This window comes from Streptomyces sp. NPDC107454, assembly GCF_055582885.1.
In genome coordinates, this window is record NZ_JBVJPA010000012.1 from 115343 (window position 1) to 229326 (window position 113984).

At 70.2% G+C, this 113984-nt stretch carries 107 protein-coding genes and 1 pseudogene (1 of these 108 cut by a window edge); 67 read left to right on the forward strand and 41 right to left on the reverse strand.

Translation table 11 applies throughout. The features are described 5' to 3' along the window. Positions 1-86: 86 nt before the first annotated feature. Positions 87-695, forward strand: coding sequence for a dephospho-CoA kinase (coaE, locus tag ACZ69M_RS29740; RefSeq protein ID WP_470054569.1), 609 nt, complete (start codon positions 87-89; stop codon positions 693-695). Positions 696-745: 50 nt separating this feature from the next. Then, entirely contained in the window at positions 746-1126 is a 381-nt protein-coding gene (locus ACZ69M_RS29745; protein WP_054235974.1) for a tetratricopeptide repeat protein, read from the forward strand. Between the two features lie 63 nt (positions 1127-1189). Here ACZ69M_RS29745 and ACZ69M_RS29750 read toward each other — a convergent pair whose 3' ends face one another. Next, entirely contained in the window at positions 1190-1456 is a 267-nt protein-coding gene (locus ACZ69M_RS29750) for a DUF6343 family protein (RefSeq protein WP_470054571.1), read from the reverse strand. Between the two features lie 124 nt (positions 1457-1580). Between ACZ69M_RS29750 and ACZ69M_RS29755 the strand changes: the two genes are divergently transcribed. Next, positions 1581-2567 (forward strand): acyltransferase domain-containing protein, encoded by a 987-nt coding sequence (locus tag ACZ69M_RS29755; RefSeq protein ID WP_470054983.1) that lies wholly within the window; start codon positions 1581-1583, stop codon positions 2565-2567. 90 nt (positions 2568-2657) lie between these two features. Then, a complete protein-coding gene (locus ACZ69M_RS29760; protein ID WP_470054573.1) occupies positions 2658-3122 on the forward strand; it encodes a DoxX family protein in 465 nt (154 codons plus the stop codon). A 90-nt stretch (positions 3123-3212) separates the two neighbouring features. On the opposite strand, the gene ACZ69M_RS29765 is transcribed toward ACZ69M_RS29760, so the two are convergent. Further along, complete coding sequence (locus ACZ69M_RS29765; protein ID WP_470054575.1) at positions 3213-3698, reverse strand: RNA-binding S4 domain-containing protein; 486 nt, start codon at positions 3696-3698, stop codon at positions 3213-3215. Positions 3699-3824: 126 nt separating this feature from the next. On the opposite strand from ACZ69M_RS29765, the gene nicT reads away from it, so the two are divergent. The 3 genes from nicT (at position 3825) to pip (ending at position 6844) form a co-directional block, all read left to right on the forward strand. Further along, positions 3825-4976: a Nickel transporter NicT gene (nicT, locus tag ACZ69M_RS29770; protein WP_470054577.1), complete on the forward strand. Its 1152-nt coding sequence runs from the start codon at positions 3825-3827 to the stop codon at positions 4974-4976. 65 nt (positions 4977-5041) lie between these two features. Then, a complete protein-coding gene (locus tag ACZ69M_RS29775) occupies positions 5042-5872 on the forward strand; it encodes a uracil-DNA glycosylase (RefSeq protein ID WP_470054579.1) in 831 nt (276 codons plus the stop codon). Positions 5873-5881: 9 nt separating this feature from the next. Continuing rightward, positions 5882-6844 (forward strand): prolyl aminopeptidase, encoded by a 963-nt coding sequence (pip, locus tag ACZ69M_RS29780; RefSeq protein ID WP_470054581.1) that lies wholly within the window; start codon positions 5882-5884, stop codon positions 6842-6844. Positions 6845-6856: 12 nt separating this feature from the next. Here the strand turns inward: pip and ACZ69M_RS29785 are convergent, their stop codons facing one another. Beyond that, positions 6857-7540 (reverse strand): GntR family transcriptional regulator, encoded by a 684-nt coding sequence (locus ACZ69M_RS29785; RefSeq protein WP_470054583.1) that lies wholly within the window; start codon positions 7538-7540, stop codon positions 6857-6859. A 194-nt stretch (positions 7541-7734) separates the two neighbouring features. Here ACZ69M_RS29785 and ACZ69M_RS29790 point away from each other — a divergent pair, with 194 nt between their 5' ends. Together ACZ69M_RS29790 and ACZ69M_RS29795 are read left to right on the forward strand one after the other, a co-directional pair. Further along, positions 7735-9210 (forward strand): NCS1 family nucleobase:cation symporter-1, encoded by a 1476-nt coding sequence (locus ACZ69M_RS29790; RefSeq protein ID WP_470054585.1) that lies wholly within the window; start codon positions 7735-7737, stop codon positions 9208-9210. Between the two features lie 5 nt (positions 9211-9215). Then, entirely contained in the window at positions 9216-9932 is a 717-nt protein-coding gene (locus ACZ69M_RS29795; RefSeq protein ID WP_470054587.1) for an aspartate/glutamate racemase family protein, read from the forward strand. A gap of 49 nt (positions 9933-9981) precedes the next feature. Here the strand turns inward: ACZ69M_RS29795 and ACZ69M_RS29800 are convergent, their stop codons facing one another. After that, positions 9982-10476 carry a RidA family protein gene (locus ACZ69M_RS29800; protein WP_470054589.1) on the reverse strand — a complete coding sequence of 165 codons (495 nt, stop codon included), beginning with the start codon at positions 10474-10476 and terminating at the stop codon, positions 9982-9984. Positions 10477-10597: 121 nt separating this feature from the next. Between ACZ69M_RS29800 and ACZ69M_RS29805 the strand changes: the two genes are divergently transcribed. The 6 genes from ACZ69M_RS29805 to ACZ69M_RS29830 all read left to right on the forward strand — a co-directional run bounded on the left by ACZ69M_RS29805 (position 10598) and on the right by ACZ69M_RS29830 (position 17560). Next, positions 10598-11329: a DUF7873 family protein gene (locus ACZ69M_RS29805; protein ID WP_054235966.1), complete on the forward strand. Its 732-nt coding sequence runs from the start codon at positions 10598-10600 to the stop codon at positions 11327-11329. A gap of 597 nt (positions 11330-11926) precedes the next feature. Further along, complete coding sequence (locus ACZ69M_RS29810; RefSeq protein WP_470054591.1) at positions 11927-13804, forward strand: FUSC family protein; 1878 nt, start codon at positions 11927-11929, stop codon at positions 13802-13804. A gap of 34 nt (positions 13805-13838) precedes the next feature. Then, positions 13839-15227 carry an amidohydrolase gene (locus ACZ69M_RS29815; protein WP_470054593.1) on the forward strand — a complete coding sequence of 463 codons (1389 nt, stop codon included), beginning with the start codon at positions 13839-13841 and terminating at the stop codon, positions 15225-15227. Between the two features lie 24 nt (positions 15228-15251). Further along, positions 15252-16424, forward strand: coding sequence for a cytochrome P450 family protein (locus ACZ69M_RS29820; RefSeq protein WP_470054595.1), 1173 nt, complete (start codon positions 15252-15254; stop codon positions 16422-16424). Positions 16425-16509: 85 nt separating this feature from the next. After that, entirely contained in the window at positions 16510-17199 is a 690-nt protein-coding gene (locus ACZ69M_RS29825; RefSeq protein ID WP_470054597.1) for a DUF899 domain-containing protein, read from the forward strand. Between the two features lie 187 nt (positions 17200-17386). Continuing rightward, on the forward strand, positions 17387-17560 hold the full coding sequence (locus ACZ69M_RS29830; RefSeq protein ID WP_095855250.1) for a hypothetical protein: 174 nt from the start codon (positions 17387-17389) through the stop codon (positions 17558-17560). A gap of 12 nt (positions 17561-17572) precedes the next feature. On the opposite strand, the gene ACZ69M_RS29835 is transcribed toward ACZ69M_RS29830, so the two are convergent. From ACZ69M_RS29835 to ACZ69M_RS29845, 3 genes are all read right to left on the reverse strand, one after another. Further along, the gene (locus tag ACZ69M_RS29835; protein ID WP_470054599.1) at positions 17573-19594 is read right to left on the reverse strand and encodes an ABC transporter ATP-binding protein; all 2022 of its coding nucleotides are present in this window, start codon (positions 19592-19594) and stop codon (positions 17573-17575) included. A 176-nt stretch (positions 19595-19770) separates the two neighbouring features. Beyond that, positions 19771-20217, reverse strand: a complete 447-nt coding sequence (locus ACZ69M_RS29840) for a hypothetical protein (RefSeq protein ID WP_470054601.1) — start codon at positions 20215-20217, stop codon at positions 19771-19773. Next, positions 20214-20921 (reverse strand): ATP-binding protein, encoded by a 708-nt coding sequence (locus ACZ69M_RS29845; protein ID WP_470054603.1) that lies wholly within the window; start codon positions 20919-20921, stop codon positions 20214-20216. Before ACZ69M_RS29845 ends, ACZ69M_RS29840 begins: the two co-directional genes overlap by 4 nt. Before the next feature lie 289 nt (positions 20922-21210). Between ACZ69M_RS29845 and ACZ69M_RS29850 the strand changes: the two genes are divergently transcribed. Next, positions 21211-22071 carry a helix-turn-helix domain-containing protein gene (locus tag ACZ69M_RS29850; RefSeq protein WP_470054605.1) on the forward strand — a complete coding sequence of 287 codons (861 nt, stop codon included), beginning with the start codon at positions 21211-21213 and terminating at the stop codon, positions 22069-22071. Continuing rightward, entirely contained in the window at positions 22072-22350 is a 279-nt protein-coding gene (locus ACZ69M_RS29855) for a DUF397 domain-containing protein (RefSeq protein WP_075026281.1), read from the forward strand. It abuts the gene before it with no gap. 132 nt (positions 22351-22482) lie between these two features. Here ACZ69M_RS29855 and pdxR read toward each other — a convergent pair whose 3' ends face one another. Continuing rightward, positions 22483-23922: a MocR-like pyridoxine biosynthesis transcription factor PdxR gene (gene pdxR, locus ACZ69M_RS29860; protein WP_470054608.1), complete on the reverse strand. Its 1440-nt coding sequence runs from the start codon at positions 23920-23922 to the stop codon at positions 22483-22485. A 41-nt stretch (positions 23923-23963) separates the two neighbouring features. Here pdxR and ACZ69M_RS29865 point away from each other — a divergent pair, with 41 nt between their 5' ends. Further along, entirely contained in the window at positions 23964-24500 is a 537-nt protein-coding gene (locus ACZ69M_RS29865) for a carboxymuconolactone decarboxylase family protein (protein WP_470054610.1), read from the forward strand. A 49-nt stretch (positions 24501-24549) separates the two neighbouring features. Here the strand turns inward: ACZ69M_RS29865 and ACZ69M_RS29870 are convergent, their stop codons facing one another. From ACZ69M_RS29870 to ACZ69M_RS29880, 3 genes are all read right to left on the reverse strand, one after another. Continuing rightward, positions 24550-26037 carry a glutamate synthase subunit beta gene (locus ACZ69M_RS29870; protein WP_470054612.1) on the reverse strand — a complete coding sequence of 496 codons (1488 nt, stop codon included), beginning with the start codon at positions 26035-26037 and terminating at the stop codon, positions 24550-24552. Positions 26038-26194: 157 nt separating this feature from the next. After that, positions 26195-26674 (reverse strand): anthrone oxygenase family protein, encoded by a 480-nt coding sequence (locus ACZ69M_RS29875; RefSeq protein WP_470054614.1) that lies wholly within the window; start codon positions 26672-26674, stop codon positions 26195-26197. Positions 26675-26905: 231 nt separating this feature from the next. Next, positions 26906-27601 carry a DUF2293 domain-containing protein gene (locus ACZ69M_RS29880; RefSeq protein ID WP_470054616.1) on the reverse strand — a complete coding sequence of 232 codons (696 nt, stop codon included), beginning with the start codon at positions 27599-27601 and terminating at the stop codon, positions 26906-26908. Positions 27602-28048: 447 nt separating this feature from the next. Here ACZ69M_RS29880 and ACZ69M_RS29885 point away from each other — a divergent pair, with 447 nt between their 5' ends. Both ACZ69M_RS29885 and ACZ69M_RS29890 read left to right on the forward strand, forming a co-directional pair. Next, a complete protein-coding gene (locus ACZ69M_RS29885) occupies positions 28049-28681 on the forward strand; it encodes a nucleoside/nucleotide kinase family protein (protein ID WP_470054618.1) in 633 nt (210 codons plus the stop codon). A gap of 128 nt (positions 28682-28809) precedes the next feature. After that, positions 28810-29238, forward strand: a complete 429-nt coding sequence (locus ACZ69M_RS29890; protein WP_352046473.1) for a CBS domain-containing protein — start codon at positions 28810-28812, stop codon at positions 29236-29238. An 85-nt stretch (positions 29239-29323) separates the two neighbouring features. On the opposite strand, the gene corA is transcribed toward ACZ69M_RS29890, so the two are convergent. Then, entirely contained in the window at positions 29324-30451 is a 1128-nt protein-coding gene (gene corA, locus ACZ69M_RS29895) for a magnesium/cobalt transporter CorA (RefSeq protein ID WP_470054620.1), read from the reverse strand. A 259-nt stretch (positions 30452-30710) separates the two neighbouring features. Here corA and ACZ69M_RS29900 point away from each other — a divergent pair, with 259 nt between their 5' ends. Further along, positions 30711-31502, forward strand: coding sequence for a methyltransferase domain-containing protein (locus tag ACZ69M_RS29900; protein WP_470054622.1), 792 nt, complete (start codon positions 30711-30713; stop codon positions 31500-31502). A 5-nt stretch (positions 31503-31507) separates the two neighbouring features. Here the strand turns inward: ACZ69M_RS29900 and ACZ69M_RS29905 are convergent, their stop codons facing one another. Further along, positions 31508-32425, reverse strand: a complete 918-nt coding sequence (locus ACZ69M_RS29905) for a carbohydrate kinase family protein (protein ID WP_470054985.1) — start codon at positions 32423-32425, stop codon at positions 31508-31510. 113 nt (positions 32426-32538) lie between these two features. After that, positions 32539-33444, reverse strand: a complete 906-nt coding sequence (locus ACZ69M_RS29910; RefSeq protein WP_470054624.1) for a pseudouridine-5'-phosphate glycosidase — start codon at positions 33442-33444, stop codon at positions 32539-32541. 97 nt (positions 33445-33541) lie between these two features. Here ACZ69M_RS29910 and ACZ69M_RS29915 point away from each other — a divergent pair, with 97 nt between their 5' ends. Together ACZ69M_RS29915 and ACZ69M_RS29920 are read left to right on the forward strand one after the other, a co-directional pair. Then, positions 33542-33970, forward strand: coding sequence for a VOC family protein (locus tag ACZ69M_RS29915; RefSeq protein WP_470054626.1), 429 nt, complete (start codon positions 33542-33544; stop codon positions 33968-33970). Positions 33971-34047: 77 nt separating this feature from the next. Then, a complete protein-coding gene (locus tag ACZ69M_RS29920; protein WP_470054628.1) occupies positions 34048-34410 on the forward strand; it encodes a cupin domain-containing protein in 363 nt (120 codons plus the stop codon). Between the two features lie 14 nt (positions 34411-34424). On the opposite strand, the gene ACZ69M_RS29925 is transcribed toward ACZ69M_RS29920, so the two are convergent. The 3 genes from ACZ69M_RS29925 to ACZ69M_RS29935 form a co-directional block, all read right to left on the reverse strand. Next, a complete protein-coding gene (locus tag ACZ69M_RS29925) occupies positions 34425-35699 on the reverse strand; it encodes an MFS transporter (RefSeq protein ID WP_470054630.1) in 1275 nt (424 codons plus the stop codon). Between the two features lie 230 nt (positions 35700-35929). Continuing rightward, positions 35930-36484: a methylated-DNA--[protein]-cysteine S-methyltransferase gene (locus ACZ69M_RS29930; protein ID WP_470054632.1), complete on the reverse strand. Its 555-nt coding sequence runs from the start codon at positions 36482-36484 to the stop codon at positions 35930-35932. Between the two features lie 93 nt (positions 36485-36577). Then, positions 36578-37453, reverse strand: a complete 876-nt coding sequence (locus ACZ69M_RS29935) for a glycerophosphodiester phosphodiesterase (protein WP_470054634.1) — start codon at positions 37451-37453, stop codon at positions 36578-36580. 279 nt (positions 37454-37732) lie between these two features. On the opposite strand from ACZ69M_RS29935, the gene ACZ69M_RS29940 reads away from it, so the two are divergent. The 6 genes from ACZ69M_RS29940 (at position 37733) to ACZ69M_RS29965 (ending at position 46093) form a co-directional block, all read left to right on the forward strand. Then, positions 37733-38599, forward strand: coding sequence for an MHYT domain-containing protein (locus ACZ69M_RS29940; RefSeq protein WP_470054636.1), 867 nt, complete (start codon positions 37733-37735; stop codon positions 38597-38599). 40 nt (positions 38600-38639) lie between these two features. After that, entirely contained in the window at positions 38640-40769 is a 2130-nt protein-coding gene (gene uvrB / locus ACZ69M_RS29945) for an excinuclease ABC subunit UvrB (RefSeq protein WP_470054638.1), read from the forward strand. 160 nt (positions 40770-40929) lie between these two features. Further along, positions 40930-41508: a TerD family protein gene (locus ACZ69M_RS29950; protein WP_067364093.1), complete on the forward strand. Its 579-nt coding sequence runs from the start codon at positions 40930-40932 to the stop codon at positions 41506-41508. A 38-nt stretch (positions 41509-41546) separates the two neighbouring features. Beyond that, a complete protein-coding gene (locus tag ACZ69M_RS29955) occupies positions 41547-43565 on the forward strand; it encodes a TerD family protein (RefSeq protein ID WP_470054640.1) in 2019 nt (672 codons plus the stop codon). A gap of 284 nt (positions 43566-43849) precedes the next feature. Next, a complete protein-coding gene (locus tag ACZ69M_RS29960) occupies positions 43850-44866 on the forward strand; it encodes a TerC family protein (RefSeq protein ID WP_470054642.1) in 1017 nt (338 codons plus the stop codon). Between the two features lie 126 nt (positions 44867-44992). Next, positions 44993-46093, forward strand: a complete 1101-nt coding sequence (locus ACZ69M_RS29965; RefSeq protein ID WP_470054644.1) for a calcium:cation antiporter — start codon at positions 44993-44995, stop codon at positions 46091-46093. Between the two features lie 66 nt (positions 46094-46159). Here ACZ69M_RS29965 and ACZ69M_RS29970 read toward each other — a convergent pair whose 3' ends face one another. Further along, positions 46160-47461 (reverse strand): MFS transporter, encoded by a 1302-nt coding sequence (locus ACZ69M_RS29970; RefSeq protein ID WP_470054646.1) that lies wholly within the window; start codon positions 47459-47461, stop codon positions 46160-46162. A gap of 263 nt (positions 47462-47724) precedes the next feature. Here ACZ69M_RS29970 and aroQ point away from each other — a divergent pair, with 263 nt between their 5' ends. Next, positions 47725-48198: a type II 3-dehydroquinate dehydratase gene (gene aroQ, locus ACZ69M_RS29975; RefSeq protein WP_054235938.1), complete on the forward strand. Its 474-nt coding sequence runs from the start codon at positions 47725-47727 to the stop codon at positions 48196-48198. A 1-nt stretch (position 48199) separates the two neighbouring features. Here the strand turns inward: aroQ and ACZ69M_RS29980 are convergent, their stop codons facing one another. The 5 genes from ACZ69M_RS29980 to ACZ69M_RS30000 all read right to left on the reverse strand — a co-directional run bounded on the left by ACZ69M_RS29980 (position 48200) and on the right by ACZ69M_RS30000 (position 52516). Next, positions 48200-48952 carry an amino acid ABC transporter ATP-binding protein gene (locus ACZ69M_RS29980; protein WP_470054649.1) on the reverse strand — a complete coding sequence of 251 codons (753 nt, stop codon included), beginning with the start codon at positions 48950-48952 and terminating at the stop codon, positions 48200-48202. Beyond that, positions 48949-49875 carry an amino acid ABC transporter permease gene (locus ACZ69M_RS29985; RefSeq protein WP_470054651.1) on the reverse strand — a complete coding sequence of 309 codons (927 nt, stop codon included), beginning with the start codon at positions 49873-49875 and terminating at the stop codon, positions 48949-48951. The genes ACZ69M_RS29980 and ACZ69M_RS29985 overlap by 4 nt, the downstream gene beginning before the upstream one ends. Continuing rightward, positions 49872-50756, reverse strand: a complete 885-nt coding sequence (locus ACZ69M_RS29990; RefSeq protein WP_470054653.1) for an ABC transporter substrate-binding protein — start codon at positions 50754-50756, stop codon at positions 49872-49874. The genes ACZ69M_RS29985 and ACZ69M_RS29990 overlap by 4 nt, the downstream gene beginning before the upstream one ends. Before the next feature lie 404 nt (positions 50757-51160). Further along, entirely contained in the window at positions 51161-51817 is a 657-nt protein-coding gene (locus tag ACZ69M_RS29995; protein ID WP_075026258.1) for an MBL fold metallo-hydrolase, read from the reverse strand. Between the two features lie 9 nt (positions 51818-51826). Continuing rightward, positions 51827-52516: a maleylpyruvate isomerase family mycothiol-dependent enzyme gene (locus ACZ69M_RS30000; protein WP_470054655.1), complete on the reverse strand. Its 690-nt coding sequence runs from the start codon at positions 52514-52516 to the stop codon at positions 51827-51829. A 223-nt stretch (positions 52517-52739) separates the two neighbouring features. Between ACZ69M_RS30000 and uvrA the strand changes: the two genes are divergently transcribed. After that, positions 52740-55781 (forward strand): excinuclease ABC subunit UvrA, encoded by a 3042-nt coding sequence (gene uvrA / locus ACZ69M_RS30005; protein WP_470054657.1) that lies wholly within the window; start codon positions 52740-52742, stop codon positions 55779-55781. Between the two features lie 150 nt (positions 55782-55931). Here the strand turns inward: uvrA and ACZ69M_RS30010 are convergent, their stop codons facing one another. Both ACZ69M_RS30010 and ACZ69M_RS30015 read right to left on the reverse strand, forming a co-directional pair. Then, positions 55932-56843, reverse strand: coding sequence for a carbohydrate kinase family protein (locus ACZ69M_RS30010; protein WP_470054659.1), 912 nt, complete (start codon positions 56841-56843; stop codon positions 55932-55934). Then, positions 56840-57925, reverse strand: coding sequence for a LacI family DNA-binding transcriptional regulator (locus ACZ69M_RS30015; protein ID WP_470054661.1), 1086 nt, complete (start codon positions 57923-57925; stop codon positions 56840-56842). The genes ACZ69M_RS30010 and ACZ69M_RS30015 overlap by 4 nt, the downstream gene beginning before the upstream one ends. 237 nt (positions 57926-58162) lie before the next feature. Between ACZ69M_RS30015 and ACZ69M_RS30020 the strand changes: the two genes are divergently transcribed. Next, positions 58163-58567 carry a Rieske (2Fe-2S) protein gene (locus ACZ69M_RS30020; protein ID WP_470054663.1) on the forward strand — a complete coding sequence of 135 codons (405 nt, stop codon included), beginning with the start codon at positions 58163-58165 and terminating at the stop codon, positions 58565-58567. Between the two features lie 39 nt (positions 58568-58606). Here ACZ69M_RS30020 and ACZ69M_RS30025 read toward each other — a convergent pair whose 3' ends face one another. Beyond that, positions 58607-59554 (reverse strand): hypothetical protein, encoded by a 948-nt coding sequence (locus ACZ69M_RS30025; protein ID WP_470054665.1) that lies wholly within the window; start codon positions 59552-59554, stop codon positions 58607-58609. A 291-nt stretch (positions 59555-59845) separates the two neighbouring features. Between ACZ69M_RS30025 and uvrC the strand changes: the two genes are divergently transcribed. The 13 genes from uvrC to ACZ69M_RS30090 all read left to right on the forward strand — a co-directional run bounded on the left by uvrC (position 59846) and on the right by ACZ69M_RS30090 (position 76684). Then, a complete protein-coding gene (gene uvrC / locus ACZ69M_RS30030) occupies positions 59846-61996 on the forward strand; it encodes an excinuclease ABC subunit UvrC (protein ID WP_470054667.1) in 2151 nt (716 codons plus the stop codon). 122 nt (positions 61997-62118) lie between these two features. Then, positions 62119-63006 carry an RNase adapter RapZ gene (gene rapZ, locus ACZ69M_RS30035; protein WP_075026813.1) on the forward strand — a complete coding sequence of 296 codons (888 nt, stop codon included), beginning with the start codon at positions 62119-62121 and terminating at the stop codon, positions 63004-63006. Next, positions 63003-64073 (forward strand): gluconeogenesis factor YvcK family protein, encoded by a 1071-nt coding sequence (locus ACZ69M_RS30040; protein ID WP_352048600.1) that lies wholly within the window; start codon positions 63003-63005, stop codon positions 64071-64073. The genes rapZ and ACZ69M_RS30040 overlap by 4 nt, the downstream gene beginning before the upstream one ends. Next, positions 64064-65053, forward strand: a complete 990-nt coding sequence (gene whiA / locus ACZ69M_RS30045) for a DNA-binding protein WhiA (RefSeq protein WP_010987695.1) — start codon at positions 64064-64066, stop codon at positions 65051-65053. Before ACZ69M_RS30040 ends, whiA begins: the two co-directional genes overlap by 10 nt. Before the next feature lie 163 nt (positions 65054-65216). Then, the gene (locus ACZ69M_RS30050) at positions 65217-68174 is read left to right on the forward strand and encodes a M14 family metallopeptidase (protein ID WP_470054669.1); all 2958 of its coding nucleotides are present in this window, start codon (positions 65217-65219) and stop codon (positions 68172-68174) included. A 190-nt stretch (positions 68175-68364) separates the two neighbouring features. After that, positions 68365-69375 carry a type I glyceraldehyde-3-phosphate dehydrogenase gene (gene gap, locus ACZ69M_RS30055; RefSeq protein ID WP_351303047.1) on the forward strand — a complete coding sequence of 337 codons (1011 nt, stop codon included), beginning with the start codon at positions 68365-68367 and terminating at the stop codon, positions 69373-69375. A gap of 128 nt (positions 69376-69503) precedes the next feature. Further along, on the forward strand, positions 69504-70715 hold the full coding sequence (locus ACZ69M_RS30060) for a phosphoglycerate kinase (protein ID WP_054235923.1): 1212 nt from the start codon (positions 69504-69506) through the stop codon (positions 70713-70715). Between the two features lie 6 nt (positions 70716-70721). After that, the gene (gene tpiA, locus ACZ69M_RS30065) at positions 70722-71498 is read left to right on the forward strand and encodes a triose-phosphate isomerase (RefSeq protein ID WP_470054672.1); all 777 of its coding nucleotides are present in this window, start codon (positions 70722-70724) and stop codon (positions 71496-71498) included. Between the two features lie 125 nt (positions 71499-71623). Continuing rightward, a complete protein-coding gene (gene secG / locus ACZ69M_RS30070; RefSeq protein ID WP_006373292.1) occupies positions 71624-71860 on the forward strand; it encodes a preprotein translocase subunit SecG in 237 nt (78 codons plus the stop codon). A 236-nt stretch (positions 71861-72096) separates the two neighbouring features. Beyond that, positions 72097-72432, forward strand: coding sequence for an RNA polymerase-binding protein RbpA (locus ACZ69M_RS30075; protein WP_075026247.1), 336 nt, complete (start codon positions 72097-72099; stop codon positions 72430-72432). A 188-nt stretch (positions 72433-72620) separates the two neighbouring features. Further along, the gene (locus ACZ69M_RS30080; RefSeq protein ID WP_470054675.1) at positions 72621-73889 is read left to right on the forward strand and encodes an MFS transporter; all 1269 of its coding nucleotides are present in this window, start codon (positions 72621-72623) and stop codon (positions 73887-73889) included. Between the two features lie 72 nt (positions 73890-73961). Next, positions 73962-75614, forward strand: coding sequence for a glucose-6-phosphate isomerase (pgi, locus tag ACZ69M_RS30085; protein ID WP_470054677.1), 1653 nt, complete (start codon positions 73962-73964; stop codon positions 75612-75614). A 101-nt stretch (positions 75615-75715) separates the two neighbouring features. Continuing rightward, positions 75716-76684, forward strand: a complete 969-nt coding sequence (locus tag ACZ69M_RS30090; protein WP_470054679.1) for a hypothetical protein — start codon at positions 75716-75718, stop codon at positions 76682-76684. A 19-nt stretch (positions 76685-76703) separates the two neighbouring features. On the opposite strand, the gene ACZ69M_RS30095 is transcribed toward ACZ69M_RS30090, so the two are convergent. From ACZ69M_RS30095 to ACZ69M_RS30105, 3 genes are read right to left on the reverse strand one after another with little or no spacing between them, the layout of a single operon-like run. Next, positions 76704-78995, reverse strand: a complete 2292-nt coding sequence (locus ACZ69M_RS30095; RefSeq protein WP_470054681.1) for an ABC transporter permease — start codon at positions 78993-78995, stop codon at positions 76704-76706. Between the two features lie 5 nt (positions 78996-79000). Beyond that, complete coding sequence (locus ACZ69M_RS30100; RefSeq protein WP_470054683.1) at positions 79001-79774, reverse strand: ABC transporter ATP-binding protein; 774 nt, start codon at positions 79772-79774, stop codon at positions 79001-79003. Further along, positions 79771-80286 carry a PadR family transcriptional regulator gene (locus tag ACZ69M_RS30105; protein ID WP_470054685.1) on the reverse strand — a complete coding sequence of 172 codons (516 nt, stop codon included), beginning with the start codon at positions 80284-80286 and terminating at the stop codon, positions 79771-79773. The genes ACZ69M_RS30100 and ACZ69M_RS30105 overlap by 4 nt, the downstream gene beginning before the upstream one ends. 186 nt (positions 80287-80472) lie before the next feature. On the opposite strand from ACZ69M_RS30105, the gene ACZ69M_RS30110 reads away from it, so the two are divergent. The 5 genes from ACZ69M_RS30110 to ACZ69M_RS30130 all read left to right on the forward strand — a co-directional run bounded on the left by ACZ69M_RS30110 (position 80473) and on the right by ACZ69M_RS30130 (position 87186). Then, on the forward strand, positions 80473-81744 hold the full coding sequence (locus ACZ69M_RS30110; RefSeq protein ID WP_470054687.1) for an ABC transporter substrate-binding protein: 1272 nt from the start codon (positions 80473-80475) through the stop codon (positions 81742-81744). Between the two features lie 209 nt (positions 81745-81953). Continuing rightward, the gene (locus tag ACZ69M_RS30115) at positions 81954-83591 is read left to right on the forward strand and encodes a glycoside hydrolase family 13 protein (RefSeq protein ID WP_470054689.1); all 1638 of its coding nucleotides are present in this window, start codon (positions 81954-81956) and stop codon (positions 83589-83591) included. Between the two features lie 69 nt (positions 83592-83660). Continuing rightward, positions 83661-84986, forward strand: a complete 1326-nt coding sequence (locus ACZ69M_RS30120) for an ABC transporter substrate-binding protein (protein WP_470054691.1) — start codon at positions 83661-83663, stop codon at positions 84984-84986. 5 nt (positions 84987-84991) lie between these two features. Then, on the forward strand, positions 84992-86350 hold the full coding sequence (locus ACZ69M_RS30125; protein ID WP_470054693.1) for an ABC transporter permease: 1359 nt from the start codon (positions 84992-84994) through the stop codon (positions 86348-86350). After that, complete coding sequence (locus tag ACZ69M_RS30130; protein ID WP_352048587.1) at positions 86347-87186, forward strand: carbohydrate ABC transporter permease; 840 nt, start codon at positions 86347-86349, stop codon at positions 87184-87186. Before ACZ69M_RS30125 ends, ACZ69M_RS30130 begins: the two co-directional genes overlap by 4 nt. Before the next feature lie 66 nt (positions 87187-87252). Here ACZ69M_RS30130 and pgl read toward each other — a convergent pair whose 3' ends face one another. Genes pgl through tkt form a run of 5 tightly spaced genes read right to left on the reverse strand, consistent with a single transcriptional unit; the run spans position 87253 to position 93873 of the window. Then, positions 87253-88035, reverse strand: coding sequence for a 6-phosphogluconolactonase (pgl, locus tag ACZ69M_RS30135; protein WP_470054696.1), 783 nt, complete (start codon positions 88033-88035; stop codon positions 87253-87255). Continuing rightward, positions 88032-89093: a glucose-6-phosphate dehydrogenase assembly protein OpcA gene (gene opcA / locus ACZ69M_RS30140; RefSeq protein WP_470054698.1), complete on the reverse strand. Its 1062-nt coding sequence runs from the start codon at positions 89091-89093 to the stop codon at positions 88032-88034. Before opcA ends, pgl begins: the two co-directional genes overlap by 4 nt. Next, entirely contained in the window at positions 89090-90616 is a 1527-nt protein-coding gene (zwf, locus tag ACZ69M_RS30145) for a glucose-6-phosphate dehydrogenase (RefSeq protein WP_403693337.1), read from the reverse strand. The genes opcA and zwf overlap by 4 nt, the downstream gene beginning before the upstream one ends. Before the next feature lies 1 nt (position 90617). Further along, positions 90618-91736 carry a transaldolase gene (gene tal, locus ACZ69M_RS30150; RefSeq protein ID WP_470054700.1) on the reverse strand — a complete coding sequence of 373 codons (1119 nt, stop codon included), beginning with the start codon at positions 91734-91736 and terminating at the stop codon, positions 90618-90620. Between the two features lie 34 nt (positions 91737-91770). Continuing rightward, positions 91771-93873: a transketolase gene (tkt, locus tag ACZ69M_RS30155; RefSeq protein ID WP_470054702.1), complete on the reverse strand. Its 2103-nt coding sequence runs from the start codon at positions 93871-93873 to the stop codon at positions 91771-91773. Positions 93874-94252: 379 nt separating this feature from the next. Here tkt and ACZ69M_RS30160 point away from each other — a divergent pair, with 379 nt between their 5' ends. From ACZ69M_RS30160 to ACZ69M_RS30170, 3 genes are all read left to right on the forward strand, one after another. Further along, positions 94253-95206, forward strand: a complete 954-nt coding sequence (locus ACZ69M_RS30160) for a heme o synthase (protein ID WP_179436867.1) — start codon at positions 94253-94255, stop codon at positions 95204-95206. Positions 95207-95301: 95 nt separating this feature from the next. Next, on the forward strand, positions 95302-95658 hold the full coding sequence (locus tag ACZ69M_RS30165; RefSeq protein WP_470054704.1) for a hypothetical protein: 357 nt from the start codon (positions 95302-95304) through the stop codon (positions 95656-95658). Positions 95659-95861: 203 nt separating this feature from the next. Continuing rightward, positions 95862-96968, forward strand: coding sequence for an amidohydrolase family protein (locus ACZ69M_RS30170; protein ID WP_470054706.1), 1107 nt, complete (start codon positions 95862-95864; stop codon positions 96966-96968). Between the two features lie 18 nt (positions 96969-96986). On the opposite strand, the gene ACZ69M_RS30175 is transcribed toward ACZ69M_RS30170, so the two are convergent. The 4 genes from ACZ69M_RS30175 to ACZ69M_RS30190 all read right to left on the reverse strand — a co-directional run bounded on the left by ACZ69M_RS30175 (position 96987) and on the right by ACZ69M_RS30190 (position 100665). After that, entirely contained in the window at positions 96987-97994 is a 1008-nt protein-coding gene (locus tag ACZ69M_RS30175; RefSeq protein WP_470054708.1) for a COX15/CtaA family protein, read from the reverse strand. A 103-nt stretch (positions 97995-98097) separates the two neighbouring features. Continuing rightward, positions 98098-98814 carry an ABC transporter permease gene (locus ACZ69M_RS30180; RefSeq protein ID WP_063818556.1) on the reverse strand — a complete coding sequence of 239 codons (717 nt, stop codon included), beginning with the start codon at positions 98812-98814 and terminating at the stop codon, positions 98098-98100. Positions 98815-98864: 50 nt separating this feature from the next. Further along, complete coding sequence (locus ACZ69M_RS30185) at positions 98865-99788, reverse strand: ABC transporter ATP-binding protein (protein WP_470054710.1); 924 nt, start codon at positions 99786-99788, stop codon at positions 98865-98867. 46 nt (positions 99789-99834) lie between these two features. Continuing rightward, positions 99835-100665 carry an AAC(3) family N-acetyltransferase gene (locus ACZ69M_RS30190; RefSeq protein ID WP_470054712.1) on the reverse strand — a complete coding sequence of 277 codons (831 nt, stop codon included), beginning with the start codon at positions 100663-100665 and terminating at the stop codon, positions 99835-99837. Between the two features lie 161 nt (positions 100666-100826). Here ACZ69M_RS30190 and ACZ69M_RS30195 point away from each other — a divergent pair, with 161 nt between their 5' ends. The 8 genes from ACZ69M_RS30195 to ACZ69M_RS30230 all read left to right on the forward strand — a co-directional run bounded on the left by ACZ69M_RS30195 (position 100827) and on the right by ACZ69M_RS30230 (position 107469). Further along, positions 100827-101588 carry a helix-turn-helix transcriptional regulator gene (locus ACZ69M_RS30195; RefSeq protein WP_470054714.1) on the forward strand — a complete coding sequence of 254 codons (762 nt, stop codon included), beginning with the start codon at positions 100827-100829 and terminating at the stop codon, positions 101586-101588. Then, positions 101585-103009, forward strand: a complete 1425-nt coding sequence (gene sufB / locus ACZ69M_RS30200) for a Fe-S cluster assembly protein SufB (protein WP_054235898.1) — start codon at positions 101585-101587, stop codon at positions 103007-103009. The genes ACZ69M_RS30195 and sufB overlap by 4 nt, the downstream gene beginning before the upstream one ends. A 91-nt stretch (positions 103010-103100) precedes the next feature. Further along, a complete protein-coding gene (gene sufD / locus ACZ69M_RS30205; RefSeq protein WP_470054716.1) occupies positions 103101-104282 on the forward strand; it encodes a Fe-S cluster assembly protein SufD in 1182 nt (393 codons plus the stop codon). After that, complete coding sequence (locus ACZ69M_RS30210) at positions 104282-104611, forward strand: bifunctional 3-phenylpropionate/cinnamic acid dioxygenase ferredoxin subunit (protein ID WP_054235896.1); 330 nt, start codon at positions 104282-104284, stop codon at positions 104609-104611. Before sufD ends, ACZ69M_RS30210 begins: the two co-directional genes overlap by 1 nt. 7 nt (positions 104612-104618) lie before the next feature. After that, complete coding sequence (gene sufC / locus ACZ69M_RS30215) at positions 104619-105401, forward strand: Fe-S cluster assembly ATPase SufC (RefSeq protein ID WP_388531771.1); 783 nt, start codon at positions 104619-104621, stop codon at positions 105399-105401. Beyond that, the gene (locus ACZ69M_RS30220) at positions 105398-106654 is read left to right on the forward strand and encodes a cysteine desulfurase (RefSeq protein ID WP_054235894.1); all 1257 of its coding nucleotides are present in this window, start codon (positions 105398-105400) and stop codon (positions 106652-106654) included. Before sufC ends, ACZ69M_RS30220 begins: the two co-directional genes overlap by 4 nt. Before the next feature lie 15 nt (positions 106655-106669). Continuing rightward, positions 106670-107134, forward strand: coding sequence for a Fe-S cluster assembly sulfur transfer protein SufU (sufU, locus tag ACZ69M_RS30225; protein ID WP_266415309.1), 465 nt, complete (start codon positions 106670-106672; stop codon positions 107132-107134). Next, entirely contained in the window at positions 107131-107469 is a 339-nt protein-coding gene (locus ACZ69M_RS30230) for a metal-sulfur cluster assembly factor (RefSeq protein ID WP_054235892.1), read from the forward strand. The genes sufU and ACZ69M_RS30230 overlap by 4 nt, the downstream gene beginning before the upstream one ends. A 69-nt stretch (positions 107470-107538) precedes the next feature. On the opposite strand, the gene ACZ69M_RS30235 is transcribed toward ACZ69M_RS30230, so the two are convergent. Beyond that, positions 107539-108513 carry an AbfB domain-containing protein gene (locus ACZ69M_RS30235; RefSeq protein ID WP_470054720.1) on the reverse strand — a complete coding sequence of 325 codons (975 nt, stop codon included), beginning with the start codon at positions 108511-108513 and terminating at the stop codon, positions 107539-107541. 319 nt (positions 108514-108832) lie between these two features. Between ACZ69M_RS30235 and ACZ69M_RS30240 the strand changes: the two are divergent. From ACZ69M_RS30240 to dapD, 5 genes and pseudogenes are all read left to right on the forward strand, one after another. Then, positions 108833-108880: pseudogene (locus tag ACZ69M_RS30240) on the forward strand (hypothetical protein); the annotation flags it as partial. Between the two features lie 224 nt (positions 108881-109104). Beyond that, positions 109105-109758 carry a sulfotransferase family protein gene (locus tag ACZ69M_RS30245; RefSeq protein ID WP_470054722.1) on the forward strand — a complete coding sequence of 218 codons (654 nt, stop codon included), beginning with the start codon at positions 109105-109107 and terminating at the stop codon, positions 109756-109758. A gap of 64 nt (positions 109759-109822) precedes the next feature. Next, a complete protein-coding gene (locus ACZ69M_RS30250) occupies positions 109823-110143 on the forward strand; it encodes a DMT family transporter (RefSeq protein ID WP_352048571.1) in 321 nt (106 codons plus the stop codon). Then, on the forward strand, positions 110143-110682 hold the full coding sequence (locus ACZ69M_RS30255) for a TetR/AcrR family transcriptional regulator (RefSeq protein WP_470054725.1): 540 nt from the start codon (positions 110143-110145) through the stop codon (positions 110680-110682). The genes ACZ69M_RS30250 and ACZ69M_RS30255 overlap by 1 nt, the downstream gene beginning before the upstream one ends. 148 nt (positions 110683-110830) lie before the next feature. Continuing rightward, positions 110831-111820 carry a 2,3,4,5-tetrahydropyridine-2,6-dicarboxylate N-succinyltransferase gene (gene dapD / locus ACZ69M_RS30260; RefSeq protein ID WP_470054727.1) on the forward strand — a complete coding sequence of 330 codons (990 nt, stop codon included), beginning with the start codon at positions 110831-110833 and terminating at the stop codon, positions 111818-111820. A 176-nt stretch (positions 111821-111996) separates the two neighbouring features. On the opposite strand, the gene ACZ69M_RS30265 is transcribed toward dapD, so the two are convergent. Continuing rightward, positions 111997-112473: a hypothetical protein gene (locus tag ACZ69M_RS30265; protein ID WP_470054729.1), complete on the reverse strand. Its 477-nt coding sequence runs from the start codon at positions 112471-112473 to the stop codon at positions 111997-111999. Positions 112474-112587: 114 nt separating this feature from the next. Between ACZ69M_RS30265 and ACZ69M_RS30270 the strand changes: the two genes are divergently transcribed. Then, positions 112588-112992 (forward strand): DUF1330 domain-containing protein, encoded by a 405-nt coding sequence (locus tag ACZ69M_RS30270; protein WP_470054731.1) that lies wholly within the window; start codon positions 112588-112590, stop codon positions 112990-112992. Here the strand turns inward: ACZ69M_RS30270 and helR are convergent. Beyond that, positions 112982-113984, reverse strand: partial view of an RNA polymerase recycling motor ATPase HelR gene (gene helR / locus ACZ69M_RS30275; protein ID WP_470054733.1) — the 3' end only. It continues 1166 nt past the right edge of the window; 1003 of the gene's 2169 nt are visible here — the last part of the coding sequence; the start codon falls outside the window, past its right edge; it ends in the stop codon at positions 112982-112984. The two genes, ACZ69M_RS30270 and helR, sit on opposite strands and share 11 nt — an antisense overlap.

The window sequence follows — 113984 nt, forward strand, 5'->3', positions numbered from 1 at the left end:
CTGCGCTCAGACCTGTTCGTGCCTCCGCACAGGCCCCTTTGGGGGCCGTGGGGGGTTCGTCACCGGCAGGCTCTAAGCTCTCGGTCATGCTGAAGGTTGGCCTGACCGGCGGTATCGGCGCCGGCAAGAGCGAGGTGTCGAGGCAGCTCGTACGGCTCGGCGCGGTGCTGATCGACGCGGATCTGATCGCGCGGGAGGTCGTCGCGCCCGGAACACCCGGGCTCGCGGCCGTCGTCGACGCCTTCGGGCAGGACGTGCTCGCACCCGATGGCGGTCTGGACCGCCCCAAGCTGGGCTCGATCGTCTTCGCCGACCCGGAGAAGCTCGCCGTCCTGAACTCGATCGTGCACCCCCTGGTGGGCGCCCGCTCCCGCGAGCTGGAGAGTTCCGCGGCAGGGGACGCCGTCGTGATCCACGACGTCCCGCTGCTCGCCGAGAACGCCCTCGGACCGCTGTACGACCTCGTGGTCGTCGTCGACGCCAGCCCCGAGACCCAGCTCGACCGGCTCGTGCGGCTGCGCGGCATGACCGAGGCGGACGCCCGCGCCCGCATGGCCGCCCAGGCCACCCGCGAGAAGCGGCTGGGGATCGCGGACGTCGTCATCGACAACGACGTCCCCCTGGAGGAGCTGGAGGGGCGCGTACGGGAGGTTTGGGCGGATCTCGTGCGCCGGGCGCAGGCCCGCAAGGAATAGCCGCCCCGGACGGGGGCGTTGAACCCGTTCAGCGAGGGAAGGACTCTGCCGTGCCCGAGACCAGCGGATCGACCGGACGTACTCCGGAGACGCATGTCATCGACTTCCGTGCCGCCGAGCAACTGCTCGCCGCACGGGACCCGCGGGGCGCGGTGAAGCTGCTCGACCCAGTGATCGCCGCGCACCCGGAGAACACCGCCGCCCGACTGCTGCGCGCGCGTGCCTTCTTCGCCGCCGCGCAACTGCGGCCCGCAGAGCTGGAGTTCACGATCGTCCTGGAGCGCGAGCCGGACAACGCGTTCGCGCACTTCGCGCTGGCCCGCACCTATGAGCGCCAGCTCCGCCCCGACCAGGCGAAACGGCACTTCCGGCTGGCGGCGGCGCTCGACCCGAAGCCCCAGTACCTGGAAGCGGCGCGCTTCGACTCGTAAGGCACTCGTAAGGCATAGGCCGTAAGTCGTAAGTGGTGACTCGGCGTGGCCGTCGCCGATCCGCTACGGGTGACGGTGCTCCGGAGGCCGGTACGGCGGGATGTCGCGGCCCGGCTGGTAGTGCGGCCCCTGGTGGATGTGGCGCAAGATCATGGTCATGTCCACGGTGACGATCAGCCACAGCACCGCGCACGCGGCCGCCCAGCCGGGACGTCCGACCAGCGCGAACGCGGCCGTACCGAAGATCGTCCAGACCAGGCCCCAGACACTCAGCCAAAAGCGCATGCGCAGGGCGCTGCGCGCCGTCGTCGGTTCACTGCCTGTACGCATACGGATCACTACTCCGTGACGCTGATCCGTGACCATCGCTCCTACTGGAAACGTACTCTTCGTCGTGCACGTTGACCAAGGGGCCGCGGAGAGCGAGCGGCGGCCGGACCGACGGGAGGCGCGGGTGCTGCTGGAGGCGCTGCGGGCGGACGCGAGACTCGCCGAGTGGCTGAGGGACCTGGAGAGCGAGAGCGCTCCCCGGCTGGAGGCGGTGCTCCCGGACGCGGACGAGCTGCCGGACCTCCTGCTCGACCTGACCGTGGCCCACGAGCACATCAACGAACTCGTCGCGCTGCGCGGCCGGCTGGCGGCCGACCCGGAGGCGATGACGCTCCTCGCCCGGTGCGTCGGCCGCTTCGTACGGGACATGGGGGAGATCGGGAAGGGCTGGGAGCCGCCCGCGTTCCCCGAGTCGGCGGGGCCGCTCGGGCGCAGCTTCCACCTGTACGTCTTCATCGCGGCGCTCCCGTACGTCCGGGCCTACCACCGAGAGCTCGGCATCACCGACGACGTGTCCCGGCGCACCCTGGCCGACCTCGGACGGCATGTGTCCGTGCACCACAGACGGCTCGGGACGCCGGGACTGCTGTTCCCCTGGTGGATCGCCCTGCACTTCCACGGCGAGCTGTTCCAGCTGGGTCGGCTGCAGTTCCAGCGGTCGCGGCTCGGCCGGCGCACGGGGCGGGCCGTCGCGGCGGCGGGCCTCGACACCGGCCCCGGCGACGTGTGTCTGAGCCTGCACATACCCGACTTCCACGGGCCGCTGTCACCCGCCGCCTGCGAGCGGTCGCTCTCACTGGCACGGGAGTTCTTCGCCCGGCACTTTCCCGACGAGCGCCATGAAGTCGCCGTGTGCCACTCCTGGCTGCTCGATCCACAGCTCGGGCGGTATCTCCCGGCGGACTCGAACATCATCCGCTTCCAGGAACGCTTCCGGATCGCGTACCAGGAGACGACCCCGGACGACGGGGTGCCGGTCGGCTTCGTCTTCGGCGACCCGGAGCTGCCCACGCGCGCGCTGCCGCGCCGGAGCGCGGTGGAGCGTGCGGTGGGGGACCATCTGCGCGCGGGCGGGCACTGGTACGTCGGGCACGGCTGGTTCGCGCTGTAGCCAGTTTCCGGTCCACGGCGATGAGTTCCGGACGCGCCCCCGGTCTACCCCTGCGACAGCAACGCGTACCGCTTCGCACAGGAGACCCTCATGTCCGAGACCACCGTCCCCGTCACCACGCTCGCCTCCGCCTCCACCCCCATCTCCGCCCCCTCTTCGCTGAAGACCCGCGGCCGCGGTGCCCGGATCTCCCTGGGCGCGCTGCAGATCGTGCTCGGACTCTTCTACGCCCTCGCGAGCGCGCTGCCGAAGCTGATCGCCCACCCGTCGGCCGCCGAGGCGTTCGACAAGCTCGGCTGGGGCAGCACGGGGATGTACCTCATCGGCGCGCTCGAACTCGCCGGAGGCCTCGCCCTGCTGGTCCCGCTGCTGTCCTCGGTGGCGGCGGTGGCGCTCAGCGCGCTGATGGTGGGTGCCTTCGTCGTGAACGTCACCGTCATCCACGGGCCGTACGTGGCGACCCCGCTCATCCTGATCCTGCCGCTCGCGCTGATCGCGTGGGCCAGGAGGAACCACACCACCGAGCTGGTCCGGTGGGTGCGGCGACGGGCATGACACGGCGACGGCGCACGACGACCGTACGACGTCGGGGGCTCCCCAAGTGACCACGGGGAGCCCCTGACGTCGTACGGCGCCGCCCTCGGGTCAGGGCGAGTCGGGGCCGCCGAGGCCCCGGAGGCGTTCCATCTCGCGGCGGTCGCGCTTGGTCGGGCGGCCCGCTCCGCGGTCGCGGACGCCGGCCGGGGCGATCGCCTCGCGCGGCGGGGGCGGCGGGCTGTTGTCGACGTAGCACTCGGCGGCGACGGGCGCGCCGACCCGCTTGCGGATCACCCGCTTCACGACGACGACCCGTTCCCGGATCCCCTGCCGCAGGCGCACCTCGTCGCCGACGCGCACGGCGTACGCGGGTTTGACGCGGTCCCCGTTCACCCGGACGTGTCCGCCCCGGCACGCGGTCGCGCCCGCCGAGCGGGTCTTGACCAGACGTACGGACCAGATCCAGCTGTCGACCCGCACGCTCTCGCCGCCCGCCGGACGGGCGGCCTCGGCGGCGGCCACCGCCTTCTCCTCGTCGACCTTCTCGTCGACCTTCTCGTCGGTCCGCTCGACGTCCGCACCCTCAGAAGCCATGCCTCGACTCTAGAAGAGTCCTGGCCCGGCGTGCCCCGATGGCTTTACTGCGAGTTGGTTGCAGCTGCGATATCTGTGCCAGAGAGTGACTTCGGTACTTGTAATAGGAAGTAAGGACAGGCACGTATGGTCACCGTCCCCGCTCCCACCTCCCCGCAGCCCGTCGCCTCGACGGGTTCGCGCTGGCAGCGGATCCGCACCTCGATGACCCGCAGGGAGTGGGCCCGGCTCGGCGGCATGGCGGCCTTCGTCCTCGTGCTGCACGTCATCGGCTGGTTCATCCTGGTGGTGATCGTGGCGCCGGAGCACTACAGCGTCGGCACGAAGAGCTTCGGGATCGGGATCGGTGTCACCGCCTACACCCTCGGTATGCGGCACGCCTTCGACGCCGACCACATCGCCGCCATCGACAACACCACCCGCAAGCTGATGGGCGAGGGCAAGCGCCCGCTCTCCGTCGGCTTCTGGTTCTCGCTCGGGCACTCGAGCATCGTCTTCGCGCTGGCCCTCCTGCTGTCGCTGGGCGTCAAGGCACTGGCCGGACCCGTCCGGGACGACAACTCCCAGCTGCACAGCGTCACCGGCATGATCGGTACGACCGTCTCCGGGGTCTTCCTCTACCTCATCGCCGGGATCAACCTCCTCATCCTCGTCGGGATCTGGAAGGTGTTCCGCCAGATGCGCACCGGGCACTTCGACGAGGCGGCGCTGGAGGAGCAGCTCAACAACCGCGGACTGATGAACCGCCTCCTGGGCCGGCTGATGAAGTCGATCAGCAAGCCCTGGCAGATGTACCCGCTCGGCATGCTCTTCGGCCTGGGTTTCGACACCGCCACGGAGATCGCCCTGCTGGTCCTCGCCGGTTCGGGCGCCGCCTCCGGCCTGCCCTGGTACGCGATCCTGTGTCTGCCGGTGCTGTTCGCCGCGGGCATGTCGCTGCTGGACACCATCGACGGGTCCTTCATGAACTTCGCCTACGGCTGGGCGTTCTCCAAGCCGGTCCGCAAGGTCTTCTACAACCTCACCATCACGGGTCTGTCCGTCGCCGTCGCCCTGATCATCGGCACCGTGGAACTGCTGGGGCTGCTCGCCGAGAAGCTCGCTCTGCACGGGGTCTTCTGGGACTGGGTCGCGGGTCTGGACCTGAACGTGCTCGGCTTCGTCATCGTCGGACTGTTCTTCGTGACCTGGCTCGTCGCCATGGCGGTGTGGAAGTTCGGCCGGATCGAGGAGAAGTGGACCGCCGGGCTGCGCCCCGCCGAACAGCCCACCGACTGACCCACTGCCTGACCCACCGGGGCCGGGTGGGGGAGGGGCGGGGCGCCCGGTCGTACGGTGGGGGCATGGACAGCAGCCCGGACGGCAGGAGCGATCCCGGCATCGTCGGCGACCCGGAGGGCCCGGGCGCAGCGGGTGATCTGGACGCACTGACGGATCTGGACGGCCTGGACGCACTGACGGATCTGGACGCCCGGATCGCCGGGTGCCGGGCGTGTCCGCGGCTGGTCGCGTGGCGCGAGGAGGTCGCCCGCACCAGACGCGCCGCCTTCGCCGACCAGACGTACTGGGGCCGCCCCGTCCCCGGCTACGGACCGGCCGACGCCTCGCTGCTCATCGTCGGGCTCGCACCCGCCGCCCACGGCGGGAACCGGACCGGACGGATGTTCACGGGGGACCGCTCCGGGGACGTGCTCTACGCGGCGCTGCACGACGTGGGGCTCGCCTCGCGCGGGACCTCGGTGAGCGCGGACGACGGACTGGAGCTGTACGGCGTACGCGTCACCTCGCCCGTGCACTGCGCGCCGCCCGCCAACAAGCCGACACCCGGCGAACGGGACACCTGCCGCCCCTGGCTCGTACGGGAGTTGGAGCTGCTGCGGCCCACGCTCCGGTCGGTGGTCGTGCTGGGAGCCTTCGGCTGGCAGGCCGCGCTGCCCGCCTTCGCCGCGGCGGGATGGACGGTGCCCCGGCCCAGGCCGGTGTTCGCGCACGGGGCGAGGGTTTCGCTGGAGGCGCGGGACGGGCCGGCGGCGGGATCCATCGAGCTGTTCGGGTGCTTCCACGTCAGCCAGCGGAACACGTTCACCGGACGGCTGACACCCGCCATGCTGCGGGACGTGCTGCGTACGGCGGCCGGGGCGGCGGGGCTGACGACACGACCGTACGACGGTTAACCTCGCCCGATGAGCCTGTATCCGGAGATCGAACCGTACGACCACGGCATGCTCGACGTCGGCGACGGCAACCACGTGTACTGGGAGATCTGCGGAAACCCCGACGGCAAGCCCGCCGTCATGCTGCACGGCGGTCCCGGCTCCGGTTGCGGTCCTTGGTTCCGGCGCTACTTCGACCCCGCCGAGTACCGGATCGTGCTGCTCGACCAGCGCGGCTGCGGACGCTCCACGCCGCACGCCGCCGCGTACGGGACGGACATGGCCGTCAACACGACGGCGCATGTGATCGGCGACCTGGAGCTGCTGCGACGGCACTTGGGCATCCGGCGGTGGCTGGTGTGGGGCGTGTCGTGGGGGTCGGCGCTGGGGCTGCGGTACGCGCAGACGCATCCGGACGTCGTCTCAGAACTGGTGCTGACCGCGGTGGCCACCGGCGCGAACCCCGAAGTGGCCCTGCTGACCAGGGGACTTGGGCGGTTTTTCCCCGAGGCCTTCGAGCGGTTCCTCGCCGAACTGCCCGAGGGGGAGCGGGACGGGAACCTCGCCGCCGCGTACAGCAGGCTGCTCGAATCGCCCGACCCCGAGGTGCGGGCACGGGCGGCGCGGGCCTGGACCGACTGGGAGACGGCGATCGTTCCCGCGCCGCCGCGGTCGGAGAAGCGCTATGAGGACCCGGAGTTCCGCATGGCTTTCGCGCGGACCGTCACCCACTACTTCGGCAACGACCACTTCCTGGGGGAAGGCAACGACGAAGGCGTCGTGATCCGCGACGCGCCCCTGCTGAAGGGCATCCCCGGCACGCTCGTCCAGGGCAGTCTCGACTTCGGGAACCTGCTGGGCACGGTGTGGCGGCTCCACCACGCCTGGCCCGACAGCGAGTTGATCGTCGTCGACGACGTGGGTCACACCATGGGGGCGAGGGGTGTGGTGGACGCGTTGGTGGCGGCAACGGACAAGTACGCCCTGCGCTAGACCCTGGCGGATTCAGGCCCGGGGAGCCTCTGTGTCGCCGAAGAGATGCCGCACCGTCGACCGGTAGTTGGCCTGGACGTGGGCGAGGGCGTGCGCGCGGGCGCGCTCCGGGTCGCCGGAGGCGATGGACTCGTACAACTCGTGGTGTTCGGTGAGGAGTTGGGGCCACTCCTCGTTCTGGCGGGTGAGCCAGCGCAGTCGGCCGTCGACCGGCTCCATGACGGAGATCAGCAGGCTGTTGCCCGCCATGGCGAGGATGCGGTCGTGGAAGCGGGTGTTGATGTCGGTGATCGCCTCCGCGTCGTCGGCGCGGGTCGCCGCCGCCGCACGGTCCAGCAGGTCCGCCAGCCCGGCGAGGTCCTGCGGCGTCGCCCGTGCGGCCGCGAGCCCGGCGGCGTAGACCTCCAGCGCCTCGCGCAGCTCGAAGAGTTCGGCCACGTCCGTCGGGGTGAGCCGGCGGACGACCGTGCGGCGCGGTGTCTCGAAATGCACGAACCCCTCCGCCACGAGCGCGCGGATCGCCTCGCGCACGGGAACCCGTGAGACCCCGAACCGCTCCGCCAGTTCGCGCTCGACGAGACGGTCCCCGGGGCGCAGTCGCCCCGCGATGATCTCCTGCCGCAGCGCGGCCAGGACGCGCTCGCGGACAGCGCCCAGGGGTTCCCGCTGCGCGCCCAGGGGTTCGATCTTCGTCATGGGGCCATCTTCGCCGACTCCGGGGGTGTTTTACGGAGCCGTAACCGCTCGGACATCGGTCAGAACGCTTGACGGCGAGACCATGACGGCAGTTTGGTATACCAAACACGCTCCGCAGGGCCGTCTCGCACGCGCCACGGCCGCCGCCCCCCACGCGAACCGCCGTCCTCCGTCCCCTCGCCCATGGAGGCCCCGTGTCCCTCGCCGACCGTGCCGAAGCCACCGGCACCCCAGCGTTCGTCCCCGACCCCCGCCTCACCAACGAAGACCTCGCACCCGCGGGAAAGCGCAACTGGAAGGTCTTCGACCTCTTCGCCATGTGGATGTCCGACGTCCACAACCTCGGCAACTACACCTTCGCGGCCGGCCTGCTGGTCCTCGGCATGAACGTCTGGCAGATCTTCACCTCGCTGCTCGTCGGCTTCGTGATCATCTACGCCGGCATGAACCTGATGGGCCGCATCGGCCAGCGCACCGGCGTGCCCTTCCCCGTCGTCAGCCGCATCAGCTTCGGCGTCTGGGGCGCCAACATCCCGGCCCTGATCAGGGCCGTCATCGCCATCATGTGGTACGGGATCCAGACCTACCTGGCCTCCGTCGCCGTGAACGTCATGCTGCTCGCCGCCTGGCCCGGCCTGGAGTCGTGGACCCACCACTCCTTCCTCGGCCTGGACGCGCTCGGCTGGACGTCCTTCGTCTCCCTCTGGCTGATCCAGGCGATGATCATCAGTCAGGGCATGGAGGCGGTCCGCAAGTTCCAGGACTTCTGCGGTCCGGCCATCTGGCTCGTCATGATCGCGCTGGCCGTCTGGGTCCTCGCCAAGGCCGGCTGGAGCATCTCCCTCACTTCGACCCCGCACCCGGTCTCCGTGGGCGAACAGTGGCGCCAGTGGTTCGGCGCGGTCGGCCTGATCCTGGCCACCTACGGCACGCTGATGCTCAACTTCTGCGACTTCTCGCGTTTCGCCCCCAGCTACAAGACGGTCAGGCGCGGCAATTTCTGGGGCCTGCCGATCAACTCCACGGCCTTCGTGATCGTGTCCGTCATCGTCACGGCCGGTTCCATCGAGGCGTTCGGCGAGGCCATCACCGACCCCGCGCTGCTGGTAGCCAAGGTCGGCAACACCTGGGTCCTGGTCCTCGGCGCCCTGACCTTCGCCATCGCCACCATGGGCGTCAACATCGTCGCCAACTTCGTCTCACCCGCGTACGACCTGGCGAACGTCTGGCCGCAGAAGATCACCTTCAAGATCGGCGGCATGATCAGCACGGTGGCCGCACTGGTCGTGACCCCCTGGAACCTCTTCTCCAACCCCACGGTCGTCAACTACTTCCTCGGCGGCCTCGGCGCCTTCCTGGGCCCGCTGTTCGGCGTCATCATGATCGACTACTACTGGGTGAAGCGCGGCAGGATCGACGTCGACCGGCTCTTCGACGCCCGGCCCGGATCGCCGTACTACTACCGCAAGGGCGTCAACCCCAAGGCCCTGTGGGCGTTCCTGCCCTCGGCGGCGGTCGCCGCGGTACTGGCCCTGGTGAAGGCGTTCAGCGACGTGGCCCCGTACTCCTGGTTCATCGGAACCGCGCTGGCCGCGGGCCTGTACCTGACCCTCTGCCGCACCGAACGCGCCGCCGGCGAGACCACCGTCACCGAGCCCGTGGAGGTCTGAGCGGCGTGCACATCGTCGTCACCAACTGCAACACCACGCAGGAGATGACCGAGGAGATCGTGCGAGGTGCCCGGGCCGCCGCAGGCCCGGGCACCACCGTGACCGGCCTCACCCCCGCCTGGGGACCCGAGTCCGCCGAGGGCTGGCTCGACAGCTACCTCTCCGCCGCGGCCGTCCTCGACACGCTGCGCACCTACGAGGGTCCCTGCGACGCCGTGGTCATGGCGGGCTTCGGCGAACACGGACGCGAGGGCGCGCGCGAACTCATGGACGTGCCCGTCGTCGACATCACCGAGGCCGCCGCCCACCTCGCCTGCCTGCTCGGCCGCCGCTACGGAGTCGTCACCACCCTGGAGCGGTCGTGCGGCCAGATCGAGGACAGCCTGGTGGCGGCGGGGGTGGGGCGGAACTGCGCCGCGGTCGTCGGCACCGGCCTCGGCGTCCTCGACCTGGGCGACGTCCAGCGCACGCAGGAGGCCTTCGTGACCGCGGCGGAGCGGGCCCGGGAGGCCGGCGCCGAGGTCCTCGTCCTCGGCTGTGCCGGCATGACGGGCCTGCAACGGGCGGTCGGGGAGAAACTGGACCTCCCGGTCGTCGACGGCGTCGCCGCCGCGGTCAAACTCGCGGAGTCCCTGGTCTCCCTGGGCCTCAGGACGAGCCGGATCGGCAGCTATGCGCGACCGCTGCCGAAGCGGAGGGTGTGGGGCGGCAACCGGGGCTGAAGGGGAAACGACGGCGCGCTCCCGGAGGAGGGGGACTGCGTCCGCCCCCTCAACAACGGCCGTCGGCCGCTGCTTCTACCTCTGCTTCTGCCTCTGATGCGGACTCGGGCACGACCGCCGTCGCCGTGATTTCCACCAGCTGCCCCGTGTACCCGAGGCAGGCCACGCCGAGCAGCGTCGACGAGTGGGGTCCGGTACTGAGCCCGGACGCCTCGACGACACCCCACACGTCGGACAGCACCCTCGGCTCACCGCTGACGACATACACATCGGTCGCCACCACATGCGCGAAGTCACTGCCCACCGCGCGGAGTTGCTCGCCGAGATTGGCGATCACCTGCTCGGCCTGCCGCACGGGATCCCCCACACCGACGATCTTCCCCGCCGCGTCCAGCGGCACGGCCCCGGCGAGAAAGGCGAGCCGCGCACCCGCCTCGACGACCGACACGTGAGCGTAGCCGGGAGGCGGGAAGAGACTGGGGACGGTGACACGAGCGGGCACGGGAACTCCGGGAATCCTCGACTGGGTGGGCGACCTGCTCATGATGCGGGCGGACGGAGGGCGGTCGCACGCTGATTTTCCTGGCTGCCATCGAGATCGCTGCACGGCCCGGCGTCGAATAACCCTTCGAAATGCCCCCGCCGCCACTGCTACCGTCACCGACGTGGCGAAACTCAATCAGATCATCGCAGTGGAGAAGGGCATCAAGTCCAAGTCCCATCAGGACCTGACGGCCGCTCACCACGGGCTGCAGAAGCCCGCATTGCTGGCCGGTATCTCGCGGACCTATCAGCCGAAGGACGAGGAGGGCGAGCAGTTGCCGCCCGAGTCGACGCGGGTGCAGGTGCAGGCCGAGGACGTGTTGCGGGAGACCGCGGGGACGCTCACCCGGCTGTTCGATGTGACCGCCACCAAGGACTGGGCGAACTGCACGGCCCGGGCGGATGTGAAGGTGGACGGGCGGGTCCTCGTCGCCGACGTACCCGTGTCGTATCTGCTCTTTCTCGAGAAGCAGCTCACCGATCTCAACACCTTCGTCAGGAAGCTGCCCGTTCTGGACGCCTCCGAGTCGTGGGTGCAGGACCCGTCGACGGACGCCTGGAAGACCGAGCCCGTCAGGACGCTGCGGACCAAGAAGGTGCCGCGCAACCACGTCAAGGCCGAGGCCACCGAGAAGCATCCGGCCCAGGTCGAGGTGTACTACGAGGACATTCCCGTCGGGTACTGGACGACCGTGAAGTTCTCCGGCGCCCTGCCCGCGCGACGCGTGAACGAACTGCTCGACCGGGTCGAGAAGTTGCAGCAGGCCGTCAAGTTCGCCCGGGAAGAGGCGAACGGCGTGGACGTCGTCGACCAGCGCGTCGGGGACTCCGTGTTCGGCTACCTGTTCGGGTAGCCTCTGAAACTCCCCGGCCACCACGCACCACGGCCGGGGTGCGCGAGGAGCGCAAGCTGAACCTGAAGCTTGTCGTGAATGCACGGTTCCAGTGGAGGTTCGAACCCTCCCCGCGGCACCACACGGCACTCCACGGAGTGCCCACGCGCCGCGGTAGCCCAACTCGGCAGAGGCAGACCGTGATCAATCTCAGACTCTTGCTCCAGACTCAGCATTCGCCGCCGATCGCCGGATCAACCGGGCCCAGGCCCCGGGACGCCGAAATGCCGGTTCAAGTCCGGTCCGCGCAGCTCGATGCGTGGTGGTCCAAAGGCAGGACGCGGCGACATAACGACTGACCTGGGTTCTCAAGCGTGCCGGCGTGTGACATGGGTGGCATTTCAAGGGTCCGGGGGCCGGCTACGCCCTCGGACCCGCTCCCTTTCCTTCCCGGCCGCCCGGCAGTTGCGTTCATAAAGAACGCGGCATCCCCGCGATGCGTCACCTTCCGGAAATGCATCCGTTCCATTTCCTCCGGCAACGCGATCTACCGTAGGCAGTACACCGCCCGGCCGACGTCGCCCGAAGGCGCCCCCGCCCTCGCCCGACAGGAGTCCCGTGTCCCGCCTCAGCGCCGCCGTACCGCCCTGGCTCGCCCACGCCCTGCGCGCACAGCGTGGCCCCGTGCCCTGGAGCGCGGTCGTGCGGGGCGCACTCGCCGCCGGACCGCTGCTGCTCGTGGCGGTACTGAGCGGGCGTACGTCCGTGGGTGTCGTCGCCGCCCTGGGGGCCATGCTCGCCGGGATCAACGACCGGCCGGGCAGTCGCAGGGCCGCGGTCAGGCGGCTCGGCGTGCCGGCGCTCGCGGGAGCCGGTGGGCTGCTCGTGGGGTCGTACGCGGGACAGCACGTCGGCGCGGTGACGCTCACCCTTCTCCTCACCGTGCTCGGGCTGCTCGCCGGAGCGGTCAGCGCCGTCGGGCCCGTCGCGAGCGGAGCGGGTACACAACTGCTCGTCGCCGCCGCCATCGGGGCCGGGATGCCGCTGCCCGAGCCCGGCTGGCAGCGTGCGCTCTTCTTCGTCGGCGGGGCCGGATGGCTGCTCGTGCTGCGGCTCGCGCTGCCCACACCCGGGGCCACCGCCGGCGACTATCGCTTCGACGGGGAGCGGGACGCCGTCGGCGGTGTGTACGACGCCGTCGCCGCGCTGCTCGAAGCGGTCGGGGGACCGGACGCGCCCGGTCGCCGGGTCGCCCTCACCGCCGCGCTCGACCACGCCCAGGACGCGCTCGGCGGGCCCCGGCTGCGGCCCTACGCCAGTTCCGCGGCCGAGCGGCGGCTGCACGCGCAGTACGCCGCCGCGCTCCCGCTCGCCGAGGCCGCCACCGCGCTCGCCTGGGCGGGCGACGCGGTGCCCGCAAGGGCCGTCGAAGGGCCGCGGCGACTCGCCGTCGCCGTACGGACCAGTACGCACACCGGGCCGCTGCCCGCGCCCAGCCGCTCCGCGCCCGCCCTGCGCGCCCTCGACGACGCACTCCTGCACGCGGCCGACGCCTTCGACAGGGGTCGCGACGACACCGCGCTGCACACGAGGCGCCGTACCGCCACGTCCCTCACCCGCACGGTCCTCGGTTCCGCAGGGCGCGAGTACGGGCTCCGGGTCGCCCTGTGCTTCGGCGCCGGCGCGGCCGTGGCCCAGGCCCTGCACCACGCCCGCTGGTACGGCAGCCACTCCCACTGGTACTGGCTCCCCGCGACCGCCGTCTTCCTGGTCAAGCCCGACCTCGGACCGCTCGCCTCACGCGTGATCTGCCGGGCGGCGGGGACCGTGCTCGGCGCCGCCCTCTTCGCCGGGTTCGCGGCACTGCTCCCGCGCCCCGCCGGGCTGGTCGCCCTGGTGGCGCTGTGCGGCGCCCTGATCCCCGTCGCCACCCGGCACTTCGCGGCGCAGACCGCCGTCGTCACCGTGCTCGTGCTCTCCCTCGTCATGGTGGGCGGGGAACCGGGGGCCTCCTGGAGCCGGATCGGCGAAACGCTGCTGGCCTGCGCGATCGTGCTGATCGTCGGTCACCTGCCCACGCTCGGACAGCGCGGGGGAGGGGTACGGGCCCGTCTCACCCACGCCGCCGAGGCCGCGCACGTCTACCTCGCCCACGTACTGGACGACGGCACGGCCGACGACCGGGCCGGCCGCTGGACCCTGCGCCGCGAGGCCTACCGCGCGCTCGCCGAGGCCCGCGCCTCGATCGACCTCGCCGCCGCCGAACTCCCCGCGCTGGCCCGGCACGCCGAGGGAACGGACGAGGTCGCGGCCACCCTCGAACGCCTCGTCGACACCACGACCGCGTGCGCCGTGCAGCTCGACGACACCGGACGGCTCACCCCCCGGCACACCGAACGCATCGCCGAACTCCTCGACGAGCTGGCCGAGGGGCGGGAACGCGCGGGGCTGGCGGTGCAGGAGGGGCAGGCGCTCCCCGTTCCGCTCGCGGGCTGAGCACCGGGAGCCCGACCCGTCGTACGGTGACGTCATGACGCCGTCCGTCCCGGCCCCGTCCGCCGCCACCCCCTTCGGGGCCGGCCCCGCCGACCTCCTCATCACCGGATGCACCGCGCTCGTGCACGACGAGCATGAGGAGATCGCGTTCGTCGAGGACGCCTCGATCGTCGTACGGGGTGGGGTCATCGAGGCGGTCACGCGCGAGGCGCCCCCTCCGGACGCCGCCCTGCGCATCGACGCGCCCGGCCAGGTGGCGATGCCCGGCCTGATCAACTGCCATACGCACACCCCCATGGTCGCCCTGCGCGGGATCGCCGAGGACCTGCCCGCCGAGGAGTGGTTCAACGACCTCATCTGGCCCATCGAGTCCAACCTCACGCGGAAGGACGTGGAGTTGGGGGCGCGGCTCGCCTGCGCCGAGATGATCCGCGGGGGCGTCACCTGCTTCGCCGACCACTACTTCTCGATGGACGCGGTCGCCGCCGTGGTGAGCGAGAGCGGGCTGCGCGCGCACCTCGGCGAGGCCTTCTTCTCCTCGCAGGGCGCCGAAGGCCGCGAGAGATCCCTTGAGTTCGCGCTGCGCCGGCGAGGCGCCGCGGGCGGCCGTATCACCACTGCCCTCGCCCCGCACGCCCCGTACACCGTGGACGACGCCGATCTCGCCGCGACCGCCGCCCTCGCCCGCGAGCACGGCCTTCCCGTGCACCTGCACGCGGCCGAGAGCCGGGGGCAGACCGACACCAGCCTGGCCCGGTACGGCCGGACGCCCATTGAGATCCTGCAGCGCGCCGGGCTCCTCGACAACGAACCCGGTCTGCTCATCGCGCACGGCACCGGCATCCTCGACCGCGACCTGCCGGTGCTGGCGGGCGCGAGCGGACCCGTGGCCGTCGCGACCGCACCCCGCGGCCATCTCAAGTTCGCCTGGGGCCCGACCCCGGTACGGGCCCTGCGCGAGATCGGCGTCCCCGTCGGACTCGCCACGGACGGAGCCGCGTCGAACAACTCCCTGGACGTGTGGGAGTCGATGGCGCTCACCTCACTCGTGCAGAAGTCCACCGAGGGCGACCCACGATGGCTGACCTCCCGTCAAGCCCTGCACCACGCGACACTCCAGAGCGCGCGGGCCGTCGGCCTTGCCGAGCGGATCGGCAGCCTCGCGCCGGGGCGGCGGGCCGACATCGTCCTCGTCGACCTCAGCGGCCCGCACACCCAGCCCGTGCACGATCTCGCCGCCACCCTCGTCCACAGCGCCCGTGCCGGAGACGTGACGACGACGATCGTCGACGGACGTGTCCTGATGCGCGACCGCGAGCTGCTGACACTCGATCTGCCCGCCACCGTCGCGGAGCTGGGGGAGCGGTTGCCCGCGCTCGTCGACCGGAGCCACGGGAGGCGGATTCAGGAGTACGACACCTGATCCACTCTGCCTAGGCTGGAGGGCATGGACCCCGCAGAAGGCCTCATCGACCACCCGTACGCCGTCTACGACCGCCTGCGCGACACCGCGCCCGTGCATCGCGTCGCCGGTACCGACGGCAACCCCGCCTGGCTCGTCACGCGGTACGAGGATGTCCGCGAGGCGCTCGCGAACCCGCTGCTCTCGATGGACAAGAAGCATGCGCTGCCCGGGAGTTACCAGGGGTTGTCGCTGCCGCCCGCCCTCGACGCCAACCTCCTGAACATGGAGGCGCCCGACCACACCCGCATCCGGCGCCTGGTGGTCCGCGCCTTCACATCGCGCCGCGTCGAGCAACTGCGCACACCCGTGCGGGAAACCGCCGACCGGCTCCTCGACGCGCTCGGACCGCACGGCAGCGCCGACCTGATCGCCGCGTACGCCGCACCCCTGCCGATCACCGTCATCTGCGACCTGCTGGGCATTCCGGGGGAGCACCGCCGGGACTTCCGGGCCTGGACCGACGTGCTCGTCGCGCCGGACCCGACGCGTCCCCGGGCCGCCAAGGAGGCGGTCGTGGCCATGCTCGCCTTCCTCACCCAACTCCTCGCGGACAAACGGAAGAAGCCGGGGGACGACCTGCTCTCCGACCTGATCGCGGTGCGGGACGAGGGCGACCGGCTCACCGAGGACGAGCTGACGTCGCTCGCCTTCCTCATCCTCTTCGCGGGCTACGAGAACACCGTGCAGCTCATCGGCAACGCCATCCAGGCACTGCTCACCCATCCCGACCAGCTGGCCGCCCTGCGCGCGAACCCGGAGCGATTCCCCGACGCCGTCGAGGAGTTCGCGCGCCACGAAGGGCCCGCGCTGCTCGCCATCCGGCGCTTCCCCGTAGAGGACGTGACGATCGGCGAGGTCACCGTGCCCGCGGGCGAGACCGTCCTGCTGTCCCTGGCCGCGGCCAACCGGGACCCTGCCCGCTTCCCGGACCCCGAGCGCCTCGACCTGGACCGGGACGCCTCCGGCCATCTCGCCCTCGGCCGGGGCATCCACTACTGCGTGGGCGCGCCACTGGCCCGCCTGGAGACGGAGATCGCCGTGTCCGCGCTCCTGGAACGCCTTCCGGACCTCGCGCTCGCCACCGACCCGGCCGAGCTGAGGTGGCGTCCCTCCCTGCGCGCCCGCGGCCTGCTCGCGCTCCCGGTGACGTACTGAATCCGGAAATTCTCCGCCGACGCCGATGAGTTCCGCTCCCGCGCCCGGTCACCACTGCGAAGGCACCGTTTCGTAGGAGGGGCACATGACGCTTCCGCAGATCGTCTCGCGCGAGGAGTGGCGCGCCGCGCGCGAGGAACTGCTGGTCAAGGAGAAGGCGGCGACCCGCGCACGGGACGCGCTCAACGCGGAGCGGCGCGGGCTGCCGATGGTCGAGATCGACAAGGAGTACGTGTTCGAGGGCGGTGACGGCAAGGCGGTCCTGCTCGACCTCTTCGAGGGGCGCCACCAACTCGTCGTCTACCACTTCATGTTCGCGCCGGAGTGGGACGCGGGCTGCCGCAGCTGCTCGGCCTTCCTCGACCAGATCGGCCACCTCGCCCATCTCCGCGCCCGGGGTACGGCGTTCGCCGCCGTGTCGCGGGCGCCGTACACGAAGATCCTGCCCTTCAAGGCCCGTATGGGCTGGACGGTGCCCTGGTACTCGTCGTACGACAGCGACTTCAACCACGACTTCAGGGTGTCCGTCGAGGTCGACGACGAGCCCTACGAGCGGCCGGGCATGAGCTGCTTCCTGCGGGACCGTGACCGGGTCTTCCACACCTACTCGACGTACGAGCGCGGCCTCGACGGGCTCGGCTCGACGACGACCCTGCTGGATCTGACGGCACTCGGCAGGCAGGAGGAGTGGGAGGTGCCCCGGGGACGCGCCTCGGCACTGGGGGCGCCGGCGGGCAGCGAGCGCATCCGCTACCACGACGAGTACGAGGAATGACAGGAAAGTACGAGAAGGGAAAACTCAGGAAATGAAACGCGCACAGGCCGAGAGCTCCCTCACAGCAGAGTGGTGAACGAGTGTTGACTATGTCTCAGTACCGTCACTGACCGAGCCCTTCACCCCGCCTTTGGCGTTTAACTCTATGAGTACGCGTCATGAGTACGGCGCTACATGGAGGTGCAGGGTGAACGGGCGAATGGTGCTGGAGCGCTTTCCCGCCGGTGGGCCGCGCGGTTCGTGGCCCGCCGAGGAGTTCGCGCAGGCGTGCCGCCTTCAGGGGCAGGCCGCCGAGGTCGTCATGGACCTCGCCTCGGACGCGTTCCTCGTGATCGTGCGCGCCGGGGAACTCGTCGAGTGAGGCCGGCCGAGGTCAGCCCACCTTCGGAGCGGGCACTTTCGGAGCGGGCGCATTCATGGGCGCTTTCGCAGGAATCTTCGTCGCCACCTTCGTCGTGAACTGCTCGGCCTGCAAGGAGTACAGCTCGGCGTAGACACCGCCCTTCGCCAGCAGTTCGTCCGGACTGCCGGACTCCACCAGGCGGCCCTGTTCGAGGACATGCACCAGGTCGGCGTGGCGGACCGAGGCCAGCCGGTGGGTGATGAGGACAACCGTCTGACCGCCGCCCGCCAGGGCCCTGATCTTGTCGAAGACCTCCAGCTCGGCCCGGGCGTCGAGCGCCGCGGTCGGCTCGTCCACGATCAGGATGCGACCACGGCGGTACGCGGCCCGTGCGATGCCCAGCCGCTGCCACTGCCCGCCCGACAGCTCGTGCCCACCGCTGAACCCGCGGGCGAGCAGCGTGTCCAGGCCGCGGGGCAGGTCCGCGACCACGTCCTCGGCCCCGGCCTCCGTCACCGCCGAGGCGACACGCTCGTCCGTCAGCGGCGCCGAGGCCCGGCCGACCGCCACGTTGACCCGGGCCGTGAAGGGCCATCGTTTGAAGTCCTGCGCCACCATCGCGATACGTTCGGCGAGTTGCTGCCGGTCCGCGGTCGCCGCGTCGACGCCGTCCCACAGGATCCGGCCCCGCTCGGGCGCGTACAGGCCCGCGAGCAGCTTCACCAGGGTCGTCTTGCCCGAGCCGTTCTCACCGACGAGCGCCACGATCTTGCCGAGCGGCAGACGCAGCGTGACGTCCGCGAGCGCCGGCCGGGTCGAGGCGCCCGGATAGGTGAACGTGACGTTCTCGAAGCGGATCTCGCTCGGATCGTCGGGGAGCGGCTCGCCGCCCACCGGGATCGCGCGCTCGGCCGCCTCCACGTACAGGCGCTGCAGATCGCCCACGAACAGGGCTTCCTCATGGAGGGAGTTGACCTCCAGGACGAGCGTGTCGAGGCTCGCGGAGCCGGTACGGATCGCGATCACGGCCGTACCGGCGACGGAGAGTGCCATCGCGCCGGCCAGCAGCAGTCCGCCGAGCGTCGCGTACGTCGCCACGGTGGCGATGCCCGTCCAGCCCGCCGCGACCAGGCCGGTGCGGGCGGAGAGACGGGCCAGGCGGGCCTGTTCCGCCTCGGCGGTCTCCGACATCGAGCGGAAGTGACGCAGCAGGAACGGGCCGACGCCGTGCACGCGGATCTCCGGGGCCGCGGCGGGCTCGGTGAGCAGACTGCTGATCAGGTGCCCGGCACGGGCGTGCTGCACCCAGGTGTGGAAGGACTCGTAGCGGCGCCGGGCGATCGTCAGGGAACTCCAGGCACTGGGCAGGGTCATCGTCACGAGCAGCGGCAGCAGGGCGGGATGCAGCACGGTCAGCACGCCCGCGGCCGCGATGAGCGAGATCATCGCGTTCACCACGCGGGTGGCGATCGCGATCATGCGGCGGGCCGAGGAGGCACCGTACTGCGCGGTGTCCAGCAGCTTGTGGAAGGCGTCGTCCTCGATCGCGGACAGTTCGACGGCCGCCGCCCGCTCCAGGTACAGCTCGGTGGCGACCCGTTCCACCTTGGGTTCCAGGCGCCCGGTGGCATACGTCGAGGCCGCCCGCAGCAGCGCGCCGAGCAGCATGACGGCGGCAACCGTGATCAGCGCAGGGACCGCGCCGTGCAGCCGGTCCCCGACGGAGCCGCTCGTCATCAGCCGGCCCAGCACGATGTTGACGGCCAGCAGGCTCACCGCCTGCGCCGCGCCCCGGGCCAGTTCGGCGGACACCACGATCCGGGCGGCACGGCGGTCCGCGGTCCAGGCGAGCCGGAAACTGGACGCGAGCAGGGACGGCAGCCGCGTCACCATCGCGCGGAAGTTCAACTCCAGGAACGCTTCGGAGTGCTGCGACCAGCCCATGTCGTAGCGCAGGGGGCCGCCGAAGAGCAGGTGTTCGGAGGCGGACGGCGCCGGTTCGTCGTCGTCGCGTTTCTTCTTGCGCGCTTTCCCTGTGGATTTCCCCACCATCGGCCTCCCCGGGAACGGATGAACGGTGCCCTCCCCAGGAACACGGCACTCCACTCGTGGTGATGGCGGAGTACGGGTGGCGACCGGCGCACTTCGGACACACTCGCGGGCCCTTGAACCGGATGACGCGCCCGCTCGCCGACGGGAGGGTCACGCGCCGTTCGCCGAGCGGAGGGTCACGCGCTGATCGGACGCGACCAGACGGGTGTCGTACCGGTGACGCGGCACAGGGCCAGATAGAGGGGGATCGGCGGGGTGTACGGAAGGGTGCCGGCCGGCTTGTGGATGAGGCCGGGGGCGTGCGGGGTGTCCGGTACGACCGCGCCGGCGGCGTAATGGGCGGGCGCGGGCCAGTCCAGCGCCACATCGGACTCGGAGGGCACGAGCCACCACCAGTGCGCCCCGTCGGCGTACACACAGCCCACCCGGGGCAGCCGGGTCATCAGCAGGGGCCCGAACCGGGCGGGCACCGCGACCGCGTCGCAGCCCAGCGGTACCGTCATGCCGTCGGGCACGGGGAGACGTCGCAGCGTCCTGGACACCGTCTGCTCGCGCTTCAGGCGGACCAGCGTGTCCAGGCTCAGGACCTGAGCACCGGGTCCTGTCGCCGACGTACTCCTCACAGCCTTCCCCGATCCCGGCTTCGCCCGGTCGGGGGGATCCCCATGGCCCGCTTGCCCCAGGAGGATTCCCTCCGCCAGGACGCCTCCGCCCGCCAGGAGGCCTCCGTCGTCGGGGATGCTTCCGTTCCCCAGGACCCTTCCGTCCCGGTGCCCCGGCCGTCGGCCGGTGGTTTCCTCGCGCCCCATCCGAGGTCGGAGCGGGCCGCCCCGGCACCCGTGGAGTCGGCCGCCGGGGAGCGCGGGAGATCCGCCCAGACCAGCAGTCCTGGCGCGGTGTCCTGGGCGCCCCAGGACCGGCACACGGCCGCGACGAGCAGCAGCCCCCTGCCGTGTTCCTCCTCGGGACGCTGCGGCGAGGGGTGCGGCTCGTCAGGAGCGCATCCCTCGTCACGTACGGCTATCCGCACCAGGTCGTCCCTGTCGTGCAGCTCGCACACCACACGCGCGCTCGCGCTGTGCACGATGGCGTTGGTGACCAGCTCGGAGACGACCAGGACCGCCGTGTCACAGGTGTCGTCGGACACGGCCCAGCCGGAGAGCCGGGCGCGCGTCAGGTGCCGGGCCTGAGCCACGGAACCCGGATGTGCGGCCAGCTCGAAGCGGAACCGGCGCGCGTCGGCGGCGCCGGGGCGCGCCCCTGCGACGGCACGCAGACCGGAGCGGACTTCGGCGGCGTCTGTTCCTAAGGGCGCGGACGGAATCACGCTTGCCACTATCTCCCCGCCGTGAACACTTGGCAAGTGTCACTCTGAAAATTGCAGAGTGCCGTGTGACTCTGAGAAGGGCCGTGGCACACTGCTGGCAACAGCACGCCGAGCGGCGCCAGTTGGGATCGTCGAACGAGTCGAAGAAGACGAGGCGGACCCCGAACGGCGCCGTCCGGTCTGTCAGGACGCAGTACCTGTTCAGAAGCGTTCAGAACGGCGTCGGACCGCTCACCACGGCATCCGACCGCCGCGACGGCGCCTGTTCGGGACTCAGTGGAGGTGGGACGTGAGCGAACCGCGGTCCGCGCCGACGGTCGGCCAGGTCGTCCTCGGCCGGCGCCTACTGGACCTGCGAGAACGCGCGGGTCTCAAGCGTGAGGAGGCGGCGCGCATCCTGCGTGTCGCGCCCGCCACGGTCCGCCGGATGGAGATGGCCGAAGTCGCCCTCAAAATCCCGTACCTGCAGCTCCTGCTGAAGTCGTACGGGGTGTCGGACGACGAGGCCGAGGCCTTTGTCCAACTGGCCGAGGAGGCCAACCGGCCCGGCTGGTGGCAGCGCTTCCACGACATCCTGCCGGGCTGGTTCTCGATGTACGTCAGCCTGGAGGGCGCGGCCACCCTCATCCGTTCGTACGAACCCCATTTCGTGCCCGGAATCCTGCAGACCGAGGAGTACGCCCGCGGGGTCCTGAAGTCGGGCGCCGTCGGCCAGACCAGACCCGAGGACATCGAGCGCCATGTGGCGCTGCGCATGCAACGCCAGAATCTGCTCACTCGTGAAGGCGCACCCCGGATCTGGGCCGTGATGGACGAGACGGCCCTGCGCCGACCCGTCGGCGGTCCCGAGGTGATGCGCGCCCAGATCGACAAGCTGACAGAGGCCACGAAGCTGCCCAACGTGACGCTCCAGGTCGTCCCGTTCTCCACGGGGCCGCACCCCGGCACGTACGGGCCCTTCGTGCTCTTTCGCTTTGCCATGCCGGAACTCCCGGACATGGTCTACAGCGAGTACCTGACCGGCGCCGTCTATCTGGACGAGCGTTCCGAGGTGGCGACCCACCTCGAGGTCATGGACCGCATGGCGGCTCAGGCCGCCACGGCACATCGCACGAAGGAGATCCTCCGGGATTTCCGCAAGGAGTTGTGAATGGACAACATCAAGCAGCGGATACGCAATGAGCGAATCTGCAATGAGCGGATCTACAACGGGATGCCCGCCCGTGAACTGGGCAGCGAGGGCTGGCACAAGCCGTGGAGCGGCGGCAACGGCGGCAACTGCCTGGAGGCGATGAAGCTCGCGGACGGGCGTATCGCCGTCCGCCAGTCGGCGGACCCGGACGGGCCCGCGCTGATCTACACACCCGGCGAGATGACCGCGTTCATCCAAGGTGCCAAGGAGGGGGTGGCCGACTTCCTTCTTTCCTGAACTCTCTTGACATTGGTGCTGAATAAATTGGTGCTGAATTGATTACTTGCAGCGGTAGCAGACCGGGACCGAGACCGATACTGAGATCGAGGCCGGGATCGAGACCGTAGGGCCACGACAACAAACGTCGCTCTACCTGGCGGGGCGTCGGCCGAGAGGTGTCCAAGGACCCGGCGGCAGCGCCCCGCACAACGCCTCCAACGCCGCCCCGTACGCATGTTCCGAGGGTGTCGCGTAACCCACCACCAGCCCGTCCGGCGCGGACATCGTCGCCTCCGGATGCCGGAACTCGGCGAGTCCGTCGAGCGCGACACCCTGCCAGGTCGCGGCCTTGACGGCCGACCGCTCGGTCCCGGGCGGCAGCCGCAGCACCGCGTGCAGCCCGGCCGCGATCCCCGTCACCTCGATGTGCGGCGCCCGCTCCGCGAGAGCCGCGACGAGCCGGTCACGCCGCCCGCGATACCGCTGCCGCATCCGGCGGACATGACGGTCGTACGACCCGGAGGCGAGGAAGTCCGCGAGCGTCAGCTGCTCCAGGACGCTTGCCCACGCCTCCCGTTCGCCCTTGACGGCGAGGACGGCGTCGACGTAACGGCGAGGAAGGACCATCCAGCCGAGCCGCAGCGCGGGCGACAGACTCTTGCTCACCGAGCCGATGAGGACGACCCGCTCGGGGTCCAGTCCCTGTATGGCGCCGACGGGCTTGCGGTCGTAGCGGAACTCGCCGTCGTAGTCGTCCTCCACAATCACGCCGCCACGCGCGCGTGCCCAGTCGATGACGGCGGCCCGCCGCTCCGGGTGCAGCGGGCCACCGGTCGGGAACTGGTGCGCCGGCGTGAGCAGGACCGCCCGTTCCCGGCCCAACTCGCCCACCTGGGCGCCGTCCTCGTCCAGCGGCAGCGGCACGGTCCGGACCGACGCGGCGGCCAGCAACTCGCGGTGGAAGCCGAGGCCGTACGACTCGACCGCCAGCGGCCCGCGCAACACGCCCGGGAAGAGCAGCCGCAGGGCGTGCGCGAAGCCCGAGCAGATCACGATCCGCCCCGGCTCGGTGCGCACGCCACGCGCGCGGGCCAGGTACTCGGCGAGGGCCTCGCGCAGTTCCGTGCGGCCCGCGGGATCGCCGGGCCCGAAGGCCGCGTTGGGTGCCTGCTGGAGCGCCCGCCGGTACGAGGCGAGCCAGGCGGCACGCGGGAACGACGAGGCGTCAGGTGTCCCCTGCCGCAGATCGTGTCGGGGTCCACGCGCGCGCGGGGGCGCCTTCGGTACGCGCTCCGGGGCCCCCAGCGGTGCGGCGCGCTCGGCGACGCGGGTGCCCGAACCCTGCCGGGCGGTCAGCCAGCCCTCGGCGACGAGTTCGGCGTACGCGTCGGCGACCGTGTTGCGGGCCACGCCCAGGTCGGCGGCGAGCGAGCGGTACGGCGGCAGCCGGGTGCCCGGGGCGAGCCTGCCCTCGCGCACGGCCTCGCGCAGCGCCCGGATCAGCGCGGCCCGCCGTCCGCCCGGCCCGGACAGCTCCAGGTGCAGGTCGGCGCCGATCCGCTCCGCAGAATTGACCCATGATTCCGCCATGAAAATGCACCCTACAGCCGGTCTTTCCAGTCCGTAGATTCATGGTCATGACGACGAACGCGAACACGAAGAACACGAACACGAACACGACGAACGCGAAGGACACCATGAACACGACGGCCACCGCTCCCGCTCGCCTCGACTTCGCGAAGTCCGCCCCGAAGGTCTTCCGTTCCCTCGTCGGCTTCGACGCGGCGGCCCGCGACGGGCTCGACCCGGCCCTCGTCGAACTGATCCAGATCCGCGCCTCCCACCTCAACCACTGCGCGTACTGCCTCCACATGCACACCAACGACGCCCGCAAGGCCGGCGAGAGCGAGGACCGCCTGCACATGGTCCCGGTCTGGCGCGAGGCCCGGCACTTCTTCACCGAGAGGGAGTGCGCGGCCCTCGCCCTCACGGAGGCGGTCACGCGCATCGCCGACGCGGGCGTGCCCGACGACGTCTACGCGGAGGCCGCCGCCCACTTCGACGACCAGGAACTGGCCCACGTCCTGGCCCTCATCCTCACGATCAACACCTGGAACCGGGTCGCGCTGGCCACGGCGAAGGTGGCGGGCACGGACGAACGCCGCTGACCCGCACGGCAACGCAGGCCCGGTGTCTCCCGCACCGACCGGCGGAGCCCTACGCGGTCATGGGGCGGTCGTACGGTCCGATCGGCGCCGGCAGCTGCGATGTCCCGGCCAGCGCGCGGTCCACGGCGGCCGCCACCGCCCGCCCCTCGGCGATGGCCCACACGATGAGCGACTGCCCGCGGGCCGCGTCCCCGGCGACGTACACCTTGGGCACGTTGGTCGCGAAGTCGGTGTCGCGGGTGATCGTGCCGCGCGCGTCGAGGACCAGGCCGAGCTGGTCGACCAGCCCGTCGTGCCGGTCGGGCCCCGAGAAGCCGAGAGCGAGCAGCACGAGGTCCGCGGGGAGGGTCCGCCCGGAGCCGGGGACCGGGCGGCGCCGCTCGTCGACCTCGACCAGGTGCAGGGAGCGCACATGCCCGTCCGCGTCCCCGGTGAAGTGGAGCGTGGACGCCGCGAAGAGGCGCGCGTCCGCGTCCGCGGCGGGCGCCGTCTCCAGGTCGCGGGCCTCCTCGTGCGCGGCCGAGAGCCGGTAGATCTTCGGGTAGGTCGGCCACGGCTCGACGTCCTCGTCGCGCTCGGCCTCCGGCTGCGCGTAGATGTCGAGCTGGGTCACGGACGCGGCGCCCTCCCGGACGGCGGTCCCCAGACAGTCGGCGCCCGTGTCACCGCCGCCGACGATGACGACGTGCTTCCCGGCCGCGGACAAGGGCGAGACCTCCAGATCCCCCTCGCACACCCGGTCGGCCAACGGCAGATACTCCATCGCCTGATGGATGCCGGCCAACTCCCGCCCCGGGACATCCAGTTCGCGCCAGGCCGTGGCACCCACCGCGAGCACGACGGCGTCGTAGCGCGCCCGCAGCTCGGCCGCCCCGAGGTCCCGGCCGATCGTCGTGGACGTCCGGAACTTCGTGCCCTCCGCCCGCATCTGCTCCAGCCGCCGGTCCAGATGCCGCTTCTCCATCTTGAACGCGGGGATCCCGTACCGCAGCAGCCCGCCGATCCGGTCGGCCCGCTCGTACACGGCGACGGTGTGCCCGGCCCGGGTCAGCTGCTGCGCCGCGGCGAGCCCGGCGGGCCCCGACCCGATCACCGCGACCGTACGGCCCGAAAGCCGGTCCGGTGGACGCGGTGGAGTGAAACCGTCCGCCCAGGCGCGGTCGGCGATGGCGACCTCGACGTTCTTGATGGTCACCGCGGGCTGGTTGATCGCGAGAACACAGCCCGCCTCGCAGGGCGCGGGACACAGCCGGCCGGTGAACTCTGGAAAGTTGTTCGTCGCGTGCAACCGGTCGCTCGCCGCCCGCCAGTCCTCGCGCGAGACCAGGTCGTTCCACTCGGGAATCAGATTGCCCAGCGGGCAGGCGTCGTGACAGAACGGGATACCGCAGTCCATGCAGCGGTCGGCCTGCCTGCTGATGATCGGCAGCAGCGCACCGGGGACGTACACCTCGTTCCAGTCCCGCACCCGTTCCTCGACGGGCCGACGGGGATACTCCTCGCGCGGAGTGGTCATGAATCCCTTGGGATCGGCCATGGCCGTCTCCCTCACGTACGCGTACCGGTACGGGGCCGCGCGACCATCGAACGCCTTCGGCCCACGGCCCTGGGCGGCACTCCTTTCCCGCCACGATACGTCGCCTCCCAGTACCCTGCCGCTCAGCTGCGGGCCCCGGTCGCGGTGGTCGCCGGCCTCACGTGAGCGCCAGCGTGTACGAGACCGCCGCGGCGGCCGACGCGACCGCGCGGACGTGGTTCCACCTCGTCCACTCGCGCACATACGAACGCCAGTACACGGCGGCCTCCGGCGTACCCGGGGCCAGCTTCAGCAGCGCGTCGTTGCGCGGGACGTTGGCGACGACCGTCACCCCGAACGTCCCGAACAGATACAACGCACTGCCCAGCAACAGCTCCACCGTCCCCTCGTCGGGCAGCAGCACGAAGGTGACCACGGCGAGCACGGCACACAGCCCCGCCGACCCGACGAACACGAGCATGAACGGCGGGCGCACCGCGGCCACGTTGATCGCGTTCATCGCCGCCACGCCCTGCGCGGGCGGCAACTCGGCGAGCCCCCGCATCACGAACGTCGAGAACCCGCAGAACACCCCGGCCACCAGCCCGCAGCCGAGCACCCCCAGCACGGTCAGCACGAAATACGGTCCATCGATCATGACAACTCCCCCGTAGCTCCCCGAAGCCGAAGCCGAAGCCGAAGCCGAAGTCCAAGATCCTGAGATGCAGAGATCCTGCACGGCACCCACCGTCACCACAAGTGAAATCCCTTACTGCCACAGTGACCATGGCCGAGGGACGCGGAGGCATGCGCGAGCGTCCAGAACCGGGTGGCACGTTTTTGCCGGGTGGCGCGCCTTCGCGGGCACGCCGTCTGCGGGTGCACGCCGTCACGCGCGTGCCGCGAGCTCGTCCTGCCACCCCTCAAGCCGCGCCTCCACCGCGGCCGCGATCCGCCGGCGCGCCTCGTGCCGCGGCACGCCACTCATCAGCAACTGGTCGTACGGAGTGTCCGTGTGCCGTACGGCGGCACGGACCGCGGCCGTCACGGCGGCCTCGGACAGCGCACGGCCCGCGGCGCTGCGCCCCACCCGCCCGCTCCCGCGCACCGAGGCGTGCGCGGCGATCGCGTGCGCCCGGTCGGCGGGACAGCCGGGAAAGAGCCCGCGTATCTCCCGCGCGAACGCCTCCGTGAACCGAAGATCCTCCGCCTCCCGCCGACGCGCGTCCCGCGCCCGCCGTCGCCGTCGCGCCTCCGCGTCCGCCAGGCACCGCTCCTCGGCCCGGGCGAGCGCCGCCTCCTCGACGAGGACGCCCTGCCGCTCGTACCGGCTCCGCCGCCGGTTGAAGCGCACCACCACCGCCGACAGCGCGCTGCCCTCCCGCGACCGGCGCGTCAGCGCGGTGTCGCCCCGCGGCAGGAACACCAGGTGTCCCAGATCCGCGCAGTCCAGACAGCGTGACTCCGCCTCCTCCAGCACCAGCAGCGCCAACGGCCCACTCCGGCACTCGACACAGCGGCGCTTCTTGAGCGGCTGGATGACGAGAAGTCCGCCACGGGGCGGGGGAGTTGCGATCGGTGCCATAGGTCGTTCATTCCCCCGTCCGGGGCGGCTCCCTACGCGATGCCGCCCCCTTCTCGCCGCCGCCTTCTCCTGGACCCCCGCGTCCTCCTCGACCCCCGCGTCCTTATCGAGCCCCGCCTTGTTCTAGGCGCTGCCTCTTGGCCGACGCGGCCGCCTCCGGCCCGCGGCCCTCTCTCTCGACGGGCCGCCCCCGGCCCGCGGTCCCTCTTCTCGACGCGGCCCCTCCGGCCCACAGCCCCCCTCTTCGGTGTGCCTCGTGCCTCCCTCCTGGCCACGGCCCGCCTCTTCGGCGCGACCCCTCCCGGCCACATCCGCCCGCCTCGACGCATCCCTCCCCGGTCGCGGCCCACGCCCGGAGTCGCGCGCAGCCTCCATCCGCCCTCGCTGTCCGCCCTCGGCGCTCGCCGCCCCCACGAGAGCGACGCGTGATCGCGGCATCATGGGCCTGTGCGACTCGAAGCGATCACCTGGGAACGGCTCGGCGACCTCCTCGCCGAGCGTCTGCTCGACCTGAAGCCGGACGACGGCAGTCCGTGGCCGCGGATCGCCTTCGACGGAGCCCCCGCCGCCCACCCCGGTGACCTCGCCCACCGCGTCCGTGAGGCGCTGCGCATACGGGGCCGGTCCTCGCTCGTCGTCGGCACGGAGGGCTTCCTGCGCCCCGCGTCACTCCGGCTCGAATACGGTCACGAGGACGCCGAGGCGTACTACAACGGCTGGGTCGACACCGGCGCTCTGTGGCGCGAGGTCTTCGGCCCGCTCGACCCCGGCGGCGACGGCCGCGTCCTGCCCGACCTCTGGGACCCGGTCACCGACCGCGCCACCCGCAGCCCCTATGTCCAGCTCCCACCCGGCGGGGTGCTGTTGCTCCACGGCCCCTTCCTGCTTCGGCACTGGTTTCCGTTCGACCTGAGCGTCCACGTCCTCCTCTCTCAGGGCGCCCTTCGCCGCCGCACTCCGGAACCCGAGCACTGGACCCTGCCCGCCTTCGAGCGCTACGAGACGGAGGTGGACCCGGGCGCCACGGCCGACGTCCTGGTCCGCGCCGACGATCCTCGCCACCCCGCCTGGAACGGCTGAGCGGCGGCCACGAAAGCGCATCCCGGACTTCCGGGTGCGCGTGCCTGGGGACACGGCGAGAATGTAGGGCGCCGGGACTAGCGGTGTGTTCCGCGCCGCGCCGGCCGTCCGGCACCGGGAGGTACTTCATGACCACCGCCGGAGACATCATGCACCGTGGTGCCCAGTGGATCCCCGCTCACGAGACCCTGGACCGCGCAGCCCAGCTGATGCGTGAGCTCAACGTGGGCGCGCTGCCCATCAGTGACGAGAACGAGCGGCTCTGCGGCATCCTCACCGACCGCGACATCGTCGTCGGTTGTGTCGCCATGGGCCACGACCCGGCCCAGGTCACCGCGGGTGAGATGGCCCAGGGCACCCCGCGCTGGATCGAGTCGGGCGCCGATGTCGGCGAGGTGCTCCAGGAGATGAAGGGGCACCAGATCCGCCGGCTTCCCGTGATCGAGAACAAACGCCTCGTCGGCATGATCAGCGAGGCCGACCTGGCCCAGCATCTGACGGACGAACAGCTTGCCGCGTGGGTAGAGAGCGTCTACTCGAGGAGCGCGGTGCGCTGACCGCGCGGACTCTCCCGGCCGGGAGGGTCATGAGCGCGCACTCCCGCCCGGCCGGCCGTGCCGGGCGAGGGGCGGCTCACCACTCTCACAGCCAGCCGTTGCGCCGGAACCCCCGGTACAGGACGAGGCAGGCGAGGGTGATCACGCCGATGACTATGGGGTAACCGAACCGCCAGTGCAGTTCCGGCATGTGGTCGAAGTTCATGCCGTAGAGCCCGCAGACCATCGTCGGTACGGCGATGACCGCCGCCCATGCCGTGATCTTCCGCATGTCCTCGTTCTGCGCCACCGTCACCTGCGCGAGGTGTGCCTGCAGGATCGAGTTGAGCAGTTCGTCGAAGGCGGCGATCTGCTCGGTGACCCGCAGCAGATGGTCGGACACGTCCCGGAAGTACGCCTGTATCTCCGGGGCGATCACCCGAATCGGCCGGGTGGCGAGCTCCTGGACGGGGCGGGCGAGCGGCACCACCGCCCGCTTCAGCTCCAGGAGTTCGCGCTTGAGCTGGTAGATGCGGCCCGCGTCCGCCCGCGCGCCGTTCTCGGCGAACACATCGGCCTCGACCTGGTCGATGTCCTCCTGGACCGAGTCCGTCACATGCACATAGTCGTCGACCACATGGTCCGCGATCGCGTGCAGCACCGCGGCCGGGCCCTTGGCGAGTTGACGGGTGTCCGCCTCCAGCTCCTCGCGCAGCGGCCCCAGCGACCCGTGTCGTCCGTGCCGCACGGTGATGACGAAGTCGGACCCGACGAAAACCATGATCTCGCCGGTGTTCACCACCTCGCTGGTCGCCGTCAGCTCCTTGTGCTCGACGTAGCAGACCGTTTTGAACACCGCGAAGAGTGTGTCGCCGTACCGCTCCAGCTTCGGCCGCTGATGGGCCTCCACCGCGTCCTCGACGGCCAGCGGGTGCAGGTCGAAGAGTTCGGCTATGCCGGCGAACTCCAGGTCCGTGGGCTCGTGGAGTCCGAGCCAGACGAAACCCTCGTCGCTCTTGCGGATCCGCTCCACGGTCTCGACGAGATCACGTCCGCCCGGGACCCTGGCACCGTCCTGATATGCCACGCAGTTCACCACCGCCGTGCCCAGCGGGGACCGGGCGTGGTGACTCAGGTCGACACGGGTACGCCGCCGGGCCAGCCGCGCCACCTTGCGGAGCCCACCGACCTTGCCGAGGCTCGTGACCTTCCGCAGATTCCCTGCCATGGACATCCGGAACTCCTTGCGTGGATCTCCTCGCGCCGCACTTTGCGCCCTGGCGTGCAAGTCTGCCAGTCCCTTTCGCTCGCCGGGAAAGCCTGTGGGAACGGAATATTCCACTTCGTTTCGGTGGTGCCGGGCGACATCGGACCAGACCGGCAGGGTTGCTGTTCGAGCGTCAGAGGCGTGCGGTGCCCGCCGTGACGCACGGGTGAGGAGAACGGGAGCGTCGGCGATTCCGGACAAGCGGGTCAACTGGGATGATCACTGCATGACGCAAACCGACGGCTATCTCCTCGACAACCGGCAGACCGAGGCGGGGCAGCGCTTCGACGCCTTCGCCACTCTTTTCGACCCCACCACCTTCCGGCACATCGAGCGCTTCGGCATCGGGTCCGGCTGGCGCTGCTGGGAGGTCGGCGCGGGTGGCACGTCCGTGGTGTCCTGGCTCGCCAAGAAGGTCGGCCCGACCGGGCGGGTCGTCGCGACCGACATCGACACGTCCTGGGCGGCCTCCGCGGCCCGCCCGCCGGTCGAGATCCGGGTGCACGACGTGGGCGCCGAGGAGCCGCCGGGGGAGGGCTTCGACCTCGTGCACGCACGGCTCGTGCTGGTCCATGTGCCGGACCGGGAGCGGGCGTTGCGGTCGATGGTCAAGGCGCTGCGGCCCGGCGGGCGGCTTCTCGTCGAGGACGCCGACCCCGCGCTGCAACCGCTGCTCTGCCCGGATGAGCACGGCCCCGAGCAACAGCTCGCGAACCGGCTGCGGCACGGTTTCCGCAAGTTGCTCGCCGAGCGCGGCGCCGACCTTTCCTACGGACGCAAACTCCCTCGCCTGCTGCGGGAAGCGGGACTGCGCGAGGTGGAGGCCGACGCGTACTTCCCCGTCACCTCGACCGCCTGCGCGGACCTCGAGTCCGCGACGGTCCGTCAGATCCGCGACCAGCTCGTCACCGCGGGAATCGCCACCAACGAGGACATCGACCGTCATCTGGCCAACGTGGCCTCCGGCTCGATGGACCTGGCGACCGCGCCGATGATCTCCGCCTGGGGACGCAAGTAGCGCCACTACCGGACCCGCGCCCCCTCGGGCCTGCCCCCGACCCGCTCCACCGCCATCGCCCCCGCCCTGCACCCCTCCACCGCCGCCGCCTCGGGCTCGGCGCCCGCGAGTAGGGCGGCGAGGAACGCTCCGGTGAAGGCGTCGCCGGCGCCCGTGGTGTCGCGAGCGTCCGCGGGCACCGCGGGGACGTGGGCCCGTACGGCGCCCGAACGGGCCACCAAGGCCCCGTCAGGGCCCTGCTTCGCCACGACCAGGGGGACGTGGCGGCTCAACTTGGCCGCCGCGTCCGCCGGATCGGGCAGTCCCGTCAGCAGGAACGCCTCGTCGCGACTGGGCAGGAGCAGGTCGACGCCCTCGGCGAGCGCGAGGAAACGGTCCGCGCCCAGTTCCGTGAGGAACCCCGCCGACGCGGGGTCCAGGCTGACCGGTACCCCACGCGCGCGTGCCGACTCCAGAGCCACCGACACCAGCGCCCGGCTCGGCTCGGAGAAGAACAGATAGCCCGACAGATGCAGCCGCGCGACACCGTCGAGCAGTGCGGGCGACCAGTCGTCGGGGTCGAGCCGCAGGGAGGCCCCGCTGTCGGTGAGGAACGTCCGCTCTGCCGAGGCACCCTGGTCCACCAGGCAGATCACCGTCCCCGTCGGCGCCTGCGGATCGACGACGAGGAGGGGGCGTACCCCGCACGCCACCAGCTCGCGCTCGTGCCAAGCGGCGGCGTCCGCCCCCACCCGGCCCAGCAGCCGCACCTCGGTGTGGCCCCAACGCGCTGCCCAGCAGGCGACGTTGGCGCCGGCTCCGCCCGGCAGGGTCCGGATCGCGGCGGCCGTGTCGGTGCCCGACGCGAGCGGCCCATGGTGCCGGGCGACGATGTCCGTGACCACGTCACCGACGACGAGCAGCGCTCCCGTCGCCGGACCCACGTCCCGCTCGGCACCGCCCCGGTCCGCCCGGTTCGCGCCCCGGCCCGGACCGCCGCCGCGATCCGCTCCGTTCAGGCCCCGGCCCAGGCCCAGGCCGCCGCGATCCGTTCCGTTCACGCCCCGGCCCAGGCCGCCGCGATCCGTCCCGCGAGTCGTACGTTGCCGCGCACCGCCGCCAGATTGGCGCTCAGCGACGCGCCGTCGGTGTGCCGCACCAGATGGTCGAGCAGGAACGGCGTCACGGCCTGCCCGCTCACGCCCTCCGCCTCGCACGCCCGCAACGCCTCGGCGAGCACGCGCGCGTGGAGCGCGGGATCGAGCTGCTCCTCCTCGGGGACGGGGTTCGCCACGATGAGCGCCGATTCCGGGCCGTCCAGCGCGTCCTGCGCGCGCATGACGTCCGCCACCTGCCCGGGGGAGTCCAGTGTCCAGTCCACGGGATGTCCCGAGTCGGACAGGTAGAAGCCGGGGAAGCGGCCGGTGCCGTACCCGGCCACCGCGACGCCCAGTGTCTCCAGGCGCTGCAGCGTCGCCGGCACGTCCAGGATCGACTTGACGCCCGCGCACACCACCGTGATCCGGGTTCGCGCCAGCAGGCCCAGGTCCGCCGACTCGTCCTGCGTCACCGTCCATTCCCGGTGCACCCCGCCGAGGCCGCCCGTCGCGAACACGCGGACGCCCGCGAGGGAGGCCAGCAGCGCCGTCGCGGACACGGTCGTCGCGCCGCTCGCGCCCGCCGCCACCGCGAGCGGCAGATCGCGGTGCCCCAGCTTGCGGATCCCGTCCTCGTTGGCGACCCGCTCCAGCTGCTCCTTGTCCAGTCCGACATGGGGCCGCCCGTCCAGCACGGCGATCGTCGCCGGTACGGCGCCCTCCTGCCGTACGACGTCCTCCAGCTCCAGCGCGACTTGCAGATTGCGCGGGCGGGGCAGCCCGTGCGCGATGATCGTCGACTCAAGGGCCACCACCGGCCGGCGCGCGTCGAGCGCCTCCCGCACCTCTTCGGACACCACGATCACGTGCCTGTCTCCTGTCTGTCGCCTTTCCTCATCTCTGGCGGACGGCGCGCCCGGTCAAACCCTTGCGGCCTGCGGCGTACGACACCAGCCTGGGGGCATGACGGACAACTCGGCACGTCTTGACCATGTCGTCCTGTGGGTGCGCGATCCGGTCGCCTCGGCCGACTTCTACGAGAAGTCGGTCGGCCTGGAACCCGTGAGGGTCGCCGAATACGCGGAGGGGAAGGCACCGTTTCCCTCCGTGCGCCTCAATGGAGAGACCATTTTCGACCTCATGGCCCTCCCCATGGCCGAGTACATGAACATGATCCCGGGGGCCGCGGACAGCGCGGGGCACCCGGTCAACCACGTATGCCTGTCCCTCCAGGAAGCCGATTTCGACGCGCTGCACACACGTCTGGAGGAACGGTCCGTCCCTCTCTCGGGCTTCTCGTACGACTCCTTCGGCGCCCGTGGCATGGCCAAGCGCAGCTTCTACTTCCAGGACCCGGACGGAAACGTGTTCGAGGCACGCCACTACGACTAGGTTCCTTCGGATAGGTTCCGGGCCTTCGGACCACCCCCCGCGTGAAACTCTCTCGCATGCCCTTAAGGTGACCGCTCATGACCACGAACACACAGGCCACCCCGTCCTTCGCCGTGCACATCCCCGACGCCGAGCTGGAATCGGAACCCCTGGACCCGGCTCAGATCGTCTCCGGTGATCCGGTGGTGAGCGGCAAGGTGCTGTGGGAGTCGGCCGACGGCAAGCAACTGCGCGGCATCTGGCAGATCACGCCCGGCGTGGTGACGGACATTGAGGCCAACGAACTCTTCGTCGTCGTCAGCGGCCGCGCCACGATCGAGGTCGAGGGCGGTGACGTGATCGAGGTGGGCCCGGGCGACGCGGCCGTGCTGCGCGAGGGTGACCGTACGACGTGGACCGTGCACGAGACGCTCCGCAAGGCGTACCACATCAGCCTCTGAGGCCCCGTCGGCGCTCACCGGCGGCTTCGGCCTCGGCGTCGAGTGAACAGCGCCAGCCCGCCCAGCGGCACCAGCAGGCACGCGGCGAGGAGGTTCAGCCACCCGTAGCTCGCCTGTGCGACGACGAGACCGGCGGTCGCGCCACCGAGGCCGGCCGCCGTGTTCATGGTCAGGTCGGACACCCCCTGGGCGGCGGCCCGCGCGGCCTGGGGCACCGAGTCCGTCAGGAGCGCCGAGCCGGACACGAGCCCGGACGACCAGCCGAGGCCCAGCACGAAGAGACCCGCGGCGATCTGTCCGTGGCTGCCGCCCGCCGTGCCCGCGAGGAGCGCCGCGCAGGCCAGCAGGCCCACGGCGAGCCCGATCCCCGAGAGCCGCCCGAGCCGGTCGGAGAGCCGCCCCATGAGGGGCGAGAACGCGTACATGCCCGCGATGTGGCCACTGATCACCAGCCCGATCAGATCGATGCTCGCCCCGTGGTGTCCCAGGTCGACGGGGGTCATCGACATGATCGAGACCATCGCGGTGTGCGACACGGCCACTGTCACGAGCGCCAGCCTGGCCCGCGGCGAGGCGGCGACCGCGGCGAAACCGGCGCGGATGGAACGCGCCTGAGCCGACTGCTCCTCGACGGGCGCCAGCGCCCGGGCGGTCAACAGGGGATCGGGACGCAGCAGTACGGCCACCAGCAGCGCGGAGAGGAGGAAGACCCCGGCCGCCCAGAGGAACGGCCCCGCCGCCTCGGGTATCCCGAGCCCGGAGACGCTGCGTCCGGCGGGCGCGGCGATGTTGGGCCCCAGCACCGCTCCGATCGTGGTCGCCCACACCACGTTCGAGATGGCCCGGGCACGCCGCTGCGGCTCGGCCAGATCGGCGGCCGCGAACCGCGCCTGGAGGTTCGCCGAGGAGGCCGCGCCGAAGCCCGCCATGCCGAGCAGCAGCAGCGGAAAGCTCCCCACACACGCGGCGACCACGACGACGCCCGCTCCCGACGCCCCGATGAGGTAGGCCAGCACCAGGCCCGGGCGGCGTCCCCGCGCGGTCATCAGCGCGGCCAGCGGCACGGAGAGCACCGCCGTCCCGGTGACCGTCGCGGTGGGCGCGAGCCCGGAGAGCGACTCGGTGCCACTGACCTGCTTGGCCAGCACGGTGGCGAGCGCGATGCCGGTGGCGACGCCGAGCCCGCCGAGGATCTGACCGGCGATGAGTACGGCGGTGATGCGGCGCCGCAACGCCGGTATCTCCTCGGCGTCCACGGGCACGGCGAGCTGCCGCTCGACGGTGGTCACGGCGAACACTCGGACGCGCTGGAATCGGCTCGGGTCACCGGCGCAGTTTCCAGCCCGCGCCCCCACATGAACAAGGGGTGTCGCGAGCAATGGGCGCTGTCGGCTCCGCAGGTACGGCAGGTGCGGGCAGGCAACGGCAGCCCGCACCGGGCACGGCAGGCACCGTACACAGCCGCCAGCCGCCAGCCGCCAGCCGCCAGCCGCCAGCCGCCAGCCGTCGGCGCCGCCCGTCAGAACAACGGCTCCGGCAGCACCCCTTCCAGCGCCAGCAGCTTCCGCTTGGTCTCCAGGCCGCCCCCGAACCCCCCGATGCCGCCGTCGCTCTCCACCACCCGGTGGCACGGCACGACGACCGGCAGCGGGTTCGAGCCCATGGCGACGCCCACGGCCTGCGCCGCGCCCGGCTGGCCGACCCGCCGGGCCAGGTCGCCATAGCCCACGACCCCTCCGTACGGAACTCCCGAGGCCAGCTCGCGCAGCACCTGACGGTTGAACCCGGAGATCAGCGACCAGTCCAGCGGCAGCTCGAAGTCCCGCCGCTCGCCCGCGAAGTACGCCATGACCTGGCGTATCGACTCGGCCAGGAGCGGTGAGCCGGGTGCCTCGACCGGCTGGGTGCCCAGACGCGCGGTCAGCCGCTCGAGCGCCTTGTCACGCACCGCGTCCGTGGCGTGGAACACCACGTTCACCAGGCCGTCCGGTGTCGCCGCCAGCAGCAGCGGACCGATGTCCGTGCCGACGACGGCCCACACCACCCGCTGTTCGTCCTGCCCATCGCTGTTCATGCGATCCACCGTACGATCCGCCACTGACAATGCCCGCGGCACGGACGCCGCCCGGCGTCCGCACCGCGGGCGAAGAGACCCGCCGACAACCGATCAGGTCTGTTGCAGAGCGCTCCGGATCACGTCGGGCTTGTTCGTGATCACGCCGTCCACGCCGTAGCCGGCCAGGCGCCGTGCGGTGTTCGCGTCGTCGATGGTCCAGGCGAAGACCTCCATCGGTCGGCTGTGCGGTCCGACGAGCGAGTGGACCGCGGAGACATAGCCGGCCGAGAGGGAGGCGTGGTCCGGGTTGATCAGATCGGCGAACCGCGCGTACTCGTGCAGACGCGCGACCGACGGCTTGCCCAGGAAGGCCGTCGTGATCCCGGGACGCAGTTCGTGGACCGTCCGCACGCTCTGCTCGCTGAAGCTCTGGACGACCAGCCGGTTCCTGAGATGGTCCGGATCCAGCCAGCCTTCGTTGCTCAGGACCTTGAGGGTCTGCCGCTCGATACCCGGATAGAGCTCGGGGTTCTTGATCTCCAGCACGAGCTTCTGGTGATTGTGCGAGACGCGGTTCATGTACTGCTTCAGCGTCGGCACACGGGTGCCCGCGTACCGGGGACCGAACCAGCTCCCCGCGTCCAGGCGCGCGATCTCCGCCGCGGTGAAGTCCTTGACCTTCCAGGGAGCCCGGTGCGGATAGACCTTCTTGACGTCGGTCGTACGCGCCAGGCTTGCGTCGTGAAGCACGACGAGCTCGCCGTCCTTGGTGCGCTGGACGTCGTTCTCGACCCAGCCGAAGCCCATCGCGGCCGCCTTGTCGATGGAAGCGACGGTGTTCTCGGGCGCGTAGGCGGACGCTCCGCGGTGCGAGACGATCAACGGAGCTTTGCGCAGGGAGCCGGCCTGTGCGTGGGAGGTGGGCAGTATCAGGACGGTTCCCCCGATAAACGCGGCGGTCGTGGCGGCGGCAACGCGCGCGTGCATACGTACTCCTCGCGTCGAGCGATCACAGACAGGTTAAGAGTGACAGCAGAGAGTCAACGACGGAGGGGTACGGGATGGACACGGATTGAATGGAGTTGACCAAGTCCGCTCACCGACATCACACAGGTGCGGCGAGGTCGTGATTCTTTGCCGGAAAATCGTTCGACCATTCAGGTGAGGGTCATACTCTCTGCCTCGACCCTGGCCGTTGTTTCGGTCCCGAGGGTGGGGGCATTTCCGGGAATTTCTGGCGTAAAAGGGCGGGAAGGGCAGCCGCGCATGCAGGGCACGGTCGACGGCTTCAGTTACGGACTCGTCACACCGCTGGTGGCGTATCTCATGGCCTGCCTGGGCGGAGCGCTCGGCCTGCGCTGCACCACCAGATCGATGCTCGTCGCCCACTCCTGGCGGGCCGGCTGGCTCGCGCTCGGCTCGGTGGCGATCGCCTCGGGCATATGGACCATGCATTTCATAGCCATGATGGGGTTCGCCGTAAAGGAGACCCCGGTCCACTACGACAAGCCGACGACGTTCGCGAGCCTGGGCGTGGCCATCGTGATGGTCGGCATCGGGATCTTCATCGTGGGTTACCGGGGCGCCACCGGAACGGCGCTCTTCACCGGGGGCACCATCACCGGTCTGGGAGTCGCCTCGATGCACTACCTGGGCATGGCCGGCATGCGCCTCAACGGGAACCTCGAGTACAACACCCTCACCGTCTCCGCCTCGGTGGTCATAGCCGTCGTCGCCGCCACCGCCGCCCTGTGGGCGGCGGGGCAGGTCCGTGGATTCCTGTGGAGCGTGGGCGCCAGCCTCGTCATGGGCCTGGCCGTCACGGGTATGCACTACACGGGCATGGCCGCCCTCAGCGTCCATCTCCACGGCACGTCCAGCAGCCCCGGCGGCGACTCGGCCGCCGCACTGCTCGCGCCCATGATGATCGGCCCGCTGGCCTTCCTGTGTCTGGCGGGCGTCGTCGTGATGTTCGACCCGCTGATGGTCATGGGCAAGCCCGACTGGAGGCCCGCTGAGCACCGGCCCGGCGTCCCGGCCCACTCCACGGTCCAGTACGTCGGCCGCCGCCCTCTGCCGCGCGCCGGCCGGGAGCGCGGCCACCGCAGCTCACGCACCCCCCAGAACCGGTGATCGGGGCCCGTTGTCAGTGCGGGGTCGTACGGTGGAACCCATGCGGCCCGTATCAAAGATCGAACGTTCGGTGGCGCCCTTCGAGGTCGTCAGTCCCTACCAGCCGAGCGGTGACCAGCCGGCGGCCATCGCCGACCTGGAAAAGCGCATCCGCGCGGGTGAGAAGGATGTCGTCCTGCTGGGCGCGACCGGCACCGGCAAGTCCGCCACCACCGCGTGGATGATCGAGAAGCTCCAGCGCCCCACGCTCGTCATGGCACCGAACAAGACGCTGGCCGCCCAGCTGGCCAACGAGTTCCGCGAGCTGCTGCCGAACAACGCGGTCGAGTACTTCGTCTCGTACTACGACTACTACCAGCCCGAGGCCTACGTCCCGCAGTCGGACACCTACATCGAGAAGGACTCCTCGATCAACGAGGAGGTCGAGCGCCTGCGCCACTCCGCGACCAACTCGCTGCTCACCCGCCGCGACGTCGTGGTGGTCGCCTCGGTCTCCTGCATCTACGGCCTCGGCACGCCGCAGGAGTACGTCGACCGGATGGTCAGCCTCAAGGTCGGCGACGAGATCGACCGCGACGACCTGCTGCGCCGCTTCGTCGACATCCAGTACACGCGCAACGACGTGGCGTTCGCCCGCGGCACCTTCCGGGTCCGCGGCGACACCATCGAGATCTTCCCGGTCTACGAGGAGCTCGCCGTCCGCATCGAGATGTTCGGCGACGAGATCGAGGCACTCTCCACGCTGCACCCGCTCACGGGTGAGGTCATCAGCGACGACAACCAGGTCTACGTCTTCCCGGCGTCCCACTACGTGGCCGGCCCCGAGCGCATGGAGCGCGCGGTCAACGACATCGAGAAGGAACTGGGGGAGCGCCTCGCCGAGCTGGAGAAGCAGGGCAAGCTCCTGGAGGCCCAGCGCCTGCGCATGCGTACGACGTACGACCTGGAGATGCTCCGCCAGATCGGCTCCTGCTCCGGCGTCGAGAACTACTCGATGCACTTCGACGGCCGCGAACCCGGCTCCCCGCCGAACACGCTGATCGACTACTTCCCGGACGACTTCCTGCTCGTCATCGACGAGTCGCACAACACCGTGCCGCAGATCGGCGCCATGTACGAGGGTGACGCCTCCCGCAAGCGCACCCTCGTCGACCACGGCTTCCGGCTGCCCTCCGCCCTGGACAACCGCCCTCTGAAGTGGGAGGAGTTCCAGGAGCGCATCGGCCAGACCGTCTATCTGTCGGCGACGCCCGGCAAGTACGAGCTCTCCCGCGGGGACGGCTTTGTCGAGCAGATCATCCGCCCCACCGGTCTGATCGACCCCGAGGTCGTCGTCAAGCCCACCGAGGGCCAGATCGACGACCTGGTGCACGAGATCCGGGCGCGCACCGAGAAGGACGAGCGCGTCCTGGTGACCACGCTCACCAAGAAGATGGCCGAGGACCTCACCGACTACTTCCTGGAGCTCGGCATCCAGGTGCGCTATCTGCACAGCGACGTCGACACCCTGCGCCGTGTCGAGCTGCTGCGCGAGCTGCGTTCGGGCGAGTTCGACGTCCTGGTCGGCATCAACCTGCTGCGCGAGGGCCTCGACCTGCCCGAGGTCTCCCTGGTGTCGATCCTCGACGCCGACAAGGAGGGCTTCCTGCGTTCGGGCACCTCGCTGATCCAGACCATCGGCCGCGCGGCGCGCAATGTCTCCGGCCAGGTCCACATGTACGCCGACCGGATCACCCCGGCGATGGAGAAGGCCATCGAGGAGACCAACCGCCGCCGGGAGAAGCAGGTCGCCTACAACGAGGAGAGGGGCATCGACCCGCAGCCCCTCCGCAAGAAGATCAACGACATCGTGGCCCAGATCGCCCGCGAGGACATCGACACGGAGCAGTTGCTCGGCTCCGGATACCGCAAGGGCAAGGACGGCAAGGGAGCCAAGGCCCCCGTGCCCTCGCTCGGCGGCAAGGCGGCCAAGTCCGCCAAGGGCAAGACCAAGGAGACGGTGCCGACCGACCGACCCGCGGCCGAACTCGCCGGGCAGATCGAGGAGATGACGGAGCGGATGCGGGCCGCCGCGGCCGACCTCCAGTTCGAGATCGCGGCACGGCTGCGCGACGAGGTGTCGGAGATGAAGAAGGAGCTGCGCCAGATGAAGGAGGCGGGCCTGGCCTGAGGCCCCCGCCCACCGTGCCCGACCTCGGCGGATGCGCGCTGTGTTGCAACACCGACACAAAGCGCGCCCCAGGGTTCGGCACGGTCGCCGGCGCTGCGTAGGGTGCTGGACATCCGCGGACTCCGCGGCAACAGGGGACAGCTCGAGAGGGGAACAGCGCGTGACGGTCAACATGACCAAGGGTCAGGCCATCAGTCTGCAGAAGAACGACGGGGGCACCCTGACCGCGGTGCGCATGGGGCTCGGCTGGCAGGCGGCTCCCCGGCGCGGCCTGTTCGGCTCGCGCACCCGGGAGATCGACCTCGACGCGTCCGCCGTGCTGTTCGCGGACAAGCAGCCCGTCGACGTGGTGTTCTTCCGTCACCTCGTCAGCGACGACGGATCCGTGCGGCACACCGGTGACAACCTGGTCGGTGGCGTGGGCCAGGGCGGCGACGACGAGGCGATCCTCGTCGACCTCCAGCGCATCCCGGTCCACATCGACCAGATCATCTTCACCGTGAACTCCTTCACGGGCCAGACGTTCCAGGAAGTGCAGAACGCGTTCTGCCGTCTGGTCGACGAGACCAACGGCCAGGAGCTCGCCCGCTACACGCTCGCGGGCGGCGGCCAGTACACGGCGCAGATCATGGCGAAGGTGCACCGCGCGGGCCCCGGCTGGCAGATGACGGCCCTGGGCACACCGGCCAACGGCCGTACCTTCCAGGACCTGATGCCCGCGATCCTGCCGCACCTGTAGGCAGCGCGGCACACGAAGCGACACGGGGGGACAAGGCGATGACGGCCGAGCTGGTCCGGGGGCAGAACCACCCGCTCTCCCAGGCCCGTCTTGAGGTCCGCGTATCGGCCGGCCGGCCGATCGTGGCCGGGGCCACGCTGAGCGACGAGCAGGGCAGGGTCCGGGGCGTCGAATGGGTGGCTCACCCGGGCGCGCCGACCCTGCCCGGACTCGAGGTCTCCAAGCAGGCGGCGGCCGACCACCGCCTCGCGTTCGACCTGGACGCCCTGCCGGGGACCGTGCACCGCGTCAGCGTGCTGCTCGCACTGCCGACCGGTGTCGGTGGCCCTCTCCGGTTCGGGGCCGTCGCCGCCCCCTTCGTCGCCGTCACCGGCCTCGACGGCTCCGAGGTCGCCAGCTACACCATCACCGGGCTGGACGCGGAGTCGGCCGTCGTCGCCCTGGAGCTCTACCGCAGACAGGGCGTCTGGAAGGTACGCGCGGTCGGCCAGGGGTACGCGGGCGGCCTCGCCGAACTCCTCACCGACCAGGGCCTGTCCGAGGCCCGGCAGCTCGCAGGCAGCATCAACGAAGCGGTGGCCCAGGGGCTGGCCCGCTCGGTGTCGGCACCCCCGCCGCGTACGACGGACACGGACCGCTCGCGACAGGCGGCCGCCTCGGCGCCGGGACCGGACCAGCCGTACGCCGGACCGCAGGGCGCCTCCGGGACCGTACCGCCGCAGTCCCCGTACGACGCGCCGGGTCCGCAAGGAGCCACGGTGCCGCAGACGGGCTACCCGGGAGGCCCCGCGCAGCCCGACCCCTCCGCCGTCACCCAGCCGTCCGCCCCCACGGGCGGCCCGGTCAACTACAGCCACCCCGGCAGACAGGCCGCCGCGCCGCCCCCGCCCGCGCCGACCGCACCACCGGCCGCGCCGGGGCAGCCCGCCCAGCCCGTCGCCGGTGACGCGACCGGCTGGTCCATGGAGGAGCGGCTCTACAACCAGGTGTGGGGCATGTTCGAGGACCTGGCGCGCACCACGGCCGCGTATCGCAGCGCCGTCGACTTCGCCGACTCGCGCCTGGAGCAGGAGCTAGACAAGGTTCTCTCCGACCCGCGCAGCCGGATCGGCGGGCAGGGCGACGCCGCGCGTGAGGCCGCCCAGGCCAAGCGCGCGGACCTGGTCGACCAGGCCCGCGCCGCGCTCGACCGGGACCTCGCCCAGCTTGCGGCCGAGGCCGAGGTGGTCGAGCCCGCCCTGCCCGCGGCGTACGCGTCCTGGGACAACCCGGTCTGGCACGGCTACCGGGTGCCCATGGAGATCCCCATGGCCCTGCGCCTCGGCGACCTCCGGCTGCCCGAGAGCGAGAACCTGAGCATCCCGATGCTGGTCCGGCTTCCGCTCGAACGTGGACTGTGGATCGACAGCGGACGCGCGGGCCTCGACGACCCGCTCGCCGACTCCGACGAGCTGCGCCGACTCGCCATGGACACGGCGGTGGCGCACGCCGCCCGGCTGCTCGCCGTCTATCCCGCGGGTGAGTTCACGGTGCATGTGATCGACCCGGGCGGTTCGGGAGCCTCGTGTCTCGCGCCGCTGGTGCGTTCCGGAGCCCTCGACGCTCCGCCCGCCGCCGGGGCCGCGGGGGTGGGCGAGGTGCTGGCCCGGCTCACCCAGCGTGTGGACCTGGTGCAGATGGCGGTGCGTGGCGGCGTGGCCGACTCGCTGCCACCGGACCTCGACACCGCCGAACAACTGCTGATCGTCAACGACTTCCCGCACGGCTTCGACGACCGCGCCGTGACGCAGTTGCGCTATCTCGCGGACGAGGGACCGGCCGTCGGCGTCCATCTGATGATGGTCGCGGACCGGGAGGACGCCGCCGCCTACGGGCCGCTGCTCGATCCTCTCTGGCGTTCGCTGCTGCGACTCACCCCGGTGCCCGACGACCATCTCGCCGACCCGTGGGTGGGACACGCCTGGACGTACGAACCCGCGCTCGTCCCGCCGGGCAGTCAGGTGCTCCAGCAGGTGCTCTCCCAGGTGGTGGCGGCCCGCCGCGCATGGAACCGCTGACCCCGCAGAGGACTTTGCCAAGCATCGGTAAAGCCATCTGACCAGGCAGTTTGGTCTTTCTTTTACTAACCACTTTACCTTTCCTTGGTGTTTCGGGTACTGTTTTCCGTACGGAGGGGAGTACTCCCTACCAGTAGCGGCGTTCCCGTCAATACGGATCCGACCAGATCCCGGGGCGTCGGCCCGTGGACCGCGGACGCATCACGCGTCCCCTCGGTCGCGGGTGGAAGAGACCTCCGGCAGCGACGACGCTGGTATTTGCCGTTACGACTGCCGGAGGCGCAGTGGATGTTTCCGTGACCCTTTGGGTCCTCACGATCGTGGGCCTCGCCGCCCTCATCGCGGTCGACTTCTTCATCGGTCGCAAACCGCACGACGTATCGATCAAGGAAGCCGGAATCTGGACGATCGTCTGGATCGCTCTGGCCGGGCTGTTCGGCCTGGGACTGCTCGTGTTCTCCGGCGGCCAGCCCGCCGGCGAATTCTTCGCCGGCTTCATCACCGAGAAGTCGCTGAGCGTCGACAACCTCTTCGTCTTCGTCCTGATCATGGCGAAGTTCGCCGTGCCGACGCAGTACCAGCAGCGGGTGCTTCTCGTCGGCGTCCTCATAGCGCTCGTCCTGCGCACGATCTTCATCGCCGCGGGCGCCGCGATCATCTCCAACTTCGCATGGGTCTTCTACATATTCGGCGCGTTCCTCATCTACACGGCCTGGAAGCTGATCCAGGAGGCGCGGGCCGACGAGCCGGAGGAGGAGTTCGAGGAGAACAAGCTGCTCAAGGCCGCCGAGAAACGCTTCGGTGTGGCTGACCGCTATCACGGCACGAAGCTGTGGATACAGCAGAACGGCAAGCGTGTCATGACGCCGATGCTGGTCGTGATGCTCGCGATCGGCACCACGGACGTACTCTTCGCGCTCGACTCGATCCCCGCGATCTTCGGCCTGACCCAGGACCCGTACATCGTCTTCACGGCCAACGCGTTCGCGCTGATGGGTCTGCGTCAGCTGTACTTCCTCATCGGCGGCCTGCTCAGGAAGCTGGTCCACCTCAGCTACGGCCTGTCCGTCATCCTCGGCTTCATCGGCGTCAAGCTGGTGCTGCACGCACTGCACGAGTCCGGAGTCCATGTTCCCGAGATCTCCATCCCGGTCTCGCTCGGGGTGATCTGCGCGGTCCTGGTCGTCACGACGATCACCAGCCTGATCGCCTCCAAGAAGCAGGCGGCGCTGGAAGCGTCCGAAGGCGCCTCGGAGACCCCGACGTCCGAGAAGTCCCCGACGAACCGCATCGACGTCTGATCACGTCGGAGGCGGCGACAGCCGCCTCGTGGCGGGGTGCGCGGTGCTGGGCCGCGCACCCCGCCAGGTGTTCGCTCGGACGGCCATCGGAATGCGGGGCCCGTCCGCGCCTGCGACGATCGCTGCATGATCGTTCGGCTCCGGTCACTCCTGACGCAGTGGACGGCCGTCGTGCCCGTGGTCGCGGTGGTCCTGCTGGCCTTCACCTGGGGGCGCGACCTGCCCGCCGCGATCGTCGCACTGGTGACCCTGGTCCTGGCCGGAGCGGTGCTGGCCGCGGTCCACCACGCCGAGGTGATCGCGCACCGGGTCGGTGAACCCTTCGGGTCCCTCGTCCTGGCCATCGCCGTCACGATCATCGAAGTGGCGCTCATCGTCACCCTGATGGTGGACGGCGGCCCGAAGACCTCGACGCTCGCCCGTGACACGGTGTTCGCGGCGGTGATGATCACGTGCAACGGCATCGTGGGACTGTGCCTGCTCGTCGCCTCCCTGCGTCACGGGCTCGCCGTCTTCAACGCGGAGGGCACCGGCGCCGCCCTGGCGACCGTCGCGACGCTGGCCACACTCAGCCTGGTCTTCCCGACCTTCACCACCAGCAAGCCGGGCCCGGAGTTCTCCACGACCCAGCTCACCTTCGCCGCGCTCGCCTCACTCGTCCTGTACGGCCTGTTCGTGACGACCCAGACCGTGCGGCACCGCGACTACTTCCTCCCGATCACCCGTCTGGGCGAGGTGATCGACGTGGACGAACACGCGGACGCCCCGTCCGCCCGTGGCGCCGGGATCAGCCTGGGCCTGCTCGCCCTGGCCCTCGTCGGAGTGGTCGGCCTAGCCAAGGGCGTGTCGCCCACCATCGAGTCCGGCGTGGAGGCGGCCGGTATGCCGCAGTCCGTGGTCGGTGTGATCATCGCGCTGCTCGTGCTGCTTCCGGAGACCATCGCCGCGGTCCGGTCGGCCCGCCGCGACCGGGTGCAGACCAGTCTGAACCTCGCCCTCGGCTCCGCGATGGCCAGCATCGGTCTGACGATTCCCGCGGTCGCCCTGGCCTCCGTCTGGCTCTCCGGACCACTCGTACTCGGCCTCAGTTCCACCCATATGGTGCTGCTCGCGCTCACGGTGGTCGTGAGTTCCCTGACGGTCGTCCCCGGACGTGCGACCCCCCTTCAGGGAGGCGTCCATCTGGTGGTGTTCGCGGCGTACTTGGAGCTGGCGGTCACTCCCTAGCCGACGCTCAGCCGGTGAAGCCACTGCTCAGCCGGTGGAGCCACCGCTCAGCCAGTGAACCATCGCTCACTCCGTGGCCGGGGCGACGGCCAGCCGGGGCACCGGCCGGGTCTCCGGCAGCAGTGCGAAACACCCGAGGCTGAACAGGGCGATCCCCGTCAGATACGCCGCCACACCCCAGGGCACCCGCTCTCCCTCGGCCACCGCCGTCGCCACGATGGGCGTGAGCGCGCCGCCCAGGACCCCGCCCAGGTTGTAACCCACCGCCGCCCCCGTGCAGCGCACCCGAGGCTCGTACAACTCCGGCAGATACGCGGCGATCACGGCGAACATCATGATGAACGCGAGCAGTGCCACCAGGAAGCCCAGGAACATCAACAGGGGTTCGCCGGTCGACAGCAGCGCGATCATCGGGAACATCCACAGTGCCGAGGCCGTACACCCCGCCAGACACAGCGGCCGCCGTCCGTAGCGGTCGCCGAGAAGGGCCATCACGGGTGTGAGGGAGCCCTTCACCACCACGGCCGCCATGATGCAGGACAGCATGACGGTACGGCTCACCCCGAGCCGCTCGACGCCGTACGCGAGCGCCCAGGTCGTCACCGCGTAGAACACGGCGTAGCCCACCGCGAGTCCACCGGCCGTCAGCAGGACGAGCCGCCAGTGGTCGCGCACCACCTCGGCGAGCGGCACACGCGCGTGGTCCTCCATTTCGAGGAAGCTGGGGCTCTCCGCGAGCGAACTGCGCAGCCACAGCCCCGCGGCGGCGAGCAAACCCGCCGCCCAGAACGGCACCCGCCACCCCCATGCCGCGAACTGCGCGTCGGACAGCGTGGTCGACAGCACCAGCATCACGCCGTTGGCCAGCACGAACCCCAGGGAGGGGCCGATCTGCGGAAAGCTCGACCACAGTGCGCGCCGCTCGGCGGGCGCGTGCTCCGCGTTCAGCAGCACCGCACCGCCCCACTCCCCGCCGAGCCCGAGCCCCTGAAGGAAACGCAGTACGAGAAGGAGCACGGGAGCGGCCGTACCGATCGAGTCGAACGTCGGCACGCACCCGACCGCGACGGTCGCGGCGCCGGTCAGCAACAGCGAGGCGACGAGCACCGGACGCCGTCCGCGCCGGTCCCCGATGTGCCCGAACAGCATCGAGCCGAGCGGGCGGGCGACGAACCCGACGCCGAACGTCGCGAAGGCCGCCAGCGTTCCCGCCAGCGGTGAGAAGGTCGGGAAGAACAACGGTCCCAGGACCAGGGCGGCCGCGGTCCCGTAGACGAAGAAGTCGTAGAACTCGATGGCCGTTCCGGCGAGCGAGGCGGCCGCGAGCCGCAGCATGGAGGGCGCCCTTACGGTGTGTACGTCGTGCATGCCGCGTCAACTACCCACGGTGACGGACGGTTACGGGGGCGCGCGGGAGCAGGGTGCGCGTCGGCGGCTGATCGCGATGCGCCGGAGCGGACCGACCTCGTACTGCTCGCAGCGGCTCTCGTCACGGAACGGCGGGCGGCGTCACGGAAAGGCTGGTCCCATCACGGATTGGACGGCCCGTCACCACCGCGCCGTAGCGTGATAGACCGGGTCCGAGCAGCGGCCCGCAACGGGCCGGCAGATCTGGAAGGACCGGAGGAACCGTGCCCCGCACTCTCGCCAACGCCCCGATCATGATCCTCAACGGGCCCAATCTGAACCTTCTCGGGCAGCGTCAGCCGGAGATCTACGGCTCGGACACGCTCGCGGACGTGGCGGCCCTGTGTGCCAAGGCGGCCGCCGCGCACGGCGGCACGGTGGACTTCCGTCAGTCCAACCACGAGGGCGAGCTGGTGGACTGGATCCACGAGGCGCGCCTGAACCACGCCGGGATCGTGATCAACCCGGCCGCGTACTCGCACACCTCCGTCGCGATCCTGGACGCGCTCAACGCCTGTGACGGCCTTCCGGTGGTGGAGGTCCACATCTCCAACATCCACCAGCGCGAGGCGTTCCGGCACCACTCCTACGTCTCGCAGCGGGCCGACGGGGTCATCGCGGGGTGCGGGGTCCAGGGGTACGCGTTCGCGGTGGAGCGGGTGGCGGCGCTGGCGGGGACGGGGCAGGCGCAAGCCTGACTCAGAGCCGCCCCGCCTCCACGATCCGGCGCAGGAACCGCCGGGTGCGCTCCTGTCGCGGGCTCCCGAAGAGCTCCTCGGCCGTGCCGCGTTCGAGGACCACACCGCCGTCCAGGAAGCACACCTGGTCGGCGACCTCGCGGGCGAAGCCCATCTCGTGCGTGGCCAGCACCATGGTCATCCCCTCGTCCTTCAGGTCCCGGACGACGGACAGGACCTCACCCACGAGTTCCGGGTCGAGGGCGGCGGTGATCTCGTCGAGGAGCAGCAGCCGGGGACGTACGGCCAACGCGCGGACGATCGCGGCCCGTTGCTGCTGGCCGCCGCTCAGCCGGTCGGGATACTCGCCCGCCTTCGCGCCGAGGCCGAGCCGGTCGAGCAGCTCACGCGCGTGTGCCTCGGCCTCCGCGCGGCTCACACCGTGCACGCGGCGCGGGGCGAGCGTGACGTTCTCCAGCACGGTCATGTGCGGAAAGAGGTTGTACGCCTGGAAGACCACGCCGATCCGACGGCGTACGGCGTCGTGGTCGGCCCGCGGGTCGGTGATCTCCTCGTCGTCAAGCCAGATCGCGCCGTCGTCGATCTCCTCGAGGAGGTTCGCACAGCGCAGCAGGGTCGACTTGCCGGAGCCGGAGGCGCCGATCAGCGCGGTCACCGTGTGCGGGGCGACCTCCAGGTCGACGTCCCGCAGTACGACGGAGTCTCCGAAGGTCTTGCGGACGGATTCCATCCGCAGCACCGGTGTGGCGGTCATATGGTCCCTCCCTGGGCCCGCTGACGGTCCATCCGGGCCGTGATCCAGTCCGTGAAGCGGGTCATCGGAATGGTCAGCGCGACGAAGACCAGTCCCGCGACGATGTACGGCGTGTAGTTGAGGCTGCGGCCCACGATGATGTCGGCGGCCCGCACCGCGTCGACCGCACCGCCGATCGACACGAGCCCGGTGTCCTTCTGGAGGGACACCAGGTCGTTGAGGAGCGGCGGCACCTGGCGGCGTACCGCCTGGGGGAGGACGACGTAGCGCAGGGCCTGCCGGTTGGTGAGCCCGAGCGAGCGGGCCGCGGCGCGCTGCGAGGGGTGGACGGACTCGATGCCGGCGCGGAACACCTCGGCGACGTACGCCGAGTACGTCAGTGTCAGTGCCGTACCGCCCAGGAGGACCGGGTCCACGGTCACGCCCTGCAGCCGCAGCGCGGGGACGCCCAGGACCACGATCATCAGGTTGATGATGAGCGGGAGGCCGCGGAAGAAGTCCGTGTACGCGGCGGCCAGCGCCCGTACGGGGAAGAACACCGGGCCGCGCAGGGTGCGGGCGATGGCGATCAGCATGCCCAGGACGAGGACCGCGGCGCCGCATATCAGGAGCAGCCGTACGTTCAGCCACAGCCCTTCCATGACCTTGGGGAACGCCTCGCGCGCGTACTGCCCGTCGAAGAACGTCTCCTTGGTGCGCGACCAGCCTGGCGCGTTGACGACGACGAGGTACAGCACGACGCCGGTGACCAGAGTGGAGAGCGCGGCGATCGCCGTCGCGCGGCGGGCGCGGGCGCGCTTGTGGCGCTCCCGTTCGATCCGCCGCTGCGAGGGGACGTACGCCTCGGGCATGTCGCCCTCATCGGAGCCCGCGCCCGGCTCCTCTCCCGGCTCCCCTTCCGACTCCTCCTTGGTGATGGTCACTTGAGCACCGGAGCGTCGACGGCCTCGGACAGCCACTGCTTCTCGATCGAGGCGAGCGTGCCGTCCTGGCGCAGGGCGTCCACGGCCTTCGTCACGCACGGGGTCAGGGCGCTGCCCTTGTCGAGGACGAGTCCGAACTGCTCCGGTGTGCCGCTGGTGTTCTCGAACTGTCCGACGATCTTGGCGTCGGTCACCTCGGCCGCCGTGATGTAGAACGCGGTCGGCAGGTCGACCACGATGGCGTCGACCTGGCCGTTCTTCAGAGCGGACTTGGCCTGGTCGTTCTTCGCGTACGCGGCCGGCTGCCGGGTCGGCTTCACCACGTCGTCGATGTAGTTCAGGCTGGTGGTGCCGACCTGGGCGCCCAGCTTGACGCCCTTGAGGTCCGCGATGCTCTTCGCCTTCGCGGCCTTGGAGCCCTTGAGCGCGATGACGGCCTGGCGGACATCGTAGTAGCCGGACGAGAAGTCCACCGCCTTCTTGCGTTCGGCGCTGATCGACACCTGGTTGATGTCGAAGTCGAAGGTCTTCACGCCGGGCGCGAAGGCCTTGTTGAAGGGGACGGTTTGCCAGACGACGTCGCTCTTGTCGTAGCCGAGCTGCTTGGCCACGGCGTACGTGACCGCGGACTCGAAGCCCTTGCCGTTGGCGGGCTTGTCGTCCTTGAACCACGGCTCGTACGCGGGCTCGTCGGTGGCGATGGTCAGCTTGCCGGACGTCCGGGTGCCCAACGCGCCCTTCGCGCAGGCTTCCCCGGTTGTCCCGGAGGCCTTGGCGGAGGCTTTGTCCTCCGGCTGCGGGGCACAGCCCACGGCGACGGCGAGCAGGGCGAGGGTGGCGGCGGACGCGGCGCGGCGCAGGGTGCGTTGGGCGAGATGCATGGCGGGAGAGTGACAGCGAGGCATGCCGTTTGTCGAGGTCACAACGGTAAAAGTCCGCATAGTGGGAACGTGTGTTGCGGTCCCGTGAACGCTCGATGAGAAGAGCCGCTGAGCGGCCTGCCGACGGCTTTGCCGGGGCCGCCGGCCGAGGGCGGGGATCAATGGGCCGGCGGCCCGTTTCGCGTCAGGAGCCGTCGACCTGAGCGGGGCTGCTTCCAGTGGACTGCACCACCGCACGCGCCGGGAGCGCGCGCAGGGCACCGGCGCGTGCGCTCTATTCACACGGGGCGCGTGTTCGCGGACTTCACGCCCCCGGCCGGGGTTCGTCGTACGACTCGGACCGGCCGGGGTTCGTTCGGCGTACGACTCGGATCGGTCGGGCTCGTTCGTCGAGCGGCCCGGAGTCACCAGCCGCGCGCGTGCCACTCCGGAAGGTGTGGCCGCTCGGCGCCCAGAGTCGTGTCGTTGCCGTGCCCCGGGTAGACCCAGGTCTCGTCCGGCAGCGCGTCGAAGATCTTCGTCTCGACGTCGTGGATGAGGCTGGCGAACGCCTTCGGGTCCTTGCGGGTGTTGCCCACACCGCCGGGGAAGAGACAGTCCCCCGTGAACACGTGCGGGTGCCCGTGCGGGTCGTCGTAGACGAGGGCGATCGAGCCCGGTGTGTGTCCCACGAGGTGGCGCGCGGTGAGCTCCACGCGCCCCACCCGGATCGTGTCGCCGTCGCCCACGAGGACGTCGGTCGGCACGGGGATGCCCTCGGCGTCGTCCCGGCCCGCGTAGGTGCGGGCGCCGGTGGCCACCACGACCTCCGCGAGCGCCTGCCAGTGGTCGCCGTGCTGATGTGTGGTGACGACGGACGCGATGCCGTCGTCACCGATCAGCGTGAGCAGGGTGCCGGCGTCGTTGGCCGCGTCGATCAGCAGCTGCTCGTCGGTGGCCCGGCAGCGCAGCAGATAGGCGTTGTTGTCCATCGGGCCGACCGCGACCTTGGAGATCATCAGGTTCTGCAGCTCGTGCACATCGGCAGGTCCGCCGACCTTCACCGCTCCGCTGTAGGTCATGACGGCAGCCTATAGCGGGGGGAGCGCGGGGAGTGGCCCGCCATCGACGCTCAGCCCCGAACCGTCGCGCCGTCCGCAGAGCCAGCCGAGAAGAGCCGGCGCGGGACCGGTCACGGTGACCTCGGGTCCGCCCTCGGCATCGCGTCCCGTGCTCCACGCGCGCGTGGCGTCGGTGATCCGTGTGGAGGGCACTTCGGGGTGCCCCGTGAACCGATCGGCGAGGAACGCGATCTCCCGTTGCACGAACTCCTCCGGGAGATCCTCGAGCTCGTACCCGATCCCCAGGTCCACGTGATGCAGCTCGACCTCGCCCCAGCGCCGGAACGGCACCCGGGCCGCGGAGTCCGTGACCCCGTTGCGCAGCTCCACCGTGCGCGACCAGTCCGCGGGCGCCGCCCCGGCGTCCTGGAACCGGGCCGCGCTCTTCCGCAGGTCCGCGAGCTGTGCGTCCAGGGGGCGCGGCGCGTCCCGCTCGATGTCGGTGTCCCGGGCTTCCCCGGAGACGTACATCGGGCGCCCGTCGAGGACGTTCACGAGCGCGTCCGCGTTACGGGAGAGGTGGGCGAGCACATGGCCGCGGCTCCAGCCAGGCAGCCGTGACGGCTCGGCCGCGGAAGCGTTGTCCAGTTCGGCGGCTGCGTTGAGCAGCCGTTCGGTCGCGTCATGTACAGACGCCAGGTCGCGCGCATGATCCATCATGCGGCCGACCCTAGCCCCGCCACACGTTCGGGTGAAGGTGGTCGGTCATGCCCGCAAATCGAATGCACGTGCTATACCCTCGACTGCGGCGTCGGGCATGCTGGATGGCCCGGGATTGTTGTGAACCAGGGAAAGCAACCGGCGCTGTCAGTGGCTCCCCCTAGTCTGGGAAAGACGGGGGCCTCGGCCCCTGTCACTTCTCTCAAGAAAGGTGCGGACCGGCGTGGCCGACCGTCTCATCGTCCGTGGAGCGCGCGAGCACAATCTGAAGAATGTCTCGCTCGACCTCCCGCGCGACTCGCTCATCGTCTTCACGGGCCTGTCGGGGTCGGGCAAGTCCTCGCTGGCCTTCGACACGATCTTCGCCGAGGGACAGCGGCGTTACGTGGAGTCACTGTCCTCGTACGCCCGGCAGTTCCTCGGCCAGATGGACAAGCCGGACGTCGACTTCATCGAAGGCCTCTCCCCGGCGGTCTCCATCGACCAGAAGTCGACCTCGCGCAACCCGCGCTCGACGGTCGGCACCATCACCGAGGTCTACGACTACCTGCGTCTGCTCTTCGCGCGCATCGGCAAGCCGCACTGTCCCCAGTGCCGCCGCCCCATCACGCGCCAGTCGCCGCAGGCCATCGTCGACAGGGTTCTGGAGCTGCCCGAGGGAAGCCGCTTCCAGGTGCTTTCGCCGCTGGTGCGCGAGCGCAAGGGCGAGTTCGTCGACCTGTTCGCCGATCTCCAGACCAAGGGGTACAGCCGGGCCAGGGTCGACGGTCAGACGATCCAGCTCACCGAGCCGCCCACGCTGAAGAAGCAGGAGAAGCACACCATCGAGGTGGTCGTCGACCGCCTCACGGTGAAGGACTCCGCCAAGCGCCGCCTCACCGACTCCGTGGAGACCGCCCTCGGGCTCTCCGGCGGCATGGTCGTGCTCGACTTCGTCGACCTCCCCGAGGACGACCCCGAGCGCGAGCGCATGTACTCGGAGCACCTGTACTGCCCGTACGACGACCTGTCGTTCGAGGAGCTGGAGCCCCGCTCCTTCTCCTTCAACTCGCCCTTCGGCGCCTGCCCCGAGTGCACCGGTATCGGTACGCGCATGGAGGTCGACCCCGAGCTGATCGTCCCGGACGAGGACAAGTCCCTCGACGAGGGCGCCATCCACCCCTGGTCGCACGGCCACACCAAGGACTACTTCGGGCGGCTCGTCGGAGCCCTCGCCGACGCGTTGGGATTCCGGACCGACATCCCCTTCGCCGGTCTCCCGCAGCGCGCCAAGAAAGCCCTGCTCTACGGCCACAAGACGCAGATCGAGGTGCGCTACCGCAACAGGTACGGGCGCGAGCGTGTCTACACCACCCCCTTCGAAGGGGCCGTCCCCTTCATCAAGCGGCGGCACAGCGAGTCCGAGAGCGACGCCAGCCGCGAGCGCTTCGAGGGCTATATGCGCGAGGTGCCCTGCCCCACCTGTGAGGGCACCCGCCTCAAGCCGCTCATCCTCGCCGTCACCGTCATGGAGAAGTCGATCGCGGAGGTCTCCGCGATGTCGATCAGCGACTGCGCGGACTTCCTGGGCAAGCTGAAGCTCGACGCGCGCGACAAGAAGATCGCCGAGCGCGTCCTGAAGGAGGTCAACGAACGGCTGCGCTTCCTGGTCGACGTCGGCCTCGACTACCTGTCGCTCAACCGCGCGGCCGGCACGCTCTCCGGCGGCGAGGCCCAGCGCATTCGCCTGGCCACCCAGATCGGCTCCGGCCTCGTCGGCGTCCTGTACGTCCTCGACGAGCCGTCCATCGGCCTGCACCAGCGCGACAACCACCGGCTGATCGAGACCCTGGTCCGGCTGCGCGACATGGGCAACACGCTCATCGTCGTCGAGCACGACGAGGACACCATCAAGGTCGCCGACTGGGTCGTCGACATCGGCCCCGGCGCGGGTGAGCACGGCGGCAAGGTCGTGCACAGCGGCCCCTTGAAGGAGCTGCTCGCCAACCCCGAGTCGATGACCGGCCAGTACCTGTCGGGCAAGAGGGAGATCCCGCTTCCGGACATCCGCCGTCCCGCCGACCCGGGCCGCAGGCTCACCGTGCACGGAGCCCGTGAGAACAACCTCCAGGACATCGACGTGTCCTTCCCGCTGGGCGTGCTCACGGCGGTCACGGGTGTCTCCGGTTCCGGCAAGTCGACGCTGGTCAACGACATCCTGTACACGCACCTGGCGCGCGAGCTCAACGGCGCCCGGAACGTTCCCGGGCGGCACACGCGCGTGGACGGCGACGACCTCGTCGACAAGGTCGTGCACGTCGACCAGTCGCCCATCGGCCGCACCCCGCGGTCGAACCCGGCGACGTACACCGGAGTCTTCGACCACGTCCGCAAGCTGTTCGCCGAGACGACCGAAGCGAAGGTGCGGGGCTACATGCCCGGCCGCTTCTCCTTCAACGTCAAGGGCGGCCGCTGCGAGAACTGCTCGGGCGACGGCACCATCAAGATCGAGATGAACTTCCTGCCGGACGTGTACGTCCCCTGCGAGGTCTGCCACGGGGCGCGCTACAACCGGGAGACCCTGGAGGTCCACTACAAGGGCAAGTCCATCTCCGAGGTCCTCGACATGCCGATCGAGGAGGCCCTCGGCTTCTTCGAGGCCGTCCCCGCGATCGCCCGCCACCTGCGCACGCTCAACGACGTCGGTCTCGGCTACGTCCGGCTCGGCCAGTCCGCGCCGACGCTGTCCGGCGGCGAGGCCCAGCGCGTCAAGCTCGCCAGCGAGCTGCAGAAGCGTTCCACGGGCCGCACGGTGTACGTGCTGGACGAGCCGACCACCGGTCTGCACTTCGAGGACATCAGCAAGCTGATCACGGTGCTCTCCGGCCTGGTCGACAAGGGCAACACGGTCATCGTCATCGAGCACAACCTCGACGTCATCAAGACCGCCGACTGGGTCGTCGACATGGGCCCGGAGGGCGGCAACGGCGGTGGTCTCGTGGTCGCCGAGGGCACGCCCGAGCAGGTCGCCGGGATTCCGGCCAGCCACACCGGCAAGTTCCTGCGCGAGGTCCTGGGCGCGGACCGGATCAGCGACGCCGCCTCCGTACCGGCTCCCCGCAACGCGGCGGCCAAGAAGGCGGTCGCGGCCAAGTCGACGGCCAGGAAGACGACCACGAAGGCCGTGAACAACACGGCCACGAAGAAAGCCGCCGCGGCCACCGGCACGACGGCCACGAAGAAGGCGACCCCCGCGAAGAAGACCACGCGGGCACGCAAGGCCTGATCCGGCCGGACGGGCAGGGCCCGGCACATCACGAAGAACACGGTGCCCCATGGGAACTCCCCATGGGGCACCGCCCGTTGCACGGTCAGCCGCCCTTGGACCACATCGGTCTCAGAGATCCAGCTGCCGGTTTCAGAGGCTCCAGCTGTGTCAAGGGGCGTCGAGTTCCGCGGCGAACGGCGGCTCCGCGCCCGCTCGGGAGCAGGTGATCGCCGCCGCGCGGGCCGCGAACCGCAGCAGCTCGCTCCAGCCGTCGGGGCCCAGCTCGGCCAGCGCCGCCGGGGACAGCGCGTCCCGCGCGGCCAGGCCGTGCAGCAGGGCCGCGTTCACCGTGTCTCCTGCGCCGATGGTGTCCACGACCTCGACCGGCTCTCCGGGCACGGAGTGGACGGAGCCGTCCTGGGTGAACACCGTCAGGCCGTCGCCGCCCTGAGTGATCACGACGGCCGCGGGACCGGAGGCCAGCCACTCGCGCGGGGTGCCGCCCAGCCACAGCGCGTCCTCCTCGGAGAGCTTGAGGAGCGACACCGACGGCAGCCAGCTCTTGAAGCGGGCCCGATAGGCGTCCGCGTCGGGGATGAGTACGGCCCGGATGTTCGGGTCGAGCGTGGTGAACACCCCGCGCGCGGCGGCGGCCCGCATCAGCTCCTCGTAGGCGCTCGCGCCTGGCTCGAGGACCAGCGAGCAGGTCCCGAAGGACACGGCCCGGGTGGCGTCCGGGAGGCGCTCCGGCGCGGTGAACAGGCGGTCGGCGGTGCCCTCGACGTAGAAGGAGTATGCCGCCGAACCGTCCGCGTCGACGGAGGCGAGCGCGAGGGTCGTCGGCTCCGTCCCGCGCTGCACCGAGGACACGTCGACCCCCGCCTCGTGCAGCCCTCCGAGGAGCGCCTCGCCGTAGGCGTCGTACGAGACCCGGGAGCAGAAGGCGGTGGGGGAGCCGAGGCGGCCCAGCGCCACCGCCGTGTTGTAGGGGCCGCCGCCGCGTGCGGGGCGCAGGCCGACGAGCGCGCCCGCGCCCTGCGGTACCAGGTCGATCAGGGCCTCACCGGCGACGACGATCACGACAGGGATCCTTTCGCGGGACTCTTCTGACTCAGGTCGGTGGGGGAGGCCCCCCATGTCCCGGGGGGCTCGGGACAGCCGCATGAGGTGCGGTGCACGAAGGCGCAGGGGAGCCGCACGGTGCGGGCCGGGTGGTCAGGCGCGGCGAGCCGTTCCAGGAGCAGCTGGACGGCCTGCGCGCCGATCTCCTTGCTGGGCTGGGAGATCGCGGTCAGCCGGGGCGCGAAGAGATCCGCCCAGGCGAAGTCGTCGAAGCAGCACAGCGCCAGGTCGTCCGGCACGGACAGACCGCGTTCGCGCACGGTGCGCAGGGCCCCGATGGTCATCGCGTTGTTTCCGGTGACCAGCGCGGTCGGGGGCGCGGCCAGGGACAGCAGCGCGTCGGTGGCACGCTCGGCGGCCGTCGCCTCGGAGTCACCGTGCGCCACGAGCCGTTCGTCATAGGGGAGCCCTGCGCCCGCGAGGCCGTGGCGGTAGCCGGAGATCCGCTCGTTCGTGGTGCTGAGCCCGGGCAGGCCCGCGACGAGCCCGATGCGCCGGTGACCCCGCTCGGCGAGATGCCCGACCAGCCGTGCCATCGGCTCGGCGTTCTCGGCGCAGACCTGGTCGAAGCGGAAGGGGTGGTCGGCCGGGGCCTCGACCAGGCGGTCCAGGAAGACGGTCGGCACGTGGTGCTGCCCGAGATAGCGCAGGAGCGCGTCCGGATCGGCGGAGGGTGCGACGATCAGACCGTCGACGCGTCGCTCGTGCAGCAACTGGACGACCTTCCGTTCGTGCTGGGGATCGTCGTGCGGATCGACGAGAAGCAGCCCGTACCCGTGCTCCAGGGCGCCCGCCTCGACGCCCTGGAGGATCTCCGTGAAGTACGGGTTGCTGATCGCCGACACCGCGAGGCCGATGGACCGGGTGCGCGCGGTGACCAGGGAACGGGCCAGGGTGTTGGGCGTGTAGCCGAGTGCGTCGATGGCGTCCAGGACGGCCTGGCGTGTGTGGGGCAGCACAGGGCGCGTGTCGTTGAGCACATGGGAGACGGTCGCCACGGACACTCCCGCGTGCGCCGCCACGTCGACCATCGTTGCCATCGCCCTGCCTCGCCTCTCCCCGGGCGACCCACTGGGGCCCTCCCCGAACTCTCGGCCTGCTCCGGCGGGAACGTATCGCATTCGACGGTGGACGTAAACGCTTGCGCAAACGTTTACGTCCTGTCGCCCGCCCATATTGAGGACCCCTCGGGGCCGCACCCATGAGGACACCCTCGGGGCGGAATCATCCCTACCGGTATCGTCGACACACACCCGGCCCCGACCTGTGGAGACGCCATGCCTGCCCGCCGTACCGTCCTGCGAGGAGCGGCACTCGCCCCGGTCGCCGGGATCGCCGTCAGCGCCTGCTCCGGCGGCAGCGGGGGCGGGACGCCGGCGGCGCCGACCGCGCCGGTCGAGCTGGGCGCGGAGAGCGAGATCGCCAAGGGCGGCGCCAAGCTGTACCGGGAAGAGAACGTCGTGGTCAGCCGTGCCGAGAACGGCTCCCTGAAGGCGTTCAGCACGATCTGCACGCACGCCGGGTGCGCCATCAACAAGCTTCAGGGCACCACGCTGATCTGCCCGTGCCACGGCAGTGAATTCGACGCGGCGACGGGCAAGGTGCTGCAGGCCCCTGCCACCGAGCCGCTGCAGGAGCTGTCCGTGCAGGCCAAGGGCGGCAGGATCGTCGCGGGCCCCTGACCGGGAGCGCGGTGACACCACGTCCCCGGCCGGCCGGGGTCACTCCCAGTCCCAGCCGATGCCCACGATGCCCGACCGCACCCGCGGCTCGACGAGATGCACCGAGCGATGGCGCCCGCTGAGGGGGAGCTCCTGGCGGCCGCTGCGTGGCGCCGCCGCCGAGTGCTGGGTGAACCGGTGACAGCGCGCGGGCAGCGCATCCTCGTCGAACCGCACTTGGAGGGCGTACTGCCCGCCCGCGAAGCCGAACCCGCGTACGTACTCGCTGGACGCACCGGCCGTGCCGTCCTCGAAGCCGTAGCGGAAGAGGAACGTATCTCCCGCGCGCAGCCGCGTGTCGAAGAGCAGCTCGGCGACCAGCACTCCGGTGTCGTGGTGCCAGCGCACCCGTCCCGTGCGGCAGTTTTCCAGGGCTCGGACCGCCGTGCGCTCCGGGGCGCAGCCAGGGTCACCGTGGTGGACGGCCACATAGCGGTCCACACCGTCCTTGTAGGCCCGCACGATGTGGTGGGACTCACGCGCGAGCAGCTCGCGGTGTGTGCCTATCCGGACGAGTTCATGGTGGCCCAGGGTGTGCAGCCCGCCGTCGAGCGGTGACTCCAGCTCGGCCAGGAGCCGCTCCAGGACGCCGGAGGCCTCCACCAGGGAGCGGTACGAGCGGCCGGTGGGGCGCTGGGGGTCGCAGCGCTGGTCGGCCTTGGCCAGGAGCCGGATCAGCGACTCGTCCGGGAGCTGGAGGATCTCCTCCAGGGCGCGTACGGCGCGCAGCGACTCGGGGCGCTGTGGGCGCCGGGCGCCCTGCTGCCAGTAACTCAGGCTCGTGACCCCGACTTTGACCCCGTACCGGGACAGGTGGTGCTGTACACGCTGCAGGGGCAGGCCGCGTGCGGCGATCGCGGCGCGCAGCGCGACATGGAAGGGGCCTCCCGCCAGGGCCGTCTCCAGTTCCGCAATGGCGACGTCCGCGTGCTGTGTGCCGTACCGCATGCAGGGCCTTTCTGTGAATGTTCACAACGGCTGGTCAGACCGTTGGATGCAGGTCGTCGGGGGCGCCCGGCCGGCGCGCGGGGCTTGTTCACACGCGCCTGTCGCCGTCCACGACCCCGAGTTCCCACGCATTGAAGCGTGTTGACCAAGCCCCGACAACACCTGATACGCAACCTACTCAACCTGCCGTACCGCCCTGTGGCCGATCTGCGATCGCTGTCCCGGCGGCCGAGTCCACAGGCGGGCCGGGAGGTCGGCGCGGTGTCAGCCCTCGCCAGTAGGGTGTGTGACATGGCCGACCCCTCCAGCTACCGCCCCAAGCCGGGACAGATCCCGGACTCTCCCGGGGTGTACAAATTCCGCGACGAGCACCGCCGGGTGATCTACGTCGGAAAGGCGAAAAGCCTGCGCCAGCGCCTGGCCAGCTACTTCCAGGACCTGGCGGGGCTGCACCCCCGCACCCGCACCATGGTCACCACGGCCGCGTCCGTGGAGTGGACGGTGGTGTCCACGGAGGTCGAGGCGCTCCAGCTGGAGTACTCCTGGATCAAGGAGTTCGACCCCCGGTTCAACGTCAAGTACCGCGACGACAAGAGCTACCCCTACCTCGCGGTGACGATGAACGAGGAGTTCCCGCGTGTGCAGGTGATGCGCGGCCACAAGCGCAAGGGCGTGCGCTATTTCGGTCCCTACGGGCACGCGTGGGCGATCCGCGACACCGTCGACCTGCTGCTGCGCGTCTTCCCGGTCCGCACCTGTTCGGCGGGCGTCTTCAAGAACGCCGCCCGCACCGGCCGCCCCTGCCTCCTCGGCTACATCGGCAAGTGCTCCGCCCCCTGTGTCGGGCGGGTCTCCGACGAGGAACACCGCGACCTGGCCGAGGAGTTCTGCGACTTCATGGCCGGCCGTACGGGGACGTACATCCGCCGCCTCGAGAAGCAGATGACGGACGCGGCCGAGGAGATGGAGTACGAGCGGGCGGCCCGTCTGCGCGACGACATCGAGGCCCTGAAGAAGGCCATGGAGAAGAACGCGGTCGTGCTCGCCGACGCGACCGACGCCGACCTGATGGCCGTCGCCGAGGACGAGCTGGAAGCCGCCGTGCAGATCTTCCACGTGCGCGGCGGCCGGGTGCGCGGCCAACGCGGCTGGGTCACCGACAAGGTGGAGGCCGTCACCACCGGTGACCTCGTCGAACACGCGCTGCAGCAGCTCTACGGGGAGGAGAGGGGTGACTCCGTCCCCAAGGAGGTGCTCGTCCCGGCACTGCCCGACCCCGTGGAGCCCGTCCAGGAATGGCTGACCGAGCGCCGCGGGTCGAACGTCTCCCTCCGCATCCCGCAGCGCGGCGACAAGAAGGCGCTCATGGAGACAGTGCAGCGCAATGCGCTCCAGGCTCTCGGCCTGCACAAGACCAAGCGCGCCTCCGACCTGACCACCCGCTCGCGCGCCCTGGAGGAGATCGCCGTAGCCCTCGACCTGGACAGTGCCCCGCTCCGGATCGAGTGCTACGACATCTCGCACCTCCAGGGGGACGATGTGGTCGCCTCCATGGTCGTCTTCGAGGACGGGCTGCAGCGCAAGAGCGAGTACCGGCGCTTCCAGATCAAGGGCTTCGAAGGCCAGGACGACGTCCGCTCCATGCACGAGGTGATCACCCGCCGCTTCAAGCGCTATCTCGCCGAGAAGGAGCGGACGGGCGAGTGGACGGACGGCGAGAACGTCTCAAGCGACGGGACCTCCGCCGACGGGACCTCCACCGAAAGCGCCCCCCTGGGGAACACCGCTCTGGAAGGTGACACCACGGGGAACGCCTTCGCGGGGAACGCCTTCACCGAGGAGGACGGCCGCCCCAAGCGCTTCGCCTACCCTCCGCAGCTCGTCGTCGTCGACGGTGGCCAGCCGCAGGTCGCGGCGGCCCAGAGGGCCCTCGGTGAACTGGGCATCGACGACATCGCCGTCTGCGGCCTCGCCAAGCGCCTGGAGGAGGTCTGGCTGCCGCACGAGGACGACCCGGTGGTCCTGCCCCGCACCAGCGAGGGCCTGTACCTGCTCCAGCGGGTCCGTGACGAGGCCCACCGCTTCGCCATCACCTACCAGCGCACCAAGCGGGCCAAGCGTTTCAAGGCGAGCCCACTGGACGAGGTGCCGGGCCTCGGCGAGACCCGCAAGCAGGCGCTGATCAAGCACTTCGGCTCGGTGAAAAAGCTGCGATCCGCGACCATCGACCAGATCTGCGAGGTCCCCGGCATAGGCCGCAAGACGGCCGAGGCGGTCGCCGTGGCCCTCGCCCAGGCGGCTCCGGCCGCACCCGCCGTGAACACGGCGACTGGAGAGATCATGGAAGACGAGGAAGTCGGGGCGTCCGCTACGACCGCGGGCTCCCCGGAGGAGCCCGTGTCCGCGGGCGCCTCACACGAGCGACGGGGGCAGGAGACATGAGCGACAACGAACGACAAGAGATCCCAGCACCGGCCGAACAATCGGCCGAACAGACGGCCGGACCGCAGACCGGGCAGACGGCCGCATCACAGGCCGCCGACGAGACCCAGGGGGGTACGACGATGGAGACGCCCGCGGTGCCCGAAGCCGCCATCCCCGAGCTGGTGATCATCTCCGGGATGTCCGGGGCGGGCCGTTCGACGGCCGCCAAGTGTCTGGAGGACCTCGGCTGGTTCGTCGTCGACAACCTGCCGCCCGCGCTGATCCCCACCATGGTGGAGCTCGGCGCCCGCTCCCAGGGCAACGTGGCGAGGATCGCGGTCGTCGTCGACGTACGAGGCCGCCGCTTCTTCGACAACCTCCGCGAGTCCCTCGCAGACCTGGAGGCGAAGAACGTCACCCGGCGGATCGTCTTCCTGGAGTCCTCCGACGAGGCCCTGGTGCGCCGCTTCGAGTCCGTGCGCCGTCCGCACCCCCTCCAGGGCGACGGCCGCATCGTCGACGGCATCGACGCCGAGCGCGAGCTGCTGCGCGAGCTGCGCGGCGACGCCGACCTGGTCATCGACACCTCCAGCCTGAACGTGCACGAGCTGCGCGCCAAGATGGACGCCCAGTTCGCCGGCGAGGAGGAGCCCGAGCTGCGGGCCACCGTCATGTCCTTCGGCTTCAAGTACGGCCTTCCGGTCGATGCCGACCTGGTCGTGGACATGCGCTTCCTGCCCAACCCGCACTGGGTCCCGGAGCTGCGCCCCTTCACCGGCCTGAACGAGGAGGTGTCGGCGTACGTCTTCAACCAGCCCGGCGCCAAGGAGTTCCTCGACCGCTACACCGAGCTCCTCCAGCTCATCGCCGCCGGGTACCGCCGTGAGGGCAAGCGTTATGTGACCATCGCGGTCGGCTGCACCGGTGGCAAGCACCGCTCGGTCGCCACCTCCGAGAAGCTCGCCGCCCGCCTCGCCTCGCAGGGCGTGGAGACCGTGGTCGTCCACCGGGACATGGGGCGCGAGTGACCGGACGTGCCGCACTGCGGCTGAGCAGGCTGCGCCGGGTCGCCTCCGAGGGACGCGGCGACAGGCCCGCCGAGGCGCGCGGCGGGAAGCCGCGCCGCCGGGGTGCCCAGCCCAAGGTCGTCGCCCTCGGCGGCGGCATGGGGCTGTCCGCCTCGCTCGCCGCGCTGCGCCGGATCACCGGCGATCTCACCGCCGTCGTCACCGTGGCCGACGACGGCGGATCCAGCGGGCGCCTGCGCGACGAGCTGGGCGTGCTGCCGCCCGGTGACCTGCGCAAGGCCCTGGCCGCGCTGTGCGGCGACGACGACTGGGGCCAGACCTGGGCCCGCGTCATCCAGCACCGGTTCCAGTCCCAGGGCGATCTGCACGAGCACGCGGTCGGCAATCTGCTGATCGTCGCCCTGTGGGAACAGCTCGGCGACCATGTCCAGGCCCTGGACCTGGTCGGCAGGCTCCTCGGCGCGCACGGCCGGGTGCTGCCCATGTCCGCCGTACCCCTGGAGCTCCAGGCCCTGGTCAAGGGGCACGACCCGGAGCGGCCCGAGGACGTGGACACGGTACGGGGACAGGCGACCGTGGCCCTCACCCCCGGCGAGGTGCAGTCCGTGCACGTCGTCCCCGCCGACCCGCCGGCCGTCCCCGAGGCCGTGGCGGCGGTCCTCGACGCCGACTGGGTGGTCCTCGGCCCCGGCTCCTGGTTCTCCTCGGTGATTCCGCACCTTCTCGTGCCCGAGCTCCTCGATGCGCTCACCGAGACGAAGGCGCGCCGGGTACTCTCCCTGAACCTCGCCCCGCAGCCCGGAGAAACCGAGGGCTTCTCCCCGCAGCGTCATTTGGAGGTTTTGGGACGACACGCCCCTAAACTCGCCCTGGACGTGGTGCTGGCCGACGAGGCCGCCGTGCCCGATCGCGACTCACTCACCGACGCCGCCCAGCGGTTCGGCGCCGCGGTCGAGCTGGCGCCGGTGGCCCGGACCGACGGATCTCCGCGGCACGACCCGGAGCTGTTGGCTGCCGCGTACGACCGTATTTTTCGGATGCATGGAAGGATCGGCCCATGGCGATGACGGCAGCGGTGAAGGATGAGATTTCCCGGCTCCCCGTCACCCGGACCTGCTGCAGAAAGGCGGAGGTTTCCGCCATTCTGCGGTTCGCCGGCGGCCTCCACCTGGTGAGCGGCCGGATTGTGATCGAGGCGGAGCTGGACACCGCGATGGCGGCGCGCCGGCTGAAGCGGGACATTCTGGAGATCTTCGGCCACAGCTCCGAACTGATCGTGATGGCGCCCGGCGGTCTGCGCCGCGGCTCCCGGTATGTCGTACGCGTCGTCGCGGGCGGCGACCAGCTGGCCCGTCAGACGGGGCTCGTGGACGGCCGTGGGCGCCCGATCCGGGGCCTCCCGCCGCAGGTGGTCTCGGGGGCCACCTGCGACGCCGAGGCGGCCTGGCGCGGAGCGTTCCTGGCGCACGGCTCGCTCACCGAGCCGGGGCGCTCCTCCTCCCTGGAGGTGACCTGCCCGGGTCCGGAGGCCGCGCTCGCGCTCGTCGGCGCCGCCCGCCGGCTCTCGATCGCCGCGAAGGCCCGCGAGGTGCGCGGCGTGGACCGCGTGGTCGTCCGTGACGGAGACGCGATCGGCGCACTGCTCACCCGGCTCGGAGCGCACGAGTCGGTGCTGGCCTGGGAGGAGCGGCGGATGCGCCGCGAGGTCCGCGCCACGGCCAACCGGCTCGCCAACTTCGACGACGCCAACCTGCGTCGCTCGGCCCGTGCCGCCGTCGCCGCCGGAGCCCGCGTGCAGCGCGCCCTGGAGATCCTCGCGGACGAGGTGCCGGAGCATCTCGCGGCCGCCGGACGGCTGCGCATGGAGCACAAGCAGGCCTCCCTGGAGGAGCTGGGCGCGCTCGCCGACCCGCCGCTGACCAAGGACGCCGTCGCCGGCCGTATCCGGCGGCTGCTCGCGATGGCCGACAAGCGGGCCCAGGATCTCGGCATCCCCGGGACGGAGTCGAACCTCACCGAGGAGATGGCGGACAACCTCGCGGGCTGACCCGTCCGACCGATCGCCGCAAGCCCAACACGCCGGTGCCGATGTCCACTTGGGGCGTCGGTACCGGCGTTTGCGTTCCTGTGAGGCACCCTTGACTTGACCATGAAGTGTCATGAGCCTGGCATCTGTTCGCTGCTGTGGCGGACTCACGCAAGGGGGGCTCATGAGACGAAGAGCGAGAGCGATCCTCGCTACCGGCGCGCTCCTGCTGGGCGGTGCGGGCATGGCGCCCATCGCCCAGGCGCAGAACGGCGGTTCACCCAAGCCCGACGCGAACGCCGTGAAGGTGTTCCACGCGGAGATCACGAAGCAGCAGATACCCCTGCTGCTCGCGGCCGGGCAGGACGGCCACGAACTCGGCGACACGACGTGGAAGAACGGCAAGAGCGCGGTCGAGGTCTACGTCACCGACCAGCAGGCCAAGAAGCTGGAGAAGCAGGGCGTCGACCTCACCGAGCACACCCTGTCGGCCAAGGCCGAGGCGCGGGTGGAGAACGCGGCCCAGGGCGTGTTCCGCCCGTACAGCGGCAAGGGCAATCTCCAGGAGGAGATCGTCAAGACCGGCGCCGCCCACCCCGACCTCACCAAGGTCGTCTCCATCGGCAAGACGGTCAACGGCCAGGACATCCTCGCGCTCAAACTGACCAAGGGCGCGAAGAAGTCCAAGGACGGCTCCAAGCCGTCCGTGCTGTACATGTCCAACCAGCACGCGCGCGAGTGGATCACGCCCGAGATGACACGGCGTCTGATGCACTACTACTTGGACAACTACTCCACGGACAAGCGCATCAAGAAGATCGTCGACTCCACCGAACTGTGGTTCGTCCTGTCGGCCAACCCCGACGGCTACGACTACACGTTCAAGGACGCCGACGCCCGCCAGTGGCGCAAGAACCTGCGGGACGTCAACGGCGACGGGGTCATCTCCACCGGTGACGGCGTCGACCTCAACCGCAACTTCGCCTACAAGTGGGGCTACGACGACGAGGGTTCGTCACCCAACCCCACCAGTGAGACCTACCGCGGCGCGAGCCCCGGTTCCGAGCCCGAGACCAAGGCGCTCGACGCCTTCGAGAAGCGGATCGGCTTCACGTACGGCATCAACTACCACTCCGCCGCCGAACTGCTCCTCTACGGAGTGGGCTGGCAGGTGGCGACGCCCACCCCGGACGACGTGCTCTACAAGGCGCTCGCCGGAACCCCGGAGCACTCCGCGATCCCGGGCTACCACCCCCAGGTCTCCTCGGAGCTCTACACGACCAACGGCGAGGCGGACGGCCACGCGGGCAACGTCAACGGCATGGCGATGTTCACCCCCGAGATGTCGACCTGTGAGACCGCCTCGAACATCGACCCGAACGACGCCTGGAACGCGGCCGACTGCGCCTCGGTCTTCACCTTCCCGGACGACGAGAAGCTGATCGAGCAGGAATTCGAGAAGAACGTCCCGTTCGCGCTCTCCGTCGCCGAGACCGCGGCCCACCCCGACCAGCCGTCGTCCTCGGTGGGCCTCGCCGCGGCCGACTTCACCCCGGCCCCCTTCACGACGTCGTACTCCCGCGGGGCCGACCAGGCGGTCTCCGTCGTCGTCCGCAAGTCCGTACGCGACAAGGAGCTCAAGTACCGCGTCAACGGCGGCCGTACGCTGGACGTGGCCCTCAAGGCATGGAAGGGCGGCGAGACCTACGGCGGCAAGGACAACCTCTACTTCGACGAGTACCGCGCCAAGGTGAAGGGCGGCGGCCCCGGCGACAAGGTCGAGGTGTGGTTCACCGGTGAGACCAAGAGCGGCAAGAAGACCTCCAGTACGCACTTCACGTACACCGTGGCCCAGCGGCCCAGTGCCGACACGCTGGTCGTCGCCGAGGAGGGCGCGACCGCCACGCAGTCCCAGGCCTACGTCGACGCCCTGAAGGCCAACGGCAAGAAGCCCCTCGTCTGGGACGTGGCAACCCTGGGCGCACCCGACGCGCTCGGCGTGCTCGACCACTTCAAGACGGTCGTCCACTACACCGGCGCCGCACGGCCGGGCAACGCCACCCAGCTCCAGCTGCGCGCCTTCCTCAACGAGGGCGGCAAGCTGATCGAGGCGGGCGAGCAGGCCGGCGGCAACGTCGACCTCGGCGGAGGCACCCTTTCGAACGACTTCAGCCAGTACTACCTGGGCGCCTACTCCCGTACGTCCACTCCAGGGGCCAACGGATTCACCGGCGCCGGGAAGCTCACCGGCTTCACGGGGGCGCTCGGCGACGCGCCCGGCAATCCGCTGAACACCGCGGGCACCTACGGCGTCACCTCGGACTCGCTGGCACCCACGCAGTACCCGCAGTTCGCCTCGAGCGCGGGAGCGGGTCAGTTCGCCGGGACCGTCAACCCGTACGGGCCCTACGCGGGCTCGTACATGGCCGCCGCCGTGCACACCGACGACGCCTACAAGCGCCTCACCCGGACCATCGACCTCACCGGTGTCAGCGCCGCCGACAAGCCGACGCTGCGCACCCAGCTCCTGTGGGACACCGAGCCCGGCTACGACCACGCGGTGCTCGAGGCCCACACCACCGGTGCGGACGACTGGACGACGCTGCCGGAGGCGGGCGGTGCCACCAGCACCGCGGTCCCGGCGGAGTGCGAGGCCGGATTCCTGGTCAGGGAGCACCCCTTCCTCAAGCGGTACCTGACCGTGAGTCCCACCGGCTGCGCCAACACCGGTACCAGCGGGGCGTGGAACAGCTTCACCGGTGCCTCCAGTGGCTGGCAGCAGGTCAACTTCGACCTCAGCGCGTACGCCGGCAAGTCGGTCCAGGTGTCGTTGAGCTACATCACCGACCCGAACACCGGCGGTCACGGCGTCCTCGCGGACAACGCCTCCCTCGTCGTCGGCGGGGCGGCCACCGAGACCGAGGGCTTCGAGACCTCCCTCGGGCCCTGGAGCGCCTCCGGGCCGCCTCCGGGCAGCCCCTCCGTGCTCAAGGACTGGGCGCGCTACGGAGAACTGTTCAAGACGTACGGCGGAGTCACCACGGACGACACGGTGCTGCTGGGCTTCGGCCTGGAGCACGTCACCGCGGCGGCCGACCGCGCGGCCCTCGTCAAGAAGGCGCTCGGGGCGCTGAACAGCTAACCCAGTGTGACTATCTCGTCAACACCGAGGGTGTTCCGTACCCCTACTGGTGGGTACGGAACGCCCTGCCGTGTATGGGGTATCTCGATGTCACCGCAGACGCCTCGGGGAGGTAGGGTCGTAGGCGGTCGGGGACATCCCATACAACTCGCCGGCACTGAGTCGGCGTACCTAACGAGGAGATCGGTTCGTGACGATCCGCGTAGGCATCAACGGCTTTGGCCGCATCGGTCGTAACTACTTCCGCGCGCTGCTGGAGCAGGGTGCTGACATCGAGATCGTGGCTGTCAACGACCTGGGTGACACCGCGACCACCGCTCACCTGCTGAAGTACGACACCATCCTGGGCCGCCTCAAGGCCGAGGTGTCGCACACCGCCGACACGATCACCGTCGACGGCCACACCATCAAGGTGCTCTCCGAGCGCAACCCCGCCGACATCCCGTGGGGCGAGCTGGGCGTCGACATCGTCATCGAGTCGACCGGCATCTTCACCAAGAAGGCCGACGCCGAGAAGCACATCGCCGGCGGCGCCAAGAAGGTCCTGATCTCGGCTCCGGCCAAGGACGAGGACATCACCATCGTGATGGGCGTCAACCAGGACCAGTACGACCCGGCGCAGCACAACATCATCTCCAACGCCTCCTGCACCACCAACTGTGTGGCGCCGATGGCCAAGGTGCTCGACGAGAACTTCGGCATCGTCAAGGGCCTGATGACGACGGTCCACGCGTACACGAACGACCAGCGCATCCTGGACTTCCCGCACTCGGACCTGCGTCGCGCCCGCGCCGCCGCCGAGAACATCATCCCGACCACGACCGGTGCCGCCAAGGCCACCGCCCTGGTCCTCCCGCAGCTCAAGGGCAAGCTCGACGGCATCGCGATGCGCGTCCCGGTCCCGACCGGCTCGGCCACCGACCTGGTCGTGACGCTGCAGCGCGAGGTCACCAAGGACGAGGTCAACGCCGCGTTCAAGAAGGCCTCCGACGACGGCGACCTCAAGGGCTACCTGGCCTACACCGAGGACCCGATCGTCTCCTCGGACATCGTCGGCGACCCGGCCTCCTGCACCTTCGACTCCTCCCTGACGATGGTCCAGGAGGGCAACTCGGTGAAGATCCTCGGCTGGTACGACAACGAGTGGGGCTACTCCAACCGCCTCGTCGACCTCACGGTCTTCGTCGGCGGCCAGCTCTAAGTCCCGGAGCAGGCACCTCTGATGTGAGAGCAGGGCTCGGGCAACGCAGCGCCGCGTTGTCCGAGCCCTGCTCTGTGCACGGATCGATCAGCCCTCCCGGACAACAGAGCCTTCCTAGGAGTCCCTTTATGAAGACGATCGACGAACTTCTCGCCGAAGGCGTGGACGGCAAGCGGGTCTTCGTCCGCGCCGACCTCAACGTGCCGCTGGCCGACGGCCTCATCACCGACGACGGCCGTATCCGCGCCGTCCTGCCCACCATCAAGGCCCTCGCCGAAGCGGGCGCCAAGGTGGTCGTTGCCTCGCACCTGGGCCGCCCCAAGGGCGCCCCGGACCCGGCGTTCTCCCTGCTGCAGCCCGCCGAGCGTCTCGGTGAACTGCTCGGTGCCCCCGTGGCGTTCGCCCAGGACACCGTCGGCCCTGCCGCCCACGACGCGGTGAACGGCCTCCAGCCCGGCCAGGTCGCCGTCATCGAGAACCTGCGCTTCAACCCGGGCGAGACGTCCAAGGACGACACCGAGCGCGGCGAGTTCGCCGACCAGCTCGCCGCCCTGGCCGACGTCTACGTAGGCGACGGTTTCGGTGCCGTGCACCGCAAGCACGCCTCCGTGTACGACCTCCCGGCGCGCCTTCCGCACTACGCGGGCTACCTCATCGCCACCGAGGTCAACGTCCTGAAGAAGCTCACCGAGGACGTCAAGCGCCCCTACGTCGTCGCGCTCGGCGGCGCCAAGGTCTCCGACAAGCTCGCCGTCATCGACCAGCTGCTCGGCAAGGCCGACCGTCTGCTCATCGGCGGTGGCATGGCGTACACCTTCCTCAAGGCCAAGGGGTACGAGGTCGGCATCTCCCTCCTTCAGGAGGACCAGGTTCCGGCCGTCAAGGAGTACATGGACCGCGCGGAGAAGAACGGCGTCGAGCTGGTCCTCCCCGTCGACGTCCTGGTCGCTCCGGAGTTCCCGGACCTGAAGACCAAGGCCCCCGCCAACCCCACCACCGTCGCCGCGGACGCCATCCCGGCCGACCAGGAGGGCCTGGACATCGGTCCGGAGACCCGCAAGCTGTACGCCTCGAAGCTCGCCGACGCGGCCACCGTCTTCTGGAACGGTCCGATGGGCGTCTTCGAGCACCCCGACTACGCCGAGGGCACCAAGGCGGTCGCCCAGGCCCTCGTCGAATCCCCGGCCTTCACGGTCGTCGGCGGTGGCGACTCCGCCGCGGCCGTCCGCATCCTGGGCTTCGACGAGAAGGCATTCGGTCACATCTCGACCGGTGGCGGCGCCTCCCTCGAATACCTCGAGGGCAAGACGCTCCCCGGCCTCGCCGCACTGGAGGACTGACCCCGCATGACGACCCGTATGCCGCTGATGGCGGGCAACTGGAAGATGAACCTCAACCACCTCGAGGCCATCGCGCACGTCCAGAAGCTCGCCTTCGCCCTGGCCGACAAGGACTACGAGGCCTGTGAGGTCGCCGTCCTGCCGCCCTTCACCGACCTGCGCTCCGTGCAGACCCTGGTCGACGGCGACAAGCTCAAGATCAAGTACGGCGCGCAGGACCTGTCGGCGCAGGACTCCGGCGCCTACACCGGCGAGATCTCGGGCCCGATGCTGTCCAAGCTGAAGTGCACGTACGTGGCGATCGGCCACTCCGAGCGTCGGCAGTACCACAACGAGACCGACGAGATCGTCAACGCCAAGATCAAGGCCGCCTTCAAGCACGGCCTGACCCCGATCCTGTGCGTCGGCGAGGAGCTGGACGTCCGTGAGGCGGGCAATCACGTCTCGCACACGCTCTCCCAGGTCGACGGCGGTCTCAAGGACGTCCCGGCGGAGCAGGCCGAGTCGATCGTGATCGCTTACGAGCCGGTCTGGGCCATCGGCACCGGCAAGGTCTGCGGCTCCGACGACGCCCAGGAGGTCTGCGCGGCGATCCGCGCCCGGCTGGCCGAGCTGTACTCCCAGGAAGTGGCCGACCAGGTCCGTATCCAGTACGGCGGCTCCGTGAAGTCCGGCAATGTCGCGGAGATCATGGCGAAGCCCGACATCGACGGCGCCCTGGTCGGCGGTGCCTCTCTGGACGCCGACGAGTTCGTCAAGATCGTCCGCTTCCGCGACCAGTAAGTATGCGCTAGCGGCGATTCGTCGTACCCTTGCGGGGGTCGCGGCCTTCCGAGTGGGCTTGAGGTGCTCACCCAGTAGGCTTCGGCCCCCGTCGTCCATTCAGTTCCGAGGAAGTTGGTCCAGCCGTGGTTTTGGGGTTCTCGATCGCCCTGATCGTCTTCAGCCTGCTGCTGATGCTGCTGGTGCTGATGCACAAGGGGAAGGGCGGCGGTCTCTCCGACATGTTCGGTGGCGGCATGCAGTCGTCCGTCGGTGGCTCCTCGGTCGCCGAGCGCAACCTCGACCGCATCACCGTGGTGATCGGTCTGCTCTGGTTCGCGTCCATTGTCGTGCTCGGCATCCTGATGAAGGTCAACAACTGATCACCGACCGACATCGGTACAGCAGCACAACTGCACATTACGCAAGCACAATCCGCACGTAAGGCCCCATGTCCGGTGCGCGCCCCCAGGCGCGGCCTATCATGGGGCTTGCGTCTAGGGGCCGGGGTGTAACTCCAATCACTGGACGCGCGTTGGGCCTTACGTAGACTGAGGCGCTCGCAGCGAAGCGTCACGCCGACTCGCTTCGCGGCACCATCACGCAGGGAGTTACGACCGTGGCAAGTGGCAACGCGATCCGAGGAAGCCGGGTCGGGGCGGGGCCGATGGGCGAGGCCGAGCGCGGCGAGTCCGCGCCGCGGCTGCGCATCTCCTTCTGGTGCTCCAACGGGCACGAGACGGTGCCCAGCTTCGCCAGCGACGCGCAGGTTCCCGAGACCTGGGACTGCCCGCGCTGCGGCTTTCCCGCCGGACAGGACCAGGACAACCCGCCGGACCCGCCGCGCACCGAGCCGTACAAGACGCACCTCGCGTACGTACGGGAGCGGCGCAGCGACGCGGACGGCGAGGCCATCCTCGCCGAGGCGCTCGCCAAACTGCGGGGCGAAATCTAGGAGTTGAGAACCGGCCGGGCACCGAGGTGCCTGGCCGGACGTGTTTCGTACACCGGGTCGCGCGCGGGCGCGCCGCCGGGGCGCGCCCGCGTGTCCACCCGGTCACGGAGCGTCCGCGGCCCCGTCGCGAGCCGATTGTCAGTGGTGCCCTCTACCGTTCTTGAAGTGGCGGAACCGGAGGGGGCGTTGTGACGACGGTCGAGGCGGCGGGGGCGCGTGCACCCGCGTGGGGCGGGGGGTTCGGGCGGCTGTGGAGCGCGGCGGTGGTGTCGCGTTTCGGGGACGCCCTGCGCACCGCCGCGCTGCCGCTGCTCGCCGTGCGGCTCACGGACGATCCGCTCGTCATCGCCTCCGTCACGGCCTGCGGCTACCTCCCCTGGCTCCTGTTCGGGCTGCTGGGCGGCGCGGTCGCGGACCGGGTGGACCAGCGGCGGGCGATGTGGGCCGTCGACACCGTACGCGGCGGGCTGGTGGCCTGCTTCGCCCTCGCCGTCGGGCTCGGCCACGCCACGATCGGCCTGCTGATCGCGCTCGCCTTCGCCCTGACCAGCCTCCAGACACTGTTCGACAACGCGTCCACGGCACTGCTGCCCTCCCTGGTGGGCAAAGAGACCCTGGGCAGCGCCAATGCCAGGCTGATGACCGGCCAGCAGCTGGCCGGCGGCTTCCTGGCCGGCCCCTTCGTGCCGCTGCTGCTCACGCTCGGGGCCGCCGCGCCGTTCGCGGCCGACGCGGTCACCTATCTGCTGGCCGCGGCCCTCGTGGCCTCCCTGCGGATCCGGGGGCCCGAGCGGGAGCCCCGGCCCGCCGGGAGCACCCTGCGGGCGGAGGTGGCCGAAGGAGTGCGCACCCTGTGGCACGACCGGGTGCTGCGCGCGGTCTGCACGGCCACACTGCTGTGCAACATCGGCATGGGCGCCCTGATCGCCACGCTGGTCCTGCACGTGACCGGCTGGCTGCACGCGGGAAACGCGGGCTTCGCGGCCGCGATGACGGCCTACTCGGCCGGATCCCTGGCCGGGGGAGTGCAGGCCCAGTGGATCGCGCGCCGGATCGGGCGGGTACGGAGCCTGATCCTGTGCGGATGCGTCCAGACGGCGGCCCTCGTACTCCTCGGCACCGTCCGCCACCTGGGTGCACTCCTCGCGGGCATGGTCCTGCTCGGACTGATGGGCATGGTGTGGAACGTCAACCAGGTCACGCTGATGCAGCAGCGCAGCCCGGCAGCCATGGTGGGCCGCGTCAGCTCCGCGTTCCGCACCGCCTCCACCTCCGGGGCCCCGGTCGGCGCCCTGCTCGGAGGCACCGTGGCGGGCGCCTACGGGCTGAACGGACCCGCGCTGTTCGCGGCCGTCCTCTTCGGGCTCGCCGTCACCTCGCTGATACCCGCGCATCTGCCGGACGTATCTGTTGTTGAGCCGGACGACGGCGCTACGACAGCTCACGTCAAGCCCTGATCAATTAGGTTGGGACCGGCAGTGGGGCGAGGCAAGCAGCAGCACACGCAGGAAAGAAGGCGGAAGCCAGAGATGAACGCAGACAGCCGTGCCAGGCTCAACCAGACGCCCGAGTGGACCGCTCTGGCCAAGCACCGCGAGGAGCTCGCCCAGACCCATCTGCGGGACCTGTTCGCAACCGACCCCGGGCGCGGAACCGGGTACACCCTCCAGGTCGGCGATCTGCACGTCGACTACTCCAAGCACCTGGTCACCGACGAGACGCTGGGGCTGCTGCGCGAGCTGGCGGCGGCGACCGACGTCTTCGGGCTGCGGGACGCCATGTTCCGCGGCGAGAAGATCAACGTCACCGAGAACCGGGCCGTGCTCCACGTGGCGCTGCGCGCCCCGCGCGACGCGGTGATCGAGGTCGACGGGGAGAACGTCGTCCCGGCCGTGCACGCCGTGCTCGACAAGATGGCCGGCTTCGCCGAGCGGGTCCGCTCCGGCGAGTGGACCGGTCACACCGGCAAGCGCATCAAGAACGTCGTGAACATCGGTATCGGCGGCTCCGACCTCGGTCCGGCGATGGCGTACGAGGTGCTGCGCTCCTTCACCGACCGCGACCTCACGGTCCGCTTCGTGTCGAACGTGGACGGCGCCGACCTGCACGAGGCCGTCCGCGACCTCGACCCGGCCGAGACGCTGTTCATCATCGCCTCGAAGACGTTCACCACCATCGAGACGATCACCAACGCGACCTCCGCGCGCAACTGGCTGCTGACCGAGCTGAGGGCCGGTCAGGAGGCGGTGGCCAAGCACTTCGTGGCGCTGTCGACCAACGCCGAGAAGGTCGCCGACTTCGGTATCGACACGGCCAACATGTTCGAGTTCTGGGACTGGGTCGGCGGACGGTACTCGTACGACTCCGCGATCGGTCTGTCCCTGATGATCGCGATCGGGCCGGACCGCTTCCGGGAGATGCTCGACGGGTTCCACCTCGTCGACGAGCACTTCCGCACCGCGCCCGCCGAGACCAATGTGCCGCTGCTGATGGGCCTGTTGGGCATCTGGTACGGCAACTTCCACGACGCCCAGTCGCACGCCGTACTGCCGTACTCGCACTACCTTTCGAAGTTCACGGCGTATCTGCAGCAGTTGGACATGGAGTCCAACGGCAAGTCCGTGGGGCGCGACGGGCACGACGTGGAGTGGGAGACCGGCCCGGTGGTGTGGGGCACGCCCGGCACCAACGGGCAGCACGCCTACTACCAGCTCATCCACCAGGGCACGAAGCTGATCCCGGCGGACTTCATCGGTTTCGCCGAGCCCGTCGCCGATCTGCTGCCGGGCCTGGTCGCCCAGCACGACCTGCTGATGGCGAACTTCTTCGCGCAGACCCAGGCCCTCGCCTTCGGCAAGACGCCCGACGAGGTGCGCGCCGAGGGCGTGCCCGAGGAACTGGTCCCGCACAAGACGTTCAAGGGCAACCACCCGACGACGACGATCCTCGCGAGGAAGCTGTCGCCTTCGGTCCTCGGCCAGTTGGTCGCCCTCTACGAGCACAAGGTGTTCGTCCAGGGCGCGGTCTGGAACATCGACTCCTTCGACCAGTGGGGCGTCGAGCTCGGCAAGGTCCTCGCCAAGCGGGTCGAACCCGCGCTGACCGAGGGCGCCGACGTGCCGGGCCTGGACGAGTCGACGAAGGCACTCGTCGCGAAGTACCGGGAGCTGCGCGGCCGGTAGGCGCGGTCGCGCGTGGGTCACGGAAAGCGGGCGGTGGGAGTCCGCCCGCTTCCCGTAGACTCCCGGGCGATCATGCGGATGAAGGCTCGGGGGAGCGGAAGTTGACTGATTCGCGAGGGAGTTGGACGGGCGGCACGCTGACGGCGAGGTCGTTTCTGAGGCCGAAGCGGGTCGCGGAGGCGGTGTTCCATCCGGCGTGGATCCCGGAGGCGGTCGATCCGGGGGTGGAGCGGCTCAAGCGGGTACGGGTCATCGCCGGGGCGGTCGCGGCGGTCGGTGTCTACACCTTCGTGCAAGGCGGGTTCGCCTTCACGGAAATGCTGCAGAACATGCTGACGGCGTCCGCCGTGCTGCTGTTCATCACACCGTTGACCGTCGGGGCGATGCTCTTCGTCTGGCGGCGCACCGGGACGGTCCGGCAGCTGCGGGTGCCGCTCGGCAACTCGTTCAAGCTGCTGCTGGCATTCGTCGGGTCCATCGTCCTGACCGTGCTGATGTGGTGGCTTGCCACCGGGGTCGGAGGGTTCGCCCTGGTGCTGGGGCTGGTGGCGATCTGGCTGACCGGCTTCGTCGGCTCGGGTGCGGTGAAGGTGTCCGGCAACTTCTTCGGTACGGCCGCGGTGCATCGGTGTCTGCCGCCGTTGCTCGCCACCGTGACGACGTGGCTGATGGCCCTTCCGGACCTCGCCACGGGGGATCTGCACGGGCTCAGTCTCGGGATGGGGGTCGTCTTCATTCTGGGGGCGCCGGTGACGGTCACGGGGATTGCCGCGCTGGAGATGTACCGGTTGCGCAGGCGGCACGGGATACGGCTGAGGGCGCATCCGGCCACACTGCCTCCGCCAGTCCCGTCGGCTCCGCCTGCCCCGCCGTACGGGTACCTGCCGCCGCAGGGCAACCCGTACGGGCCGGGTCCGGCGTACACGTACAACCAGGGCAACCCCTATGCGCCGGGGCAGCGGAACCCCTACAACCAGGGACCGCGGAACCCCTACAACCAGGGACCGCGGAACCCCTACAACCAGGGACCGCAGAACCCCTACAACCAGCAGGACCCGCACGGGTTCTGACCGCGCGCGGGTCCCAGGCTCAGGCCACCGCGCTCAGGGTGTCCGCGAGTCGTCGTCGGGCGGCGCGGCCGGCGGGGAGCGCGGCGAGGGCGGCGGCGCCCAGGACCGCGGCCAGACCGAACAGGGACAGCAGGAGGGGGGACGGCCCCCGGGCGATACCGGCGCCGATTCCACTCGACTTGCCCTGGACGTCGATCAGCCAGTGCGCCAGAGGCAGCCCCAGCGCCGTACCCGCGAGGACCGCTGCCAGCGCGGTGCAGGCGGTGGCCGTGACGGTGACCGCCGTGATCTGCCGCGGAGACAGCCCGATGGCCTTGAGCGCCAGGAGATCCCGTTCGCCCTCGCGTACGGTGCCGCCGACCGCGGTCAGCAGCTCGATGAGTCCGATGAGGGCCAGTACGGCGATCAGTCCGACGACGACGCCGCGCAACGGCGAGAGACCGTCGGCCGGGTTGGTCACGGCGTGCACGTCCAGGTGCCCGTGCCCGGCCGCGGTCAGCTCGGCGGCGACCCTGCCCGGATCGGCGCCGGGGCGCAACTGGAGCTGGTAGAGGGTCGGGCGCAGCTCCGGGTCGTTCTCGCGCAGGGTGTCGAGCGAGGTGGAGATGACGCGGCCGCCGTTCTCCGGCTCGATGCTGCGGCCGACGATGTGCAGGATCTGCGGGCGCGCGCCTACGGTCATCCGCACCCAGTCCCCGACGCGCACGTCCAGCAGGTCGAGCAGTCCCTGACCGGCCACCGCCTCGTCGGGCCCGCGGGCCGGGCGGCCCTCGGCCAGCGAGAACGGGTACGGGTCCTGGCGCGTACCGAGCCCGCGCAGTGCGATCGTCGCCGTCTGGCCCGGAACCAGAGCGGCCACCTCGGCGCCCGGATGCACGGCGGTGACCTGTGCGTTCCGGGCGAGCAGGGCGCGGGCCGCGGGATCGCCGAGGCTCTCGTCCGGGTGCGCCGTGAGCGCGGCCGCGAGGCCGATCCGCTCCGGTTCGCTGTGGAAGCGGTCGATGGTGGTCCAGGCACTCAGCGCGACCACGATCAGCAGCAGCGGAAGAGCGAGCCGGGCGACCGTGGCCAGCGAGCGCGGCCGCCGCGGGAACGCCTGGTGCCAGCCCAGCACGAGCGCGGGGGGCAGTCGCAGTCCGAGCGCCCGGCGGGCCACACCCGACAGGCGGCCGGCCGGCGGTGCCGCGGCCCGCAGCACCGGCACGGGGGGCACCCGGCCCGCCCGCCACGCGGCGATCCCGGTCGTCGCGCCGATGAAGACCACCGCGGCCACCGGTACCGCCAACAGGACCGCGGTGTGTCCGGGCAGTCCCTGCCAGACACCCAGGGCGTCGCCGAGGCGGCCGGGGATCCGGCTCCCCAGCGCCTGCGTGAGCGTGGCGGCGGCCAGGGCGCCCAGCGACGCGTACACCACGTGCTGGATCAGGAAGATGCGCACCACCTGGCCGGGCGTGAACCCGATCGCCTTCAGTACCGAGATGTCCCGCAGGTGGCCGCGGATACGGGTACCGATCGCGCCGTGCACGGCGAGCGCGGCGGCGAGGAGCGCGCCGAGGCCGAACAGGCCCAGCACCTGTCCCAGCAGCCGGTTGTCGCCCTGGGCCTCGGCGCGGGCCTGCTGCCAGTTCGACACCTGGGTGACCGCGCCGGAGCCGAGCGTCGTCACCGCGCGCTGCACGGCGTAGTCCGTGTCTCCGGGATCGGTCAGGCGCAGGCCGATGACCTGGCCCGTATGTCCGTCCGCGCCCCGCACAGCGGAGGGCAGCGCCCAGACGACCCCCGCCCGCTCGCCGGGGCGGTAGCGGGGCTCGGCGCTGTCGGTCACGCCCAGGACGGTCAGGGTGCGTGCGGTGCCGGGCACGGTGAGGGTGTCCCCGGGCTCGGCCCACAGCGCACGGGCGAGGCTTTCCTCCAGGACGACTCCGTCGGGCCGGGCGTGGTCGAGCCAGTGACCGGAGACGAGCAGCGGCCGACCGGTGGCGGGCGGCTCGACGGCGCCGCGCAGCTCGACGGAGGCACGGGTGCCGCGTGACTCGACGGTGGCGGACGCGGTGCGGTACGGGCCCGCCACGGACGCGACGCCGTCCAGCCGCGCGAGCCGCCCGGCGTCGGCGGACGCGCCGGTGTGGATCCACACATGGGCGCCGTGCGACTGCCTGAAGACGCGCTGCCAGGGGTTCGTCGCGTATCCGAAGAGCGCCGCGGCGAGCAGTAGCGAGGTGACGATTCCCGCGGTGGCGAGCACGATGAACAGCGCCTCGCCCCGGTGCGTGCGCAGATCGGCATGCGCCCAGCGCAGAGTGGCCCGCACGCCGCTCAGTCCCTCAGTTCCAGCACGCCGGATATCCCGGCGCCGCGTGACGGCGTGCCGTCGAGTTCCGCGTCGTCGGCCATGCGGCCGTCGAAGAAGCTGATCACGCGGTCCGCGGCGCTGGCGAGCCGGGCGTCGTGGGTGACGAGCACGATCGTCTGACCGCGCTGGTGGAAGCGGGACAGCAGCCGCATCACCTCGCGGGTGCCCTTGCTGTCCAGGCTGCCCGCGGGTTCGTCGGCCAGCAGCAGGGACGGATGGTTGACCAGCGCCCGGGCCAGGGCGACGCGCTGCTGTTCGCCGCCGGACAGTTCACCCGGCATGCTCCGTCCCTTGCCCTCCAAGCCCAGCTCGGACAGCAGCCGCTCGCGCTCGGCGCGCGCCTGCCTGGGGGAGACCCCGGCGAGCAGGGCGGGCAGCTCCACGTTGTCGGCGACCGACAGGTTGGAGACCAGGTTGAAGAACTGGAAGACGATGCCGATGCGCCGTCGCCGTTCCACCGCCCAGCGCGCCTCGCTGTACGCGTCCGTGCACTCGCCGTCCAGCCAGACGCTGCCGGAGTCGGGCCGCTGGAGGCCGCCGAGGAGGTGCAGCAGCGTGGACTTGCCGGCACCGGACGGGCCGGTGACGGCCACGAACTCGCCCTGGCGCACGGCAAGATCCACTCCCCGCACGGCATACGCCGGGGCGCCCTCGCCGTAGTGGGTCTTGACCAGGCCCTCGGCGCGCAGCAAGGGAGCCGAACCCTCGGCGCGCGGCACAGGAGCGGTGTGGCTCATTCCAGCTCCTCCAGTTCCTCCTGGCAGCGCTCCAGCCAGTCCAGATCGGCCTGAAGGTGCAGCATGGCGCCCTCGATCAGCAGCTGGGAGATGCGGTTGTCCCGGTCCTCGGCCGCGGCGAGCTTCGACAGGTTGCGCATGGTGTTCAGATACTGCCGCCGCTGTTTGTTGATCAGCGCGATCTGGTCGGCCAGGCCGGTTGTCGGGGCGAGCGCGAGTTTCATGAAGAACTCGTCCCGTACCCGAGGCTCGTCCGCCGTCTCCTGATACCAGGCCTGCAGCGCCTCGCGCCCGGTATCGGTGAGGTGGTAGATCTTCTTGTTGGGTCGGCTCGACTGCTCGACTTCCTCGCCCTCGATCAGTCCCGCCTTCTCGAGGCGGCCGAGCGTGACGTAGATCTGGCCGACGTTGGGCTGAGGGTACGCGGAGCCCAGCAGTTGCTCAAGGTCCTGCTTGAGCTCGTACCCGTGGGCCGGGCCTCGCGCCAGCAGGGCCAGGAGGGGCAGCCGCACCCGTGCTCTCCTCCCCGCGTCCTTGTCATGTGCCGCAGACCGATGTCATACCGATGTCAGGCCGTTGCCCGGTCGATGCGGCCGGAGACCAATGTGTCGCAGGCCCTAGTATCGCCCATACCTAACAGGTATACGGCCACTGACGCCGGGCGAGGGTGCCCGACGCCGGTGTACAGGGAGGAACCTATGCGGTGGATACGTGCCGCCGGTAGGGGCCTCCTGGTCGCGGCGGTGGTCCTGACCGGTTACGTCGCCTCCGGCACCCCCGCCGACGGGGCGCACGGCGCCGGTCGCGGCCCGCTCACCCTGGCGACCGCGGGGGACCTCACCGGCTATCTGGGGCCACTGCTCGAAGGGTGGAACCGTACCCACCCCGGCGAGAAGGTCACCCTCGTCGAACTCCCGGACTCCGCCGACGAGACGCACGCGCAGATGACGACAGACCTGCGCGGCGGCGGCAGAAGCCGCTTCGACGTCCTCAACATCGACGTCGCCTGGACCTCGGAGTTCGCCGCCGCGGGCTGGATCTCTCCGCTGGACCGCGGCCGCTTCCCGCTCCGCAGCTTCCTGCCGCCGGTCGTGGACACGGCGACGTACGACGGAAGGCTGTACGCGGTCCCGTACGTCACCAACGCGGGACTCCTCCTGTACCGCAAGGACGTCCTCGCCAAGGAGGGCGTCGCGCCGCCGCGGACCTGGGCCGAGCTGGAGCGACAGGCGAGGACCATCGCCCCGAAGTACGGACTCGACGGCTACGCCGGCCAGTTCCTGCCCTACGAGGGTCTCACCGTGAACGCGGCGGAGGCGGTCTACTCGGCGGGCGGTACGATCCTCGGCGACGAGGGCGAGCGCGTCACCGTGAACTCCGAGGCCGCCCGCGAGGGCATCGGGTTCCTCGCCGACGGCGTGCGCGACGGCTGGATCTCGAAGAAGGCGCTGACGTACAAGGAAGAGGAGTCCAAACAGGCCTTCCAGGACGGCCACCTCCTCTTTCTGCGCAACTGGCCGTACGCCTACGTCGGTGCTTCCGGCAAGGGATCGGCGGTCGCCGGGAAGGTCGGCGCGGTCCCCCTGCCCGGACCCGAGGGACCGGGCACGAGCGTGCTGGGCGGCTCCAACCTGGCCGTCAACACGCATGCGCGGCACCCCGATTCGGCCGCGCGCCTGATCGCGTACCTCACGACCGAGCGGGCGCAGCGCCAGGTCCTCACCAAGGGTGCGCTGCCGCCCGTACGGGCGGCGCTGTACCAGGACCCGGAGCTGATCCGGGAGTTCCCCTATCTGCCCACGCTGCGTGCCAGCGTCCTCGCGGCCGCCCCGCGCCCCAAGAGCCCGCGCTACGACCAGGTCAGCCTGGTCGTGCAGGCCGTGGTCCACGATGCGATGACGGGGCACGAGACGCCATCCGCGGCGGTACGGCGGCTGGCGCGCGAGCTGGCGGCCATCCCACACCGCTAGCACCCGGCGGTGCCCTGTTGGCATCCTGCTAGTTACTTGTTAGGTAAAGGGAGCATCCCATCTCTGGATTCTGCGCCCGAAAAATCTGCATATAACTGACCAACTCTCCGGTCAATGCCGGGTTGATGCTGCCTACTCGTTGACACCCACGCGACACGCCTACCTAACATGCATGCATAACCGCAGGCACGCACAGACAGGTCCAACGGGTGACCCTCAACACGCACCGCTGGTGGCGCGACGCAGTGATCTACCAGGTGTACGTCCGCAGCTTCCTGGACAGCACCGGTGACGGCATCGGCGATCTCGCCGGGGTTCGCGCGGGCATGCCGTACCTCAAGAAGCTCGGTGTCGACGGCATCTGGCTGAGCCCCTTCTACCCCTCGCCGCAGCACGACCACGGCTACGACGTCGCCGACTACTGCGACGTGGACCCGCTCTTCGGCGACCTCGCCGAGTTCGACCTGCTGATGACCGACGCCCGACGCCTCGGCGTCAAGGTGCTCCTGGACATCGTCCCCAACCACTGCTCCAGTGAGCACCCGTGGTTCCGTGCCGCGCTCGCGGCGGAGCCGGGCAGCGCGGCCCGCGCCCGCTTCCACTTCGCCGACGGACGCGGCCCGGACGGCGCCGAGCCGCCCAACAACTGGCACGCCATGTTCGGCGGACCCGCCTGGTCCCGCGTCACCGAGGCGGACGGCAGCCCCGGTCAGTGGTACCTGCACATGTTCACGTCCGAGCAGCCCGACCTGAACTGGCGCAACCCCGAGGTCGGCGCGCACTTCGACCACGTGCTGCGGTTCTGGCTCGACCGGGGCGTCGACGGCTTCCGCATCGACGTCGCCGCCGGCCTCTTCAAGCACCCCGGCCTGCCGGACTCGTCCGACCCGGAGGCCGACGCCCGCACCCGCGACTCGGTCAACCCGCTCGCCTGGAACCGGCCCGAGGTGCACGACGTGTGGCGCCACTGGCGGTCCGTCTGTGAGGAGTACACCGGGCGCGACGGCCGCGACCGGCTGCTGGTCGGCGAGGTCTCGGTACCGACGGCCCGCGAACACGCCCAGTACGTACGCCCGGACGAGCTCCACCAGGCCTTCTTCTTCGACCTGCTCAGCGCGCCCTGGAACGCCGACGCCTTCCGCAAGGTGATCTCCGAGGCCATGCAGGACATCGCCGGCACCGGATCGACGGTCACCTGGGTCCTCAACAACCACGACCAGGTCCGTACCGTCACCCGCTACGGCGAGCTCGGCACCGAGGGGAGCGGCCTCGGCACGGCCCGTGCCCGCGCCGCCGCACTGCTGATGCTGGCGCTGCCCGGAGCCGCGTACATCTACCAGGGCGAGGAGCTCGGGCTGCCCGAGGTCGTCGACCTGCCCGACGACGTGCTGACCGACCCGATCTTCCGCCGCACGGGCAGCCGCGCCCGTATCCGCGACGGCTGCCGGGTGCCGCTGCCCTGGTCCGGGCACGCCTCGCCGTTCGGCTTCACCTCGGGCGCCGAGAGCGCCAAGCCGTGGCTGCCGCAGCCCGCCTACTTCGCCGAGTACGCCACCGACCGCGCGCTCGCCGACACCCGCTCCTTCTGGCACCTGTACCGCGACGGGCTCCAGCTGCGCGCCGGACTCCCGCAGCTGGGCGAGGGCGCGCTGCGCTGGCTTCAGGCACCGCCCGGCGTCCTCGCCTTCGTCCGCGGCGACGGCCTGGTGTGCGCCGTCAACTTCGGTACGGCCCCCACGCCCGCGCCGGTCTCCGGCACCCCCTTGCTGTCCAGCGGCCCCTGTCCGGCCGGCGTGCTGCCCGGCTCGACGGCCGCCTGGTGGATCAGCGACTGCACGAATCCCTGACCGTCCCCTCCTCTGCTTTCCGTTCCTCCGGTTTCCGTCCATTCCCCTGCCCTGAAAGGGACATCAACGATGATGCGACGACGTACGACCCTGCTCGCGAGCTGCACGGCCCTCGCCCTGGCCCTCGGCGCCACCGCCTGCGGGGGCGGGCCCGTAGCCGCCGGAGGCGGCGGCAAGTCGCTCAGCGGCCAGACGATCACCGTGGCCGGTGTCTGGTCCGGCAGTGAGCAGAAGAACTTCCAGAAGGTCCTGGACGCCTTCACCGCGAAGACGGGCGCCAAGACCCAGTTCGTCTCCACCGGCGACAACGTCTCCATGGTCGTCGGCAGCAAGATCGAGGGCGGCAACGCCCCCGACGTGGTGATGGTCCCGCAGGTCGGCGTCCTCCAGCAGTTCGCGAAGGAGGGCTGGCTCAAGCCGCTCTCCAAGACCACCGAACAGTCCGTCGACACCAATTACGCGAGCGTCTGGAAGAAGTACGGCAGCGTCGGCGACACCCTGTACGGCCTGTACTTCAAGGCCGCCCACAAGTCGACCGTCTGGTACAGCCCCGATGCGCTCGACCAGGCGGGTGTCAAGCCACCGACCACGTACGACGCCATGCTGAAGGCCGGACACACCGTCTCCGACTCGGGCCTCGCCGCCTTCTCCGTCGCCGGACAGGACGGCTGGACGCTCACCGACTGGTTCGAGAACATCTACCTCTCCCAGGCGGGGCCCGAGAAGTACGACGCCCTGGCCGCCCACCAGCTGAAGTGGACCGACCCGACCGTGGTCGAGGCGCTCACCACCCTCGGCAAGCTCTTCAAGGACAAGCAACTGATGGCCGGCGGCCAGAAGGGGGCCCTGAACACGGACTTCCCCGGCTCCGTCGAGAAGGTCTTCGGACCCAAGCCCGAGGCGGGCATGGTCTACGAGGGCGACTTCGTCGCCGGGGTCGCCAAGGACCAGTTCGGCAAGAAGATCGGCCAGGACGCGAACTTCTTCCCCTTCCCCGCGGTCGACGGCGGCAAGGCGCCGGTCGTCAGCGGCGGCGACGCGGCCGTGGTCCTCAAGGACGGCAAGAACCAGAAGGCCGCCATGACGTTCCTGGAGTACCTGGCGACCCCCGAAGCGGCCGCCGTCTGGGCCGGGGCGGGCGGCTTCCTCTCCCCGAACAAGAAGCTCGACCTCGCCTCCTACAGCGACGACATCGCCCGCGAGACCGCCAAGTCCCTGGTCGCCGCCGGGGATTCGGTCCGCTTCGACATGTCCGACCAGGCCCCCGCCGCGTTCGGCGGCACCAAGGGCGCCGGCGAGTGGAAGATCCTCCAGGACTTCCTCCGTGACCCCTCGGACCCGAAGGCGACCGCGGCCGAACTGGAGAAGGCCGCGGCCAAGGCGTACCAGGGCTGATCACCATGACCGCCACCCTCGTGAAAGAGGCGAGCCCTCCGGCCGCCGGCATGGCCGACCACAGACGGCGCGCCAGACGCCGCGGCCGGATCATCGCCCTCGTCTTCGTCCTCCCCGCCCTGCTCCTGCTCGGCGCGCTCGTCGTCTACCCCGTGGTCTTCTCCGTGGGGCGCAGCTTCTTCGACGCCTCCGGCAGCCGGTTCGTGGGCGGCGACAACTACACCGAGATGTTCCGCGACCCAGCCACGCTCAAGGCCGTACGCAACAGCGCCATCTGGGTCGTCGTCGCGCCGACGCTGCTCACCGGGCTCGGCCTGGTGCTCGCCGTCCTGGTCGAGAAGATCCGCTGGGCCACCGCGTTCAAGCTGCTGCTGTTCATGCCCATGGCGGTCTCCTTCCTGGCCGCCGGCATCATCTTCCGGCTCGCGTACGACGAGGACCCCGACAAGGGGGTCCTGAACGCCGCCGTGGTCGGCGTCCACGACGCGTTCGAGGGAACCTCGTCGTATCCGACCGCCCGCGCCCGTGACGGCCGGGGCCTCACCAAGGGCGCCGACGGTTCGTACCGTACGACCGCCTCCGCCTCGCCCGGCGACACGGTCGGCCTCGGCCTCGTCGGCGTCCTGCCCAAGGATCTGCCGAAGGACGCGAAGCCCGCCTACACGGCCGCAGGGCAGAAGGCGGCCCGGGACGAGCTGCGCGGTGTCGTCTACCTGGACTTCACACCCGGCGGGGGAGGGAAACAGGGCCAGGTCGACCGCGGGGAGAGCGGCCTGCCCGAGATGAAGGTCGAGGCGGCGCGCGACGGGAAGACGGTCGCGAGCACGACCACCGCGGCCGACGGTTCCTTCCGCTTCCCTGGGCTGGACCCCGGCTCGTACACCGTGCGGCTGCCCGCGTCGAACTTCAGCCCGCCGTACGAGGGTGTGTCCTGGCTCGGTCCGGCGCTGGTCACCCCCGCCATCATCGGCGCGTACCTGTGGATCTGGACCGGCTTCGCCATGGTGCTGATCGGCGCCGGACTCGCCGCCCTGCCGCGCGACGCGCTGGAGGCGGCCCGGATGGACGGCGCCAACGAGTGGCAGATCTTCCGCCGGATCACCGTCCCACTGCTGGCACCCGTGCTCACCGTCGTCTTCGTCACGCTCGTGATCAACGTGATGAAGGTCTTCGACCTCGTCTACATCATCGCGCCCGGCCCCGTGCAGGAGGACGCCACCGTGCTCGCCACCCAGATGTGGCTGGTGTCCTTCGGCGGCGGCAACAACCAGGGCCTGGGCAGCGCACTCGGTGTGCTCCTCCTGCTCCTGGTCGTCCCCGCCATGGTCTTCAACGTCCGCCGCTTCCGAAGGAGTCAACGATGAACGCGCTCAGGCGGGGGCTCGGCAACGGCCTGGTGCAGGCGTTCCTGGTGATCGTCGGCCTGGTCTGGGTCACCCCGCTCGCAGGGCTCTTCCTCTCCTCGATGCGCTCGGCGCACGACACCGCCGAGGGAGGCTGGTGGACGGTGCTGACCAGACCCGGTCAGCTCTCCTTCGACAACTACTCAGCCCTCCTCGGCAATGCGGGGATGACGCGGGCGTTCTGGAACACCGTGCTGATCTCCGTGCCGGCCACCGTCCTCGTCGTGGTGATCGCGGCGCTCGCCGGATACGCCTTCGCCTGGCTGGAGTTCCCCTTCCGGGACACGATCTTCCTGGTCGTGGTGGCGTTGTTGGTGGTGCCGGTCCAGATCGGGCTGCTGCCGGTCGCCAAACTCTTCGGCGCGCTGGGGCTGTTCGGCACGATTCCCGGTGTGGTGCTCTTCCACGTCTCCTACGGGCTGCCGTTCGCCATCTTCCTGCTGCGCAACTACTTCGCGGAGATGCCGAAGGAGATGCTGGAGGCCGCCCGGATGGACGGAGGCAGCGAGTGGCGCATCTTCACCCGGCTGGTGCTGCCGGTCGGACGCCCGGCCCTCGCGAGCCTGGCCATCTTCCAGTTCCTGTGGGTGTGGAACGACATGCTGGTCGCGCTGCTGTTCGCCGACAGTTCCTCGCAGCCGCTGACGGTCGAACTCCAGTCCCAGATACGACAGTTCGGCAGCAACATCGATGTGCTGGCGCCGGGGGCGTTTCTGTCGCTGATCGTTCCGGTGCTGGTGTTCTTCGCGTTCCAGCGGCACTTTGTGCAAGGGGTGATGGCCGGGTCGGTGAAGTGAGAGGCCGCGGGCTCGGGCCCCGCCAAAAGACCGCGCGGTCCTTTGGCGGGGGCCCTACCCCTGGGCTCAGGCCGAAGCCGGCGGGTACAGCGAGCGCGGCAGCTGGGAGGCAGCCGCGGAGTCCAGGAGCCACAGGGTGCGGGAGCGCCCCTGGGCGCCGGCCGCCGGGGCCTGCACCTCGCCCGCGCCCGAGAGGGCGATCGCCGCGGCCTGCGCCTTGTCCTCGCCGGCCGCCAGCAACCAGACCTCACGGGCGGAACGGATGGCGGGCAGGGTGAGCGTGACCCGGGTCGGCGGGGGCTTGGGGGCGCCGTGCACACCCACCACCGTGCGCTCCGTCTCACGGACCGCGGGCAGCTCCGGGAAGAGCGAGGCCACGTGGGTGTCGGGGCCGACGCCCAGCATCAGGACGTCGAACGAGGGCACGGAAGCGTGGTTCTCGGGGCCCGCGGCCTTCGCGAGCTCGGCCGCGTACGCCTCCGCCGCCGCGTCCACGTCGGTACCGTACGGACCGTCGGACGCGGGCATCGGATGCACGCGCGCGGGGTCCACCGGCACCGAGTCCAGCAGTGCCGCACGGGCCTGGGTGTCGTTGCGGTCCGGATCGCCCTCGGGCAGGAACCGCTCGTCACCCCACCACAGGTCGATGCGGCCCCAGTCGATGGCGTCCCGGGCGGGCGCGGTAGCGAGCGCCGCGAGGAGCCCGTTGCCGTTGCGCCCGCCGGTGAGGACCACCGAGGCGTAGCCGCGCGAGGCCTGCGCGTCCACGACCTTGGTGATCAGCCGGGCCGCGGCGGCCTGGGCCATCAGCTCCTTGTCGCGGTGCACGACGAGCTGCGGAGTGTTCACTCGGAGGCCGCCTTCTTCGCAGGGGCCTTCGCGGCGGCTTTCGCGGGGGCCTTCTTCGTGGGTGCCTTGGCGGCGACGGTCTTGACGGCCGCCTTCGCCGTGGCCGGTTCCTCCTCGACGGCCTCGGCCGTCGCCCCGTTCAGCCGGTCCACCCCGTACCGCAGCGCCGACGCGTAGGTGTCGTCCGGGTCGAGCCGGCGCAGTTCCTCCGCGATCAGCTCCGAGGTGTCGCGGCGCTTGAGGGCCACCGCACGGTCGGGCTGGCCGTTGATGGAGAGGGTCGCCAGAGTGCCGTCGGCGCGGTCCAGGGCGATCGGGCCGCAGCTCGTCTCCATGCGGACGGCGGTGAGGCCGGGGCCGGAGGACTTGGACCGCTTGACAGGAACGTCCAGCCGGTCCGCGAGCCACATGGCGAGCAGCTCCACGCTCGGGTTGAACTCCTCGCCCTCCACCTCGACCGCGTTCACGTCACAGATGACCTGGTCGAGGGCGGCGGCCAGCATCGAGCGCCAGGGCGTGATGCGGGTCCAGGAGAGGTCGGTGTCCCCGGGGGTGTAGGCGTCGGCACGCGCGTTGAGTTCGCGTACGGGCGCCTCGGCGGCGTAGGTGTCGGTGACGCGGCGCTGGGCCAGCTTTCCGAGCGGGTCGTTGGCCGGGTCGAGCGGCGCGCTCACCGGCCACCAGACGACGACCGGCGCGTCCGGCAGCAGCAGCGGCAGGACGACCGAGTCGGCGTGGTCGGCGACCTCACCGTACAGCCGCAGCACGACCGTCTCGCCGGTGCCCGCGTCCGCGCCGACCCGTACCTCGGCGTCGAGGCGCGACTTCGTGCGGTCGCGGGGCGAGCGGGAGACGCGCTTGATGACCACGAGGGTGCGCGAGGGGTGCTCGCGGGACGCCTCGTTGGCGGCCTTCAGAGCGTCGTAGGCGTTCTCCTCGTCGGTGACGATGACGAGGGTGAGCACCATGCCGACGGCGGGGGTGCCGATGGCGCGGCGGCCCCGCACCAGCGCCTTGTTGATCTTGCTGGCCGTGGTGTCCGTGAGGTCTATCTTCATGGGCGACGCCAGCTCCGTCCGTCTCGCTCGAGCATTTCGTCGGCCTCGACGGGGCCCCACGTGCCCGAGGGGTACTGCGCGGGCTTGCCGTGCTTGTCCCAGTACTGCTCGATCGGGTCGAGGATCTTCCAGGACAGCTCGACCTCCTCCGTGCGCGGGAAGAGGTTCGAGTCGCCCAGCAGGACGTCCAGGATCAGGCGCTCGTACGCCTCCGGGCTCGACTCCGTGAAGGACTCGCCGTAGGCGAAGTCCATGGAGACGTCCCGGATCTCCATCGAGGTGCCGGGCACCTTGGAGCCGAAGCGGACCGTGATGCCCTCGTCGGGCTGGACGCGGATGACGATCGCGTTCTGCCCCAGCTCCTCCGTCGCCGTGTGGTCGAAGGGGGAGTGCGGGGCGCGCTGGAAGACCACCGCGATCTCGGTGACGCGGCGGCCGAGCCGCTTGCCGGTGCGCAGGTAGAAGGGGACGCCCGCCCAGCGGCGGTTGTCCACCTCGACCTTGATCGCGGCGTAGGTGTCGGTCTTCGACTTGGGGTCGATGCCGTCTTCCTGGAGGTAGCCGACGGCCTTCTCGCCGCCCTGCCAGCCGGCCGCGTACTGCCCGCGGACGGTGTCGCGGCCCAGATCCCGGGGGATCCGGACCGCGCCGAGAACCTTGGTCTTCTCGGCGGCGAGGGCGTCCGCGTCGAAGGAGGCGGGCTCCTCCATGGCGGTCAGGGCCATCAGCTGCAGGAGGTGGTTCTGGATCACGTCCCGGGCGGCGCCGATGCCGTCGTAGTAGCCGGCCCGGCCGCCGATACCGATGTCCTCGGCCATGGTGATCTGCACGTGGTCGACGAAGGACCGGTTCCAGATCGGCTCGAACATGGTGTTGGCGAAGCGGAGCGCCAGGATGTTCTGGACGGTCTCCTTGCCGAGGTAGTGGTCGATGCGGAAGACCTGGTCCGAGGCGAAGACCTCGTGCACGATCGCGTTGAGTTCCTCGGCCGACTTCAGGTCGTGGCCGAAGGGCTTCTCGATGACCGCGCGCCGCCAGGAGCCGTTCGACTGGTCGGCCAGGTGATGCTTCTTCAGCTGCTGGATGACCACCGGGAAGGCGGACGGCGGCACGGAGAGGTAGAAGGCGAAGTTGCCGCCCGTGCCCTGTGCCTTGTCCAGCTCGTCGATCGTGGCGCGCAGCCGCTCGAACGCGTCGTCGTCGTCGAAGGTGCCCTGGACGAAGCGCATCCCCTGGATGAGCTGCTGCCAGACCTCCTCGCGGAACTCCGTACGGGCGTGTTCCTTGACGGCGTCGTGGACCTCCTGGGCGAAGTCCTCGTTCCTCCACTCGCGGCGGGCGAAGCCGACGAGCGAGAAGCCCGGCGGCAGCAGCCCGCGGTTGGCGAGGTCGTACACGGCGGGCATCAGCTTTTTACGTGACAAATCGCCCGTGACGCCGAAGATGACCAGGCCCGACGGCCCCGCGATACGCGGGAGCCGTCGGTCTGCGGGGTCACGCAGCGGGTTGCTGCTTGACAAGATTTCAGCCCTCCGAAGGGGCGAGGCGCTTGAGCTCCGCCTCTGTGGACTTGAGCAGGTCGTTCCAGGACGCCGCGAACTTCTCGACGCCCTCGTCCTCCAGGAGCTGGACCACGTCGTCGTACGAGATCCCGAGCTTCTCGACCGCGTCGAGCTCGGCGCGCGACTGCTCGTACGTGCCGGCGATGGTGTTACCGGTGATGTCGCCGTGGTCCTCGGTGGCCTGCAGAGTGGCCTCCGGCATGGTGTTCACCGTGCTCGGCGCCACCAGATCGTCGACGTACAGGGTGTCCTTGTACGCCGGGTCCTTGACGCCGGTCGACGCCCACAGCGGGCGCTGCTTGTTGGCCTGCGCCTTGTCGAGGGCGGCCCAGCGGTCGGAGGAGAAGACCTCCTCGTACGCCTCGTAGGCGAGCCGGGCGTTGGCGAGAGCCGCCTTGCCGCGGGCGGTCTTGGCCTCGGGGGTGCCCAGGGCGTCGAGCCGCTTGTCGATCTCGGTGTCCACGCGGGACACGAAGAAGGACGCCACCGAGTGGATCTTGGAGAGGTCCAGGCCCGCGGCCTTCGCCTTCTCCAGACCCGCCAGGTAGGCGTCCATGACCTCGCGGTATCGCTCCAGCGAGAAGATCAGCGTGACGTTGACGCTGATGCCCCTGCCGATGACCTCGGTGATCGCGGGCAGGCCCGCCTTGGTCGCCGGGATCTTGATGAGCGTGTTCGGGCGGTCCACCAGCCAGGCCAGCTGCTTGGCCTCGGCGATGGTCGCGCCGGTGTTGTGGGCGAGGCGCGGGTCGACCTCGATGGAGACCCGGCCGTCCTGGCCCTGCGTCGCGTCGAAGACCGGGCGCAGGATGTCGGCGGCGTCACGGACGTCCGCCGTCGTGATCATGCGGATGGCCTCGTCGACGGTGACCTTGCGGGCGGCGAGATCGGCGAGCTGCTGCTCGTAGCCGTCGCCACTGCTGATCGCCTTCTGGAAGATCGACGGGTTGGTGGTGACGCCCACGACGTGCTGCTGGTCGATCAGTTCGGCGAGATTGCCGGACGTGATCCGCTTGCGCGACAGGTCGTCCAGCCAGATCGCGACGCCTTCCTCGGAGAGGCGCTTGAGTGCGTCTGTCATGGAAATTGCATCTCCTACGTGTCGTATATCAGCGTCAGCGCTGGGCTGCGGCGATCGATTCCCGGGCGGCGTTGGCGACGTTCTCGGCAGTGAAGCCGAACTCACGGAAGAGGACCTTGCCGTCGGCCGAAGCGCCGAAGTGCTCCAGCGAAACAATGCGTCCCGCGTCCCCGACGAACCGGTGCCAGGTCAGACCGATACCGGCCTCGATCGAGACGCGCGCCTTCACCGACGGCGGCAGGACGCTGTCCCGGTACCCCTGGTCCTGCTCCTCGAACCACTCCACACACGGCATGGACACGACCCGCGTCGGGACGCCCGCGGCCTGGAGCTGCTCGCGTGCCTCCACCGCCACGTGCACCTCGGAACCGGTGGCGATGAGGATGACCTCCGGCTCCGCGCTCTGCCCGCCGGGCCCTTCGGCCTCGAAGCGGACGTAACCGCCCTTGACCGTGTTCTCGTCGGCCTCGTACGTCGGCACGCCCTGACGGGTCAGCGCGAGGCCGTGCGGGGCGCCCTTGCCGAAGACCTTCGTGTAGCGCCCCAGGATCTCGCGCCAGGCGATCGCGGTCTCGTTGGCGTCCGCGGGACGGACGACGTTGAGGCCGGGGATGGCGCGCAGCGAGGCCAGGTGCTCGACCGGCTGGTGGGTCGGGCCGTCCTCACCGAGACCGATGGAGTCGTGCGTCCACACGTACGTCACCGGCAGGTGCATCAGCGCGGACAGACGCACGGCGTTGCGCATGTAGTCGGAGAACACCAGGAAGGTGCCGCCGTAGACACGGGTGTTGCCGTGCAGCGTGATGCCGTTCATCTCCGCAGCCATGGAGTGCTCGCGGATGCCGAAGTGGATCGTGCGGCCGTACGGGTTCGCGCCCGGCAGCGGGTTGTCGGCCGGCAGGAACGAGGAGTTCGGGTCGATCGTCGTGTTGTTCGAGCCCGCGAGGTCGGCGGAGCCGCCCCACAGCTCGGGGATGACCGCACCGAGAGCCTGCAGCACCTTGCCGGACGCGGCACGGGTGGCGACACCCTTGCCCGCCTCGAACGCCGGGAGCTTCTCCTCCCAGCCGGCCGGCAGCTCGCACGCGGCGATCCGGTCGAACTCGGCGGCACGCTCGGGCTGAGCGGTGCGCCACTCCTGGAAGCCCTTCTCCCACTCCGCCTTCGCCTCACGGCCGCGGTCGAGAGCCTGGCGGGTGTGCGCGAGGACCTCGTCCGCGACGTCGAAGGACTTCTCCGGGTCGAAGCCGAGGACGCGCTTGGTGGCCGCGACCTCGTCCTCGCCGAGCGCCGAGCCGTGCGCGGCCTCGGTGTTCTGCGCGTGCGGAGCGGGCCAGGCGATGATCGAGCGCATCGCGATGAACGACGGCTTGTCCGTCACCTTCTTCGCGGCCTCGATCGCGTTGTAGATGGCGTGCGGGTCGATGTCGCCGTCCGGCTTCGGCGCGACGCGCTGCACGTGCCAGCCGTACGCCTCGTACCGCTTGACGGTGTCCTCGGAGACCGCCGTCTCGGTGTCGCCCTCGATCGAGATGTGGTTGTCGTCCCACAGCAGCACGAGGTTGCCGAGCTTCTGGTGACCGGCCAGGGAGGACGCCTCGTGCGAGATGCCCTCCTGGAGGCAGCCGTCGCCGGCGATCGCGTAGATGAAGTGGTCGAAGGGGGACTCGCCCTGCGCCGTGTCCGGGTCGAACAGACCGCGCTCGTAGCGGGCGGCCATCGCCATGCCCACCGCGTTGGCGACACCCTGCCCGAGCGGGCCGGTCGTGGTCTCCACGCCCGGGGTGTGTCCGTACTCCGGGTGCCCCGGGGTGCGGGAGCCCCACGTCCGGAAGGACTCCAGATCGTCCAGCTCCAGGCCGAACCCGGCCAGGTAGAGCTGCGTGTAGAGGGTCAGTGACGAGTGGCCCGCGGACAGCACGAAGCGGTCACGTCCGGTCCAGTCGGGATCCGCCGGGTCGTGCCGCATCACCTTCTGAAAGAGGGTGTACGCGGCAGGCGCCAGACTCATGGCCGTACCGGGATGGCCGTTTCCGACCTTCTGTACGGCATCGGCGGCCAGGACGCGGGCGGTGTCGACGGCCCGCTGGTCCAACTCGGTCCACTCGAGGTCTGTGGTGGTCGGCTTGGTGCTCACCCTGGGTCAGGGCTCCTCTCCACATGTCACGCATGTCGAATGCCGGTGCACTGGGCGCCCACCGGCCGTTGTCGAGCCTACCCCCGTAGGTACGTGCGTTTTTTCGAGTCATTCCAGACTGCCGGGACTCTCCGGGATCCGCCTCCCGACTGGTCCGTTCCGTGTTCGGCAACTGAATACGGAGCCGCTCGTAAGAGTGCTCAATCGAGCTCCGTCGCGCCCGTTGTGCACGCCCGCCTCCCACCCTGGTGCGGCCGCTCCCAACACGACCCCACCCCCGCGAAGGCCGAGGTATAGGCAACGTCTACAGTGGCGTGGTACGCGCGAGCCTTTACGGGGAGTTCACACCCGGGGGCTTGCTGGGATGTCTCTGTCAGGGGTGTGCGTGACGGCCGTCGAATCCCGTCCAGCGGGGGTGCTCGGGACGAGCAGCAGCCCGAGCCACCGGCCGTTCGGGGCCCGTGTGAAGGCGTTCGTGGCGCTGACCAAGCCACGAATCATCGAACTGTTGCTGATCACCACCGTTCCGGTGATGTTCCTGGCCCAGCAGGGTGTACCCGACCTCAAACTGGTCCTGCTCACCTGCCTCGGCGGTTTTCTGTCGGCGGGCGGCGCCAACGCGCTGAACATGTACATCGACCGCGACATCGACGCCCTGATGGAGCGCACCTCGCAGCGCCCGCTGGTCACCGGCATGGTCAGCCCACGCGAGTGCCTGGCCTTCGGGATCACGCTGGCGGTCGTCTCGACCCTGCTGTTCGGGCTGACCGTCAACTGGCTGTCCGCCTGGCTGTCACTCGGAGCGCTCCTTTTCTACGTCGTCGTCTACACGATGATCCTCAAGCGGCGCACCTCCCAGAACATCGTCTGGGGCGGCATCGCCGGCTGCCTCCCGGTGCTCATCGGCTGGTCGTCCGTCACCGACTCCATGTCGTGGGCGCCGGTCATCCTCTTCCTCGTCATGTTCTTCTGGACGCCGCCGCACTACTGGCCGCTGTCCATGAAGGTGAAGGAGGACTACGCGCGCGTGGGCGTGCCGATGCTCCCGGTCGTCGCCTCCAACAAGGTGGTCGCCCGCCAGATCGTCATCTACAGCTGGGTGATGGTCGCGGTCTCGCTGCTGCTCACCCCGCTCGGCTACACGGGCTGGTTCTACACCCTGGTCGCGCTCGGCGCGGGCGGGTTCTGGCTGTGGGAGGCGCACGGTCTTCAGAACCGCGCCAAGGCCGAGGTGACCGGCGGCAAGCTCAAGGAGATGCGGCTGTTCCACTGGTCCATCACCTATGTGTCGCTCCTGTTCGTGGCGGTCGCGGTGGACCCCTTCCTGCGCTAGGGACCGTCCGGCGGATCTTCACGGGCGGGGTACGTGGGCCAAGCCACGTACCCCGCCCGTCGCCGTTTGATCTACCCGTCGGTAGCATCCTGGTCATGGCAGACACGCAGCAGGTTGACGAGACCACCGGCGCCGCCCAGGACGTCAAGGCCGAGCGCAAGGCGGCCAAGCTCGCCCAGCGGATCAACGCCTTCGCCAAGGAGCACGGCGGGACCGAGGGGCACGTCGAGTACATCGGACAGCGCGGCGCCCGGATCGTCCTCGTCGGCGCGGACGGTGCCTGGGGGGACGTGGTGGCGCCCACCTTCACGATTGCCGAAGAGGCCGTGAAGAAGGCCGGGATCACTGTTCACGAGACGTTCGACGGTGAGTTCGCGGCGAAGGTCAAGACGGGGCCGTACGAGTGGAAGAGGATGGCGGGGATTCAGCTTGGGGCGCCGAGTAACGGCTGACAGTATCTGTTATCTGTCACCTGATAGTTGATATCTGTCATCTGATATTTGTCATCTGATTTCCGTCGGCTGTCACTCGTCAGTTGTCATCTGTCGGCTGTCATCCGTCAGCTGTTGGTCCGCCTTGCGCTTCACCAACACCTGACGCCCGCCTCACCCGTTAGGACCTGAAGAACGCAACGGTCCAGTCGCGGGGAGTCCGGATGATCGAAACGCCATCCCTGGTGGACCAGTACTGCCACGGCGTACTGAGGACGGAGCTGGGCCTCGGCACCTTCGAGGCCCACCTCGCCAGAACCGAGGGCCCCCCGGCCCCCGGCACCACCTTCTTCGACACGCAGACCGGCTTCGCGGTACGCCGCTGGTGCCCGCCCCTGCTCGGTCTGGAACCGCACTGTCCGCCCGCCCGCTATCTGGCCCGGCGCCGCGAGCTCGGTGTCCTGGAGTCGGGGCGCAGACTCCTGCGCGGCAGCGGTATCACGACGTATCTCGTCGACACGGGGCTGCCCGGGGACCTGACGGGACCGGGCGAGATGGCCTCGACCGGCGCGGCCCACGCCCATGAGATCGTCCGCCTGGAGCTGCTGGCGGAACAGGTCGCGGACACCTCGGGCACCGTCGAGTCCTTCCTCGCCAATCTCGCCGAGTCCGTCCACGGAGCCGCCGCGAACGCGGTCGCCTTCACGTCGGTCGCGGGGGGACGCCATGGTCTGGCGCTCGCGCCCGAGCCGCCGGGACCGGGAGAGGTGCGGGGCGCGGCGGGCCGCTGGCTCGCGGGCCGCCGGGTGGGCGGGGCGCTGAGCGACCCGGTTCTGCTGCGCCACTTACTGTGGATCGCGGTCGCCTCGGGGCTGCCTCTTCAGCTCCACGCCGGCCTGGGTGAACCCGGTCTGCGCATCGACCGCACCGACCCCGTCCTGCTCACCGACTTCGCCCGTGCCACGGCCGGGCTGGGCACGGATCTCGTCCTCCTGCACGGCTACCCGTACCACCGTCACGCGGCGCACCTCGCCGGGGTCTTCCCGCACGTCTACGCCGACCTGGGTGCCGCGCTGGTGCGTACGGGAGCCCGGGCGGCGGCCGTCCTCTCCGAGATCCTGGAGCTTGCCCCCTTCGGCAAGCTCCTGTTCTCCAGCGGGGCGCACGGTCTGCCCGAACTGCACGTCGTCGGCGCGCGCTTGTTCCGTGAGGCGCTGGCCCGGGTGCTGGGCACCTGGGTCGCCGAGGGCGCCTGGTCGCTGGTGGACGCGCAGCGGGTGGCGGGTCTGATCGCGGCGGGGAACGCGCGGCGGGTGTACGGGGTGGACTGAATCCTCCCTGTGAACGGCTTACGCGCGCGTGAGCGCCGATTCCGCGGCAGGGCCCGGCAGTTCCGCCGCGGCCTCCGGGCGTTCGCGCAGCGACAGCAGGACGCGCAGGGCGCCGATCCACACCAGGCAGGAGCCGAACATGTGGAGGCCGACCAGGGCCTCGGGGAGGTCCGTGAAGTACTGGACGTAGCCGATGACGCCCTGGCCGAGCAGGATCAGGAACAGGTCGCGGGTGCGGTCGAGCGGGCCCTTGGGGGCGTCGACGGCCTTGAGGACGAACCACAGGGCGAAGGTCAGCGTGACCACGATCCAGGCGAGCACGGCGTGCAGTTTGGCGACGGTCTCCCAGTTCACGGCCATGCGTTCGACTTCGCTGGAGTCGCCCGCGTGCGGACCCGCGCCGGTGACCACCGTGCCCACCGCGATCAGCAGGATGGTGGCGGCGACCAGGCACCACACGAGCTGCTGCACCGCCTTGCCGACCAGCGGGCGCGGCTCGGCGGAGCCCTCGCGCGTGCGCTGCCACATCACCGTGGCCACGGTGATGAGCGCCGTGGAGAGCAGGAAGTGCGCGGCGACCGTGTAGGGGTTGAGGCCGACCAGGACGACGATGCCGCCGAGGATCGCGTTGCTCATGACGATCCAGAACTGCGCCCAGCCGAGCCGGGTGAGGTCGCGCCGCCAGGGCTTCTCGGAGCGCGCGGCGATGATCGCCCAGCCGACCGCCGCGCACAGCACGTAGGTCAGCATGCGGTTGGTGAACTCGATGACTCCGTGGAAGCCCATCGCGCTCGTCGCGGTGAGCGAGTCGTCGGTGCACTTGGGCCAGGTCGGGCAGCCGAGGCCCGAACCGGTCAGCCGTACGGCGCCGCCGGTGACCACGATGACCACCGACATGACGAGCGCGGCGAGTGCCGCTCGTCGAATCGTCCGGGAGGTCGGGGTCCAGCGTTCGGCGATGAGGGCGAGCGGGTTGCGCGCGAAGGCTACGGCGTCGGCTCGGGTCACGTTTGGCACGCGCACCATCGTAGGCGGCCGCTTGTGCACGCCTTCACGAGGCCCCCGCACCTACGCAAATCGCCACCTCAGCCCGTCTCGGAGGCGGCCCGTACACCCAGAACACCCGGAGTCACTCCCAGCGGAAGAACTTGCCCGCCGCTCCCAGGCCCACGACCGCCCACACGGCGAGGATCCCGAGGTCGCCCCACGGGAGGCCCGCCCCGTGCTGGAGCACGTCCCGCAGCCCGTCCGAGAGCGCCGAGACGGGCAGCAGGCCGAGCACGTCCTGGGCGCCCGCGGGGAACTTGTCCATCGGGACGATCACACCGCCGCCCACGAGGAGCAGCAGGAAGACCAGGTTCGCGGCGGCGAGCGTCGCCTCCGCCTTGAGCGTGCCGGCCATCAGCAGGCCCAGGCCCGAGAAGGCGGCCGTGCCAAGGATCAGCAGGAGCAGGACGGACAGCGGGTTGCCGTGCGGCGACCAGCCCAGGGAGAAGGCGATCGCCGTCAGCAGGACGACCTGGAGGACCTCCGTGACCAGCACGGACGCCGTCTTCGCGGTCATCAGGCCCCAGCGGGGCAGCGGGGAGGCGGCGAGCCGCTTCAGGACCCCGTAGCGCCGCTCGAAGCCGGTGGCGATGGCCTGCCCGGTGAACGCGGTCGACATCACGGCGAGTGCCAGGATGCCGGGGGCCAGGAAGTCGACCGACTTGCCCTTGCCGGTGTCGATGATGTCGACCGAGCTGAACAGGACCAGCAGGAGCGTCGGGATGATCACCGTGAGGAGGAGCTGCTCGCCGTTGCGCAGCAGCATCTTCGTCTCGAGCGCGGCCTGCGCGCCGATCATCCGGGGCAGGGGGGCCGCCCCCGGCTTCGGGGTGTAGGTACCGGCGGTGGTCACGAACGCAGCTCCTTGCCGGTCAGTTCCAAGAACACGTCTTCCAGGGTGTGGCGTTCGACGGAGATCTTCTCCGGCATCACCCCGTGCTGCGCGCACCAGGACGTGACGGTGGCCAGCAGTTGCGGGTCGATCTTGCCGCCCACCCGGTACGAGCCGGGCGTCAGCTCGTCGGCCGTGCAGTCGGCCGGCAGGGCCTTGAGCAGGGAGCCGACGTCGAGCGCGGGACGGCCGGTGAAGCGCAGGGTGTTCTCGGCGCCGCCGCGGCACAGTTCTTCGGGGGAGCCCTGCGCGATGACCCTGCCCGCGTCGATGATCGCGACGTCGTCGGCGAGTTGCTCGGCCTCGTCCATGTAGTGCGTGGTGAGGATGACCGAGACGCCGTCGGCGCGCAGATCGCGGACGAGGTCCCAGGTGGCGCGGCGGGCCTGCGGGTCGAGGCCCGCGGTCGGCTCGTCGAGGAAGACCAGTTCGGGGCGGCCGACCACGGCCATCGCGAGCGCCAGGCGCTGCTGCTGGCCGCCCGAGAGCCGCCGGTAGGTCGTGCGGCCGCAGCTGTCGAGGCCGAGCCGTTCGATGAGTGCGTCCACGTCCAGGGGGTGGGCGTGGAGCTTCGCCACATGGCGGAGCATCTCGTCGGCGCGGGCACCGGAGTAGACCCCGCCGGACTGGAGCATCACGCCGATGCGGGAGTGGAGTTCCCCGGACTGTCTCACCGGGTCGAGGCCCAGGACGCGTACCGTGCCGGAATCCGGCTTCCGGTACCCCTCGCAGGTCTCGACCGTGGTCGTCTTGCCCGCCCCGTTGGGGCCCAGTACGGCGGTGATGCCCGCCTCGGCCACCAGGTCGAGGCCGTCCACCGCGGTCTTGTCGCCGTACCGCTTCACCAGGGCCTGGACCTGGACCACGGGCTCGCTTCGCATGAGGCGCAAGTCTAGGGAGCCGGTCGGGTGATCGGTCGGGCGGGGTTCAGGAGGCGGTCCTGGGTACGACCCATTCGTCGCGGGGGCGGTGCAGTGCCAGCCAGCGCTCCGCGTACGCCACCGCGTCGGCCACCGGGAACAGGCGTGCGTCGGCCGCGCCCACCCGGCCCCGCAGGACGGGGCGGTCGCGTTCGAAGTCGGAGCCCAGTTCGTCGAAGCGGTCGGAGTCGACGGAGACCTCCGTGACGACCTCCCAGCGGGTCGCTCCCTGCGGGGTGCGCACCGGGCGTCCCACCTCGACGAGCGGGGACGGTATGCGGTATTCGGCGAGGTGGAAGCTGGTGCACGTGTCGTAGCCCGCGCCCAGCAGGAGCACCCGGGCGTCGAGGGTCTCCAGGCGGGCCAGTGGGCTGCGCTCGCCGAGCCGGCAGTCGGGGGCGTGTCCCTCGACGATCCGCGCCGCGCGGGGGCCAAGGGCCGCGAAGGAGGTCTGCGGGTGGGCGCTGCGCAGGGCGCCCGGCCAGGTGCGGACGGTCTCCGGGATCACGCCGACCCCGCGGCTGGGCGTCACGAGGGGGTCGTACGCGGGCATCGTCGCCCGAATGGGGGACCACCACTCCTCGGGTACGGGCGGATTGCTCCACAGCGCCGGATCGGAGAGGTCCCCGGACTGGGTGGGGACCACCAGGGTGCCGTCGGGACCGAGGGCGTCGAGCAGTCCCTGGACGACGGCGACGGCGCCGCCGTTGACCCAGCCGAGGGACCTCAGGGAGGTGTGTGCGAGAAGCGTTTCTCCGGGCTGGACGCCGAGCTCCAGAAGTTGCGCGGCGAGGGTCTCGCGTGTGACGAGTGGGCCGGTCGGAGGGGGTGTCGACATGGTTCCCGAGTCTTGCGGAGAGCTGGTCCCGAAGCCAGTGAATTGATCGATCAAAGATCGTTTCCGCAGGTCACCTTAGGTATACCTAAGTGATGTAGCGCACCGTCCGCCTCCGGGGGTGCGGCTTGTCAGGCTCCAGGGAATTACGCAACAATGGCGTTGTGAAAAACGTTGGCGAGGCTCGGGAGACCCCCACGGGGGCCCCTCAGGAGGAACTCGCGACCGGTGAGCGCTCCACGCGCAACCGTGTCGCGCGGTCCATCCTGGACCACGGCCCGTCGACCGTGGCCGACCTCGCGGGGCGACTGGGCCTGACCCAGGCCGCCGTGCGCCGTCATCTCGACGCACTGGTCGCCGACGACGTGGTGGAAGCACGGGAGCAGCGGGTCTACGGAGCGCGTACGCGCGGCCGTCCCGCCAAGGTGTTCGCCCTGACCGACTGCGGCCGGGACGCCTTCGACCAGTCCTACGACAAGCTCGCCGCGGACGCGATGCGCTGGATCGCGGCGCGCGAGGGCGGGGACGAGGCGGTCGTCGCGTTCGCCCGCGCCCGGATGGCCGCCCAGGCCGAGGCGTACCGCAGGGCCGTCGAGGCCGCCGCGCCGGAGCAGCGCACCGAAGCGCTGGCCAAGGCCTTGAGTGCGGACGGGTACGCTGCTGCAGCGCGTAGCGCACCGGTCGGCGAGCAGCTCTGCCAGCACCACTGCCCGGTCGCTCATGTCGCCGAGCAGTTCCCGCAGCTGTGCGAGGCGGAGACCGAGATCTTCTCCCAGCTGCTCGGCACCCATGTGCAGCGGCTGGCCACCATCGCCCACGGCGACGGTGTGTGCACCACGTTCATCCCCAAGATTTCCAAGATTTCCGAATCTGATTTTCCTAGCCACAACGCATCTGCAAGTACCGCCGGGAGGAACCCCGCATGACGCTCCCCATCGAGGAGACTGCCCACCCTGAGCTCGAGGGTCTGGGTACGTACGAATACGGCTGGGCCGACTCCGACGTGGCCGGTGCCTCTGCCAAGCGCGGTATCAACGAGGACGTCGTCCGCGACATCTCCGCGAAGAAGAGCGAGCCGGAGTGGATGACCAAGCTCCGCCTCAAGGGCCTGCGCCTCTTCGAGAAGAAGCCCATGCCCAACTGGGGCTCGGACCTGTCCGGGATCGACTTCGACAACATCAAGTACTTCGTGCGCTCCACGGAGAAGCAGGCGGAGTCCTGGGAGGACCTGCCCGAGGACATCAAGAACACGTACGACAAGCTCGGCATCCCGGAGGCGGAGAAGCAGCGCCTCGTCGCCGGTGTCGCGGCCCAGTACGAGTCCGAGGTCGTCTACCACCAGATCCGCGAGGACCTGGAGGAGCAGGGCGTCATCTTCCTCGACACCGACACCGCGCTCAAGGAGCACCCAGAGCTCTTCAAGGAGTACTTCGGCACCGTCATCCCGGTCGGCGACAACAAGTTCGCGTCGCTGAACACCGCCGTGTGGTCCGGTGGCTCCTTCATCTACGTGCCGAAGGGCGTGCACGTCGAGATCCCGCTCCAGGCCTACTTCCGTATCAACACGGAGAACATGGGCCAGTTCGAGCGGACGCTGATCATCGTCGATGAGGACGCCTACGTCCACTATGTCGAGGGTTGTACGGCGCCGATCTACAAGTCGGACTCCCTGCACTCCGCGGTGGTCGAGATCATCGTGAAGAAGGGCGCCCGCTGCCGCTACACGACCATCCAGAACTGGTCGAACAACGTCTACAACCTGGTCACCAAGCGCGCCGTGGCGTACGAGGGCGCGACCATGGAGTGGATCGACGGCAACATCGGCTCCAAGGTCACCATGAAGTACCCGGCCGTCTACCTGATGGGCGAGCACGCCAAGGGTGAGACCCTCTCCATCGCCTTCGCGGGCGAGGGCCAGCACCAGGACGCGGGCTCCAAGATGGTCCACATGGCGCCCAACACGTCGTCGAACATCGTGTCGAAGTCCGTGGCGCGCGGTGGCGGTCGTACGTCCTACCGCGGTCTGGTCGAGATCGGCGAGGGCGCCCACGGCTCGAAGTCGAACGTGCTGTGCGACGCGCTGCTCGTCGACACCATCTCCCGTTCCGACACCTACCCGTACGTCGACGTCCGTGAGGACGACGTGTCCATGGGTCACGAGGCGACGGTCTCCAAGGTCTCCGAGGACCAGCTCTTCTACCTGATGAGCCGCGGTCTGACGGAGTTCGAGGCGATGGCGATGATCGTGCGCGGCTTCGTGGAGCCGATCGCCAAGGAGCTGCCCATGGAGTACGCGCTTGAACTCAACCGGCTGATCGAGCTGCAGATGGAAGGCGCGGTCGGCTAAGACCCGCCGCCCGGAAAGCAGCTGGTGGCCCGCCCCTTCCGGCGGGCCCGAGGATCTCAACCGACGCAGGAAAGAGAGCAGACCGACAGCCATGGCTGAGGCTCAGAACATCCCGGTGGGTTCCACCACCGCCGGACAGATCGCGGTGGCCGCCGAGTCGACCGTCGCCACGCGCATGAGCGCGCCCCCGTCCTTCGACGTGGCGGACTTCCCGGTCCCCCACGGTCGCGAGGAGGAGTGGCGGTTCACCCCGCTGGAGCGCCTGCGCGGGCTGCACGACGGGACCGCGGTCGCGAACGGCGACGGCCTGAAGGTCGACGTGGAGGCGCCCGCGGGTGTCGTCGTGGAGACCGTCGGCCGTGACGACGCGCGCCTCGGCCGGGCGGGCACCCCGGTGGACCGCGTCGCCGCCCAGGCGTACTCCGCGTTCGAGAAGGCCGGCGTGATCACCGTCCCCAAGGAGACGGTGCTCACCGAGCCCATCCGGGTCGCGGTGCACGGCGAGGGCGGGGTCGCCTTCGGCCACCAGGTCGTGGAGCTCGGAGCCTTCGCCGAGGCCGTCGTCGTCATCGACCACACCGGTGACGCCGTGCTCGCCGCCAACGTCGACTACATCCTGGGCGACGGCGCCAAGCTCACCGTCGTCTCCGTCCAGGACTGGGACGACAAGGCCGTGCACGTGGGCCAGCACAACGCGCTGATCGGCCGGGACGCCACGTTCAAGTCGTTCGTGGTCACCTTCGGCGGCGACCTCGTGCGCCTGCACCCGCGCGTGGCCTACGCCGGCACCGGTGGTGAGGCCGAGCTGTTCGGTCTGTACTTCACGGACGCGGGCCAGCACCAGGAGCACCGTCTGCTGGTCGACCACAACACCCCGCACTGCAAGTCGAACGTCGCCTACAAGGGCGCGCTCCAGGGCGACGGCGCGCACGCCGTGTGGATCGGTGACGTCCTCATCGAGGCCAAGGCCGAGGGCACGGACACGTACGAGATGAACCGCAACCTGGTTCTGACCGACGGCGCCCGCGTCGACTCCGTGCCGAACCTGGAGATCGAGACCGGCGAGATCGTCGGCGCCGGACACGCCTCCGCGACCGGCCGCTTCGACGACGAGCAGCTCTTCTACCTGATGGCCCGCGGCATCCCCGCCGACGAGGCCCGCCGACTGGTGGTCCGCGGCTTCTTCGCCGGGCTCGTGCAGCAGATCGGTGTCGACGACATCGAAGAGCGGCTTCTCGTGAAGATCGACGAGGAGCTGGAGGCGTCGGTCTGATGACTGCCTCGTCGACGTTCGTACGCGCCTGTGGGCTGAGCGAGCTGGAGGAGGACACCCCGAAGCGGGTGGAACTCGACGGCACGCCGGTCTCGGTCGTGAAGACCGAGGGGGAGGTGTTCGCGATCAACGACATCTGCTCGCACGCGAACGTCTCGCTCTCCGAGGGCGAGGTGGAGGACTGCCAGATCGAATGCTGGCTGCACGGCTCCGCGTTCGACCTGCGCACCGGCAAGCCGTCCGGCCTTCCCGCGACGCGCCCCGTCCCCGTATACCCCGTAAAGATCGAAGGGGACGACGTACTCGTCTCCCTCACCCAGGAGTCCTGAGGAACCCATGGCAACGCTTGAAATCCACGACCTGCACGTCACCGTCGAGGCCGACAACGCCACGAAGGAGATCCTCAAGGGCGTCGACCTGACCGTGAAGCAGGGCGAGACGCACGCCATCATGGGCCCCAACGGCTCCGGCAAGTCGACCCTCGCCTACTCCCTCGCGGGCCACCCGAAGTACACGATCACCGGCGGCACCGTCACCCTCGACGGCGAGGACGTCCTGGAGATGTCCGTCGACGAGCGCGCCCGCGCGGGCCTGTTCCTGGCGATGCAGTACCCGGTCGAGATCCCCGGTGTCTCGGTCTCCAACTTCCTGCGCACCTCCGCCACGGCCGTCCGCGGCGAGGCCCCCAAGCTGCGCACCTGGGTGAAGGAGGTCAAGGAGACCATGGAGCGCCTCTCCATGGACCCCTCCTTCGCCGAGCGCAACGTGAACGAGGGCTTCTCCGGCGGTGAGAAGAAGCGCCACGAGATCCTCCAGCTGGAGCTGCTCAAGCCGAAGATCGCGATCCTCGACGAGACCGACTCCGGCCTGGACGTCGACGCCCTGCGCGTCGTCTCCGAGGGCGTCAACCGCGTCCGCGAGACCGGCGAGGTCGGCACCCTGCTGATCACGCACTACACGCGCATCCTGCGCTACATCAAGCCCGACTTCGTCCACGTCTTCTCCGGCGGCCGCATCGTCGAGTCCGGCGGCGCCGAGCTGGCCGACAAGCTGGAGAACGAGGGCTACGAGGCTTATGCGAAGCATGAAGTCGACATGAAGGGTGGCGCATCCGCGTGACACAGCTGCCGGGCCTCCTCGACACCGAGGCGATCCGCAAGGACTTCCCCATCCTGGACCGTCAGGTCCACGACGGCAGGAAGCTCGTGTACCTGGACAACGCGGCGACCTCGCAGAAGCCGCGCCAGGTGCTGGACGCCCTGAGTGAGTACTACGAGCGCTACAACGCCAACGTCCACCGCGGTGTGCATGTGCTCGCCGAGGAGGCCACGGCGCTGTACGAGGGCGCGCGCGACAAGGTCGCCGCGTTCATCAACGCGCCGAGCCGCGACGAGGTGATCTTCACCAAGAACGCCTCCGAGTCGCTCAACCTCGTGGCCAACATGCTCGGCTGGGCCGACGAGCCCTACCGGGTCGACCACGAGACCGAGATCGTCATCACCGAGATGGAGCACCACTCCAACATCGTGCCGTGGCAGCTGCTGGCGCAGCGCACGGGCGCGAAGCTGAAGTGGTTCGGTCTCACCGACGACGGCCGCCTCGACCTGTCGAACATCAACGAGATCATCACCGAGAAGACGAAGATCGTCTCCTTCGTGCTGGTGTCGAACATCCTGGGCACCGTGAACCCGGTCGAGGCCATAGTCCGCCGCGCCCAGGAGGTCGGCGCGCTGGTCTGCATCGACGCCTCGCAGGCCGCGCCGCACATGCCGCTGGACGTCCAGGCCCTCCAGGCCGACTTCGTGGCCTTCACCGGCCACAAGATGTGCGGTCCGACGGGCATCGGCGTGCTGTGGGGCCGCCAGGAGCTCCTGGAGGACCTGCCTCCGTTCCTGGGCGGCGGCGAGATGATCGAGACGGTGTCGATGCACTCGTCGACGTACGCCCCGGCGCCGCACAAGTTCGAGGCGGGCACCCCGCCGATCGCGCAGGCGGTCGGCCTCGGCGCGGCGATCGACTATCTGAACGCGATCGGCATGGACAAGATCCTCGCCCATGAGCACGCGCTCACCGAGTACGCGGTGAAGCGGCTCGGCGAGGTCCCCGACCTGCGGATCATCGGCCCGACCACGGCCGAGGACCGCGGCGCCGCGATCTCGTTCACCCTGGGTGACATCCACCCGCACGACGTGGGCCAGGTCCTGGACGAGCAGGGCATCGCGGTCCGGGTCGGACACCACTGCGCACGCCCGGTCTGCCTGAGGTACGGAATTCCTGCGACCACGCGAGCGTCGTTCTATCTGTACTCCACGCCGGCTGAGATCGACGCACTGGTGGACGGCCTGGAGCACGTCCGGAACTTCTTCGGCTGAGGGGCTGGCTGAGACGTGAAGCTTGATTCGATGTACCAGGAAGTCATCCTGGACCACTACAAGCACCCCCATGGGCGAGGCTTGCGGGATGGCGATGCCGAGGTGCACCACGTCAACCCGACGTGCGGCGACGAGATCACGCTGCGCGTGAAGTACGACGGCGAGCAGATCGCGGACATCTCGTACGAGGGGCAGGGCTGCTCCATCAGCCAGGCCTCGGCGTCCGTGCTGAACGAGCTCCTCGTCGGCAAGGACGTGTCCGAGGGGCAGAAGATCCAGGAGACCTTCCTGGAGCTGATGCAGTCCAAGGGCAGGATCGAGCCCGACGACGCGATGGAGGAGGTGCTGGAGGACGCGGTCGCGTTCGCCGGTGTCTCCAAGTACCCGGCCCGGGTCAAGTGCGCCCTCCTGAGCTGGATGGCATGGAAGGACGCGACGGCCCAGGCTCTGGGCGAGAGCGCCGAGAGGAAGACGGCATGAGCGAGAACGAGACCCTGACGATGAAGCCGGCCTCGGAGGAAGAAGTCCGTGAGGCGCTGTACGACGTCGTCGACCCCGAGCTGGGCATCGACGTCGTCAACCTCGGCCTGATCTACGGCATCCACATCGACGACGCGAACATCGCGACGATCGACATGACCCTGACGTCCGCGGCCTGCCCGCTCACCGACGTCATCGAGGACCAGGCCAAGTCCGCCACGGACGGCATCGTCAACGAGCTGCGCATCAACTGGGTCTGGATGCCGCCGTGGGGCCCGGACAAGATCACGGACGACGGGCGTGAGCAGCTTCGGGCGCTCGGGTTCAACGTCTGAGTCCGCGCACACCCTCGCACACGTCTGTGGCCCCCGGCGGTTCGCCGGGGGCCACAGGTGTTCCTGCGTTCAGGACCAGCCGTTCACCACACGGAACGCCGAGTCCGCGCGGAAGAGCTGACTGTTGTCGTCTCTGTCCAGGCGGAGCTGGAAGTTGCGGTGGCGCAGATAGCGGCCCGGGTAGTTGATCGACTCCAGCATGACGGCGCCGGTGTACGGGGACGTCCGCGGGCAGAAGGTGGCGTCGTTCCGGAAGAGGTCGGAGCCGTCGTTGCGCTCGGCGCGCAGAAAGAAGTTGCGGTGGCGCAGATAGGCGCCGTCGGCGGTGGTGAAGGAGTAGCAGTTGGAGTTGCCGAGTCCCGCCACCACCTTGAAGCTCGCGTCCTGCTTGGTCGAGCCCGAACTGCCCGAATCCACCGGATCGAGCCGTACGAAGCCGTTGCTCAGATGCCAGTAGCGGTTCGGGTAGTTGACCGACTGGAGCGACTTCCGCGAGGAGACGGGCTTGGACTCGGGAGGCTTGCTGGACGAGGCGGTCTTCGACGGCTCGGTGGTGCCGGCGACGGGCTTGTCGTCGGACCCCTGTTCCGAGGGCCCCGGCGAGGCCGAGTCCGACGCGGTGGAGGTGGAGCCGGAGTGCCGCGGGGAGGACAGGGCGTTCTTGCCTGCCGGGGCCGTGGTGCTGCCGTCGGCCGAGGCGGAGAAGCCGGGTATGAACGGGACGTCGGTGTCGGAGGCGGTGTGGTCCGCCCGGTTCTTCGACGCGGCGTCAGTGTTGCTGTCCAGTACGGCGATCGCGGTCGCGGTGGCGATGAGTACCGCCACCGCGAGTCCGCCGGCCATCCACAGCCGCCGGGTTCCGGGCAGTCGTCCCTCGTCCGGGAACTCCCCGGACTCCCAGGGCACCGGCGGCTCGACGAAGGGAGGCAGTTCCGCAGGATAGGGAGTGCCTTGGGGGGTGGGGCGCCAGGCGGGTTCCTCCGAAGTGGGCACGGGCTGGTCGGGCCCGGGCTCGGGTTCGGACTCTGGCGTTGTTTCTGGCATGCGCGTTCCTCCAGCGTCGCCCAAGGCGCACGCGGATTCGTCTACTGGTCTCAGCACAAGAGGGGGCGCAGGCACACGGAACGGCGGTAGCCGTGGAAACCCGGTGCGCGACTGGTGAAACAGTAGTGGACTTGGTGACTTCTGAGCAGCCGTTTCCCCACTGATCCCCATGGCCCCGCGGGGATTCATGGGGGTTCATGGGATTTCATGGGCGTGGTGGCTTCACATTGCATTCTCGGTGTGATCCAAGTCCGGGCTCATCGGGGCGCGACAGCGTGAGGTCGTGTCCGCTTCTGTGCAACCCACCCCCACACGTCCGGTGTTCGTCCTCGGCTGCCCCCGCTCGGGAACCACGCTTCTCCAGCTGATGCTGCACGCGCATCCACGGATCGCCCTGCCGCCCGAAACGCTCCCCCATAGCCTTAAGGGCATGGGGGGGACCCCCATCGTGCTCCCCGCCTACGAAGGACGGCTGGCGTTCGGCGATCTGGCGGAGCGCGACAACCGGGCCGGGCTCGCGCGCTGGATCACGGGCCGCAGGGAGACCCGCTTCCACGAGCCCCAGCGCACCTTGCCGAGGAGCACGGCAAGGTGCGCTGGGGCGACAAGCGGCCCGCGTACGCCCTGCACGTGGCGGAGATCCTGCGGCTGTTCCCCGACGCGCAGTTCGTCCACCTCGTACGGGACGGCCGGGACTGCGTCGCCTCGCTGCTCCGGATGCCCTGGTGGCACCGGGGATTCCATGAGGCCGTGGCCACCTGGGCACAGGTCGTGGACACCACCCGCAAGTACGCGCGCGAACTGGGCCCGGACAGCTGGTACGAACTTCGCTTCGAGGACCGTCTGGCCGATCCCGCGGGTCAACTCCGGGGCGTGTGCGGGTTCCTGGGCGAGGAGTACGCCCCAGGGATGACCGAACCGCACCGCGTCGCCGGCATGGCCGTACCCGCCCGCAAGACCTGGCACCGGCGCACCCGCGGCGCACTGGACACCTCCCGGGCGGGCACCTGGACCACCGCTCTGACGCCCGGTCAAATACGACTGAGCGAGGCCGTGTTGGGCGAACGGCTGACCTCGTACGGCTACGAACTCGCCGGAGCCGTCCGCCCCGACCCCGCCGAACTGCTGCGCTACCGGCGGGTGGAGGTGCTGCGCCGGGCCGCCCACGCCAAGCGGCGGACGCTCGACCGCCTGGCGCGGGTACGCGAACCGGGGCCGGTGGCCTGCCGGCCGGCCACGGGGTGAGCTGGGGCGAGGGGCCCGCGCTCCTTGTGTACGTGCGTACGCATCGATGCGTACACTCGTACACATGGGATACGCACTGCTCGCCGGAGCCATCGCCTCCGAGGTGGCCGCCACGACCGCCATGAAGTACAGCGAGGGCTTCAGCAGGCTCTGGCCCTCGCTGGTGACCGTCCTCGGATACGTCATCGCCTTCGTGCTGCTCGCGCAGTGCCTTAAGACCGTCCAGGTCGGCACGGCCTACGCGATCTGGGCCGGCGCCGGCACCGCCGTCATCGCCGCGATCGGCATGGTGTTCCTCGGCGAGGCGCTCAACCTCACCAAGGTCGCCGGGATACTGCTGATCATCGGCGGGGTCGTGGTGCTGAACCTCGGCGGGGCCCACTGATGGCGGCGCGCCGCTACGACCCCGAGCGGCGGCAGCGGATCATCGACGCGGCGATCCGGGTCGTGGGCGCCAAAGGACTCGCCGGGCTGAGCCACCGCACCGTCGCCGCCGAGGCCGATGTGCCGCTCGGCTCCACCACGTACCACTTCAAGACCCTCGACGAGCTCATGGTCGCCGCGCTGCGCCAGGCGAACGAGGGCTTCGCCAAGGTGATCGCCGCGCGCGGCGCGCTGGAGGACCCCCGGGCCGACCTCGCCGGTGAACTCGCCGGGCTGATGGGCGAGTGGCTCGCGGGCGACCGTACGGGGGTGGAGCTGGAGTACGAGCTCTACCTCGCGGCGTTGCGCCGACCCGCCCTGCGCCCCGTCGCCGCCGAATGGGTCCAGGACCTCGCCGCACCCCTCGCCCGCCGTACCGACCCCGTCACCGCGAGGGCGCTGGTGGCGCTGGTGGACGGGATCTGTCTGCAGGTGCTGCTGACGGGGGCCTCGTACGACGAGGGGTATGCGCGGGAGGTGCTGGGGCGGGTGATCGGCTGAGTGGGAGGGGCCGGGGCGGGGCACGCGCGGGGGTGCGAGGGCGGGGTCCTGCCGGGCGTCCCGCGGAGGGGCGTACGGGGCGCCCGGCACGTGAGATGGCGGGTGCACCGGTTCGCTCGTGCGCCCCGGGCCACGTTAGGTTTCACCCATGACCGACACGACTGCTACTCGCACCACCGGCGCCGTCGCCGCCGGCCTCGCCACCCTCACGGCCGACGGCACCGTCCTCGACACCTGGTTCCCCGCGCCCGAGCTGACCGCCGAACCCGGCCCGGCCGGCACCGAGCGGCTGTCCGCCGAGCGTGCCGTCGAGCTGCTCGGCGAAGGCGCCGCCAAAGCCATCGGGCCCGACGCCCGCCGGGGCGTCGAAGTGGTCGCGGTCCGCACGGTCATCGCCTCACTGGACGAGAAGCCGATCGACGCGCACGACGCCTACCTGCGCCTGCACCTGCTCTCGCACCGCCTCGTGAAGCCGCACGGCCAGAGCCTGGACGGCATCTTCGGTCACCTCGCCAACGTCGCCTGGACCTCGCTCGGCCCGGTCGCGGTGGACGACGTCGAGAAGGTGCGCCTCAACGCCCGCGCCGAGGGCCTGCACCTCCAGGTGACGTCCATCGACAAGTTCCCGCGCATGACGGACTACGTCGCCCCCAAGGGCGTCCGGATCGCCGACGCCGACCGCGTCCGGCTCGGCGCGCACCTCGCCGAGGGCACCACCGTGATGCACGAGGGCTTCGTGAACTTCAACGCGGGCACGCTCGGCACGTCGATGGTCGAGGGCCGCATCTCGGCCGGTGTCGTGGTCGGCGACGGCTCCGACATCGGCGGTGGCGCCTCCACCATGGGCACCCTGTCCGGCGGTGGCAATGTCCGCATCACCATCGGCGAGCGCTGCCTGATCGGCGCCGAGGCGGGCGTCGGTATCGCCCTCGGCGACGAGTGCGTGGTCGAGGCGGGGCTGTACGTCACCGCGGGCACCCGCGTGACCATGCCCGACGGGCAGATCGTCAAGGCCCGCGAGCTGTCCGGTGCGTCGAACATCCTCTTCCGCCGTAACTCGGTGACCGGAACCGTCGAGGCGCGGCCGAACAACGCGGTGTGGGGCGGCCTGAACGAGATTCTGCACAGCCACAACTGATCAGCGGCGGCCGTGACCTGCGGCCGCCCTCTCGATCAACGCCCTGACCTGCTGCCGAGCTGTCGGCGGCTGTCGACGCTGGTCACCATCGAGCGCCCTCCCACGGCCCCAGGACGGCCGGGAGGGCGCTCGCTGCCACTCCAGGCACCCGTCCTCATGCCTGCGCCGGCTCGACCTCAGCGGTGCCGGAGCGGCTCGGCCGACACCGCACGCGGATCTTTCAACGCCGCGTACGCGCGCTCGACCTCGCCCAGGTACTGCTCCAGGCGGAAGCGAGCCTCCTCGACCACCTTGCCATCGAGGCCCGGGTACATCAGGCCGGACCAGATGACCGTCTCGCCCCGGAGCCGGACCCGGATGGTCAGCATGTCCGGCCCTGGCTCGGGCTGCTCCTGGGCCGCCACGGCCACCGTGCGCGGCGTATCCGTCGGACACAGCGGTCCGCCCGGGCGGAGCAGCCGCCTCGGATCGAGGCCGGCCATTCTGCCGTCGCTGCGCGCGACCACGTCGAGGCCGTCGACGAAGAGGTACGTGTGCACGGCAGCACACGCCGGCGGCCCAGGACACGCGCTGATGAGCAGCGTGCTCGCCGCGCCATCGCTCGGCCCGTCGGGCACGGTGGCCCTCAGTTCGCGCGGGGACCTACGCGGCATTGGCCTGATGTGACGTCATGGGCTGATCTCCGCCTACCTCTCAGGTCATCGACCGGGGTGTGCCCGCATGCCAGGCTTCCAGCGTACGGAGCCCGACCGAGTGGAAGGACCACCATGCCCGCCTACGCCATTGCTCACCTGCAAGAGGCTGCCGCGCACCCGGAGATCGCCGAGTACATCGAACGCATCCCCACCACCTTCGAGCCGTACGGCGGACGCTTTCTCGTGCACGCCGCGCAGCACGAGGTGAAGGAGGGCAGCTGGCCCGGGCACGTCGTCGTGATCGGGTTCCCGGGGATCGCCGAAGCGCGGGCCTGGTGGGACTCACCCGCATACCAGGAGATCGCACCGCTGCGGTCGCGGCACATCGACGGCGAGATCATCCTGGTCGAAGGAGTCCCCGAGGGCTACGACCCGACCGCCACCGCAAAGGCGATGCGGGAGGCCCTGCCTGCGGAGCAGCCCTCGGGCACCGAGGGTTCGTCACCGGGTGCGGGGAAGGGTTTCGTCAGCTCGTGAGGACGACGAGTTGCCGGGTCGCTCGGGTCATCGCGACATAGCGGTCGACCGCTCCTTCGATGCCCTCGCCGAACGCCTCCGGGTCGATGAGGACGACCAGGTCGAACTCGAGCCCCTTCGACAGCTCCGGGGTCAGCGAACGGACACGGGACGTCGGCCGGAATGAGGGGTCACCGATGACGCAGGCGATCCCGTCGGCGTGCGTGGCGAGCCAGGTGTCGAGGACCGAACCCAGATTCGCGGCGGATCCGTGGACGACGGGAACGCCGCCGCTGCGGATGGAGGTCGGCACATTGGCGTCCGGGAGCACGGCCCGGATGACCGGCTCGGCCTCCGCCATGATCTCTTCCGGCGTCCGGTAGTTGACGCTCAGGGAGGCCGACTCGATCCGGTCGAGCCCGATCCGCTCGAGCCGCTCCCGCCACGACTCCGTGAACCCGTGCCTGGCCTGGGCGCGGTCCCCGACGATGGTGAAGCTCCGGGACGGGCACCGCAGCATCAGCATCTGCCACTCCGCGTCGGTCAGCTCCTGGGCCTCGTCCACGACGATGTGCGCGAACGGGCCCGCCAGCAGGTCCGGTTCGGTGCCGGGCAGCGCGCTCTCGTCGACCAGGGTGTCGCGCAGGTCCTGCCCGTGCAGCATGCCCAGCGCGCCCTCGCTCTCGTCGATCACGACGTTCTGCAGCAGGCTGTCGATGACGTCGGCCCTGCGCGCGCGTTCGGCGGCCACGGCGGCTTCGCCGCGACGCTTGCGCCGCGCCGCCTCCGGGTCGCCGAGCCGCTGCCGTGCCGCGTCGAGGAACGGCAGGTCGGACACCGTCCAGGCCTGGGCGTCCGCGCGCTGCAGCTTCCGGACCTCGTCGGGGCCGAGCCAGGGTGCGCACGTGCGCAGGTAGGCGGGTACCGACCACAGATCTGAGACGAGGTCGGCCGCTTCGAGCAGCGGCCACGCGCGGTTGAAGGCCAGGAGCAGCTCCCTGTTCCGCCGCAGC

Bases quoted from the DNA above. Each gene is read 5' to 3' on its own strand.
- coaE (WP_470054569.1), top strand. From the start codon at position 87: ATGCTGAAGGTTGGCCTGACCGGCGGTATCGGCGCCGGCAAGAGCGAG.
- ACZ69M_RS29750 (WP_470054571.1), bottom strand. From the start codon at position 1,456: ATGCGTACAGGCAGTGAACCGACGACGGCGCGCAGCGCCCTGCGCATG.
- ACZ69M_RS29760 (WP_470054573.1), top strand. From the start codon at position 2,658: ATGTCCGAGACCACCGTCCCCGTCACCACGCTCGCCTCCGCCTCCACC.
- ACZ69M_RS29765 (WP_470054575.1), bottom strand. From the start codon at position 3,698: ATGGCTTCTGAGGGTGCGGACGTCGAGCGGACCGACGAGAAGGTCGAC.
- nicT (WP_470054577.1), top strand. From the start codon at position 3,825: ATGGTCACCGTCCCCGCTCCCACCTCCCCGCAGCCCGTCGCCTCGACG.
- ACZ69M_RS29775 (WP_470054579.1), top strand. From the start codon at position 5,042: ATGGACAGCAGCCCGGACGGCAGGAGCGATCCCGGCATCGTCGGCGAC.
- pip (WP_470054581.1), top strand. From the start codon at position 5,882: ATGAGCCTGTATCCGGAGATCGAACCGTACGACCACGGCATGCTCGAC.
- ACZ69M_RS29785 (WP_470054583.1), bottom strand. From the start codon at position 7,540: ATGACGAAGATCGAACCCCTGGGCGCGCAGCGGGAACCCCTGGGCGCT.
- ACZ69M_RS29800 (WP_470054589.1), bottom strand. From the start codon at position 10,476: ATGAGCAGGTCGCCCACCCAGTCGAGGATTCCCGGAGTTCCCGTGCCC.
- ACZ69M_RS29815 (WP_470054593.1), top strand. From the start codon at position 13,839: ATGACGCCGTCCGTCCCGGCCCCGTCCGCCGCCACCCCCTTCGGGGCC.
- ACZ69M_RS29820 (WP_470054595.1), top strand. From the start codon at position 15,252: ATGGACCCCGCAGAAGGCCTCATCGACCACCCGTACGCCGTCTACGAC.
- ACZ69M_RS29825 (WP_470054597.1), top strand. From the start codon at position 16,510: ATGACGCTTCCGCAGATCGTCTCGCGCGAGGAGTGGCGCGCCGCGCGC.
- ACZ69M_RS29835 (WP_470054599.1), bottom strand. From the start codon at position 19,594: ATGGTGGGGAAATCCACAGGGAAAGCGCGCAAGAAGAAACGCGACGAC.
- ACZ69M_RS29855 (WP_075026281.1), top strand. From the start codon at position 22,072: ATGGACAACATCAAGCAGCGGATACGCAATGAGCGAATCTGCAATGAG.
- pdxR (WP_470054608.1), bottom strand. From the start codon at position 23,922: ATGGCGGAATCATGGGTCAATTCTGCGGAGCGGATCGGCGCCGACCTG.
- ACZ69M_RS29865 (WP_470054610.1), top strand. From the start codon at position 23,964: ATGGTCATGACGACGAACGCGAACACGAAGAACACGAACACGAACACG.
- ACZ69M_RS29870 (WP_470054612.1), bottom strand. From the start codon at position 26,037: ATGGCCGATCCCAAGGGATTCATGACCACTCCGCGCGAGGAGTATCCC.
- ACZ69M_RS29875 (WP_470054614.1), bottom strand. From the start codon at position 26,674: ATGATCGATGGACCGTATTTCGTGCTGACCGTGCTGGGGGTGCTCGGC.
- ACZ69M_RS29880 (WP_470054616.1), bottom strand. From the start codon at position 27,601: ATGGCACCGATCGCAACTCCCCCGCCCCGTGGCGGACTTCTCGTCATC.
- ACZ69M_RS29890 (WP_352046473.1), top strand. From the start codon at position 28,810: ATGACCACCGCCGGAGACATCATGCACCGTGGTGCCCAGTGGATCCCC.
- corA (WP_470054620.1), bottom strand. From the start codon at position 30,451: ATGTCCATGGCAGGGAATCTGCGGAAGGTCACGAGCCTCGGCAAGGTC.
- ACZ69M_RS29900 (WP_470054622.1), top strand. From the start codon at position 30,711: ATGACGCAAACCGACGGCTATCTCCTCGACAACCGGCAGACCGAGGCG.
- ACZ69M_RS29915 (WP_470054626.1), top strand. From the start codon at position 33,542: ATGACGGACAACTCGGCACGTCTTGACCATGTCGTCCTGTGGGTGCGC.
- ACZ69M_RS29920 (WP_470054628.1), top strand. From the start codon at position 34,048: ATGACCACGAACACACAGGCCACCCCGTCCTTCGCCGTGCACATCCCC.
- ACZ69M_RS29930 (WP_470054632.1), bottom strand. From the start codon at position 36,484: ATGAACAGCGATGGGCAGGACGAACAGCGGGTGGTGTGGGCCGTCGTC.
- ACZ69M_RS29935 (WP_470054634.1), bottom strand. From the start codon at position 37,453: ATGCACGCGCGCGTTGCCGCCGCCACGACCGCCGCGTTTATCGGGGGA.
- ACZ69M_RS29940 (WP_470054636.1), top strand. From the start codon at position 37,733: ATGCAGGGCACGGTCGACGGCTTCAGTTACGGACTCGTCACACCGCTG.
- uvrB (WP_470054638.1), top strand. From the start codon at position 38,640: ATGCGGCCCGTATCAAAGATCGAACGTTCGGTGGCGCCCTTCGAGGTC.
- ACZ69M_RS29955 (WP_470054640.1), top strand. From the start codon at position 41,547: ATGACGGCCGAGCTGGTCCGGGGGCAGAACCACCCGCTCTCCCAGGCC.
- ACZ69M_RS29965 (WP_470054644.1), top strand. From the start codon at position 44,993: ATGATCGTTCGGCTCCGGTCACTCCTGACGCAGTGGACGGCCGTCGTG.
- ACZ69M_RS29970 (WP_470054646.1), bottom strand. From the start codon at position 47,461: ATGCACGACGTACACACCGTAAGGGCGCCCTCCATGCTGCGGCTCGCG.
- ACZ69M_RS29980 (WP_470054649.1), bottom strand. From the start codon at position 48,952: ATGACCGCCACACCGGTGCTGCGGATGGAATCCGTCCGCAAGACCTTC.
- ACZ69M_RS29990 (WP_470054653.1), bottom strand. From the start codon at position 50,756: ATGCATCTCGCCCAACGCACCCTGCGCCGCGCCGCGTCCGCCGCCACC.
- ACZ69M_RS29995 (WP_075026258.1), bottom strand. From the start codon at position 51,817: ATGACCTACAGCGGAGCGGTGAAGGTCGGCGGACCTGCCGATGTGCAC.
- ACZ69M_RS30000 (WP_470054655.1), bottom strand. From the start codon at position 52,516: ATGATGGATCATGCGCGCGACCTGGCGTCTGTACATGACGCGACCGAA.
- ACZ69M_RS30015 (WP_470054661.1), bottom strand. From the start codon at position 57,925: ATGGCAACGATGGTCGACGTGGCGGCGCACGCGGGAGTGTCCGTGGCG.
- ACZ69M_RS30020 (WP_470054663.1), top strand. From the start codon at position 58,163: ATGCCTGCCCGCCGTACCGTCCTGCGAGGAGCGGCACTCGCCCCGGTC.
- ACZ69M_RS30025 (WP_470054665.1), bottom strand. From the start codon at position 59,554: ATGCGGTACGGCACACAGCACGCGGACGTCGCCATTGCGGAACTGGAG.
- uvrC (WP_470054667.1), top strand. From the start codon at position 59,846: ATGGCCGACCCCTCCAGCTACCGCCCCAAGCCGGGACAGATCCCGGAC.
- rapZ (WP_075026813.1), top strand. From the start codon at position 62,119: ATGGAGACGCCCGCGGTGCCCGAAGCCGCCATCCCCGAGCTGGTGATC.
- whiA (WP_010987695.1), top strand. From the start codon at position 64,064: ATGGCGATGACGGCAGCGGTGAAGGATGAGATTTCCCGGCTCCCCGTC.
- ACZ69M_RS30050 (WP_470054669.1), top strand. From the start codon at position 65,217: ATGAGACGAAGAGCGAGAGCGATCCTCGCTACCGGCGCGCTCCTGCTG.
- ACZ69M_RS30060 (WP_054235923.1), top strand. From the start codon at position 69,504: ATGAAGACGATCGACGAACTTCTCGCCGAAGGCGTGGACGGCAAGCGG.
- tpiA (WP_470054672.1), top strand. From the start codon at position 70,722: ATGACGACCCGTATGCCGCTGATGGCGGGCAACTGGAAGATGAACCTC.
- pgi (WP_470054677.1), top strand. From the start codon at position 73,962: ATGAACGCAGACAGCCGTGCCAGGCTCAACCAGACGCCCGAGTGGACC.
- ACZ69M_RS30100 (WP_470054683.1), bottom strand. From the start codon at position 79,774: ATGAGCCACACCGCTCCTGTGCCGCGCGCCGAGGGTTCGGCTCCCTTG.
- ACZ69M_RS30110 (WP_470054687.1), top strand. From the start codon at position 80,473: ATGCGGTGGATACGTGCCGCCGGTAGGGGCCTCCTGGTCGCGGCGGTG.
- ACZ69M_RS30120 (WP_470054691.1), top strand. From the start codon at position 83,661: ATGATGCGACGACGTACGACCCTGCTCGCGAGCTGCACGGCCCTCGCC.
- ACZ69M_RS30125 (WP_470054693.1), top strand. From the start codon at position 84,992: ATGACCGCCACCCTCGTGAAAGAGGCGAGCCCTCCGGCCGCCGGCATG.
- ACZ69M_RS30130 (WP_352048587.1), top strand. From the start codon at position 86,347: ATGAACGCGCTCAGGCGGGGGCTCGGCAACGGCCTGGTGCAGGCGTTC.
- opcA (WP_470054698.1), bottom strand. From the start codon at position 89,093: ATGAAGATAGACCTCACGGACACCACGGCCAGCAAGATCAACAAGGCG.
- tal (WP_470054700.1), bottom strand. From the start codon at position 91,736: ATGACAGACGCACTCAAGCGCCTCTCCGAGGAAGGCGTCGCGATCTGG.
- ACZ69M_RS30165 (WP_470054704.1), top strand. From the start codon at position 95,302: ATGGCAGACACGCAGCAGGTTGACGAGACCACCGGCGCCGCCCAGGAC.
- ACZ69M_RS30170 (WP_470054706.1), top strand. From the start codon at position 95,862: ATGATCGAAACGCCATCCCTGGTGGACCAGTACTGCCACGGCGTACTG.
- ACZ69M_RS30175 (WP_470054708.1), bottom strand. From the start codon at position 97,994: ATGGTGCGCGTGCCAAACGTGACCCGAGCCGACGCCGTAGCCTTCGCG.
- ACZ69M_RS30180 (WP_063818556.1), bottom strand. From the start codon at position 98,814: ATGATCGGCGCGCAGGCCGCGCTCGAGACGAAGATGCTGCTGCGCAAC.
- ACZ69M_RS30185 (WP_470054710.1), bottom strand. From the start codon at position 99,788: ATGCGAAGCGAGCCCGTGGTCCAGGTCCAGGCCCTGGTGAAGCGGTAC.
- ACZ69M_RS30190 (WP_470054712.1), bottom strand. From the start codon at position 100,665: ATGTCGACACCCCCTCCGACCGGCCCACTCGTCACACGCGAGACCCTC.
- sufB (WP_054235898.1), top strand. From the start codon at position 101,585: ATGACGCTCCCCATCGAGGAGACTGCCCACCCTGAGCTCGAGGGTCTG.
- sufD (WP_470054716.1), top strand. From the start codon at position 103,101: ATGGCTGAGGCTCAGAACATCCCGGTGGGTTCCACCACCGCCGGACAG.
- ACZ69M_RS30210 (WP_054235896.1), top strand. From the start codon at position 104,282: ATGACTGCCTCGTCGACGTTCGTACGCGCCTGTGGGCTGAGCGAGCTG.
- sufC (WP_388531771.1), top strand. From the start codon at position 104,619: ATGGCAACGCTTGAAATCCACGACCTGCACGTCACCGTCGAGGCCGAC.
- ACZ69M_RS30230 (WP_054235892.1), top strand. From the start codon at position 107,131: ATGAGCGAGAACGAGACCCTGACGATGAAGCCGGCCTCGGAGGAAGAA.
- ACZ69M_RS30235 (WP_470054720.1), bottom strand. From the start codon at position 108,513: ATGCCAGAAACAACGCCAGAGTCCGAACCCGAGCCCGGGCCCGACCAG.
- ACZ69M_RS30250 (WP_352048571.1), top strand. From the start codon at position 109,823: ATGGGATACGCACTGCTCGCCGGAGCCATCGCCTCCGAGGTGGCCGCC.
- ACZ69M_RS30255 (WP_470054725.1), top strand. From the start codon at position 110,143: ATGGCGGCGCGCCGCTACGACCCCGAGCGGCGGCAGCGGATCATCGAC.
- dapD (WP_470054727.1), top strand. From the start codon at position 110,831: ATGACCGACACGACTGCTACTCGCACCACCGGCGCCGTCGCCGCCGGC.
- ACZ69M_RS30265 (WP_470054729.1), bottom strand. From the start codon at position 112,473: ATGCCGCGTAGGTCCCCGCGCGAACTGAGGGCCACCGTGCCCGACGGG.
- ACZ69M_RS30270 (WP_470054731.1), top strand. From the start codon at position 112,588: ATGCCCGCCTACGCCATTGCTCACCTGCAAGAGGCTGCCGCGCACCCG.